This is a genomic window from Streptomyces sp. NPDC012935 (genome assembly GCF_042900345.1).
Taxonomy (GTDB): Bacteria; Actinomycetota; Actinomycetes; order Streptomycetales; family Streptomycetaceae; genus Streptomyces.
This window is the reverse complement of record NZ_JBIBBC010000005.1, coordinates 171,063-285,177: the sequence shown is the minus strand read 5'-3', so window position 1 is coordinate 285,177 and position 114,115 is coordinate 171,063. Positions and strand designations below refer to the sequence as shown.

Below are 114,115 nucleotides of genomic sequence, written 5' to 3'. Positions count from 1 at the left end.
GACCTGCACACCACGGCCGCCTCGCAGGTGTTCGCCGTGGAGCCCGCCGCGGTGGACGCGGAGATGCGCCGCAAGATCAAGGCGATGTCGTACGGCCTGGCCTACGGGCTGTCGGCCTTCGGCCTCTCCCAGCAGCTGAACATCGACGCCGGTGAGGCCCGCGCGCTGATGGACGCCTACTTCGAGCGCTTCGGCGGCGTCCGGGACTACCTGCGCCGCGCCGTCGACGAGGCGCGGGCGACGGGCTACACGGCGACGCTCTTCGGCCGCCGCCGCTACCTCCCCGATCTCAACAGCGACAACCGCCAGCGCCGCGAGGCGGCCGAGCGCATGGCCCTCAACGCGCCCATCCAGGGCACGGCGGCGGACATCGTCAAGATCGCCATGCTCAACGTCGACCGGGCCCTGCGCGAGGAGAACCTCACCTCCCGCATGCTCCTCCAGGTCCACGACGAAATCGTCCTGGAAATCGCCCCGGGCGAGCGCCGGACCGCCGAGGAACTGGTCCGCCGGGAAATGTCCAACGCCGTCCACCTCAACGTCCCCCTGGGCGTCTCGGTGGGCGCGGGCCCGGACTGGGAGTCGGCGGCCCACTAGTCGCCGCCGCAGGCCCTCCCGTCAATGCCGGGCAGATTGGCATCCTGCCCGGCACCCGGTGGCGCTTTGGAGGGACGGACCCACAACGCGCCCCAAAGGGGCGCGGGGAACTGCGCGACCAGCCACGAACGACCCGCAGCCCCGGGCGGGCCGCAACCAGGCAGACGTGCAGGCCCCCCACAAGCGACCCGCAGCCCCGAGAACCACCGCAACCCGGCAATCACCAGGGGGCCCGGCCCAACCCCCGGAGGGACCCGTCACTCGCGTGGCCCCCGCAAAAGCGCTCCCCCCACCCGGCTCCCGTAAGGATGCGGGCATGGGTATACGCACGCTCAACCGCCGGACGGCCCCGGCACCGGCGAACGCGAACACCGAAGACGTCCCCACAGCGCGGCCCTCGGTCCCACCCTTCGCCTCCGGCGCAAGCACCGCCCGCATCCCCGCCGACCTGCTGGCAGCTCTGCGGCACAGGGCGACAACCCTCCGCGGCTACCTGGCCCTCGCCCGCACCGCACTCCCACGCCGCCGCCCCGGCAGTCGGGGCCGTACCGTCACCGTGTTCGTCGCGACGGCCGAGACCGTCACCGAGCCCCCGGACGGCTCGGCTCCCGACCGGCCCCATCCGCATCCGCATCCGCATCCGAACTGCCAGGGCCCCGGACCGGACGCCACACCCTGACGCCGACGGCGTACAGCACCAGTCCCAGAACGAGCCCCGCGCCCGCTCCGAAGCACAACGTGGGAATCAGCTCCCAGTACTTCGCGGTGGACCCCCAGTAGGCCCACCAGCGCGACGCCCGCTGCACGGCCGCAACTGCGGCACACCCGCCGATCACCACAGCGGCCCACCACCGGTCCCGCACCGAAAGCACCGGAACGCCGACCGGTGCGACGGCAGCGGTCCGCCGTAGCGCCACGATCACGAACGCGGCGATGACGACCGCGGCGACCGCCGAACCGCCGTACTGCAGATACCAGTACAGCGGCGATCCCGCGATCTCCTCGCCCAGGACGGGGAAGAGCCGCATGCCCCAGCGGTCGAGATGGGTGAACGCGTCCCACACGACATGCGTCAGCGAGCCGAGGACGGCCGAGACGTACCAGCGCAGCGCCGACGACGGCCGTACGCGCGCGCGTGGCGCCCCGCAGCGCACCAGCGTGGCCGGCCGCGCCTGTCGCCGAGGCGGCAGAAGAGCCACCAGTGGCTCACGCACCAGGAGCCACAGGCCCACCAGCGCCCAGGCGACCACCACATCGACGGTGAACACGCCCGCGAACGAGTGCGTGACATCGCCGAACTTCATCGCCTCCGGCAGGGCACTCGCCACGTAATAGGTCATGTCGGGAGAGAACGACCCCGCCACCACCGCGGCGGGTACAAGTGCGAGGCGACCGGTTCCGTCGGTGCGTATGCCGGGCAGTACGGCCGCCGCGTGGCTGAGCGTGAACGGCAACGGGGCTCCTCGTGCGGGGTGTTGGCGGGGCTGGTCGGCCGGGGGCGTCGGCGAAGCCAGTATGAGGGACATCCGACGGACAGACCGCACGTGGCCAACCGGTAAAAATCGGGCACCAACGGGTGCCCCCGCAAAGGAAGTTGTCGTAGTGTCGCCTGGGTCACCGCGCCGTGGGCATGCGGTCGAACAGATGAACAGCGACTAAAAGCGTGCCGCGAGGGCAACTGTCGCGGCGAGTCGATCGTCACAACAGGGGCGGGCTCGGCACGGCGAGCCCGGCCGGCAGACCGGCAGGCAGAGTCGGGCGCCCGGGCGTCCACGGGAGGGGTCCATTTCATGGCGGCGCAATTCGGCAGGCTCCGCAAGGGGGCGGTGAACACCACGGTGGCCGCGGTCGTGGTCGCGGCACTGGCCGCGTCCCAGGCTCCGGGAGTGACGACCGACGACGCCGGCAGACGGGTCACCACCGGCACCCAGCCCTCCCCGGACACACCCGCCGAGGACAGCGCGACCGGCAACTCGCCGTACTACACGGACCTGCCGCCGCTCAACAGCCCCAACCCCTCGCCGTCCGCCGACAGCTCCGTCGACCCGGGCGTCACCGAGGCGGGCATCCCCGCGACCGTCCTCGACGCGTACAAGAGGGCCCAGGCCGCGCTCCAGCAGGCCAAGCCCGGCTGCAACCTCCCCTGGGAGCTCCTCGCCGCGATCGGCAAGGTCGAGTCGGGCCAGGCCCGCGGCGGCCGCGTCAACGCCGAGGGCACCACGATCTCCCCGATCCTCGGCCCGCAGCTCAACGGCAACGGCTTCGCGAACATCAGCGACACGGACAACGGCGCCTACGACGGGGACAGCTCGTACGACCGTGCCGTCGGCCCCATGCAGTTCATCCCCTCCACCTGGGAGTGGGCCGGCCGTGACGGCAACGGCGACGGCAAGAAGGACCCCAACAACATCTACGACGCCGCGCTCGCCGCCGGCCACTACCTGTGCCGGTTCGGCTGGGACCTGTCCACCCAGGGCGACCTCGACCGCGCGATCCTCAGCTACAACAACTCGCAGGACTACCTCAACCTCGTCATGAGGTGGCTGGAGTACTACCGCAAGGGCACGCACGAGATCCCGGACGGCACCGGCACCCTCCCGTCGGACCGCAGCGACGACACGGCGGGCGCGAGCCCCACGCCGACTCGGCCCACGACGCCCGGCACGCCGACGACGAAACCGACGACGCCGAGCAGCCCCGAGCCGGGCGGCGACCACGGCTCGACCAGCCCCAAGCCGCCCCCGGGCACCACCCCGCCGAGCACGACGCCTCCCACGCCCACCGACACGGTGGACCACCTGGAGGACGCGGGGACCGCGAAGCTCACCGCGATGGCCGGCGACACCTTCACCGAGAAGATCGGCACCCGCGCCGAGACGAAGGCCGGCAAGGCCGTCGCCAAGGTCCGGGTCCGCTTCACGATCATCGGCGCCACCGACGCCGCCTTCAGCACCGGCGAGAAGTACGCGACCGTCCTCACCAACAGCGCCGGCGAGGCGACCGCGCCCGCGCTCAGGGCGGGCGAGGACACCGGCGACTTCGTGGTCCGCGCCACCGTCGTCGGCCGCATGGTCGCCGGCCTCGACTACGCGGCCACCGTCACCGAGCGCGCCGCCGACGCCCTGACCCGCACCAGCGAGACCGCGCTGATCTGCACGCCCGGCGGCGAGTTCGCCGAGCAGGTCGAGGTCAAGGCGACCTACAAGGAATCCGTGGCGGACAAGGTCGCGGCCACCGCCACGCTCATCAAGTCGGCGGACGACCCGGCCGAGAACGACAAGGGCCCCTACTTCAAGGACGCCGACGGCAAGGCCGTACGCACCCTGACCGGCCTGACGACGGACGCGAAGGGTCTGCTCAAACTGCCGAAGCTGTACGCCGACGACACCACCGGCACGTTCCTGCTCCGCATCAACACGGCGGGCGGCGCCACGCTGACCGTCGAGCTGAAGGTGGCGGCCGCCGAGACGTCACCCAGCCCGACGCCGTCGGAGTCGGCGTCCGGATCGGCATCGCCGAGCCCGAGCGCGTAAGCACCGCAGAGCCCACCGAAGGGCGCCCCTCCGCCACGGCGGACGGGGGCGCCCTTTGTTCATGCCCTTTGTTCACGCGCTTGTGCACGCGCTTGTTCATGCGCGCAACGTGTTCTCATCTCGCCCGCCCGTTGCTACGGTGCCGAACCTGACGCTGTATCAGATTCGGGAGGCCGGTATGCGTGCCCTGATCGCCGCCGCGACCGGTCTCGTCGCCGCGCTCGCCCTGGCCCTCGCGATGACCGCGATGGGGTCACCGGCGGGTGAGACATCCCCCAAGCCGCTGCTGACGACGGTGCCCACACACCCGTAACCGCCCGTCCGGGAGGGAGGCCGAGATGCGCCGCAAGGCCGGCCTGGTCCTGCTCGCCCTCGCCGTGTTCTTCGCGGCGCTGTCCCCGCTGCTGCGCTGGTACGCCTTCCCGCGCCTGGCCAAGATCCCGGCCGATCAGTACCAGGACATGGTCCTCGAGGCGAAGGACGCGACCCTCCTCGACTACGGCACGATGACGGCCCGCAAGGTCTCCAAGGTCACCATCGTGCAGACGCTCAAGGGCAACGTCGAAGCCTCGGAGAAGATCGAGAAGACGGCCGGCAAGGACGTGGTGGTCTGGGACGGCCTGTCCTACGTCGTCGGCCCCGACGGCAAGATGGTCTCCAAGATCCCCGAGCGCTACATCTTCGACGCCCACACCCAGGAACCCGTCCACGCCACCGGGGAGATGGTCGACGGCGACCCGGTCAAGCGGCAGGGCATCGAGTTCAAGTGGCCCTTCCTGACGGAGAAACGGGACTACGAGTACTTCGACGCGCAGGCCCGTATCACCGCGCCCATCCACTACAAGGGCACCCAGAACTTCCGCGGCGTCGAGGTCTACTACTTCGAGCAGACCATCCCGTGGACCAAGGTCAGGTTCCCCAAGACCATGCCGGTCGAGGGCATCACCCCGGAGTCGGTCGCCAAGACCGGCACGACCCGCTGGTACACCACCGTCCGCAAGTTCTGGGTCGAACCGCTCACCGGAGCGCCCGTCTACGGCGAGGAGATCCACAAGGAGGAGCTGCGCGGCGGCACCCTGCTCGGGGACCGGGACAAGGTGACGGCGTTCGCCGGGCACGTGAAGATGCGCGAGGACTACATCGCCTCCACGGTGGACCTGGTCAAGTCCAACCGCACGCTGGTCCTGCTGCTGACGTCGTATCTCCCCTGGGGCTTCCTGACCCTGGGCCTGCTGCTCCTGGCGCTGTCCCTCTACCTGGAGGCACGCGGCCGCCGCCCCGGCGACCCGGAACCGACGAAGGACACCGAACCGGAGCCGGTCAGCGCCTGAGCCTGGCGTTCGTGTGCCGGGTCGGCTCCGCGGAGGCGGGGTCCTCGGGCCACGGATGCTTCGGATACCGGCCGCGCAACTCCGCCCGTACGCCCTTGTAGCCGTCCCGCCAGAAGGAGGCGAGGTCGGCGGTGACGGCGGCGGGCCGGCCGGCGGGGGAGAGCAGGTGGACCAGGAGCGGCACACCGGCGACGGACGGCGACTCGTGCAGTCCGAACATCTCCTGCAACTTCACGGCGAGGACGGGCTGTTCCGGGTTGCCGTAGTCGATCCGGATTCTGGACCCACTGGGTACGGCCATCCGCTCGGGCGCCAGCTCGTCGAGCCGCCCGGCCTCACCGGAGGCCCACGGCAACAGCCTGGTGAGCGCCTGCCCGGCGTCGATACGCGCCAGATCGGCCCGCCGCCGCGCCCGGCTCAGCTCGGGCTCCAGCCACTCGTCCACGCGCGCGTGCAGCGCGTCGTCGCAGACGTCGGGCCAGGGCGCACCGAGGTGGAGATGGAGGAAAGCGAGCCGCTGCCGCAGTACGCCGGCGTCGGGCGACCACCGCAACAGGCCGAGCCCCTCCTGCCGCAGCCCCTGCAGGAGCGCATCGCGTACGAGTACGGGGTCGGCGTCCCGCAAGGGCCGCACCGCGAGCTCGATCGCCCCGAGCCGCTCGACCCGGCGGGCGACGACGTCCCCGTCGCCCCAGTGGACCTCCTGGCTCTCGGAGTACAGCGAGGCCGCCGCGGAACGGGCCATGTCCTCGTCCGCCACGGCGGCGAGCTGCACGCGCGCGTGCCCCTTGCCGACGGGACGGTCCGCGACGGCCACGGCGATCCACGGGGCACCTCGCAGCGGGCTGCCGGCACCGAGTTCGGCGCGGGTGCCGGAGGCCATGAGGTAGGAACCGCCGTCGGCCTTGGCCACCCGCTCGGGGAAGGCGAGAGCGGCGACGAGACCCGCGGTGCGGTCGTCCACGCTCTGCGCGGCCGAGGTCTCGCTGTTCGCCCGCAGACGCCCCACCTCCGCCCGCCAGCGCCCCGCATAGGCGTCACCGCCACGCCGAGCCGCCCGCAGAGCGGCAGCCAGGTCGTCCCCGTACTCCCTCGGAGCCTCCTCGCTCAGCAGCGCGACCGCCTCGGCACCCGCGCCGGACGTGTCCAGGAGCGCCCGGCCCAGTCGGGGATGCAGCCCCAGCCGGGACAGCGCAGCGCCGCGCGCGGTGGCCCGCCCGTCGGAGTCCACCGCACCGATGGCCGTCAGCACGCTCCTCGCCGCCGCCATCGCCCCACTCGGCGGCGGATCCAGCAACGCCAGCCCGGTCGCCTCCGGATCGCCCCAGCACGCCGCCTGCAACGCGAACGCCGTCAGGTCGGCCACCTTGATCTCCGGCGACGGGAACCGCGGCAGCCGCACGTCCTCCGCCTCCGCCCAGCACCGGTACACCGCACCCGGTGCCTCACGCCCGGCCCGCCCCGCCCGCTGCCGGCCTGCCGCCTGCGAGGCCCGGACCGTCGTGAGCGCGCTCAGCCCACGCGCGTGATCGACCCGCGGCTCCCGCGCCAGCCCGGAGTCGACGACCACACGCACGCCGGGCACCGTCAGCGACGACTCCGCGACGGACGTCGCCAGCACCACCCGGCGCCGCTCCGAGCCGGTCAGCACCGCGTCCTGCACGGCCGCCGGGGCCCGACCGTGCACCTGCAGGACCTCGACGTCCCCGAGATCCCCCAGCTGCCCGGCCACCCGCGCGATCTCGCCGACACCCGGCAGGAAACACAGCACGTCCCCCGCCCGCTCGGCCAGCGCCCGCCGGACCGTCGACGCCACGTGCGTCAGCAGCGCCGGGTCGACCCGCATGCCGTGCGGGGGCCGTACGGGACGCGTCGGCGGTGCCCACACCACCTCCACGGGGTGCGCGACGCCCTCCGCCGCCACCACCGGCGCGTCGCCCAGCAGCCGAGCCCACCCCTGCGCGTCCGTCGTCGCGGACGCGGCCACCAGCCGCAGCTCAGGCCGCAGCGCCTGACGGACGTCCCACAGGAACGCCGCCACCGTGTCCGCGTCCAGATGCCGCTCGTGGCACTCGTCGAGCACCACCACGTCGACGCCCGCCAGCTCCTGGTCGCGCTGCAAACGCTGCAACAGCACACCGGTCGTGACGACCTCCACGCGTGCGTGGCGCCCGACGACCCGTTCGCCCCGCACGGTGTAACCGATGCCCTCGCCGACCTTCTCGCCGAGCAGCCACGCCATCCGCCGTGCGGCGGCCCGGGCCGCGATCCGGCGTGGCTCGGCCACGACGACGCGCCGCGCCGGTCCCTGGCCGAGCAGCCCGGCCAGCACCAGCGGCACCAGGGTGGTCTTGCCGGTGCCGGGCGGCGCGACGAGCACCGCGGTGCCGTGCGTGTCCAGGGCGTCGTTCAGACCGGGCAGGGCGCTGCGTACGGGCAGCGCGTCCAGTGCGTCGTAACGGATCACGCTCTCAGTCTCTCCCTCAGCCTCCGGCCGGGGGTGCCCCCATCTCGCTTCGCTCGCACACGAAGATCGCCGTCCCCGGGATCAGGTTCCCGCGCAGCGGCGACCAGCCACCCCACTCCGAGGTGTTCCAGGCCGGCCACTCCGGCTCCACCAGGTCCACCAGCCGCAGGCCCGCCGCCACGACGTCCCGGACCCGGTCGCCGATCGTGCGGTGATGCTCGACGTAGACCGCGCGGCCCTCGTCGTCCTGCTCGACGTAAGGAGTGCGGTCGAAGTAGGAGGCCGAGACGGTCAGGCCCTCCGGGCCCGGCTCGTCGGGGAAGGCCCAGCGGATGGGATGGGTGACGGAGAAGACGAGACGCCCTCCCGGCCGCAGCACCCGGCGCACCTCCTTCAGCACCAGCACCGGGTCGGCGACGAACGGCAGCGCGCCGTACGCCGAGCACACCAGGTCGAAGGAGGCGTCGGCGAAGGGGAGCGCACCCGCGTCGGCGCACACCAGGGGGAACGCGCCGCCGATGCGCAGCGCGTGCTGGAGCTGGCGGTGGGAGATGTCCAGGGCGACCGGGCGGGCCCCCTGCGCGGTCAGCCAGCGCGAGCACTGGGCGGCGCCGGCGCCGATCTCCAGGACGTCCTTGCCCTTGAGGTCCTCCGGCGGGCCGAGCAGCTCGGCCTCCACCTCGTCCAGGCCCTCGGGGCCCCAGACGAATCGGTCGTCGCCGAGAAACGTGCCGTGCTCGGTCTGGTACTCGTCCGCGTTCCGGTCCCACCAGCCACGGTTGGCGCGCGAGCTCTCCGCGACGCCGGACTCACGGCGCGTGGCCTCCGGTTCGTACTCTTGGATGATCGGCTCCCTCGTCGTACTCTTCCGTCACCTGAACGGCGCGGGCCCTCACGGTCGTGTCACGCAAGGGGTGCCCCAAGGCCTGCGTGGCCTCAGGAGACAGGTTTTGTGCCGGGTATGCGGCGATCCGCCCCGGGTGGGCGGCTTCGCGCATTGACCCTGTCCGGCTGCCCCCGTATGCTACAAGTTGCGCTGCGGGCCTGCGCTCCTCAGACGTAGCAGGCTGCGCTCGCATCTGTTGTATGTCCCCTCGGTTTTCGAGGCGCCATCACCTTTCCCTGGTGAGGCGCTTCCTTGGCTGTCCGGCTTCTTCAGAGCGATACGGGCTCCCGGCGTAGCAGTACCTACGACTTCAATGTCCGTACCGGAGCCCTTTCCCACATGACGAGCAGCACCGAGACCACCGCCACCACCCCGCAGGTTGCGGTCAACGACATCGGTAACGAGGAAGCCTTCCTCGCCGCGATCGACGAGACGATCAAGTACTTCAACGACGGCGACATCGTCGACGGCGTCATCGTGAAGGTCGACCGGGACGAGGTCCTGCTCGACATCGGTTACAAGACCGAAGGCGTTATCCCGAGCCGCGAGCTCTCGATCAAGCACGACGTCGACCCCAACGAGGTCGTCGCCGTCGGTGACGAGATCGAAGCCCTTGTTCTCCAGAAGGAGGACAAGGAAGGCCGCCTGATCCTCTCGAAGAAGCGCGCCCAGTACGAGCGTGCCTGGGGCACCATCGAGAAGATCAAGGAAGAGGACGGGATCGTCACCGGTACCGTCATCGAGGTCGTCAAGGGTGGTCTCATCCTCGACATCGGCCTCCGTGGCTTCCTCCCGGCCTCCCTGGTCGAGATGCGCCGCGTTCGCGACCTCCAGCCCTACGTGGGCAAGGAGCTCGAGGCCAAGATCATCGAGCTGGACAAGAACCGCAACAACGTGGTCCTGTCCCGCCGTGCCTGGCTGGAGCAGACCCAGTCCGAGGTCCGCCAGACGTTCCTCACGACCCTCCAGAAGGGTCAGGTCCGTTCCGGCGTCGTCTCCTCGATCGTCAACTTCGGTGCCTTCGTGGACCTGGGTGGCGTCGACGGTCTGGTCCACGTCTCCGAGCTCTCCTGGAAGCACATCGACCACCCCTCCGAGGTTGTCGAGGTCGGCCAGGAAGTCACCGTCGAGGTTCTCGACGTCGACATGGACCGCGAGCGTGTCTCCCTGTCGCTGAAGGCGACGCAGGAGGACCCGTGGCAGCAGTTCGCCCGGACCCACCAGATCGGTCAGGTCGTCCCGGGTAAGGTCACCAAGCTGGTTCCGTTCGGTGCGTTCGTCCGCGTGGACGAGGGCATCGAGGGTCTGGTCCACATCTCCGAGCTGGCCGAGCGCCACGTGGAGATCCCGGAGCAGGTCGTCCAGGTCAACGACGAGATCTTCGTCAAGGTCATCGACATCGACCTCGAGCGCCGCCGCATCAGCCTCTCGCTGAAGCAGGCCAACGAGTCCTTCGGTGCCGACCCGGCCTCGGTCGAGTTCGACCCGACCCTGTACGGCATGGCCGCGTCCTACGACGACCAGGGCAACTACATCTACCCCGAGGGCTTCGACCCCGAGACCAACGACTGGCTCGAGGGCTACGAGACCCAGCGCGAGGCTTGGGAGGGCCAGTACGCCGAGGCGCAGCAGCGCTTCGAGCAGCACCAGGCCCAGGTCATCAAGTCCCGCGAGGCGGACGCTGCGGCTGCCGCCGAGGGTGGCGACGCTGCGGGTGCGGCTCCGGCCGCGTCCGGTGGTGGCGGTTCGTACTCCTCCGAGGGCCCGGACAACTCCGGCGCGCTTGCCTCGGACGAGGCGCTTGCCGCGCTGCGCGAGAAGCTGGCGGGCGGCCAGAGCTGAACGCCGGCCGCTGAGGCCTAGCAGTTGACTGAGGGGCCGTACCTTTCGAGGTGCGGCCCCTCAGGCGTTTCCGGTTGTTCTTCGGGTGCCGACCGGTGGGGGCTTGTCGCGCCCACGCGGCGGAGCCGCACATCGATACAGCCCCGCGCCCCTTAAGGGCGTTGCCCAGACCGGCAAGATCAATGAGTTGCTCCCTCGGGAATGCCCACGCCCGCAAGGGCGTTGTGGCGTATGGACACGAGGAGGAGCGGTCACAGTGCTTGATCCGCAGGGTTTGTACGCATGGGAGCCGAAGGGCCTCGCCGTTGTCGACATGGCGCTTGCCCAGGAGTCGGCCGGCCTTGTCATGCTCTACCACTTCGACGGATACATCGACGCGGGTGAGACCGGCGACCAGATCGTCGACGGGCTCCTGGACTCGCTGCCCCACCAGGTCGTCGCCCGCTTCGACCACGACCGGCTGGTGGACTACCGCGCCCGACGCCCGCTGCTGACGTTCAAGCGCGACCGCTGGGCCGAGTACGAGGACCCCGCCATCGAGGTGCGGCTCGTCCAGGACGCGACCGGTGCGCCCTTCCTGCTGCTGTCCGGACCCGAGCCGGACGTGGAATGGGAGCGCTTCGCCGCTGCCGTCAAGGAGATCGTGGAGCGGCTCGGGGTGCGTCTGTCGGTGAACTTCCACGGCATCCCGATGGGCGTCCCGCACACCCGCCCGGTCGGCGTCACCCCGCACGGCAACCGCGTCGACCTCGTCCCCGGCCACCGCAGCCCCTTCGAGGAGGCGCAGGTGCCCGGCAGCGCCGAGGCCCTGGTCGAGTACCGGCTGATGGAGGCCGGGCACGACGTCCTGGGCGTCGCCGCGCACGTCCCGCACTACATCGCCCGCTCCCCGTACCCGGACGCGGCGCTCACCGTCCTGGAGGCGGTCACCGCGGCCACCGGGCTGGTCCTGCCCGGCATCGCGCACTCCCTGCGCACGGACGCCCACCGCACACAGAACGAGATCGACCGGCAGATCCGTGAGGGCGACGAGGAGCTCACCAACCTCGTGGAGGGCCTGGAGCACCAGTACGACGCGGTCGCGGGCGCCGAGAGCCGGGGCAACATGCTCGCCGAACCGGTGGACATCCCGTCGGCGGACGAGATCGGGCAGGAGTTCGAGCGATTCCTGGCGGAGCGTGAAGGCGACAACTGAGGTCCGCCGCCGACGGCGGTCCAGGGGCGAAGTACGGCCTGCCCGGTGCTTTGTCAGTGGCAGGCCCTAAGCTTCGGGTCATGCTGAAGGTGGGCCTGACCGGGGGCATCGGAGCCGGTAAGAGCGAGGTGTCGCGGCTGCTCGTGGAGCACGGGGCCGTGCTGATCGACGCGGACCGGATCGCGCGCGAGGTCGTCGCGCCCGGCACCCCCGGCCTCGCCGCCGTCGTCGAGGCGTTCGGCGAGGACGTGCTCACCGAGGACGGCAGCCTGGACCGGCCCAAGCTGGGCTCGATCGTCTTCGGCGACCCCGACCGGCTCGCCGTACTGAACTCGATCGTGCACCCCCTCGTCGGCGCCCGCTCCCGCGAGCTCGAAGAGGCCGCCGCCGAGGACACCGTCGTCGTCCACGACGTCCCGCTTCTCACGGAGAACGGACTGGCGCCGCTGTACGACGTCGTGGTCGTCGTCGACGCCGGCCCCGAGACCCAGCTCGACCGGCTCGTGCGGCTGCGCGGCATGACCGAGGAGGACGCACGCGCGCGCATGGCCGCGCAGGCGACGCGTGACAAGCGCCTGGAGATCGCGGACATCGTCATCGACAACGACGTACCACTGGAAGAACTTCAGCGGCGTGTGAAGGACGTGTGGGACGAGCTCGTGCGCAGAGCCCACGGGGCCCAGGGAAGCACTCAGCCCCGCTCGCCGCAGGAATAGCCGCGGCGCGATCACGCGTTGAACCCTTCCAGTGAGGGAAGGACTTTGCCGTGCCCGAGACCAGCGGATCGACCGGACGTACTCCGGAGACGCATGTCATCGACTTCCGCGCCGCCGAGCAACTGCTCGCCGCGCGGGATCCGCGGGGCGCGGTGAAGCTGCTCGACGGAGTCATCGCCGCGCACCCGGAGAACACCGCAGCCCGGCTGCTGCGCGCGCGTGCCTTCTTCGCCGCCGCGCAACTGCGGCCCGCCGAGCTGGAGTTCACCATCGTCCTGGAGCGCGAGCCGGACAACGCGTTCGCGCACTTCGCGCTCGCCCGGACCTACGAGCGCCGGGGCCGGCCCGACGAGGCCAAGCGCCACTTCCGGCTGGCGGCCGCGCTCGACCCGAACCCGCAGTACCTCAAGGCGGCACGGTTCGAAGCGTGAGCGGCGCCTAGCGGTGGGGATTCTCGGGCGGGCGGTACGGCGGTATGTCGCGGCCCGGCTGGTAGTGCGGGCCCTGGCGGATGTGTCTGAGGACCATGGCCATGTCGATCGTGATCACCAGCCACAGCGCCCCGCAGGCCGCCGCCCAGCCGGGGCGTCCCGCGAGCGCGAACGCTGCGGTACCGAAGATCGCCCACACCACGCCCCACACGCACAGCCAGAAACGTGCCCGCAGGGCACTGCGCGCTGTCCTGGGCTCACTGCCCGTACGCATCGGGATCACCGCTCCTTCCTGAAACGTACTCCTCGTACTCCTCGAAGGGGGCCTCGTGCTGCCGGACACCGATGAACTGGCCGAAAGCCTGCTCGACCTCGGAGTACCCCACGAGGACATCAACGATCTCGTGCGGATGGGCCCACGGGTGACGGACGACCCGGAGCTGCGGCACTTTTTGGAGCGGTCCGTCGACGAGCTCGTCCGGGGGATCGGAGAGGTCGGCGGCCCGGTCGACCTGCCCGACCTGGACTGGGCCTCGGGCCCCCTGCGGCGCTGCTTTCCGGTGTACGTGTTCGTCGCGGCGCTGCCGGCCACGCGCGCCTACCACCGTGAGCGCGGCATCCCCGTCGATGTCTCCCGACGCACCCTCGCGGACCTCGGGCGGAACATGGCCGTGCACCGCAGGCGGCATGGCCGCACGGGTGTGCAGGCACCGTGGTGGCTCGTCCATCACTTCCGTGGCGAGCTGTACCAGCTGGGGCGGCTGCAGTTCGAGCGGGCGCGGCTCGGGCAGCGTGCGGGGACGAGGCTCGCGGCGGCCGGGCTCGACGTGGGCCCCGACTCGGGCTGTCTCAACGTGCACATCCCCGACTTCTCAGGGCCGCTGTCACCGGCCGCGGTCGACCGGTCCCTGGAACTGGCCCGGGAGTTCTTCGCCGCACACTTTCCGCGGGAGCGCTACGAGGTGGTGACGTGCCACTCCTGGCTGCTGGACCCGCAGCTCAGGAAGTACCTCCCCGGGGACTCCAACATCGTGCGCTTCCAGGAGCGTTTCCGCATCGCCCAGGAGGACCGGGAGCAGGCCGACAGCGAGCCGGTCCAGTTCGTCTTCGGCGACCCCGAACTGCCGGTCGAGAACCTGCCGCGGCGCACGGCCGTGGAGCGGGCCGTCGGGGACCACCTGCGGGCGGGCGGTCATTGGTACGTGGGGCACGGGTGGCTGCCGTTCGACGGGCGCGGGTGACAGTTCTTCGTAGCGGGTGAGTCGTCTCGTAGCGGCTGAGAGTTCTCCGTAGGCGATGACGAATTGCCCTCCTGCGGCGATGAGTTCCGCAGTCGGCCCCGGTCTACCTCTCCGACAGCACCACGGAACGCTTCACCCAGGAGACCCCCATGTCCGAGACCACCGCCTCCGTCACCGCCGCCGCCTCCGCCACGGCCCGCACGTCCGGCACCGTCATCGCCGAGTCCGCGACCCCGCGCGGCCGCCGCGCCCGAATCGCCCTGCGCGGCCTGCAGATTCTGCTGGCCCTCTTCTACGGGATCGCGAGCGCGCTGCCGAAGCTGATCGCGCACCCGTCGGCCGCCGAGGGCTTCGACGAGCTCGGCTGGGGCAGCGCGGGGATGTACACCATCGGTGCGCTCGAACTGGCCGGGGCCATAGCGCTGTTGATCCCGGTGCTGCAGTCGGTGGCGGCGATGGCGCTGAGCGCGCTGATGGTCGGCGCGTTCGTCGTCACCATCACCGCCTTCGGCGGCGAGAACGCCGCGACACCGCTCATCCTGATCGTGCCCCTCGCCCTGATCGCCTGGGCGCGGCGGAGCTCGAACGCGGATCTGCTGCGGCTGGTACGACGACGCGCGTGACAGGAGCGTCTGTGCGCCTGTCCGCTGTGCGGAACGATTCGGTGGCGTCCGGCCCGGGCCTCTCGGTCCGCCGGACGCCGCCGTCGTATGTCACCGTCCGCGCGGTCGTTCCGCGCCGCCGCCCATGAGTCCGCGGAGTCGTTCCAGCTCGCGGCGGTCCCGCTTGGTCGGGCGGCCCGTGCCGCGGTCGCGGATGCCCGCCGGGGCGACTGCCTCGCGCGGCGGGGGAGGGGGCGAGTTGTCGACGTAGCACTGGATTGCCACCGGTGCGCCGACCCGCTTGCGGATCAGCCGCTTGACGATGACGATGCGCTCCCGGTTCTCCTGGCGCAGACGCACCTCGTCGCCGATGCGCAGGGAGTGGGAGGGCTTCACGTTCTGGCCGTTCACGCGCACATGCCCGCCCTTGCAGGCGGTGGCGCCCATGGAGCGGGTCTTGACCAGGCGTACGGCCCAGATCCAGCTGTCGATCCGTACGGACCCGCCGCTCTGCGGACCGGCGGCCTCGGCCGCGGCCACGGCGGCGGCGATCTGCGGGTCGACGGCCGGCTGCGCGTCGGCCGTTTCCGGCTGCCCCTCGGCCGTGCCGCCGGCCTTCTCCTCGTCATCCTCGGAAGCCATGCCTCGACCTTAGTCCCGTCCCGCCCTCGCAGTCCCCGCACGCAGTCCCCGCACGCAGCCTTCGTACGGGGCCGCGACGGCCTTACGGTGGAGCTGTGGACGCCCTGGCCGATCTCGACCGCACCCTCGCGGGCTGCCGGGCCTGCCCGCGGCTGGTCGACTGGCGTGAGGAAGTGGCCCGCACGAAGCGCGCCGCCTTCGCCGACCAGACGTACTGGGGCCGCCCGGTGCCCGGCTTCGGCCCGCCGGACGCCCGGCTGCTGATCATCGGGCTCGCCCCGGCCGCGCACGGGGGCAACCGCACCGGGCGGATGTTCACCGGGGACCGCTCCGGAGACGTGCTGTACCAAGCGCTGTACGACGTCGGCCTCGCCTCGCAGCCCACGTCGGTCGCCGTCGATGACGGCCTTGAACTGTACGGCGTGCGCGTCACGGCCCCGGTGCACTGCGCACCGCCCGCCAACAAACCCACGCCGGGTGAGCGCGATACCTGCCGGTCCTGGCTGGTGCGGGAGCTGAGGCTGCTGCGCCCGACCGTGCGGGCCGTCGTCGTACTGGGCGCCTTCGGCTGGCAGGCGACCCTGCCCGCGCTGGTGGAGGCGGGGTGGAGCGTGCCCAGGCCGCGGCCGGCGTTCGCGCACGGTGCGCGGGTCCCGCTGGACGGCGCCGCGAGCCCGGACGGGCTCGACCTCTTCGGGTGCTTCCACGTCAGCCAGCGCAACACCTTCACCGGCAGGCTCACGCCCGAGATGCTGCGGGACGTCCTGCGTACGGCGGCGGAGGCGGCCGGCCTGAAATGAGGGCGGGGCGGGACGTGCCGTCGATACGGTGCCCGGATGACCCTCTACCCGGAGATCGAACCGTACGGCCACGGCATGCTCGACGTCGGCGACGGCAACCACGTCTACTGGGAGACCTGCGGGAACCCGCACGGCAAGCCGGCGCTCGTGCTGCACGGCGGGCCGGGCTCCGGGTGCACCCCGTACTTCCGGCGGCTGTTCGATCCGGCCGTCTACCGGATCGCGCTGCTCGACCAGCGCGGGTGCGGGCGTTCGACGCCGCACGCGAGCGCGTACGAGACCGACATGAGCGTGAACACGACGGCTCATCTCGTCGCCGACCTGGAGCTGCTGCGCCGGCACCTGGGGATCGACCGGTGGTTGGTGTGGGGTGTGTCGTGGGGGTCGGTGCTGGGACTGCGCTATGCGCAGACGTATCCGGGGGTCGTGTCCGAGCTGGTGCTGACCGGGGTCGCCACCGGGTCGAACCCCGAAGTGGCCCTGCTGACCAGGGGGTTGGGGCGGATCTTCCCGGCGGAGTTCGAGCGGTTCGTGGGTGAGCTGCCGCCCGGGGAGCGTGACGGCAACCTTGCCGCCGCGTACAACAGGCTGATCGAGTCGCCCGAGGCGGGCGTGCGGGCGCGGGCGGCGCGGGCCTGGACGGACTGGGAGACGGCGTGCGTCCCCGCCCCGCCCCGGTCGGTCCCGCGATACGAGGACGAGCGGTTCCGCATGGGCTTCGCCCGTACCGTCACGCACTACTTCGGCAACGACCACTTCCTGGGCGAGGGCAACGACGAGGGCGTCGTCCTGCGGGACGCCCCGCGGCTGAAGGGCATCCCCGGCACTCTCGTCCAGGGCAGCCTGGACTTCGGCAATCTGCTCGGGACCGTGTGGCGGCTCCACCAGGCCTGGCCCGGCAGCGAGTTGGTCGTCATCGACGACGTGGGGCACGACGCGGGGGCGCCGACCGCGGCGGCGGCGCTGGTGGCGGCGACGGACAAGTACGCGGGCAGGTGACGGCCGAGAACGGCGGCCGCCAGGAGAGTTGCCCGGCTGGGAGAGTTGCCCGGCTGGGGGAGTTGCCCGGCTAGGAGAGTCGCCCGGCTAGGAGAGTTCCTCCGCCGCCGCCTCGCCGAAGAGCTGCCGTACCGTCGAGCGGTGGTTGGTGCGCACGTGGGTGAGTGCGTGGGCGCGGGCCCGGTTCGGGTCGCCGGAGGCGATCGCCTCGTACAACTCACGGTGCTCCACGAGGAGTTGGGGCCACTCTTCGTTGCGCCGGGTCATCCAGCGCAGGCGGCCCGCGACCGGTTCCAGCGCCTCGATCAGCAGGGTGTTGCCGGCCATGGCGACGATGCGGTCGTGCAGCCGGCTGTTGACGTCCGTGATCGCTTCCGCGTCACCCGCCTCGGTCGCGGTGGCCGCCTGGTCGAGGAGCCCCTCCACCTCGGCGAGGTCCTCGGGCGTCGCCCGTGACGCGGCGAGTCCGGCCGCGTACACCTCCAGGGCTTCGCGCAGTTCGAAGAGCTCCTTGACGTCGGCCGGGGTCAGTCGGCGTACGACCGTACGGCGGGCCGACTCGAACTGGACGAAGCCCTCAGCGACCAGGGCCCGGATCGCCTCGCGGACCGGGACGCGCGAGACGCCCAGGCGCTCGGCCAGCTCCCGCTCGACGAGCCGGTCACCGGGCCGGAGGCGGCCGGCGATGATGTCCTGCCGCAGGGTCGCCAGGACGCGTTCCCGTACCGCGCCCAGGGGTTCGGTCTTCGTCGTGGAGCTCATGGGGCCATCTTCGCCGACTCCGGGTGTGATTTACGGAGCGTTAACAGGAGCGACATCGGTCAGAACGGTTGACGGGAGGACTATGTCGGCAGTTTGGTATACCAAACGAGCCTCGGCGTCCTCAATAAGGCGCCCCCTCCACAAGCAGTCCTCCGTCCCCCGGCTCCTGGAGGCCCCGTGTCCCTCGCCGACCGTGCCGAAGCCACCGGCACAGCAGCGTTCGTCCCCGATCCCCGGCTCACCAACGAAGACCTCGCGCCCGCCGGCAAGCGCAACTGGAAGGTCTTCGACCTCTTCGCCCTGTGGATGTCCGACGTCCACAACCTCGGCAACTACACGTTCGCGGCCGGTCTGCTGGTGCTCGGCATGAACGTGTGGCAGGTCTTCACCTCCCTGCTCGTCGGCTTCGTGCTCATCTACGTCGGCATGAACTGGATGGGGAAGATCGGCCAGCGTCACGGCGTCCCGTTCCCCGTCGTCAGCCGCATCAGCTTCGGCGTCTGGGGCGCCAACATCCCGGCGCTGATCAGGGCCGTGATCGCCATCATGTGGTACGGCATCCAGACCTACCTGGCCTCGGTCGCGGTGAACGTGATGCTGCTGGCCGCCTGGCCCGGCCTGGAGTCCTGGACGCACAGCTCCTTCCTGGGCCTGCACGCGCTCGGCTGGGTGTCGTTCCTCTCCCTGTGGCTGATCCAGGCGCTGATCATCAGCCGGGGCATGGAGTCGGTGCGCAAGTTCCAGGACTTCTGCGGCCCGGCGATCTGGATCGTGATGATCGCGCTGGCTGTGTGGATCCTCGCCAAGGCAGGCTGGACGATCTCGCTCACGACCACCCCCCACCCGGTGTCCGTCGGCGAGCAGTGGCGGCAGTGGTTCGGCGCGATCGGCCTGATCCTCGCCACGTACGGCACGCTGATGCTCAACTTCTGCGACTTCTCGCGCTTCGCGCCGGACTACCGGACGGTCAGGAAGGGCAACTTCTGGGGCCTGCCCATCAACTCCACCGCCTTCGTGGTCGTCTCGGTGATCGTCACGGCCGGATCGCTGGAGGTGTTCGGCGAGGCCATCACGGACCCCGCGGAGCTGGTGGCGAAGGTCGGCAACACGTGGGTCCTGGTGCTCGCCGCCCTGACGTTCGCCATCGCCACGATGGGCGTCAACATCGTCGCCAACTTCGTCTCACCGGCGTACGACCTGGCCAACGTCTGGCCGCAGAAGATCACCTTCAAGGTCGGCGGCATGATCAGCACGGTGGCGGCGCTCGTGGTGACGCCGTGGAATCTGTTCTCGAACCCGACGGTCGTCAACTACTTCCTCGGCGGCCTGGGCGCCTTCCTGGGCCCGCTGTTCGGCGTGATCATGGTCGACTACTACCTGGTCAAGCGGGGCCGGGTGGACGTGAACGAACTGTTCTCGGCCGAGCCGGGTTCGCGCTACCACTACCGCAAGGGCGTCAACCCCAAGGCGCTGTGGGCGTTCCTGCCGGCGGCCGGTGTCGCGGCGGTGCTGGCGCTGGTGAGGACGTTCAGCGATGTGGCGCCGTACTCGTGGTTCATCGGGACGTCGATGGCGGCGGGGTTGTATCTGGTGCTGTGCCGCGAGGAGCGGGCCGCCGGGGCCGATCAGCCCGCTGCCGGGTCCGTGGCGCGGGAGGTCTGAAGGACGTGCGGATCGTCGTCACCAACTGCAACACCACGCAGGAGATGACCGAGGAGATCGTACGAGGTGCCCGGGCCGCCGCAGGCCCGGGCACCACCGTGCTCGGGCTTACCCCCGGGTGGGGGCCCGAGTCGGCCGAGGGCTGGCTCGACAGCTACCTCTCGGCGGCGGCGGTGATGGACGCGCTGCGGACGTACGACGGTCCCGCCTACGACGCGGTCGTCATGGCCGGCTTCGGGGAGCACGGGCGCGAGGGCGTCCGGGAACTGGTGGACGTACCGGTCGTCGACATCACGGAGGCGGCCGCGCACCTGGCCTGTCTGCTCGGGCACCGGTACGGGGTGGTGACCACGCTGGAGCGCTCGTGCGGGCAGATCGAGGACAGCCTGGAGACCGCAGGCGTGGGCCGCAACTGCGTCGCCGTGATCGGCACGGGGCTCAAGGTGCTGGAACTGGATGACGCCGATCGCACCGAGTCCGCCTTCCTGGCGGCCGCCGAACGGGCGCGGGACGCGGGTGCGGAGGTGTTGGTGCTGGGCTGTGCCGGGATGACCGGGCTGCAGCGCGTCATGGGGGAGAAGCTGGGGGTTCCGGTTGTCGACGGGGTGGGGGCGGCCGTGAAGCTCGCCGAGTCACTGGTGGGGTTGGGGCTGAGGACGAGCCGGGTCGCAGGGTATGCGCGGCCACTGCCGAAGAGGCGGGTGTGGGGGCGGATGCAGGAGTGATCACCGGGAGCCGGGGCCGCCGGGACGCCAGACGTAGCGCACGTCCGGCTCCTGCTCCTCGTTCCCGCTGCCGTCCGTGTACTCGACGGCGACGAAGCCGTGGCGCTCGTAGAAGCGGTGGGCGGGCTTGTTGACCTGGAAGGTCCACAGGCTCAGCCCGGTCGGGCGGCGCCGCTTGGCGAGGTCGACGAGACGGTCGCCGACCCCTCGGCCACGCCAGTCGGGGTCCAGGTAGAGCTGGGAGAGCTGGTCGGTGTCGAGGACCATCAGGCCGACGATCCGGCCGGCGGCCTCGGCGACCCAGGTCTCCCTGAGCAGCACCACCACCTCCCGGAAGTACGTCCGCACGTCGTCGTCGGAGCGCGGCCGGACCACCGTCGGCAGCGCGGCGGCGAACGACCGCAGCCAGACGTCGGCCGCGGCACCGGCATCGGTGGGCTTGGCACGTCGGAGCGCCACGGGCGTCATGAGCGGGGCGCCCCCTCCGGGACGGCGGCCGTGGCCGTGATCTCCACCAACTGACCCGTGTATCCGAGGCAGGCCACCCCGAGCAGCGTCGACGAGTGCGGACCGATGCTCAGCCCTGACGCCTCGACGACCTCCCAGACGGCGGACAGCACCGCCGGCTCACCGCTCACGACGTACACGTCGGTCGACAGGACGTGTGCCAAGTCGCTCCCGATCGCCTCCAGTTGCGTTTCGAGGTTGGCGATCACCTGCTCGGCCTGCCGCACCGGGTCTCCTTCGCCGACGAGGTTCCCGTCCCTGTCGAGGGGCACGGATCCGGCGAGGAAGGCGAGCCTTGTGCCGGCTTCGACGACGGAGGCGTGGGAGTAGGTGGGGGGTGGGAACAGGGCGGGGGACGTGCGGCGTCGGATCATGGGGGCTCCTGGGCGGTGCAGCGCAGTCGGCGGCCAATCTGCCGATCATGCGCGCCCCGCGCCACGCCTCGCATCCGATTTTCCCCGCGCCGCTCGCACCGCCCGCCGGCGCGCCACGCGGTGGCGGAGGTAGACCTCCTTCGAGCTGCAGGTGCGGGTCTCGACGAGTTCGAGATCCACCCGGCGCCGCGCACCAGAATTCCTCCTCGGTGACGGATGGACAGTACGACCGCCGACCGCCGACCGCCGACCGCCGACCGCCGAGCGCCGACCGCCGACCGCCGAGCGCCGGACGCAGCGGAAGCGTCACCGCAGTTGCGTTCATAAAGAACGTGGCGTTTCCACGCATCGTCACCTTCCCGAAACGTCGGCGTCCCACGGCCTCCAAGAGCCCGCCCTACCGTGGACACCACAGCCCGAGCCCGGCCACCGTCGCCCGAAGGCACACCCCCGCCCTCGCCCCGACAGGAGCCCTGTGTCCCGCCCCGTACGTCCGGCCCTCGCCCTGCCGCCCTGGCTCGCCCACACCCTGCGCGCCCAGCGCGGCCCGGTCCCCTGGAGTGCGGTGGTCCGGGGAGCCCTGGCCGCCGGGCCGCTCCTCCTCGTCGCCGTGCTCGCCGGCCGCGCCTCTCTCGGTGTCGTCGCCGCCATCGCCGCCATGCTCGCCGGTATCAACGACCGAGCCGGCAGCCGTCGTGTCTCCGTCCATCGGCTCGGAGTGCCCGCTCTGGCGGGGGCGGCCGGGCTCCTCGTCGGGACGATGGCCGGGGATCGTCTCGGGGCCGCTGCGCTCACCCTCCTCCTCACCGGGCTCGGGCTCATCGCGGGAGGGATCAGCGCCGTCGGACCCGTCGCGTCCGCGTCCGGGACGCAGCTACTCGTCGCCTCCGCCATCGGGGCGGGGATGCCGCTGCCGGAGAGCGGGTGGCTGCGGGCGCTCGCCTATCTGGGCGGTGCCGCCTGGCTGCTCGGGCTGCGGCTGGCCCTCCCCACACCCGGCTCCCTCGTCGGTGACTTCCGGTTCGACGGCGAGCGTGCCGCCGTAGCCGACGTGTACGACGCCGTCGCGGACCTCCTCGACGCCGCCGGCACCCGGCACGCCACCGCCCGCCGGGTCGCGCTCACCGCCGCCCTCGACCATGCGCAGGATGCCCTCACCGGCCCCCGGCTGCGGCGATACGCCTCCTCGTCCGGCGAGCGGCGGCTGCACGCGCAGTACGCGGCCGCCCTGCCCCTCGCCGAGGCCGCGACGGCGCTCGCCTGGGCCGGGGGAGCGGTGCCCGCGCGGGCATCCGAAGGCCCCCGCCGCCTCGCCGCTGCCGTACGTGGCAACACCCACACCGGCCCGCTCCCCGCCCCGTCCCGCTCCGCGCCCGCCCTGCGCGCCCTGGACGATGCCCTGCTGCACGCCGCCGAGGCGTTCGACCGGGGCCGGGGCGACCGCGACCTGCACACCCGGCGTCGTACGGCCGCGGATCTCGCCCGATCCGTGTTCGGGGCCGGCGGACGGGAGTACGGCCTGCGCGTCGCCCTCTGCTTCGGCGCCAGCGCCGCCATCGCCCAGGCGCTGCACCACACCCGGTGGTACGGGCAGCACGAGCACTGGTACTGGCTCCCCGCCACCGCCGTCTTCCTCGTCAAGCCCGACCTGGGGCCGCTCGCGTCCCGCGTGCTGTGCCGGGCCGCCGGCACCGTGCTGGGAGCCCTGCTCTTCGCCGGGTTCGCGGCCGTACTGCCCCGGCCGGAGGGGCTCATCGCGCTCGTGGCGCTCAGTGGCGCCCTGATTCCCGTCGCCACCCGGCACTTCGCCGCCCAGACCGCCGTCGTCACGGTTCTCGTGCTCGCCCTGGTCATGGTGGGCGGCGAGCCGCAGGCCTCCGTGAGCAGGATCGGCGAGACGCTGCTGGCCTGCGCGATCGTGCTGGTCGTGGGGCATCTGCCGATGCCGGGGCAGCGGGGCGGGGGCGTACGGTCCCGCCTCGCGACGGCGGACCGGGCGGCACATGCCTATCTCGCGCATGTGCTGCGTGAGTCCGAGGCCACCAGTGCGAGTCGCGAGGCCGACGTCCCCCACATGCCGTACGAGCCCACCCCGCCCCCCATCGCCCCCCGCGCCGACCCCCGCACCGATCCCCGCGCCGTCCGCTGGACCCTCCGCCGCGAGGCCTACCGTGCTCTCGCCGAGGCCCGTACCGCGATCGCCCTCGCCGCCGCCGAGCTTCCCGCGCTCGCCCGGCACACGGAGGGCGCGGACGAGGTCGTCGCCACCCTCGAACAGCTCGTCGACACGACCACCGCGTGTGCCGTGCACCTCGACGACTCGGGCCGGCTCACGCCCTGGCACACCGCTCAGCTCACCCAGTTGCTGGAGGAACTCGCTGCGGAGCGCGACCGGGCCGGGCTGCACGGGCCACGGGGCCGCGCCACCCCGGACGTCCGCCTCGCCGGGTGACGACCGTCAGCCTTGGGCCCGCACGCACACCAACCTGCTCCCCGCCCCGGTCACCCCCACCCGTACCGCCGCCGCGAACCCCTGCGCCGCCACGGCCGCCGACACCTTCCCGGCGATCTGCTCGGCCCGGCGCGCGTCCGGCGGCTCCCAGCACAGGCACAGGGCGCCGCCCGGCACCAGCCAGCGCCTGAGCGCAGCCAACTCCCTGTCAGGGGAGCGCGCCCAGAAGAGGTTCACGTTGACGGCGAGGACCTTGTCGAAGGACGCCTCGGGGAAGGCGGAATCCGCCAGGGCGGCCGTGTGGAAGACCGCCCTGCCCGCGGCCACGTGCTCCTCATCACGGCGCCGCGCCGCCTCCACCGCCGTGGCCGAGCGGTCGATCGCCGTCACCGTGCCCGAGGTGAGCCGCTCGCAGATCAGGGCGACCGCGACTCCCCGCCCGCAGCCGATCTCCAGCACCCGGTCGCCGGGCGTGAGGCCGAGGTTCTCCACCGCCCAGGTCAGGCGCTCCGGGACCGGCCCCCGTGGCACGGCGCTGTCAGCCGCCGAAACGTATCCACACCGGCGCGTGGTCCGACCCCGGGGTCCCGACCCGCTCCGTCGGGTCGTCGCCGACCGACGGCAGTTCGAGGGCCCGGTCCTGCTGGTCGGGCAGGCCGGTGCCCGCCTCCGAGACGCGGTGGACCAACCGGTGGCTGGTCAGGACGTGGTCGATCAGCTCCCCACGTCCGAAGTTGACGCGGGAGAAGCGCCGCTTCACGGGTATCAGCGGGGCCACGTTCCACAGCCGGAACGCATCGCCCAGATCGGGGTCCCTGAACGCGCGTTCCCTGTCGAGCTCGGAGCCCGGAGGGCCGAGCAGGATCTGCGTCGTCGCGGCGTTCACCACGTCGTTCATGTCGCCGAGGAGGGCCACGTCCCGCTCGCGCCCGTCGTCCTCGAGCAGGAAGTCCGCGAGGCCGCGCAGGGTCGCCGCCTCGGCGGCCCGGCGGTAGAGGGCGTACGCGCCGAAGCGGGCCCGTTCGGCCTCGTCGTGCGGGTGGAAGCGCGACTTGCTGCCGTTGCCCGGGTACGTCAGCAGTTTCGACTTCAGGTGCGCCACGGCCACCCGCAGGGGCCCGTCCGCCGTGTCGACCTCCACCGCCAGGAATCCGCGGCTCGCCTCCCGGTCGTGGTCGCCGGGCTGCGCGCCGTCGTCGCTCTGCACGGGGCGCAGCTTCTGTGCGAACACACGCGTGTCCCGAAGCACTCGCATCGGCGTCCGGCTGATGAAGCCCACACGTATGCCGCGGCCGTCCCGGTGCCGGGAGAGCGCCGTGTGCCACTCCCCGCCCACCGCCCGGACCAGGTCGTCGAGTGCCTCTTCCTGCTTGACCTCCTGGACGCCCAGCAGCATCGGGTCGAGCGCGGTGATCACCGAGGCCAGGGACGCCACTTTCGCCTCGTACTCGGCGTCGGTGTCGGGCGCGCCGTCACCGCTGCCCGGCAGCATCAGATTCTCGAGATTCCAGGTACCGAGGAGCATGTGGGGCCCCTTTCCGGAAGCCGTGCGACGGGCGGTGGTGAGGCAAGAGTGCACGTGCTCACCCCGCCGGGACAGAGCGCCGACGGGATACGCGGTTCACCCCGTCCGGGGGCACGACCGCGTCGTACGGTGACTGCATGACGCCTTCTCCCGCCGGTCTCATCATCACCCGGTGCACGGTGCTCACGCACGACGATCAAGAGCGGATCGGATTCGCCGACGACGCCGCGATCGTCGTACGGGACGGGGTCGTCGAGGCGGTGATCAGCAGCGCGGAGGCAGCAGAGCTGGCCGCGACCGAGCGTATCGACGCCCATGGCCAGGTCGCCCTCCCCGGCCTCGTCAACTGCCACACCCACGCCCCCATGGTCGCCCTGCGCGGGGTCGCCGAGGACCTGCCCACCGAGGAGTGGTTCAACGACGTCGTGTGGCCGATCGAGTCCAACCTCACGGAGAGGGACGTGCAGTTGGGGGCGCGGCTCGCCTGCGCCGAGATGATCCGCGGCGGGGTCACCTGTTTCGCCGACCACTACTTCTCGATGGACGCCGTCGCCGCCGTGGTCGAGGAGTGCGGGATGCGTGCCCACCTCGGCGAGGCCTACTTCTCGTCCCAGGGCCCTCAAGGGCGCGAGAAGTCCCTGGAGTTCGCGCTACGGCATCGCGGGGGCGCGGGCGGCCGTATCACCACCACCCTCGCCCCGCACGCGCCCTACACCGTCGACGACGCCGACCTGGCCGCCACCGCCGAACTCGCCCGTGAGCACGATCTGCCCGTCCACCTCCACGCCTCCGAGAACCGCGACCAGGCCGAGGCGAGTCTCGCCCGCCACGGGGTCACGCCCATCGAGGTGCTCCGGCGCACCGGCATCCTCGACGTCGACGTCCTCATCGCGCACGGCACGGGCATCCTCGAGCGCGACCTGCCGATCCTGCGGAACGCCGCCGGTCGGGTAGCCGTCGCCAGCGCCCCGCGCGGCTACCTCAAGTTCGCCTGGCCCACCACGACACCCGTACGCGCGCTGCGGGACCTCGGCATCCCGGTCGGCCTCGCCACGGACGGCGCCGCCTCCAACAACTCCCTCGACGTATGGGAGTCGATGGCCCTCACCGCCCTCGTCCAGAAGTCGGCCACCGGTGATCCCCGCTGGCTGACCGCCCGTCAAGCCCTGCACCACGCCACGCTCCAGAGCGCCCGCGCCGTCGGACTCGGTGAGGTCGTCGGCAGCATCGCACCGGGCCGGCGTGCCGACATCGTCCTCCTCGATCTCACCGGCCCGCACACCCAGCCCGTCCACGACCTCGCCGCCACGCTCGTGCACAGCGCCCGCTCCTCCGACGTCCGCACGACGATCGTGGACGGGCGCGTGCTGATGCGCGACCGGGAGCTGCTGACCATCGATGTGCCCGCCGTCGTAGGCGAGTTGGGGGAGCGGATGCCCGCGCTCCTGGACCGCAGTCACGGCAAGCGCATCCAGGAGTACGACACCTGAGCCGAGTGCACCCGAGTGCATAGGCTGAGGTCCATGGATCTCGCCGACGGCCTCCTCGATCACCCGTACGACGTGTACCGGCGCCTGCGCGACACCGCCCCTGTGCACCGCATCGCCGGCCCCGACGGCAGTCCCGCCTGGCTCGTCACCCGCTACGACGACGTCCGCGAGGCGCTCGCAGACCCACGGCTGTCCCTGGACAAACGGCATGCGGCGCCCGGCACTTACCGCGGGCTCGCCCTCCCTCCCGCCCTCGACGCCAACCTGCTCAACATGGACCCGCCCGACCACTCCCGTATCCGCCGCCTGGTCGGCCGTGCCTTCACCCCGCGTCGCGTCGAACAGCTCCGCGCGCCCATACGGCGGACCGCCGACCGTCTCCTCGACGCCCTCGGCCGCCACGGCACCACCGACCTGATCGCCTCCTACGCCGCCCCCCTCCCCATCACGGTCATCTGCGACCTCCTCGGCGTCCCGGACGAGCACCGACGGGACTTCCGGGAGTGGACCGACGCCCTGGTCGCCCCCGACCCGGCGCGGCCGCAGGCCGCGAAGGAGGCCGTCGGGGCGATGCTCGGGTTCTTCACCCGGCTCCTCGCCGACAAGCGCGGGAAACCGGCCGACGACCTGCTCTCCGACCTCGTCGCGGTCCGCGACACGGACGGCGACCGGCTGGGCGAGGACGAGCTGATGTCCCTCGCCTTCCTCATCCTGTTCGCCGGCTACGAGAACACCGTGCAGCTCATCGGCAACGCCGTGCTCGCCCTGCTCGACCATCCCGAACAGCTCGCTGCCCTGCGCGAGGATCCGTCCCGAATTCCCTCCGCCGTCGAGGAGTTCGCCCGCTACGACGGCCCCGCCCTGCTCGCCATCCGGCGCTTCCCGACCGCGGACATCACCATCGGCGGTGTCCGCGTCCCCGCCGGGGACACCGTCCTGCTCTCCCTCTCCGCCGCCAACCGCGACCCCGCCCGCTTCCCCGACCCCGCCCGCCTCGACCTCGGCCGCGACGCCTGCGGTCACCTCGCGCTCGGACACGGGATCCACTACTGCCTCGGCGCCCCGCTCGCCCGCGCCGAGACCGAGATCGCCCTGGCCGCCCTCCTGGAACGGTTCCCCGAACTCGCCCTCGCCGACGGCGACCTCCGGTGGCGCCGCTCGCTGCGCGCCCGTGGCCTGCTCGCGCTGCCGGTGACGTACTCCGAGAAAATCTCGTGAATTCTCCGGGCGGGCGATGAGTTACGCCCCTCGCGCCGGTCACCACCCAGAACGGACCGTTGCACAGGAGGGGCGTCCCATGTCGCTTCCGGAGATCGTCTCGCGCGAGCAGTGGCGCGCGGCGCGCGAGGAACTGCTGGTCAGGGAGAAGGCGGCGACACGCGCGCGGGACGCGCTCAACGCCGAGCGGCGCAGACTGCCCATGGTCGAGGTCGAGGAGGAGTACGTCTTCGAGGGCGGCGACGGCAAGGCCACCCTGCTCGACCTCTTCGAAGGACGGCACCAACTCGTCGTCTACCACTTCATGTTCGCCCCGGACTGGGACGCCGGATGCCGCAGCTGCTCCGGGTTCCTGGACCAGGTCGGGCACCTGGCGCACCTCAAGGCACGCGGGACGACCCTTGCCGCCGTGTCCCGGGCCCCGTACACGAAGATCCTGCCGTTCAAGGCGCGTATGGGCTGGACGGTGCCCTGGTACTCGTCCTACGGCAGCGACTTCAACCACGACTTCGAGGTGACCCTGGAGCACGAGGGTGAGCTGGTGGAACGGCCCGGAGTCAGCTGTTTCCTGCGGGAGCGGGACCGCGTCTTCCACACCTACTCGACGTACGAGCGCGGTCTCGACGGGCTGGGCTCGACCACCGGCTTCCTGGACCTCACCGCGCTGGGTCGGCAGGAGGCGTGGGAGGAGCCCAAGGGGCGTGCGTCGGCTCTCGGGGCGCCTGCGGGCAGTGAACGCATCCGATATCACGATGAGTACGAGGATTGACACAAGCCGTAGTGACTGATCATCGAGAGTGGTCAGAAGCTCACACATCGCGGTGAACGAGTGTCAACTACGTCTCAGTCCCGTCACTGGGCGAGGCGATTCACCTCCGGCAGGCGTTAACTCCTACAAGTACGACGCTTTCGGGAGGTGCAGGATGGTGAACGGGCGAACAGTGCTCGAACGCTTTCCCGCGGGAGGGCCGCGAGGTTCGTGGCCGGCGGAGGAGTTCGCACACGCGCGGCGGATGGAAGGTCTGGCCGCCGAGGTCGTGATGGACCTCGCCACTGACGCGTTCCTGGTGATCGTCCGGGGTGACATGGTGGTCGACGTCGCGGCGTGACGAGGGCGTGACATGTGCGCGCGCGAGATGAGGGCCGGCCCGGCTTTGCGCCGGGCCCTCGTCGGGGTCATCCCGCCTTCGGCGCGGGCACCCGCCTCGTGAACTGCTCCGCCTGGAGCGAGTACAGCTCCGCGTAGACACCGCCCGTGGCGAGCAGCTCGTCCGGGGTGCCGGACTCCACGAGCTTGCCCTGGTCGAGGACATGCACCAGATCGGCGTGGCGTACGGACGCCAGCCGGTGGGTGATGAGGACGACCGTCTGGCCGGTGGAGGCCAGGGCCCGGATCTTCTCGAAGACCTCCAGTTCCGCCCGCGCGTCGAGGGCCGCGGTCGGCTCGTCCACGATCAGGATGCGGCCCCTCCGGTAGGCGGCCCGGGCGATCCCGAGCCGCTGCCACTGGCCGCCGGACAGCTCGTGCCCGCCGTTGAACTGACGGGCCAGCAGGGTGTCCAGGCCCCGCGGCAGATCCGCCACCACGTCCCCTGCCCCGGCCTCGTCGACCGAGGCGGCCAGACGTTCCTCGGTGAGGGGCGCGGAGGAGCGGCCGACGGCGACATTGACCCGGGCGGTGAACGGCCAGCGCTTGAAGTCCTGGGCCACCATCGCGATGCGCTCGGCGAGTTGGTGCCGGTCGGCGCCGGCCGCGTCGACGTCGTCCCACAGGATGCGGCCGCAGTCCGGGGTGTAGAGCCCGGCCAGCAGCTTGACCAGGGTGGTCTTGCCGGAGCCGTTCTCGCCGACCAGCGCGATGATCCGGCCGAGAGGGAGGGTGAGGGTGACGTCGTCGAGGGCGGGGCGGGCGGATTCCCCCGGGTAGCTGAAGCTGACGTTCTCGAAGCGGACCTCCTGCGGGTCCTCGGGCAGCGGTACGCCACCGACCGGGATCGCCCGTTCGGCCGCCTCGACGTACAGCCGTTGCAGATCGCCCACGAAGAGCGCCTCCTCGTGGAGCGCGTTCACCTCCAGGACGAGGCTGTCGAGGCTCGACGAGCCCGTGCGGATCGCGATGACGGCCGTACCCGCCACGGAGAGCGCCATGGCACCGGCGAGCAGCAGACCGCCCAGGGTGGCGTACGTCGCGACGGTCGCGAGCCCCGTCCACGCCGCCGCGATGAGACCGGTACGCGCGGCAAGCCTGGCCAGCCGCGCCTGCTCGGCCTCCGCCGTCTCCGACATCGCCCGGTAGTGGCGCAGGAGGAACGGCCCGACGCCGTGGACGCGGATCTCGGGTGCGGCGGCGGGCTCGGTCAGCAGCCCGCTGATCAGGTGGCCGGCCCGGGAGTGCTGCACCCAGGTGTGGAAGGACTCGTAGCGGCGCCGGGCATTGGTCAGGGCGCTCCAGGCGCTGGGCAGCGTCATTGTGGCGAGGAGGGGCAGCAGGGCGGGATGCAGCACGGTGAGCACGCCCGCCGCCGCGATCAGCGAGATGGCCGCGTTCACGACCCGCGTGCTGTACGAGATCATCCGCCGGGCGGCTCCGGCGCCGTACTGCGCGGTGTCGAGCAGCTTGTGGAAGGCGTGGTCCTCGATCGCGGCCAGTTCCACGGCCGCCGCCCGCTCCAGATACAGCTCCGTCGCCACCCGCTCCACCTTGGGCTCCAGGCGCCCGGTGGCGTACGTCGACGCGGCCCGCAGCAGCGTCGAGACCACCATGACGGCGGCCATGGTGACCAGCGCGGGAACGGCACCCCGTAACCGCTCCTCCAGGGTCCCGCCCCCGATCAGCCGCCCCAGCACACTGTTCACGGCAAGCAGCGCGACCGCCTGCGCCAGCCCGCGCCCCACCTCGGCCACCAGCACGGTCCGCGCGGCCCGCCGGTCGGCCTGCCAGGCGAGCCGGAAGCTCGACGACAGCAGGGACGGAAGCCGGGTCACCATGGCCCGGAAGTTCAGCTCCAGAAAGGCGTCCCGATGCCGGTTCCACCCCATGTCGTACCGCAGCGGCCCCCCGAAGAGCAGCTGCTCCGAGTCGGACACCTCGGACCCACCGGCAGCGCGTTTCTTCCCCACCGTCCACCCTCCCCCGACCGCCCTCGCGACGGAGGGCCACTATGGCCGGGCAGGCGAGTTCGGGGGAGGGCGTGTGTGGGGTTGAGGGGTGCGCGCGGGCGTGCGCGGTGAGGGCGGGTCCGGGGCGCGAGACGGCCGGTCACTCTTCGGCGCCGGCCCGGCCATCCAGCCCGTCCGGCGTTTGAGGACGAGGCCCGCAGGGCCGAAGCGGGGGTCCAGGGGGCGGCAGCCCCTTGGTACGGGACTGCGACAGGCGCCGCCCCGTCACGCACAGCCCCCCAAAAACCCCGCCCAACCGGCGGAGCCTCACGCAGAGATCTGCCGCTGCCACGTAGGCGTCGTCCCCGTAACCCTGCACAACGCCAGATACAGCGGAATCGGCGGCGTATACGGCACGGTCCCGTCGGGCCGATGGATCAGGCGAGGCGTGTCCAGGACAACCGCGCCCGTCATGTACCGCACGGACGCCGGCCACTCCAGCGCGTAGTCGGAGTCGGACGGCACGATCCACCACCAGTGCGCCTCATCGGCGTACACACACCCGACCCGAGGCAGCCGAGGCATGACCAGAGGCCCGTAACGGGCGGGAACCGCCACCGCGTCGAAGCCCAGCGGCGCCGTCATCCCGGCTGGGACCGGCAGTCGTCGAGGCGCCCCGGCCGTCGGCATGTCGCGGCGGAGGCGGACCAGCGTGTCGAGGTTCAGCACCTGACCGCCGCCGGACGCGCCCCTCACAGCCATCCGGACCCCGTTCCCCTGCCGTGCTGAGCCTGTGCCTCGTCATCGTCGCCGGAGCCCCCGTGCGGACCCGGCTTGGGCCGGGACCCCCACCCGAGATCGTTGTACGGCCCGATGTCACCGCGGGAGGCGTCCTGGAACCCGTTCCCCCGCGGCAGATCGGCCCAGACGACCAGCCCGGACCCGTCCTCGCCTGCCCCCCAGGCATGGCAGAGGGCGTCTATGAGGAGCAGTCCCCTCCCGTGCTCCTCCTCGGGTCGCGCCGCCAGCGGATGCGGCTCACCCGGCGCGCATCCCTCGTCGCGCACGGCTATGCGCACCAGGTCGGCACCGTCGCGCAGCTCGCACACTATGTGCTCGCTGGCGGTGTGCACGATCGCGTTGGTGACCAGTTCGGACACGACGAGAGCCGCCGTGTCGCAGGTGTCCTCGCACACCGCCCAGCCGTTCAACCGCGCCCTCGTCAGGCGTCTGGCCTGCGCGGGAGAACCCGGATGCGCGGCCAGTTCGAAACGGAACCGGCGCTCTGCGTCGGTGTCCCGCTGGGGTCCCACTGTCGGGGCGGCACCGAGGTCGTGGGGGACCACGGTGGCGTCTGTTCCTAAGGGCGGGGACGGAATCACGCTTGCCACTATCTCCCCGGCGTGAACACTTGGCAAGTGTCACTCTGAAAGTTGCAGAGTGCTGTGTGACTCTCTGGAAGGCCGTGGCACACTGCTCGCAACAGCATGTCGAACGGCGCCAGTTGAGATCACCGAAGATCCACCGGGATCTTCGAATGAGTCTTCGAATGGCGCCGTCGGCCTGTCAGGATTCAATCGACCTGTCGGGATTCATACGTGGAGGTGGAGCGTGAGCGAACCGCGGTCCGCACCTACGGTCGGCCAGGTCGTTCTCGGCCGCCGCCTGCTCGACCTGCGCGAACGCGCCGGGCTCAAGCGCGAGGAGGCGGCCCGGGTGCTCCGGGTCGCTCCCGCGACTGTCCGCCGCATGGAGATGGCCGAGGTAGGGCTGAAGATCCCGTACCTTCAACTGCTCCTGAAGGCCTACGGCATCTCCGAGGACGAGGCAGACGCCTTCGTGCAACTGGCGGAGGAGGCCAACAGGCCGGGCTGGTGGCAGCGTTTCCACGACATCCTGCCCGGCTGGTTCTCGATGTACGTCAGCCTGGAGGGCGCCGCCGCGCTCATCCGGTCGTACGAACCTCACTTCGTCCCCGGCCTGTTGCAGACCGAGGACTATGCGCGCGGCGTGCTGAGGTCGGGCGCCATCGGCCAGACCAGTCCCGACGACATCGAGCGCCATGTCGCACTGCGCGTGCAACGCCAGCAGCTGCTCACCCGGGAGGACGCGCCGCGGCTGTGGGTCGTGATGGACGAGACCGTGCTGCGCCGTCAGGTCGGCGGCCCGGAGGTGATGCGTGCCCAGATCGACCGGTTGCTCCAGGCCGCGAGGCTGCCCAATGTGACGCTGCAGGTGGCTCCGTTCGCGAACGGACCGCACCCCGGCACGTACGGGCCCTTCGTGCTGTTCCGATTTGCCATGTCAGAACTGCCGGACATGGTCTACAGCGAGTACCTGACCGGCGCCGTCTATCTGGACGCGCGCACCGAGGTGGCGACCCACCTCGAGGTCATGGACCGCATGGCGGCGCAGGCCGCTACGGCACATCGCACGAAGGAGATCCTCCGGGATCTCCGCAAGGAGCTGTGAATGGATCGCATCAAGCCGCGCATACGCGTCTACAACGGCATGCCCGCGCGGGACTTGGGCAGTGAAGGCTGGCACAAGCCGTGGAGTGGCGGCAACGGAGGCAACTGCCTGGAGGCGATGAAGCTCGCCGACGGCCGTATCGCCGTCCGGCAGTCGACCGACCCGGACGGGCCGGCGCTGATCTACACCACGGACGAGATGACGGCGTTCATCGAGGGTGCCAAGGCGGGGGAGGCGGACTTCCTGCTGTCGTGAGTGGCCTTGTTTCTCAGTCAATTCCCTTATTTTGACACTGAGTTTGGTACTGAGTTGGTGCTGAGTTGATGACCACAGACTGCTGCAGACCCTTATGGAGTTCGTCATGACCGGGCGGAACCGTTTCGTCGAGATCGACACCAGCAAGCCGCATCCCGCGCGGATGTACGACTGGTACCTCGGCGGCAAGGACAACTACCCGGTCGACGAGGCCATGGGGCAGCAGATGCTCGCCCTCGACCCGCGCGTCCCGGTGATGGCGCGGGTCAACCGCGCGTTCATGCACCGCACCACCCGCTGGCTCGCCAAGAACGGCGTACACCAGTTCCTGGATGTCGGCACCGGCATCCCGACCGAGCCGAACCTGCACCAGATCGCCCAGGGGATCGCCCCCGACGCGCGCGTCGTCTACTGCGACAACGACCCGATCGTGCTGGCCCACGCGGCGGCCCTGCTGCGCGGCACGGACGAGGGCGCCACCGAGTACCTGCAGGCCGATGTGCGTGACCCGGACGGCATCGTCGAAGGCGCCCGGAAAATACTGGACTTCAGCCGTCCGGTGGCCCTTTCCCTCGTCGCGCTGCTGCACTTCGTCTCCGATGAGGACGGCGCGCACGAACTGGTCGGCCGGCTGCTGTCCGAACTCCCCTCCGGCAGCCACCTGGTGGTGACCCACGCGACCGCCGACTTCACCCCTGAGGAGTCGAAGGCGGCGACCGAGAAGCTCAAGGCGGCCGGCGTCACGCTGGCCCTGCGCTCCCGCGAGGAGTTCGCCCGCTTCTTCGACGGCCTCGAACTCGTCGAGCCCGGTGTCGCCGTGCCGCACCAGTGGCACCCCGAGCTGGGGGAGCCCGTCCCCGGGCAGGACGACGGGGTCATTCCGGGGTACGGGGCGGTGGGCCGTAAGCCGTAGCCCGGCCTGGATGCTTACAGGTACGACGTCATGCGGCGCGGGGCGTCCACCAGGCGGCTGATGATCACGACCGCCAGCGGCGGCTGCTCCGCCGAGGCCGGGATGAGGTTCGGCCCGTAGTAGATCCGCTCGATCGACGGCGGTCCGACCGCGAGGACCGGGTTCGGACGGCTCCTTCGCAGGCGGGACCACGGCAGGCCGGGGCGCCCCGGTCGGCCGCCGTCACTGCCCCGGCGGCAGCACCCCGCACAGCGCCTCCAGCGCCGCTCCGTACGCGTGTTCCGAAGGCGTCGCGTATCCGACGACGATGCCGTCGCGGACCGGCATGTCCGGCTCCGCCGCGTCCGGGTGCCGGAACTCGGCGAGACCGTCCAGGGCGATGCCCTGCCAGGTGGCCGCCTTGACCGCGGACCGCTCGGTGCCGGGCGGCAGTCGCAGTACGGCGTGGAGTCCGGCGGCGACACCGGTGACCTCGATGTGCGGCGCCTGCGTGGCGAGGGCTGCGACGAGCCGGTCGCGGCGGCTCCGGTACCGCTGCCGCATACGCCGTACATGACGGTCGTACGCCCCGGAGACGATGAAGTCGGCGAGGCTCAGCTGATCGAGGACGCTCGCCCACGCCTCGCGCTCGCCCTTGGCCGCGAGGACATCGTCGACGTACCGCTCCGGCAGCACCATCCACCCGAGCCGCACCGCCGGCGACAGGCTCTTACTGACCGAGCCGACCAGGATCACCCGCTCGGGATCGAGGCCTTGGACGGCGCCGACGGGCTTGCGGTCGTAGCGGAACTCGCCGTCGTAATCGTCCTCGAGCACCACACCGCCACGCGCGCGTGCCCAGTCGATCACGGCGGACCTGCGCTCGGGGTGCAGCGGGCCCCCGGTCGGGAACTGATGGGCAGGCGTGAGCAGCACGGCCCGCTCGCGTGCCAGCCTCTCGACGCGGGCGCCGTCCTCGTCGAGGGGGAGCGGTACGGTCCGCACGCCCATGGCGGCGAGCAGTTCCCGGTGGAAGCCCAGTCCGTACGCCTCCACGGCCAGTGGACCGCGCAGCACGCCGCCGTCCCCGTCCTGGGAGAACAGCAAGCGCAGGGCGTGCGCGAAGCCGGAGCAGATCACGATCCGGCCCGGCTCGGTGCGCACGCCACGCGCGCGTGCCAGGTACTCGGTGAGGGCCTCGCGCAGTTCGATCCGTCCGGCGGGATCACCGGGCCCGAAGACCTCGTTCGGCGCCTGCTGGAGGGCCCGCCGATAGGAGGCCAGCCACGCCGCACGCGGGAACGCCGACGCGTCCGGTGTGCCCTGCCGCAGGTCGTGCCGAGGCCCACGCGCGCGATGCGGCACTCTACGGGGCACCCGCTCGGCGCGCCGCAGGGGCTCGGCACGCTCGGCCACCCGTGTCCCCGAGCCCTGCCGGGCGGTGAGCCAGCCCTCGGCCACCAGCTCCGCGTACGCGTCGGCCACGGTGTTGCGGGCGATGCCGAGATCCGCGGCGAGCGAGCGGTACGGCGGCAGCCGGGTGCCGGGTGCGAGCCGCCCGTCGCGCACCGCCTCGCGCAGCGCACGGGACAGCGCGGCCCGCCGGCCGCCGGGCCCGCGCGCCTCGGACGACCCGGAGGACTCAGAGAGGTCCAGGTGCAGGTCGGCGCCGATCCGCTCCGCAGAATTGACCCACGATCTCGCCATGGAAATGCACCCTACAGTGGGTCTTTCGAGCTCGTAACTTGGAGCACATGACGACGAACACGACTGCCACGCAGGGCACTTCCGGCATCGACTCCACCACCGGCACCGGTACCGGCATCGACTCCGCCATCGGCACCGGCACCGGCATCGACTCCGCCATCGCCACAGCCGAGGCCGCGCGGACCCGTCTGGACCTCGCGAAGTCCGCCCCGAAGGTCTTCCGCGCCATCGTCGGCTTCGACGCCGCCGCCCGGGAAGGCCTGGACCCGGCGCTGATCGAGCTGATCCAGATCCGCGCCTCGCACCTCAACCACTGCGCCTACTGCCTCCACATGCACACCAACGACGCCCGCAAGGCCGGCGAGAACGAGGACCGGCTTCACCTGGTCGCCGTCTGGCGCGAGGCCCGCCACTTCTACACCGAGAAGGAACAGGCGGCCCTGGCCCTGACGGAGGCGGTGACCCTGGTGGCCGACGGCGGGGTCCCCGACGAGGTCTACGCCCAGGCCGCGGCGCACTTCGACGATCAGGAGCTGGCCCATGTGCTGGCCCTGATCCTCACGATCAACACGTGGAACAGGGTGGCGCTGGCGACGGGGAAGGTGGCGGGGACGGACGAGCGGCGCTAGGGGACAGGGGCGGGGACGGACGAGCGGCGCTAGGGGACAGGGCACATGGGAGAGGGGGGCGGAGGGCGGGCGGACGCGGTGAGAGGGCTACTGCTCGCACCGCCGACCGTGAGCCGCTCGCCACGACCGCCGCGCCGTCAAACCGTCATGGGCCGGTCGTACGGCGAGATCGGCGCCGGCAGTCGCGAACTCCCCGTCAGGTAACGGTCGACGGCCGCCGCGACCGCCCGCCCCTCGGCGATCGCCCACACGATGAGCGACTGCCCCCGTGCCGCATCCCCTGCGGCGAACACGCCGGAGACGTTCGTGGCGAACCCGGCATCGCGCGTGATCGTGCCGCGCGGCTCCAGCTCCAGGCCCAGCTGCTCGATCAGCCCGTCGCCCCGGTCGGGCCCGTTGAAGCCGAGGGCGAGCAGCACCAGGTCGGCAGGCAGCGTCCGCCCGGTCTCCGGCAGCGGGCGGCGCTGCACGTCCACCTCGGTCAGGTGCAGCGACCGTACGTGCCCCTCGGCGTCGCCCGAGAAGCGGAGCGTGGACGCCGCGAACAGCCGGGCGTCCGCGTCCGCCGCGGGTGCCGTCTCCAGATCGCGCGCCTCCTCGTGCGCGGCCGAGAGCCGGTAGATCTTCGGGTACGTCGGCCAGGGCTCGGCGTCCTCGTCCCGCTCGGCACCGGGCTGGGCGTAGATGTCCAGCTGGGTGACGGACGCGGCACCGTCCCGCACCGCGGTGCCCAGACAGTCGGCGCCCGTGTCCCCACCGCCGACGATGACGACATGCTTGCCGGCCGCGGACATGGGGGACGCCTCCAGGTCCCCCTCGCAGACCCGGTTGGCCAGCGGCAGATACTCCATCGCCTGCTGGATGCCACTCAACTCACGCCCTGGTACCGGCAGTTCACGCCACGCCGTGGCCCCGGTGGCGATGACGACCGCGTCGTAGCGGGAGCGCAGTTCTGCCGCCCCGATGTCCCGCCCGACCGCCATCGAGGTACGGAACTTTGTCCCCTCGGCCTGCATCTGCTCGATCCGCCGCTCCAGATGGTGCTTCTCCATCTTGAAACTGGGGATGCCGTACCGCATCAACCCGCCGATCCGGTCGTCCTTCTCGTACACCGCGACGGTGTGCCCCGCCCGCGTCAGCTGCTGCGCCGCGGCGAGCCCCGTCGGCCCCGACCCGATCACCGCGACCGTCCGCCCGGACAGCCGGTCCGGCGGGCACGGCGGTGCGAAACCGTCCTCCCACGCCCGATCGGCGATGGCGCACTCGACGTTCTTGATGGTCACGGCCGGCTGATTGATCGCCAGCACACACCCCGCCTCACACGGCGCCGGACACAACCGCCCCGTGAACTCGGGAAAGTTGTTCGTCGCGTGCAGCCGCTCGGCGGCCGCCCGCCAGTCCTCCCGTGACACCAGGTCGTTCCAGTCGGGGATCAGATTGCCCAGCGGACAGGCGTCGTGGCAGAAGGGGATGCCGCAGTCCATGCACCGGTCCGCCTGCTTGCTGATGATGGGCAGCAGCGCCCCGGGGACGTAGACCTCGTCCCAGTCCTGGACCCGCTCCTCGACGGGCCGGCGCGGCCAGTCCTGGCGGGGGGTGGTCATGAAACCCTTGGGATCGGCCATGGCCGTCTTCCTCGCGTGCGCGTGCGACGTCCTGGAGCCGTGCGCCATCGGGCGGCACTCTCCCCGCAACGATACGTCCCACCGGTCACCTGCGCAGAGTGGCTGACAGCGCTTTCTCCCCGGTTCCTCCGCGGGTCGCCCCGCGGATTCCCGGGCTCGCGCAGGCGGTCAGCTGATGGCCAGAACGAACGACACCGTCGCGGCGGCCGAGGCGACCGTCCTGACGTGGTTCCACGCCGTCCACTCGCGCACATACGTCGGCCAGTAGGCGGCCGCCTCCGCGGTGCCGGCCTCGAGCTTGACCAGCGCTTCGTTGCGGGGGACGTTCGCCACCATCGTCACGCCGAACGAGCCGAACAGATACAGCCCGCTGCCCAGCAACAGCTCCACCGTGCCCTCGTCCGGCCACAGCACGAACGTCACCACCGCGATCACCGCGCACAGCACCGCCGACCCGATGAACACCAGCATGAACGCGGGCATCAGCGCGGTCACGTTGATCGCCTTCATCGCGGCGACGCCCTGCGCGGGCGGCAACGCGGCGAGCCCGCGCATCACGAAGGTCGAGAAGGCGCAGAACACCCCGGCCACGAGGCCGGTCCCGACCACACCGATCACAACGAGTACGAAGTACGGCCCATCGATCATGTCAACGTCAACTCCCGCATCCCGCCGAGATCCTTCCCGGCCCCATCCGTCACCTCAAGTGAAATCCTGTACGAGAACCGTGACCATGGCCGAACGGCGCGAGCCCATACGTGAGCGTCCATGGACCGGACCCGGACCAGCCACGGGCGCCGCTCGGACCAGCCGGGTGACGCTGCTCGGAGCAGCCATGGGCGTCGCTCGGACCAGTCGTGGGCGTCGCTCGGACCAGTCGTGGGCGTTGCTCGGACCAGTCGTGGGTGTTGCTCGGACCAGCCGGGTGGCGCTGCTCGGACCAGCCACGGGCGTTGCTCGGGCCAAGCCACGGGCGCCTCTCGGACCAGCCAGGTGACGTTGCTCGGACCCCATGGGCGCTGTTCGGCCGTGGCAGGGCGATGTCAGCCGACCTCCGACACCTCCGCCCGCCAGGCCCGCAACGCCGTCTCCACCGCCGCCGCGATCCGCCGCCGCGCCTCGTGCCGCGGCACGCCGCTCATCAGCAGCTGGTCGTACGGCGTGTCCAGATGACGTACGGACGCCGCGACCGCCCATGTCACAGCACCCTCGGACAAGGCCCGACCCGCCGCACTGCGCCCCACCCGTCCGCTGCCCCGCGCCGACGCGTGTGCGGCGATGTCCCGCGCCCGGTCCGCCGGGCACCCCGGGAACAGCCGCCGTATCTCCGCCGCGAACGCCTCCGCGAACCGCGCGTCCTCCCGCGTCCGCCGCTGGGCGTCCCGCGCCCGGCGCCGCCGCCGGGCCTCCGTGTCCGCCAGGCACCGCTGCTCCGCCCGGGCGAGCCCCGCCTCCTCCACCAGGACACCCTGCCGCTCGTAGCGGCTCTTGCGCCGGTTGAACCGTACGACCACCGCCGACAGCGCACTCTCCTCCCGCGACCGGCGCGTCAACGCCGTGTCGCCACGCGGAAGGAACACCAGATGCCCGAGGTCGGCACAGTCGAGACACCGCGGCGCACCGTCCTCCAGCACGAGCATCTGCAACGGTCCCGCATGGCACTGCCCACAGCGCCGCCGCTTCAGGGGCTGGATGACAAGAAGGCCGGTACGGGGAGCGGGAGTTGCGAGAGGTGCCATACGGGGTTCATTCCCCGCGGAGCCGGTCCGGGGAACTATCCGGGGAACGGCTCGGCAGACGCTCGGATGGTCCCTGATCAGGCCCGCCGCCAGCCGCGAGGCCGTTGTGCCAAGTGCGTCTCCCGACCCCGCGCCGGAACCCGCAGCCGCGTCCCCTGCCGCCGAGGCGCGACGCCCGCGACCGCCACCTCCTGTCGCATCATGGGCCCTGTGCGACTCGAAGCGATCACCTGGGAACGGCTCGGCGACCTGCTGGCCGAGCGGCTGCTCGACCTGAAGCCGGCCGACGGCAGCTCCTGGCCGCGCATCGCCTTCGACGGGGCCCCGGCAGCCCGCCCCGGAGACCTCGCCGAGCGGGTCGGGGAGGCACTGCGCATACGCGGCCGCCCCTCGCTCACCGTCGGCACGCAGGGGTTTCTGCGCCCGGCCTCGGTCCGCCTGGAGTACGGCCACCAGGACGTGGAGGCCTATTACGACGGCTGGTTCGACACCGGCGCCCTGTGGCGCGAGGTCTTCGGCCCCCTCGAACCCGGCGGCGACGGCCGCGTCCTGCCCGACCTGTGGGACCCTGCCACCGACCGGGCCACTCGCAGCCCCTACGTCCAACTCCCGCCCGGCGGATTCCTGTTGCTGCACGGTCCCCTCCTGCTGCGCCACTGGTTCCCCTTCGACCTGACCGCCCACGTCCTCCTCTCACCCGGCGCGCTGCGCCGCCGCACCCCCGAGGCCGAGCACTGGACCCTCCCCGCCTTCGAGCGCTACGACCACGAGACCGACCCGGCCGGCACAGCCGATGTCCTGGTCCGCGCCGACGACCCACGGCATCCGGCGTGGAGCGGGTGAGGGGAGCGGGGGAGTGGGTGGGCCCCTCTTTCCCCGAAACCCTTTTGTATGCACGTGCATTTAGTTACTCTGAAGCCATGACGTCCTCCACGAGTGATCCGATCTCCTTCGACGACTCCGTCCGCTCCCTGCTCGACGGCAAGAACTTCGCCGGCGTGGCGACGCTCGGCCCCGACGGCGCCCCGCAGAACTCGGTGGTCTGGATCAAGCGCGAGGGCGACACCGTGCTCTTCTCCTCCGTCGAGGCACGCCAGAAGGTGCGCAACCTCCGCCGCGACCCCCGCATCAGCGTCTCGGTCTACGACCTCGCCAACCCCTACTCCTCCGTCGAGATCCGCGGCACCGCCGAGATCGTCCCGGACGAGGCCAAGCGGTTGCCGTTCGAGCTCTCCCACAAGTACCTCGGCATCGACCCGCCCGCCGAGAAAGACGACGAGGTGCGGGTGATCATCCGGGTCGTCCCGCGGAAGATCGTGCGCTTCTCGGCCTGATCGGCGCCCACGGCCACCGCCCCGGCTGGTGACCGCAGCCGGTGCTGCAGCGGGTGGCTGTTGCGGGTGGCTGTTGCCGGTGGCCCGTAGCCGCTCTGTTCCGGGTGCGTCGGCCAGGTGTCACGGCGAGAATGAAGGGCGCCGGGACTAGCGGTGCGTCCCGCGCCGCGCCGGCCGTCCGGCATCGGGAGGTACTTCATGACCACTGCCGGAGACATCATGCACCGTGGCGCCCAGTGGATCCCGGCTCACGAGACCCTGGACCGCGCTGCCCAGCTGATGCGCGAGCTGGGCGTCGGTGCGCTTCCCATCAGTGACGAGAACGAAAGGCTCTGCGGCATCCTCACCGACCGTGACATCGTCATCGGCTGCGTGGCCATGGGCCGCGACCCGAGCAGGGTCACCGCGGGCGACATGGCCCAGGGCACCCCGCGCTGGATCGAGTCGGACGCCGACATCAGCGACGTGCTCCGGGAGATGCAGGACCACCAGATCCGTCGGCTCCCTGTCATCGAGAACAAGCGCCTGGTCGGCATGATCAGCGAGGCCGATCTGGTCCTGAACCTGCGGCAGGACGACGTCGCCCACTGGGCCGAGAGCGTCTACGCCCGGACCGGCACGCCGACGACGCACTGACCCGGCGAACGCCAACCGCACTCCGTCTGCCGTCCTCGTCCGGCCCACGCCGGCGGGCGGGGACGCACCGGAGGCAGCCGGCCGGCCGTGTCAGAGCCAGCCGTTGCGCCGGAATCCGCGGTACAGCACCAGACAGGCGACGGATATCACGCCCAGGACCAGCGGGTAGCCGAACGTCCAGCGCAGCTCGGGCATGTGGTCGAAGTTCATCCCGTACACCCCGCACACCATTGTGGGCACGGCGATGATCGCGGCCCACGCCGTGATCTTCCGCATGTCCTCGTTCTGCGAGACCGTGACCTGTGCGAGGTGGGCCTGCAGGATCGAGTTCAGCAGTTCGTCGAAGGCGGCTATCTGTTCCTTGGCCCGCAGCAGGTGGTCGGAGACGTCTCGGAAGTAGGCCTGTATCTCCGGTTCGACCACCCGGATGGAAAGCGAGGCCAGTTCCTCCAGCGGGCGGTTCAGTGGCACCACGGCCCGCTTCAGCTCGAGCAGTTCCCGCTTGAGCTGGTAGATCCGGCCGGGGTCGGCCCGCGCGCCGTTCGCCGCGAACACCTCCGTCTCGACCTCGTCGATGTCCTCCTGCACCGAGTCGATGACGCTCAGGTAGTCGTCGACGACGTGGTCCGCGATCGCGTGCAGCACCGCCGCCGGTCCCTTGGAGAGCTGCTCGGGGCTCGACTCCAACTCCTCGCGCAACGGGCCGAGTGAGCCATGCCGCCCGTGCCGGACCGTGATCACGAAGTCCTGGCCGACGAACACCATGATCTCGCCGGTGTTGACGACCTCGCTCGTCGCCGTGAGCTCCTCGTGCTCGACGTAACAGACCGTCTTGAACACCGCGAACAGCGTCTCGTCGTAGCGCTCCAGCTTCGGACGCTGGTGTGCCTCGATCGCGTCCTCGACCGCCAACGGGTGCAGGGCGAACAACTCGGCGATGCCCGCGAACTCCTGGTCCGTCGGCTCATGGAGACCGAGCCAGACGAATCCGCCACCGCGCTTGCGCACCTTCTGCACGACGTCGACGAGATCGCCGCTTTCCGGGACTCGCACACCGTCCCGGTACGTCACGCAGTTCACCACCGAGGAGCCCAGCGGGGACCGGGCGGGGTGGCTGAGGTCGACGCGGGGGCGGCGTCGAGCCAGCCGTGCCACCTTGCGGAGGCCGCCGACCCTGCCGAGGCCTGTGACCTTCCGCAGATTCCCTGCCATGGACATCTGGATCTCCTTGCGTGGATCTCCTCTTGACGCACGGCTCACCTCCGGGGCGTTCCAGCCCCTTCGGGTTGCTCGTGCTGCGCTGCATCTTTGCGCCCTGGCTCGCCAGTTTGCCAGGTGGGCGTGAGAGGCGGGTAAGCCTGTGGGAACAGGTGGTTCCGCTTGGTTCCCGGCTGTGGATGAAGAGCCGTTGCCCGCAGGGGCGGTCAAGCCGCGGCCGTCCGACAGGGCGGCCGGACGGCGGCGGCATCAAATTCGGGGCCGTCCCGCCGAGCGTCGCCCACTCCGGACAGACCGGGCAAATGGGATGATCGCGTCATGACGCGAACCGACGGGTATCTCCTCGACAACCGGCAGGCGGAGGCGGCCGAGCGCTTCGACGCATTCGCCACACTCTTCGACCCCACGACGTTCCGGCATTTCGAACGGTTCGGCATCGGGCCCGGCTGGCGCTGCTGGGAGGTGGGTGCCGGCGGCACTTCGGTGGTGTCCTGGCTGGCCAAGAAGGTCGGCCCGACCGGACGGGTCGTCGCGACCGACATCGACACCTCACTGCTCACCCGGGCAGCCCGCCCTCCTGTCGAGGTCCGCATCCACGACGTGGGCGCGGACGAGCCGCCGGGGGAGGGGTTCGACCTGGTGCACGCCCGGCTCGTGCTCGTGCATGTGCCGGACCGCGAACGGGCGTTGCGGTCGATGATCGAGGCCCTGCGCCCCGGCGGCCGGCTCCTGATCGAGGACGCCGACCCCGCTCTGCAGCCCCTGCTCTGTCCCGAGGAGTACGGCCCCGAAGAGCAGCTCGCGAACCGTCTCCGGCACGGCTTCCGCAAGCTGCTCGCCGACCGCGGCGCCGACCTGTCCTACGGCCGCAGGCTCCCGCGGCTACTCCGTGAGGCGGGCCTGCGCAGGGTGGAGGCCGACGCGTACTTCCCGATCACCTCGCCGGCCTGCGCCGCCCTGGAGTCCGCCACCGTCCGCCAGATCCGCGACCAGCTCGTCGCCGAGGGCATCGCCACCGACCAGGACATCGACCGCCACCTCGCGAACGTTGCCGCCGGTGGCATGGACCTGGCCACCGCCCCGATGATCTCGGCGTGGGGACGCAGGGCGTCGGAGGAGAGCGGAGCTGCCATCGCCTCAGGCGACGAGGAGCCTGCGTCGCTTCAGGTACCGGAGGCTGACGTCGCTTCAGTCACCGGGGAGTCGGCGTCGCTTCGGCCACCGGAGAGCTGACTCAGCTTCAGCCAGCGCAGAGCTGACGTCGCTTCAGCCGCCAGGGAGCCGGCATCGCTTCAGTCGACCTCGGCTGCCGTCACTCCGGCACGGGCGGCCTTCCGCCCACCCGCTCCACCGCCAGCGCACCTGCCCGGCACCCCTCCCGCGCCGCGTCCTCGGGTCCGGCGCCCGCGAGCAGCGCCGCGAGAAAGGCACCGGTGAAGGCGTCGCCGGCTCCTGTGGTGTCCCTCGGTGCCGTCGGTATGGCCGGGACGTGGGCGCTGACACTGCCCGACCTCGCCACCATGGCGCCGTCCCCGCCCTGCTTGGCAACCACCAGCGGGACATGGCGACTCAACTTGGCCGCCGCGTCCACCGCATCGGACAGCCCTGTGAGCAGGCACGCCTCATCACGGCTCGGCAGCAAAATCTCCAAGCCCTCCACCAGGGCCAGGAAACGGTCGACGCCCAGCTCCACCAGGAAGCCCGCCGACGCCGGGTCCATGCTCACCGGCACTTCACGCGCGCGTGCGGACGCCAATGCCGCCGCCACCAGCGCGCGGCTCGGCTCGGAGAACAGCAGGTAGCCCGAGAGGTGCAGCCATGCAACACCGTCGAGCAGGGCATCCGACCAGTCGCCGGGATCGAGCCGCAGGGACGCACCGCTGTCGGTGAGGAACGTCCGCTCGGCAGCGGCGCCCGTGTCGACCAGGCAGATCACCGTCCCGGTCGGCGCCTGCGGATCCACCACGAGACAGGGCTGTACTCCGCTCGCGGTCAGCGCCCGCTCGTGCCACGCGGCCGCGTCCGCTCCCACCCGCCCCAGCAGCCGCACTTCGGCAGCGCCCCAGTACGCCGCCCAGCAGGCCACATTGGCCCCGGCGCCGCCCGGCACCGTCCGGACGGCCGCCATGGTGTCCGTTCCCGAGGCGAGCGGACCCCGGTGCCGGGCGATGACGTCCGTGACCACGTCACCGACGACCAGCAGTGCGCCGTCGCGCCCGTCGACCGGGGCGGGCCTCCTCCCTGGTTCGCTCACGCGCCGGCCCAGGCCGCCGCGATGCGCCCCGCCAGCCGTACGTTGCCGCGCACAGCTGCGAGATTGGCGCTCAGTGAGGCACCGTCCGTGTGCCGTACCAAGTAGTCCAGCAGGAACGGCGTGACCGCCTGACCCGTAATGCCCTGCTCCTCGCACGCATGCAGTGCGTCGGCGAGCACACGCGCGTGCAGCTCGGGATCCAGCTGCTCCTCCTCCGGCACCGGGTTGGCGACGATCAGCGCCGACTCCGGTCCGTCGAGCGCGTCCTGAGCACGCATCACCTCGGCCACCGCCTGCGGCGACCCGAGCGTCCAGTCCACCGGATGCCCCGAGTCGGACAGGTAGAAGCCCGGGAAGCGCTCCGTGCGGTAGCCGGCGACGGCGACGCCGAGCGTCTCCAGCCGCTGCAGGGTCGCCGGGACGTCCAGGATCGACTTCACGCCCGCGCAGACCACCGTGATCCGCGCCCGCGCCAGTAGGCCCAGGTCGGCCGACTCGTCCTGCGTCACCGTCCACTCCCGGTGCACACCGCCGAGCCCCCCGGTCGCGAACACGCGTACGCCCGCCAGCGCCGCCAGCAGCGCCGTCGCCGACACCGTGGTCGCACCGCTCGACCCGGAGGCCACCGCGAGCGGCAGATCCCGGTGCCCCAGCTTGCGGATCCCGTCCTCGTTCGCGATCCGCTCGAGCTGCTCCTTGTCCAGGCCGACGTGGGGCCGCCCGTCCAGCACGGCGATCGTCGCGGGTACGGCGCCCTCCCGCCGTACGACGTCCTCCAGCTCCAGCGCCACCTGCAGATTGCGGGGGCGTGGCAGCCCGTGCGCGATGATCGTGGACTCCAGGGCCACCACAGGTCGACGCGCGTCGACCGCGTCCCGTACCTCTTCCGACACCACCAGCACCACGCGCCTGCCTCCTGTCCGTCGGTCTTCCCTCATCTCTGGCGGGCGGCGCACCGGGTCAAACCCTTGCGGCATGTGTGAGACACCACCAGCCTGGAATGCATGACCGACAACACGACACGCCTCGACCACGTGGTTCTCTGGGTGAGCGACCCGGCCGCGTCGGCCGCGTTCTACGAGAAGACGCTCGGCATGCTGCCCGTCAGGCTCACGGACTTCATCGCGGGCGAGGCGCCCTTCCCCTCGGTGCGCGTCAACGACGAGACCATCCTCGACCTCATGCCGATGACCATGGCGGAGCGCATGAAAATGCTCCCCGACGCCGCCCGCAGCGCGGGACACCCGGTCAATCACGTCTGCCTGTCACTACCGGAGGCCGACTTCCACGGGCTGCGCAGCCACCTGGAGGAGCAGGACGTCCCCGTCTCGGAGTACTCGTACGACTCCTTCGGCGCCCGCGGCAAGGCCAAGCGCAGCTTCTACTTCCGCGACCCCGACGGGAACATCTTCGAGGCCCGGCACTACGACTAGGACGCCGAGCAGGGGGCCCCGCGCGCGTGGCCCCTGCTCGGGACGTCGGAGTCGGGAACGTCGCAGCCGGGGACGTCAGGCCGCCCGTACGCCGTCCAGCGCCCCATGCGGATTCAGCACGTACTTGCGGCGATCACCCCGTGCCGGCACTCCTGGAGCTCGAGCGTGGGGTAGTCGATGGTCCTGACCTCCACCGTGCCCGGCTTGAGATACGCCACTGCCCTGTTTCCGCTCATGCGTGATCGCCGTCCCTTCGGCCCGGGTCTTCCGGATGCCAGTCGGATGCCAGCGGCTGTGCGTAGGGCCGAGTCTGCTGCTGCAGATGGGCTCCGGCCAGTCCTTGCGGCTACCGGAAGCGCTCGGTCTGCTGGCGCCCGCGCGAGCTGGGAGGACAAGGCTCGCGTCCGGGGCGGACGGGCAGTGGGAGCCCCCGACGAGCAGAGCTCTTGGACCGGGTGGTCTGGGCGGGCAGGGCTTGCGGGCCGGGTGGTCTGGGCGGGCAGGGCTTGCGGGCCGGGCGGTCTGGGCGGGCAGAGCTCGCGGACTGGGGGACTGGCCTGGGTGGCGCCGGCGGGCCGGCCACGCATGCCCCGCGGGCCGGGCCGGTCGGCGTGTGCCTCGGCGGGCCGGGGCTGCACGCAGCGTGACGTCAGTCGCCCACCGGAGCCTTTTCCGTTCGCCTGGCCCGGGTGAACAGAGCCAGTCCCGCCAACGGCAGCAGCAGGCATGCGGCGGCGAAGTTCAGCCAGGCGTAGCTCGCCTGCGCGACCACCAGCCCGGCGGCGGCACCGCCGATGCCGGCGGAGGCGTTCATCGCGAGGTCCGACAGCCCTTGCGCGGCGGCACGGGCGGGCTGCGGCACGGAGTCCGTCAGCAGCGCGGAACCGGAGACGAGCGCCGCCGACCAGCCGAGCCCCAGCACGAAGAGCCCGAAGGCCGTCTGCCCATGACTGCCGCCCGCCGTACCGGCGACGAACACGGCGCACGCCAGCAGCCCCACGGCCAGCCCGATCCCGGACAGCCGCCCCAGCCGGTCCGACAGCCGCCCCATGAGCGGCGCGAACGCGTACATGCCGGCGATGTGCCCGCTGATCACCAGCCCGATCAGATCGATACCTGCGCCGTGGTGCGCGAGATCGACCGGGGTCATCGACATCACCGAGACCATCGCCGTGTGCGCGACGGCGACCGTCACCACCGCGAGCCGCGCCCGCGGCGAGGCGGCCACGGCTGCCACCCCGGCGCGCAGCGAACGGGCCGCGGGGGACTGCTCCTCCGCCGGCGCGAGCGCACGTGCCGTCAGCAACGGGTCCGGTCTGAGCAGTACGGCCACCACGACCGCGGATATCAGGAAGATCCCCGCCGCCCACAGGAACGGCCCAGCCGCGGCGGGTATCCCGAGTCCCGTGACGCTGCGACCGGCGGGCGCGGCGATGTTCGGGCCGAGGACCGCGCCGATGGTGGTCGCCCACACGACGAGCGAGATGGCCCGGGCCCGATGTTCCGGCTCGGCCAGATCCGCGGCGGCGAACCGCGCCTGCAGATTCGCCGACGAGGCCGCGCCGAACGCCGCCATCCCGCACAACAGCAGCGGAAAGCTCCCGATGCTTGCCGCGAGCACCGTGACACCCGCGCCCACGGCGCCGATGAGATAGGCCAGGACCAGCCCGGGCCGTCGCCCTCGCGCGGTCATCAGCGCGGCGAGCGGCATCGACAACACCGCAGTACCGGCGACGGTCGCGGTGGGCGCGAGCCCGGACAGCGACTCGGTGCCGCTGACCTCCTTGGCCAGGACCGCTGCGAGCGCGATGCCCGTGGCGACGCCCAGGCCGCCCAGGATCTGCGTGGTGATCAGCACACCGGAGATGCGGCGCCGCAGTGCAGGCAACCGGTCGGGCGGGATGGGAGCGACGACCTGGCGCTCCACGGCGGTCACGAAGCGCACCCGGCTGTACGGCCCGTCCGGCGGGTGGGCAGGGGACAACACAGTGAATGGGCCGCGTACGCGTGGGTGAAAGGTGTCGTCACAGGCGCAGTCTCCCCCTCGTCTGCCGCTTGCCCAACCCCGAGAGAGACCCGGCCTTCACGATGTGAAGAATGTGAAGCCCGCGGACGCTCATCAGGAGATCACCGAGAAATCAGAAGAGCGGCTCCGGCAGGACCCCCTCCAGCGCGAGCAGCTTCCGCTTGGTCTCCAGCCCGCCCCCGAACCCGCCGATGCCGCCGTCGCTCTCCACGACCCGGTGGCAGGGCACGACCACCGGCAGGGGATTGGCGCCCATCGCCATCCCCACCGCCTGGGCAGCGCCCGGCTGCCCGACCCGCCCGGCCAAGTCGCCGTAGCCGACGACGGAGCCGTACGGGACACCGGAGGCCAGCTCGTGCAGCACCTGACGGTTGAAACCGGAGATCAGCGACCAGTCCAGCGGCAGCTCGAAGTCGCGGCGCGTACCCGCGAAGTACTCCTCCACCTGCCGTATCGCCTCGGCCAGCAGCGGGGAGTCGGGCGCCTCGACCGGCTCGGTGTCCAGTCGGGACGCCAGTCGGTCGAGCGTCTTCTCGCGCACCTTCTGCGTGGCGTGGAACACGACGCTGACCAGACCGTCGCGGGTCGCGGCCAGCATCAGAGGACCGATGTCGGTACCGACGACGGCCCACACGACCTGCTGCTCGTACTGCCCATGGCTGTCCATGCGCCAACCGTACGACCCGCCACTGACAACGCCCTCACTCCTCGGGCAGGGCGTCCCGCACCACGTCAGGGCTGTTGGTGATGATCCCGTCGACGCCGTACCCGGCGACCAGCCGGGCGGTGTCCGCGTCGTTCACGGTCCAGGTGAACACCTCCAGCGGCCTGCCGTGCGGCCCTTCGAACGCCTGGACGGAATCGACGTAGCCCGTGGAGATGGAGGTGTACGAGGGGTTGATCTGATCGGCGAAGGTCGCGTACCAGGACAGGTCCGCGACGGGCGGCGTTCCCAGGAAGCCGGTCTTCACAGCCGGCTTCAGCTCGTGGACGGTCCGCACGCTGTCGGCGCTGAAACTCTGCACGATCAGCCGGCTCAGGTGGGGCGCGTCGAGCCAGCCCTCGTTGTCCAGGGCCTTGAGGGTCTGCTGCTCGATGCCCGGGTACAGGTCGGGGTTCTTGATCTCCAGGAGCAGCTTCTGGTGGTGCAGTTCCACCCGGTCCATGAACTGCTCCAGCGTCGGTACGCGCGCGCCCGCGTATGCGGGGCCGAACCAGCTGCCCGCGTCCAGCCGCGCGATCTCGGCGGCGGTGAAGTCCTTCACCTTCCAGGGCGCCCGGTCGGGGAAGACCTGCTCCACGTCGGTCGTGCGCTTCAGGCTGTCGTCGTGGACGATGACCAGCTCCCCGTCCTTGGTGCGCTGCACGTCGTTCTCGACCCAGCTGATGCCCAGTTCGGCGGCCTTGTCGACGCCGGCCAGCGTGTTCTCGGGCGCATAGGTGGAGGCCCCTCGATGTGCGATGACCGTGGGCCGCTCGGCGCCGGCCCGGGCATGGGGCGCGGGAAGCAGAAGCGCGGCGGTTCCCAGGACTGCGGTCGTCGTGGCGGCTACAACGCGCGCGTGCATGCGTACTCCTCGCGTCGAACGATCACGGACAGCACAACTGTGGCAGCAGAGGGTCAACGCTGGAGGAGTACAGAATGGCCACAGATTGAATGGAGTGGTCCGGCCCCGCTTCACTCATGCCGCACAACTGGGGCAAGCCCGTGTTTCTTTGCCGGAAAATCGTTCGACCATTCCGGTGGGAGTTACTCTCTGCCTCAACCCTGAACCGCTCGGGCGGTCCTGGGAGGGGGCGCGTTTTTCACAGCATTCCGGGACGTACGAGGGCGGGAAGGGCAGCTGCGTATGCAGGGCACGGTCGACGGATTCAGCTACGGACTCGTCACCCCGCTGGTGGCCTACCTCATGGCCTGCCTCGGCGGCGCGCTCGGCCTGCGCTGCACCACCAGATCGATGCTCGTCTCGCAGTCCTGGCGCCCGGGCTGGCTCGCCCTGGCTTCGGCGGCAATCGGCTCCGGCATATGGACCATGCACTTCGTCGCGATGATGGGGTTCACGGTCAAGGAGACACCGATCCACTACGACAAGCCGATGACGTTCGCGAGCCTCGCCGTCGCCATCGTCATGGTCGGCGTAGGGATCTTCATCGTCGGCTACAAAGGCGCCCGCGGAACGGCGCTGTTCACCGGCGGCACCATCACCGGCCTGGGCATCGCCTCGATGCACTACCTGGGCATGGCCGGCATGAGGCTCCACGGCAAGCTGGAATACAACACGCTCACCGTCGGCATCTCCGTCGCCATAGCGATGGTGGCGGCCACCGCCGCGCTGTGGGCCGCCGGGCAGGTCCGAGGGCTCATGTGGAGCGTCGGGGCCAGCCTCGTCATGGGCCTCGCCGTCAGCGGCATGCACTACACCGGCATGGCGGCCCTCAGCGTCCATCTGCACAGCACGGACGCGCCCGCGACCGGCGACTCACCCGCCGGCCTGCTCGCGCCGATGCTGGTCGGCCCGCTCGCCTTCCTGCTCGTCGCCGGCGCCGTCGTCCTGTTCGACCCGCACGCGGTCATGGGGAAACCCGCAGTGGTCCCCGCCGAGCACAAGCCGGGCGTCCCGGCCCACACGACGGTCCCGCACCAGGCCCGCCGCCCGCAGCTGCGCACCCGCCGCAACCAGGAACACCGGGGCTCCCGGACGCCGCAGAACCACTGATCGGACCGCGTTGTCAGTGGGGGGTCGTACGGTTGACTCCATGCGGCCCGTTTCCAGCATCGAACGCACGGTGGCGCCCTTCGAGGTCGTCAGCCCCTACCAGCCCAGCGGCGACCAGCCGCAGGCCATCACCGATCTCGCCCGGCGCGTCGAAGCCGGCGAGAAGGACGTCGTCCTGCTCGGCGCGACCGGCACCGGCAAGTCCGCCACCACCGCGTGGATGATCGAGAAGCTCCAGCGCCCCACCTTGGTGATGGCGCCGAACAAGACCCTGGCCGCCCAGCTGGCGAACGAGTTCCGCGAGCTGCTGCCGAACAACGCCGTCGAGTACTTCGTCTCGTACTACGACTACTACCAGCCCGAGGCCTACGTCCCGCAGTCGGACACCTACATCGAGAAGGACTCCTCGATCAACGAGGAGGTCGAGCGCCTGCGGCACTCCGCGACCAACTCGCTGCTCACCCGCCGCGACGTCGTCGTGGTCGCCTCGGTCTCCTGCATCTACGGCCTAGGTACGCCGCAGGAGTACGTGGACCGCATGGTCCCCCTCAAGGTCGGCGACGAGGTCGACCGGGACCAGCTGCTGCGCCGTTTCGTGGACATCCAGTACACACGCAACGACCTGGCCTTCAGCCGCGGAACCTTCCGCGTGCGCGGCGACACCATCGAGATCTTCCCGGTCTACGAGGAGCTCGCCGTCCGCATCGAGATGTTCGGCGACGAGATCGAGGCGCTGTCCACGCTCCACCCGCTCACCGGCGAGATCATCAGCGATGACGAGCAGCTGTACGTCTTCCCGGCCACCCACTACGTCGCGGGCCCCGAGCGCCTGGAGCGGGCCGTCAACGACATCGAGAAGGAGCTCGGCGAGCGCCTCTCCGAGCTGGAGAACCAGGGCAAGCTCCTGGAGGCCCAGCGCCTGCGGATGCGCACGACTTACGACCTCGAGATGCTCCGTCAGATCGGCTCCTGCTCGGGTATCGAGAACTACTCGATGCACTTCGACGGCCGCTCGCCCGGCTCCCCGCCGAACACACTGCTGGACTACTTCCCGGACGACTTCCTGCTCGTCATCGACGAGTCGCACGTCACCGTGCCGCAGATCGGAGCCATGTACGAGGGCGACGCCTCCCGCAAGCGCACCCTCGTCGACCACGGCTTCCGCCTGCCGTCCGCCCTCGACAACCGCCCGCTGAAGTGGGAGGAATTCCAGGAGCGCATCGGGCAGACGGTCTACCTGTCGGCGACCCCGGGCAACTACGAACTCTCCCGCGGGGACGGTCACGTCGAGCAGATCATCCGCCCGACCGGCCTGGTCGACCCGGAGGTCGTCGTCAAGCCCACCGAGGGGCAGATCGACGACCTGGTGCACGAGATCCGGGTGCGTGTCGAGAAGGACGAGCGCGTCCTGGTCACCACCCTCACCAAGAAGATGGCCGAGGACCTCACCGACTACTTCCTGGAGCTGGGCATCCAGGTGCGATATCTGCACAGCGACGTCGACACCCTGCGCCGCGTCGAGCTGCTGCGCGAGCTGCGCGCAGGCGAGTTCGACGTCCTGGTCGGCATCAACCTCCTCCGCGAGGGTCTCGACCTGCCCGAGGTGTCACTCGTGGCGATCCTCGACGCCGACAAGGAGGGCTTCCTGCGCTCCGGTACCTCCCTCATCCAGACCATCGGCCGCGCGGCGCGCAATGTCTCCGGCCAGGTTCACATGTACGCAGACAAGATCACCCCGGCGATGGAGAAGGCCATCGACGAGACCAACCGCCGCCGGGAGAAGCAGGTCGCGTACAACACGGCGAAGGGCATCGACCCCCAGCCGCTGCGCAAGAAGATCAACGACATCGTCGCGCAGATCGCCCGCGAGGACGTCGACACCGAGCAGTTGCTGGGCACGGGGTACCGCGCCAAGAAGGACGGCCGGGGCACCAAGGCCCCCGTGCCGTCCCTCGGTGACAAGGCCAAGGGCACGAAGGCGGGCAAGGCCGCCAAGGGCAAGGCGAAGGAGACGGTGCCGACCGACCGCCCGGCAGCCGATCTCGCCGAGCAGATCGAGGAGTTGACGGAACGTATGCGCGCCGCCGCCGCGGATCTGCAGTTCGAGATCGCGGCCCGGCTGCGCGACGAGGTGTCCGAGATGAAGAAGGAGTTGCGCCAGATGAAGGAGGCGGGTTTGGCCTGAGAGGCACCGCCCGAAAGGTCGTCGGCCGAACGCCGGTACTCGCTGTGTTGCAAGACCGACACAAAGTGGGGACCGGGGTACGTCACTGTCAGTGCCCCTGCGTAGGGTTCTCGTCATCCGCGGACTCCGCGGCCAACAGGGGACAGCTCGAGAGGGGAATCAGCACGTGACCGTCAACATGACCAAGGGTCAGGCCATCAGTCTGCAGAAGGACGACGGCGGCAGCCTGACCGCGGTGCGCATGGGTCTCGGCTGGCAGGCGGCTCCCCGGCGCGGCCTGTTCGGCTCGCGCACGCGGGAGGTCGACCTCGACGCCTCCGCCGTCCTGTTCGCGGACAAGCAGCCGGTCGACGTCGTCTTCTTCCGCCACCTGGTGAGCGACGACGGCTCGGTTCGGCACACCGGTGACAACCTCGTCGGCGGTGTCGGCCAGGGCGGCGACGACGAGGCGATCCTCGTCGACCTGGCGCGCATCCCGGTCCACATCGACCAGATCGTCTTCACCGTGAACTCCTTCACGGGCCAGACCTTCCAGGAGGTGCAGAACGCGTTCTGCCGCCTGGTCGACGAGACCAACGGCCAGGAGCTCGCCCGCTACACGCTGGCCGGCGGCGGCCAGTACACGGCGCAGATCATGGCGAAGGTGCACCGCTCGGGTCCGGGCTGGTCGATGACGGCCCTCGGTACCCCGGCCAACGGCCGTACCTTCCAGGACCTGATGCCGGCGATCCTGCCGCACCTGTAAGCCCGCCCGGCGAGGGGCCACGACACGACAAGCGACACGGGGGGACGAAGGCATGACGGCCGAGCTGGTGCGGGGGCAGAACCACCCGCTCTCCCAGGCCCGTCTGGAGATCCGGATCTCGGCCGGCACGCCGATCGTGGCTGCGGCCACGCTCGGCGACGAGCAGGGCAGGATCCACGGCGTCGAGTGGGTGGCCCATCCCGGCGCCCCCACCCTGCCCGGCCTCGAGGTCTCCCGGCAGGCGGCCGCCGACCATCGCCTCGCGGTGGACCTGGATGCCATGCCGGAGGCCGTCCACCGCGTCAGTGTGCTGCTCGCCCTGCCGACGGGGGCCGGCGGCCCGACCCGGTTCGGTGCCGTCGCGACCCCCTTCGTCGCGGTCACCGGCCTCGATGGCGCTGAGGTCGCCAGCTACACCATCACCGGCCTGGAGGCCGAGTCGGCCGTCGTCGCGCTGGAGGTCTACCGGCGCCAGGACGCCTGGAAGGTACGTGCCATCGGCCAGGGGTACGCCGGCGGCCTCGCCGACCTCTTCACCGACCAGGGACTGCCCCAGGCCCAGCAACTTGCCGGCAGCATCAACGAAGCGGTGGCCCAGGGCATGGCCCGCTCGGTGCCGGCACCCCCGCCCCGCACGGACGGCGACCGCTCCCGGCAGGCGGCCGCTCCGGCCCTCGGCCCGGACCAGGGCGGCCCCGCACCGCAGGCCACATCCGGCCCCGTGTCGCAGCCGACGTCGCCCTTTGGCACGCAGCCGCCCGGCGCGCCCGACCAGCCGACACCGCCGCCGACATCCCCGTACGGCACCCAGGCGCCCGGCATACCGGGCCAGCCCGCCCCGCAGCCGTCGTACCAGGGCGGAACCGGCGCCACCGACCCGGCTCAGCCGTCCGCTCCCGCCCCGGGCGGCATCAACTACAGCCACCCCGGCCGGCAGAACGCGGCTCCGCCGCCGCCCCCGCCGACCGCACCCCCGGCCCAGCCCGGGCAGCCCGCGCAGCCCGTCGCCGGTGACGCCACCGGCTGGTCCATGGACGAGCGGCTCTACAACCAGGTGTGGGGCATGTTCGAGGACCTGGCCCGCACGACAGCCGCGTACCGCAGTGCGGTCGACTTCGCCGACTCGCGTATGGAGAAGGAACTCGACCAGGTCCTGTCGGACCCGCGCAGCCGGATCGGCGGTCAGGGCGACGCCGCGCGCGAGGCGGCCCAGGCCAAGCACACACAGCTCGTCAACCAGGCCAGGGCGACGCTCGACCGGGACATCGCCCAGCTCACCGCCGAGTCCGAGGTCGTCGAACCCGCGCTGCCGCAGGCCTACGCGCGCTGGGACAACCCCGTCTGGCACGGCTACCGCGTACCGATGGAGATCCCCATGGCCCTGCGCCTGGGCGACCTCCACCTGCCCGAGAGCGACCGGCTGCGCATCCCGATGCTGGTCCGGTTGCCGCTGGAGCGGGGCCTGTGGATCGACAGCGGAGGCAGCCACTCGCTCGACGGCTCCTTCACGGACTCCCATGACCTGCGGCGCCTCGCGATGGAGACGGCAGTGGCGCACGCCGCACGGCTGCTCGCCGTCTATCCGGCGGGCGAGTTCACCGTGCATGTCATCGACCCCGCCGGTTCGGGTGCCCAGGCACTCGCACCGCTGGTGCAGACCGGCGTGCTCGCTGCCCCTCCCGCCGTGGGCGCGGCCGGTGTCGTGGAGGTCCTCGCGCGGCTCACCCAGCGGGTCGACCTGGTCCAGATGGCGGTGCGCGGCGGTGCCCCCGACTCACTGCCGCCCGATTTCGACACCTCCGAGCAGCTGCTGATCGTCAACGACTTCCCGCACGGGTTCGACGACCGCGCCGTGAACCAGCTGCGCTACCTGGCGGACGAGGGTCCGGCCGTCGGCGTCCACCTGATGATGGTCGCGGACCGCGAGGAGGCGGCCGCCTACGGCCCGTTGCTCGACCCGCTGTGGCGCTCGCTGATGCGACTGACCCCGACGCCGGACGATCACCTCGCCGATCCGTGGGTGGGGCACGCCTGGACCTACGAGCCCCCGCTCGTGCCGCCCGGCAGCCAGGTGCTCCAGCACGTGCTCGCGCAGGTCGCCGCAGCCCGGGCCAAGTACCGGTAAAGGGCATCTGACCAGCGAACTTGGCACTTCTTTTGCCAATCGCTTTACCTTTCCTTGGTAATTGGGGTACTGTTCATTGCACGGAGGGGAGTACTCCCTGTCACTGCGACGTACCCGTCAATACGGATCCGGCCAGATCCCGGGGCGTCGGCCCATAGTGGGTGGAAGAGACCTCCGGCGCGCGACGACGCTGACATTTGCCGTTACGACTGCCGGAGGCGCAGCAGTGGAAGTTTCCACGACCCTATGGGTCCTGACCATCGTGGGCCTTGCCGCCCTGATCGCTGTCGATTTCTTCATCGGCCGCAAGCCGCACGACGTCTCGATCAAGGAAGCCGGAATCTGGACCGTTGTCTGGATCGCGCTGGCCGGCCTCTTCGGGCTCGGCCTGCTGATCTTCGGCGGCGGACAGGCCGGTGGCGAGTTCTTCGCGGGCTTCATCACCGAGAAGTCGCTGAGTGTCGACAACCTCTTCGTCTTCGTCCTGATCATGGCGAAGTTCGCGGTGCCGTCCCAGTATCAGCAGCGAGTGCTGCTGGTCGGTGTCCTCATAGCCCTGGTGCTGCGGGCGATCTTCATCGCCGCGGGTGCGGCGATCCTCGCCAGCTTCGCGTGGGTGTTCTACCTCTTCGGTGCCTTCCTGATCTGGACCGCCTGGAAGCTCATCCAGGAGGCCCGGGCCGGCGAGGAGGACGAGGAGTTCGAGGAGAACAAGCTGCTGAAGGCGGCCGAGCGCAGGTTCGGTGTCGCTGACCGCTACCACGGCACCAAGCTGTGGATCCAGGAGAACGGCAAGCGGGTCATGACCCCGATGCTGGTCGTGATGCTGGCGATCGGTACCACCGATGTGCTCTTCGCCCTCGACTCCATCCCGGCGATCTTCGGCCTGACCCAGGACCCCTACATCGTGTTCACGGCCAACGCCTTCGCGCTGATGGGTCTGCGGCAGCTGTACTTCCTGATCGGTGGCCTGCTGAAGAAGCTGGTCCACCTCAGCTACGGCCTGTCGATCATCCTCGGCTTCATCGGCGTCAAGCTGGTGCTGCACGCCCTGCACGAGTCCGGGGTGCACGTCCCCGAGATCAGCATTCCGGTCTCGCTCGGCGTCATCTGCTCCGTGCTGATCGTCACCACGATCACCAGCCTGAGGGCCTCCAAGAAGAAGGCGGCGGCCGAGGCGGCGCAGGAGCGGAGCGAAGGCGCTCCGAAGGACAGCATCGACGTCTGACCACGTCGGACGTAGGAAGAACCAACACCGGGAGTGGTGCCCAGCGAATTGCCGAGCACCGCTCCCGGTGCTTCGTTGGGTGCTGGGGTGTTCCCGTCCCGGGGACACCACGGCCGGGGTGGAGGCACCTGTGGACGCACCCATGAAGTTCGTGCAGATCATCGACTTCGAGACCGAGCGCATCGACGAGATGCGGGAACTGGCCCACGAGACGGAACAACGCATGGCAGGCCGCAGCGGCGGCCCCACGCGACGCATCGTCCTCAAGGACCGGGGCCACGCCAACCGCTACCTCGTAGTGATCGAGTTCGCTTCCTACGAGGACGCCATGCGCAACAGCGACGACCCCGAGACGACCAAGTTCGCGGAGCAGATGGCCGCGCTGTGCACCAGGCCGCCGTCCTTCACGGACTGCGACGTACAGGAGACGACCGATTTCGCGTAGCGACATACGACAGACAGGGGCCCCGCAATCCGAGGGCGCGGGGCCACCTGACAACCACTCGGACCGGAATGCGAACACCCAAGCCCTCTGCGACGATCGCTCCATGATCGCTCGGCTCAGGCCGCTCACCACCGGGTGGACGTTCCTCGTGCCGGTGCTCGCGATCGTCCTGCTGGTCTTCACCTGGGGACGAGACCTGCCCGGCGCGGTCGTCGCGCTGGTGACTCTCGTTCTCGCGGGCGCCGTGCTGGCCGCCGTGCACCATGCCGAGGTGGTCGCCCACCGGGTCGGCGAACCCTTCGGCTCGCTCGTCCTTGCCGTGGCCGTCACGATCATCGAGGTCGCCCTGATCGTGACCCTGATGGCCGACGGCGGCGACAAGAGCTCCACCCTCGCCCGGGACACGGTCTTCGCAGCCGTGATGATCACCTGCAACGGCATCGTGGGCCTGTCCCTGCTGGTCGCCTCACTGCGGCACCGTACGGCCGTCTTCAACCCCGAGGGCACCGGCGCCGCCCTCGCGACCGTTGCCACCCTGGCCACGCTCAGCCTGGTGCTGCCGACGTTCACCACGAGCAAGCCGGGCCCGGAGTTCTCCAGCGTGCAGCTGACGTTCGCCGCGCTCTCCTCGCTGGTTCTGTACGGCCTGTTCGTGACGACCCAGACCGTGCGGCACCGCGACTACTTCCTCCCCATCACCCGGCAGGGCGACGTGATCACCTCTGACGACCACGCCGACGCGCCCTCCCGCCGCACCGCCCTGATCAGTCTGGGGCTGCTGGGTCTTGCCCTGGTCGGTGTGGTCGGTCTGGCAAAGGGGGTGTCGCCCACCATCGAGTCCGGAGTGGCGGCGGCCGACCTTCCGCACGCCGTCGTCGGCGTGATCATCGCCCTGCTGGTGCTGCTTCCCGAGACGATCGCCGCGCTGCGCTCCGCCCGCCGCGACCGTGTGCAGACCAGTCTGAACCTCGCACTCGGCTCGGCGATGGCCAGCATCGGCCTGACCATCCCCGCGGTCGCTCTGGCCTCTCTCTGGCTCTCCGGCCCGCTCGTCCTCGGCCTCGGCCCCACCCATATGGTGCTGCTCGCCCTGACGGTGGTGGTGAGTTCGCTGACGGTGGTGCCGGGGCGGGCGACACCGCTGCAAGGCGGCGTCCACCTGGTGCTGTTCGCGGCCTACCTGGAGCTTGCGGTCAATCCGTAGCCAGCCAGTTCCGCAATACCCGGTGTTCCGTAGCCGCCCAGTTCCGCAGTACCCGGTGGTCCGTACTCGCGGCGTTCCGGAGCCCGTCACCCCGTGGCGGGCTCCGCCGCCACCGCGGCCACCGGACGCGTCTCGGGCAGCAGCGCGAAGCACCCCAGGCTGAGCAGCGCGACCCCCGTCAGATAGGCCCCCACACCCCAGGGCACCCGACCGCCCTGCTCGACGAGCGCCGTCGCCACGATCGGCGTGAGCGCGCCCCCGAGGACACCGCCGAGGTTGTAGCCCACCGCGGCGCCCGTGCAGCGCACCCGGGGCTCGTACAACTCCGGCAGATACGCGGCGATCACCGCGAACATCGTGATGAACGCGAGCATCGCCCCGAGGAAGCCGAGGAACATCAGCAGCGGCTCGCCCGTGGCGAGAAGCGCGACCAACGGGAACATCCACAGGGCGGAGGCAGCGCACCCGATCAGGCACAGGGGCCGCCGGCCGTACCGGTCGCCGAGAATAGCCACGACCGGTGTGAGCGAGCCCTTCACCACCACCGCGCCCATGATGCAGACCAGCATGATGCCGCGGCCCACGCCGAGTCGCTCGGTGGCGTAGGCGAGGGACCAGGTCGTCACGGTGTAGAAGATCGCGTATCCGATCGACAGTGCCCCGGCCGTCAGCAGAACGAGCCGCCAGTGACCGCGGACGACCTCGGCGAGCGGCACGCGCGCGGGCTCGTCGATTTCGAGGAACCGAGGGCTCTCGGTGAGCGACGACCGCAGCCACAGCCCCACCAGGGCGAGCACACCCGCGGCCCAGAACGGCACCCGCCAGCCCCACGCGGCGAACTGCGCGTCGGTCAGCGTCGCCGACAGCCCCAGCACCACCCCGTTGGCGAGCAGGAAGCCCAGCGCGGGCCCGACCTGCGGGAAGCTCGACCACAGGCCGCGCCGCCCGGCCGGCGCGTGCTCCACGGTCAACAGCACGGCCCCGCCCCACTCGCCGCCGAGCCCGAGCCCTTGCAGAAAGCGCAGGAGGAGCAGCAGCAGGGGAGCGGTCACACCGATGGTGTCGTACGTCGGCACGCAGCCGACCGCGACCGTGGAGGCACCGGTCAGCAGCAGCGAGGCGACGAGGACCGGCCGGCGTCCGTGCCGGTCCCCGATGTGCCCGAACAGCACCGACCCCAGTGGCCGCGCCACGAAGCCCACGCCGAACGTCGCGAAGGCGGCCAGGGTTCCCGCCAACGGCGAGAACGTCGGGAAGAACAGCGGCCCGAGGACCAGCGCCGCCGCGGTCCCGTAGACGAAGAAGTCGTAGAACTCGATGGCCGTTCCGGCGAGCGACGCGGCGGCCAGCCGCAGCATGGAGGGCGCCTTTACGGTGCGTACGTCGTGCATGCTGCGTCAACTACCCACGGTGACCACGAGTTACGGGGGCGCGCGGGGGCGGTCAGCCGCGTTCAGTACGTGACGGTGATGCGCCGGGCGGGGCCATCGACACGCACGGTGCCGCCGTAAGGGATGACGAGTTGCGGGTCGGTGTGTCCGAGGTCCACGTCGAAGACGATGAGCGTGGTGGGGGCATACGTGCGCATGGCGCGCAGCACGGCCTCGCGCTGCTCAGCTGCGTAACGAGCGGCCTCCTCCGGGCCGTTGGGGTGTTCGAAGGACCACGTCTTCGCGCGGCCCATCAGCAGCGCGGAGAAGCGCTGGAGCAGTCCCCGCTCGCCCATGTTGCGCAGGGTCCAGAAGACCTCGTTGGCGCTCGGCATCTCCTCCGACGTCTCCAGCAACAGCACTCCGCCCTCGTACTCCGACAGGTCACGCGCGATCTCGCGGTCGGCCATCAGCAGCCAGCCGACGATCTCCAGGCAGCCGCCCCAGGTGCGGCCTTCCACCACCTGGCCGGCGTTCACCCAGGTCCACCCGCTTCCCGGCCGCGTTTGCGGCTGCGCATCGAAGGTCGCCGGGTCGGCCCAGTCGCGGTTGATGTCGTTCCAGCGCTCGGCGGGCCCGAGTTCGTACGCGCCCGACGTGAACAGGGCGGCCCGCAGGGAGTCGGCGGTCTGCGAGTGCATGGCGCCGGGGCGGCCCAGCTCGCACATCACGCTCACGCCGTGATAGCCGACGATTCCGGTGTTGCGCAGGAACATGAGCAGGTTCGTGTTGTCGCTCATTCCGAAGAACGGCTTGGGGTTCGCCCGGATCAACTCCCGGTCCAGCAAAGGCAGCACGGTGATCTGGTCGTCGCCGCCGATGGACGCGATGACCGCCTTGATGTCCGGGTCGGCGAAGGCGGCGTGGATGTCGTCGGCCCGCTCCTGAGGCGTGGAGCCCATCTTGCGGGTCGCCGGGTACTCGACCGGTTCGAGCCCGTACTCCTTGCGCAGCCGCTCCAGACCCAGCTCGTAGGGGAGCGGGAAGAGCCCGGGCAGGCCCGCGCCTGGGGAGATGATGGCGACGCGGTCGCCGGGGGAGGGCTTGGGAGGGTACGAGATCGCGGTCATACCGGGAGGGTAGGACGCACGGCGTGCACCGTGCACCGTGATAAACCGGGGTCTGAGCAGCGGTCTTCGATGGACCGCGCAACCCCGACGGACCGGAGGAACCGTGCCCCGCACCCTGGCCAACGCCCCGATCATGATCCTCAACGGCCCCAACCTGAACCTGCTCGGCCAGCGCCAGCCGGAGATCTACGGCTCCGAGACCCTGGCCGATGTCGAGGCTCTGTGCGTCAAGGCGGCTGCCGCGCACGGCGGCACGATCGACTTCCGGCAGTCCAACCACGAGGGGGAGTTGGTCGACTGGATCCACGAGGCACGGCTGAGCCACTGCGGGATCGTGATCAACCCCGGTGCCTACTCGCACACCTCCGTGGCGATCCTGGATGCGCTCAACACCTGTGACGGCCTTCCGGTGTTGGAGGTGCACATCTCCAACATCCACAAGCGCGAGTCGTTCCGGCACCACTCCTACGTCTCGCTGCGTGCCGAGGGGGTCATCGCGGGGTGCGGTGTGCAGGGGTATGTCTTCGGGGTGGAACGGGTCGCAGCGCTCGCGGGGCAGGGGCAGGCCGACACGTGACGTCGGCGAGCGGCGCGGAGGTGTAAGGACCGCCCGCCATGGAGGGGCGGTCCTTACACACGCCTGCCACATGCCCGGGGGGCCTTACAGGCGTCCCGCCTCCACGATCCTGCGCAGGAAGCGCCGGGTGCGCTCCTGCTGCGGATCGCCGAAGATCTGCTCGGCCGTGCCACGCTCCAGCACCACGCCTCCGTCCAGGAAACAAACCTGATCGGCGACCTCCCGTGCGAACCCCATCTCATGTGTGGCCAGCACCATCGTCATGCCGTCCTCCTTCAAGTCGCGGACGACGGTGAGGACTTCGCCCACGAGCTCGGGGTCGAGGGCGGCGGTGATCTCGTCGAGCAGCAGCAGCCGAGGACGTACGGCCAAGGCGCGCACGATCGCGACCCGCTGCTGCTGACCGCCGCTGAGCCGGTCCGGGTACTCGCCGGCCTTGTCGGCCAGCCCGAGCCGCTCCAGCAGCTCACGCGCGCGTGCCTCGGCCTCCGCCCGGGACACGCCGTGCACGCGCCGGGGGGCGAGGGTGATGTTCTCCAGGACCGTCATGTGCGGGAAGAGGTTGTACGCCTGGAACACCACGCCGATACGACGCCGTACGGCGTCCTGGTCTACGCGTGGATCGGTGATCTCCTCGCCGTCCAGCCAGATCGCGCCGTCGTCGATGTCCTCCAGGAGGTTCGCGCAGCGCAGCAGTGTGGACTTGCCGGAGCCGGAGGCGCCGATCAGCGCGGTGACCGTGTGCGGGGTGACCTCCAGGTCGACGTCCCGCAGTACGACCGAGCTGCCGAAGGACTTGCGCACGGACTCCATGCGCAGCACAGGTGTGTCGCTCACAGGGCTCCTCCTTGGGCGCGCCGACGGTCCATCCGGGCCGTCACCCAGTCCGTGAAGCGCGTCATCGGGATGGTCAGTGCCACGAAGATCAGGCCTGCGACGATGTACGGCGTGTAGTTGAGGCTGCGGCCCACGATGATGTCCGCGGCCCGCACGGCGTCCACCGCACCGCCGATCGAGACCAGCCCGGTGTCCTTTTGCAGCGACACCAGGTCGTTGAGTAGGGGCGGCACCTGACGGCGTACGGCCTGGGGCAGGACGACGTGCCGCAGCGCCTGCCGGTTGGTGAGGCCGAGTGAGCGTGCCGCGGCGCGCTGCGAGGGGTGCACGGACTCGATGCCCGCGCGGAACACCTCGGCCACGTAGGCCGAATACGTCAACGTCAGCGCCGCACCGCCCAGCAGCACGGGATCGACGGTCACGCCTTGCAGCCGCAGCGCGGGGACGCCGAGGACGACGATCATGAGGTTAATGATGAGCGGAAGACCCCGGAAGAAGTCCGTGTACGCGGCTGCCAGCGCCCGCAGCGGGAAGAACACCGGGCCGCGCAGTGTACGGGCGATGGCGATGAGCATCCCGAGGACGAGCACGGCCGCGCCGCAGATCAGCAGCAGCCGGACGTTCAGCCAGAGCCCTTCCAGGATCTTCGGGAACGCCTCGCGCGCGTACTGCCAGTCGAAGAACGTCTCCTTGGTACGCGGCCAACCCGGCGCGTTGACCACGACCAGGTAGAGAACGACGCCTGTGACCAGCGTGGAGAGCGCCGCGATGGCCGTGGCGCGGCGGGCGCGGGCCCTCTTGTAACGCTCGCGGTCGAGGCGTCGCCGGGAGGGGACGTAGCCGTCGTCGCCCGCACCGGGCATGCCATCGTTGTCGTCCGCACCTTCCTGGCCGGACTCCTCCTTCGTGACCGTCACTTGAGGACCGGAGCGTCGACGGCGTCCGACAGCCACTGCTGCTCGAGCTTGCCCAGAGTGCCGTCCTCGCGCAGTGCGTCGACGGCGTCCGTCACGCACTCGGTGAGCGCGCTGCCCTTGTCGAGCACGAGCCCGAACTGCTCGGGCGAACCACCCTGGTTCTCGAACTGGCCGACGATCGTCGCATCCGTCACCTCGGCGGCGGTGATGTAGAAGGCGGTCGGCAGGTCGACCACGACGGCGTCCACCTGACCGTTCTTCAGCGCGGACTTGGCCTGGTCGTTCTTGGCGTACGCGGCGGCCTGCCGGGTCGGCTGCACCACGTCGTCGATGTAGCCGAGGCTGGTCGTGCCCACCTGAGCGCCGAGCTTGAGGCCCTTCAGGTCCGCGATGCTCTTCGCCTTGGAGGCCCTGGTTCCCTTCAGCGCGATGACGGCCTGACGGACGTCGTAGTAGCCGGAGGAGAAGTCCACGGCCTTTTTGCGCTCGTCGCTGATCGACACCTGGTTGATGTCGAAGTCGAAGGTCTTCTCGCCGGGTGCGAAGGCCTTGTTGAACGGCACGCTCTGCCAGACAACGGCGCTCTTGTCGTAGCCGAGTCGCTCGGCCACGGCGTACGCGACCGCCGACTCGAAGCCCTCACCGTTGGCCGGCTTGTCGTCCTTGAACCAGGGCTCGTATGCCGGCTCGTCGGTGGCGATCGTGAGCTTGCCGGAGGTCTCGGTGGCCAACTCGCCCTTGGCGCAGGTGTTCCCGGCCGATCCCGACGGTGTTCTGGTGGCCTTCTCCTCCGGCTGTGGAGCACAGCCGAGTGCGGTGGCGATCAGGGCTGTCGTTGCGACGACGACGGCGTGGCGCAGCGCGCGGGGGGCAAGGTGCATGGCGCGAGATTGGCAGTGCCCCGTCGTGTTTGTCGAGGTCACGACGGTTAGTTTCCGCATAGTGGGAACGGGTGTTGCGTACGTGTGAACAGAGCCCGCTTGAGCCCGCTTCCATGTCAGCAGCCGCCGGGGCCGCCGGTCGAGGGCGGGGTTGAAGACCGGCGGCCCGTACCGCTCAGGAGCCGTCATCCTGCGCGGGGCTGCTTCCAGTTGACTGCGCAACAACGCACACCGGGAGCGCGCGCAGGGCACCAGCGCGTGTGAAGGGTTCACACGGGGCGCGTGCGCGGGGAGCGCACGGCGCGCGTGCCTGCCGGGGCGTTCCTCATCATGCCCCGCTCGGCGTCCACCGGCCCGCGGTCACCAGCCCCGCGCGCGCCACTCCGGCAGATGAGGCCGTTCCGCGCCCAGCGAGGTGTCGTTGCCGTGCCCCGGGTAGACCCATGTCTCGTCCGGCAGGGCGTCGAAGATCTTCGTCTCGACGTCCTGGATCAGACTGGCGAACGCCTTCGGGTCCTTACGGGTGTTGCCCACACCGCCCGGGAACAGACAGTCCCCGGTGAACACATGGGGATGTCCATGCGGGTCGTCGTAGACGAGGGCGATGGAGCCCGGCGTGTGCCCGACCAGGTGGCGCGCGGTGAGCTCCACGCGCCCCACCCGGATGATGTCGTCGTCGTCGACCAGGACGTCGGTCGGCACCGGGATACCGTCGGCGTCGTCCCGGCCGGCGTACGTGCGCGCGCCGGTGGCGTCGACGACCGCGGCGAGCGCCTGCCAGTGGTCACCGTGCTGGTGGGTGGTGACGACGGACGCGATGCCGTCGTCACCGATCATGCCCAGCAGTGTGTCCGCCTCGTTGGCGGCGTCGATCAGCAGTTGCTCGTCGGTGGCCCGGCAGCGCAGCAGATAGGCGTTGTTGTCCATGGGGCCGACCGCGATCTTGGTGATCATCAGGTCCTTGAGCTCGTGCACGTCGGCAGGGCCACCGACCGTCACCTGTCCGCTGTACGTCATGTCAGCAGCCTATAGCGGCAGGGCGGTCCCCGGGCCGTCCGGACCACCGCAGCCGGCAGAGCGTCGCGGGCAGAGCGACCCAGGGACCGTACGGCTGTTACAGCGGCGGGAGCGACGGCAGCGTGCCGCCTTCAGCCGTCAGCGTGGAGCCGTCGCGGCGTCCTGCGAGCCAGCCGAGCAGGTCGGGTCCAGGGCCTCGGACGGTGACCTCGGGAGTGCCCGCCTCGCGGCCCGTGCTCCACGCGCGCGTGCCGTCCGTGAGACGCGTCGGCGGCACATCGGGGTGCCCGGTGAACCGTTCCGCGAGGAATTCGATCTCCCGCTCCACGAACTGTGCCGGCAGATCCTCCAGCTCGTACCCGATCCCGAGATCAACATGGTGCAGCTCCACCTCGACCCAGCGCCGGAACGGCACCCGGGCCGCCGCGTCGGTGACCCCGTTGCGCAGCTCCACCGTCCGTGACCAGTCCGCGGGTGCCGCTCCCGTCTCCTGGAAGCGGGCCCCGCTGTCGCGCACGTCGGCGAGCTGCACCTCGAGGGGTCGAGGGGCGTCCCGCTCGATGTCGGCGTCCCGGGCAGTGGCGGAGACGTACATGGGGCGCCCTTCGAGGACGTTCACGAGGGCGTCCGCGTTGCGGGCGAGATGGGCGAGGACGTGGCCGCGGCTCCAGCCGGGAAGCAGTGACGGCTCGGCCACCGCGGCGTTGTCCAGCTTGGCCGCTGCGGTGAGCAGCCTTTCGGTCGCTTCACGTACAGACACCAGGTCACGAGCGTGATCAATCATGGTGCTGACATTAGCCTCGCCACACCTTTGGGTGAAGGTGGTGAACGAGGGCCGTTAATCGAATGCGCGTGCTATAGGGTCGGTCGTGACGTCGGGCATGCTGGATGGCTCGGGATTGTTGTCCCATTCGGGGATCCGACCGGCGTTGTCAGTGGCTCCCCCTAGTCTGAGAATCACGGGGGCCTAGTCCGAGAAAGCACGGGGGCCTCGCCCCCCTGTCACTTCTCTCAAGAAAGGTGCGGACCGGCGTGGCCGACCGTCTCATCGTCCGTGGCGCGCGCGAGCACAATCTGAAGAATGTCTCGCTCGACCTGCCGCGCGACTCGCTCATCGTCTTCACGGGCCTGTCGGGGTCGGGTAAGTCCTCGCTGGCCTTCGACACGATCTTCGCCGAAGGGCAGCGGCGTTACGTGGAGTCGCTGTCGTCCTACGCCCGGCAGTTCCTCGGCCAGATGGACAAGCCGGACGTCGACTTCATCGAGGGTCTGTCCCCGGCGGTCTCCATCGACCAGAAGTCGACCTCGCGCAACCCGCGCTCGACGGTCGGCACCATCACCGAGGTCTACGACTATCTGCGGCTGCTCTTCGCGCGCATCGGCAAGCCGCACTGCCCCGAGTGTGGCCGCCCGATCTCGCGCCAGTCGCCGCAGGCAATCGTCGACAGGGTCCTGGAGCTGCCGGAGGGGAGCCGCTTCCAGGTCCTGTCTCCGCTGGTGCGCGAGCGCAAGGGCGAATTCGTCGACCTCTTCGCCGACCTCCAGACCAAGGGCTACTCCCGCGCGCGTGTGGACGGCGAGACGATCCAGCTGTCCAACCCACCCACGCTCAAGAAGCAGGAGAAGCACACCATCGAGGTGGTCGTCGACCGCCTCACGGTGAAGGACTCCGCCAAGCGCCGGCTCACCGACTCCGTGGAGACCGCCCTCGGCCTGTCCGGCGGCATGGTCGTGCTCGACTTCGTCGACCTCCCCGAGGACGACCCCGAGCGCGAGCGGATGTTCTCGGAGCACCTGTACTGCCCGTACGACGACCTCTCCTTCGAGGAGCTGGAGCCGCGCTCCTTCTCCTTCAACTCGCCCTTCGGCGCCTGCCCCGAATGCACCGGCATCGGCACGCGCATGGAGGTCGACCCCGAGCTGATCGTCCCGGACGAGGACAAGACCCTCGACGAGGGCGCCATCCACCCCTGGTCGCACGGCCACACCAAGGACTACTTCGGCCGACTGATCGGCGCCCTCGCGGACGCCTTGGGATTCCGGACGGACATCCCGTTCGCGGGCCTGCCGCAGCGCGCCAGGAAGGCCCTGCTGTACGGGCACAAGACGCAGATCGAGGTCCGCTACCGCAACCGTTACGGGCGCGAGCGCGTGTACACGACGCCGTTCGAAGGGGCCGTCCCCTTCGTCAAGCGCCGGCACAGCGAGGCGGAGAGCGACGCCAGCCGTGAGCGCTTCGAGGGCTACATGCGCGAGGTGCCCTGCCCCACCTGTGAGGGCACGCGCCTGAAGCCGATCGTCCTCGCGGTCACGATCATGGAGAAGTCGATCGCCGAGGTCTCCGCGATGTCCATCAGCGACTGCGCGGAATTCCTGGGCGAGCTGAAGCTCAACGCCCGCGACAAGAAGATCGCCGAGCGCGTGCTGAAGGAGGTCAACGAGCGGCTGCGGTTCCTGGTCGACGTCGGCCTGGACTACCTCTCGCTCAACCGCGCGGCCGGCACGCTCTCCGGTGGCGAGGCCCAGCGCATCCGCCTGGCCACCCAGATCGGTTCCGGACTCGTCGGCGTGCTGTACGTCCTCGACGAGCCGTCGATCGGTCTGCACCAGCGCGACAACCACCGGCTGATCGAGACTCTGGTCCGGCTGCGCGACATGGGCAACACGCTCATCGTCGTCGAGCACGACGAGGACACCATCAAGGTCGCCGACTGGATCGTCGACATCGGCCCCGGCGCCGGTGAACACGGCGGCAAGGTCGTGCACAGCGGCTCCCTGAAGGAGCTGCTCGCCAACGCCGAGTCGCAGACCGGTCAGTACCTGGCCGGCAAGAAGTCGATCCCGCTGCCCGACATCCGACGTCCGCACGACCCGTCCCGGCAGCTCACGGTGCACGGCGCCCGCGAGAACAACCTCCAGGACATCGACGTCTCGTTCCCCCTGGGCGTGTTCACCGCGGTCACCGGTGTGTCCGGCTCCGGCAAGTCCACGCTGGTCAACGACATCCTGTACACGCACCTCGCGCGCGAGCTGAACGGCGCCCGCAGCGTGCCCGGGCGGCACACCCGGGTGGACGGCGACGACCTCGTCGACAAGGTCGTGCACGTCGACCAGTCGCCCATCGGCCGCACCCCGCGGTCGAACCCGGCGACGTACACCGGCGTGTTCGACCACATCCGCAAGCTGTTCGCCGAGACGACCGAGGCGAAGGTCCGCGGTTACATGCCGGGCCGCTTCTCCTTCAACGTCAAGGGCGGCCGCTGCGAGAACTGCGCGGGCGACGGCACCATCAAGATCGAGATGAACTTCCTCCCGGACGTGTACGTCCCGTGCGAGGTCTGCCACGGCGCCCGGTACAACCGGGAGACCCTGGAGGTCCACTACAAGGGCAAGTCCATCGCCGAGGTCCTGAACATGCCGATCGAGGAAGCCATGGACTTCTTCGAAGCCGTCCCGTCGATCAACCGTCACCTCAAGACGCTGAACGACGTCGGTCTCGGCTATGTCCGGCTCGGTCAGTCCGCGACCACCCTGTCCGGCGGTGAGGCCCAGCGGGTGAAGCTCGCCAGCGAGCTGCAGAAGCGCTCCACCGGCCGCACGGTCTACGTCCTCGACGAGCCGACCACAGGTCTGCACTTCGAGGACATCAGCAAGCTGCTGAGGGTGCTGTCGGGCCTGGTCGACAAGGGCAACACGGTCATCGTCATCGAGCACAACCTCGACGTGATCAAGACCGCCGACTGGGTCGTGGACATGGGTCCCGAGGGCGGCGCCGGCGGCGGCCTGGTCATCGCCGAGGGCACGCCCGAGGAGATCGCTGCGGTCCCGGCCAGCCACACCGGCAAGTTCCTGCGCGAGATCCTCGACGCCGATCGCATCAGCGACGCGGCCTCGGTGAAGGCCCCGCGCAGGACTGCGGCCAAGAAGACGGTCGCGGCAGGGGCGACCGCGAAGAAGACGGCGACCGCCCGGACCACGAAGGCGGTCAACAACAAGGCCACCGGCAAGGCGGCAGGGGCCACGAAGAAGGCCGCTTCCACGGCTGCCGCGAAGAAGGCGACGCCCGCGAAGAAGACGACGCGGGCCCGCAAGGCCTGAGGCTCACGAGCGACGAGCCGGACACATCGTCAAAAGTGCGGCGCCCCGCGGGAACTCCCCGCGGGGCGCCGCACGTTGGATCATCAGCGGCCCGATCCATGCGGCTGCGACGAACCTTGACTGCTCAACAGCGGATTCGAATGGAACAGAGAGCCGCGTAGCGGAAGGCCTCTCAGAAGTCCCCCACTTCGGAGGCATACGGCGGCTCGGCGCCCGCCCGGGAACAGGTGATCGCGGCAGCCCGCGCCGCGAACCGCAACAGCCGTGTCCAGCCGTCGGCCCCCAGTCCCGCGAGCGCCTCGGCGGACAGGGCGTCCTGGGCGGCAAGCCCGTGCAGCAGGGCCGCGTTCACGGTGTCGCCCGCACCGATCGTGTCCACGACGTCGACCTCCTCACCCGCCACGGAGTGCTCGGCGCCGTCCGGCGTGAAGGCGGTCAGCCCCTCACCGCCCCGGGTGATCACGACGGCTGCAGGTCCCGCGGCCAGCCACTCGCGCGGCGTGCCGCCCAGCCACAGCGCGTCCTCCTCGGAGAGCTTCAGCAAGGACACCGACGGCAGCCAGCTCTTGAACCGGGCCCGGTAGCCGTCCGGGTCGGGGATCAGTCCGGCCCGGATGTTCGGGTCGAGCGCGGTGAACACCCCGTGCGAAGCCGCGCTCCGCATCAGCTCCTCATAGGCGCTCGCCCCCGGTTCCAGGACGAGCGAACAGGTACCGAAAGACACCGCGCGGGCCCCGGCGGGCAGCTTCGCAGGCGCCGTGAAGAGCCGGTCGGCGGTGCCGTCGACATAGAAGGAGTAGGTGGCCGACCCCTTGGCGTCGACGGTGGCGACCGCGAGCGTGGTCGGTTCCATACCGCGCTGCACGGCCGACACGTCCACTCCGGCCGCCCGCAGCCCGTCGAGCAGGGCCTCACCGAAGGCGTCGTAGGACGTCCGGGAACAGAAGGCGGTGGGGGAGCCCAGGCGGCCCAGGGCCACAGCGGTGTTGTAGGGGCCGCCGCCCAGCGCCGGCTTCAGGCCTGCGAGGGCGCCCGTGTCCTGCGGTACCAGGTCGATCAGGGCTTCACCGGCGACGACGATCACGAGACGGTTCCTTTCACGGACGTCGGGGGCTGTTCGGGACTGTCAGGTGTCGAGGGCTTCGCTGCGGCCTCGGACGTCGCGGATTTCTCGCGCCTCACCGACCGCCCGGACCGCCCGGACCGCCCCGGCTCTTCGGCACACCCGCACGAGGTGCGGTGCACCAAGGTGCAGGGGAGACGCACGGTCCGGGCGGGCCTGTCGGGGGACGCGAGACGGTCCAGGAGCACGCGGACCGCCTGAGCGCCGATGTCCCTGCTGGGCTGGGCTATGGCGGTGAGCCTGGGCGAGAACAGGTCGGCCCAGGCGAAGTCGTCGAAGCAGCACAACGCGATGTCGTCGGGCACGGAAAGGTCGTGGCCACGCAGGGCGCGCAGGGCGCCGATGGTCATCGCGTTGTTGGCGGTGACGAGCGCGGTGGGCGGTGTGGCGAGCGACAGCAGCGCTGCGGTGGCCCGTTCGGCGCCGGCGGACTCGGAGTCGCCGTGCGCGACGAGGTGCTCGTCGTACGCGAGCCCGGCTGCCGTCAGGCCGTCGCGGTACCCGGTGAGCCGCTCGCTGGTGGTGCTGAGCCCTGGCAGACCGGCGATCAGGCCGATCCGACGGTGGCCGAGCTCGGCGAGATGGGTGACCAGCCGCGCCATGGGTTCGGCGCTGTCGGCGCAGACCTGGTCGAACCCCGTCGAGCCGTCCGCCGGGGCGTCGACCACGCGGTCGAGAAGGACAGTCGGCACCTTGTGGCGCCCGAGATAGGCGAGGAGCTCGCGAGGGTCGGCGGAAGGAGCGACGATCATGCCGTCCACCCGGCGCTCGTGCAGGAGCTGGACGACCTTGCGTTCGTGCACGGGATCGTCGTGCGGGTCGGCGATGAGCAGGCTGTAGCCGTGTTCCAGGGCGCCCGCCTCGACGCCCTGGAGTATTTCGGTGAAGTAGGGGTTGCTGATCGCCGACACCGCGAGTCCGATGGACCGGGTGCGGGAGGTCACGAGGGAACGGGCGAGCGTGTTGGGCGTGTAGCCGAGCTCGTCCATGGCGTCCAGCACCGCCTGGCGGGTGTGGGGCAGCACCGGCCGGGTGTCGTTCAGCACGTGCGAGACGGTCGCCACGGACACGCCGGCGCTCCGCGCGACGTCGGCCATGGTTGCCATCACGATCCCCTCCCTGTGCCGCGCCCCTCCCTGGGCCACCGCGACCCGCTCGCCGCGGGGTTCTGGCCGGGAACGTATCCCATTCGGCGCCGTACGTAAACGCTTGCGCAATCGTTTACGTCCCCTCTCGGCCAGGAGCCTGGGCCGGGGGAGCCCGGCAGAGAACCGGCCTGGAGCCTCAGCTCACTCCCAGTCCCACCCGATGCCCACGATCCCCGACCGCACCCGCGGCTCGACCAGGTGCACGGAACGGTGCAGCGCGCTGAGGGCCAGCCCCTGGCGACCGCTGCGGGGCGCTGCCGCCGAGTGCTGGGAGAACCGGTGACAGCGGATGGGGAGGGCGTTCCCGGCGAACCGGACCTGGAGGGCGTACTGGCCGCCCGCGAGCGGGAAGCCCCGGGCATACTCGCGGCACACGTCCGCCGTGCCGTCCTCGACGCCGTAACGGAAGAGGTACGTATCGCCCGCACGCAGACGCGCACCGAAGAGCAGCTCCGCCACCAGAACGCCGGTGTCGTGGTGCCAACGGACCCGGCCTGTACGGCAGTTCTCCACGGCGCGCACCGTCATGCGCTCCGGCACGCAGCCCGGGTCGCCGTGGTGGACGGCGAGGAAGCGGTCCACACCATCCCTGTGGGCGCGCACGATGTGGTGCGACTCGCGCCCCGCCAGCTCGCGGCGCGCCCCGATGCGTACCAGCTCGTGATGGGCGAGGGTGTGCAGGCCGCCGTCGGTCGAACAGTCCAGTTCGGCCAGCAGCTGTTCCAGGACGCCCGATGCCTCCACGAGGGAGCGGTAGGAGCGGGCCGCGGGCTGCTGGAGGGTGGAGTGGTCGTCGGCCTCGGCGAGCAGCCGGATCAGGGACTCCTCCGGCAGCTGGAGTATCTCCTCCAAGGCCCGCACCGCCCGCAGCGACTCGGGCCGCTGCGGCCGACGGGCACCCTGCTGCCAGTAGCTCAGGCTGGTGACGCCGACCTTCACCCCACGCCGGGACAGATGGTGCTGCACCCGCTGCAGCGGCAGTCCCCGGGCGGCTATCGCGGCGCGCAAGGCTACGTGGAACGGACCGCCTCGCAGGGCCGTGTCCAGTTCCGCGGTGGCGACGGTGGCAACGGTGGCGACGGTGGGGGCGTCCGCGTGCTGAGTGGCGTGCGGCATGCAGGGGCCTTTCTGTAATGTTCACAACGGCTGGTCAGACCGGTCGCGCGGCTCGTCGGGGCCACCCCGTCGGCGTTTGGGGGGTCTTCACATCCGTACGCCGTCGTTCAGGGCCCCGAGTTCCACCGCATTGAAGCGTGTTGACCAAGTCCCGACAACACCTGTCGCCCAACAGCTGCGCACCCTGGCCGAGTCCCGACGCAGCCGCCCACCCCGTGCTCTCAAGTCGCTGTGCCGATCCTGGTGTTGCGCATGCAGGCGGAGGTCCGGCCCGGTGACCAGGCCGGAGTCATGTCGGCGCGTGGGCTCACCAGGCCCAGCTCCGCCTTCGACCCAGCCTCCCGAGAGAGCGCCGCGGCCAGGGGCCGCCTGTCCGCTCGTGCTGACGGTGTCCACCCGCACGCACGGCACCGGTGTGGTCGGCGTCACGGACGCCGGCGAGACGAACCACGCGGACGCCGGCGAGACGGACCGCGCAAGCCAGTGAGACGGACCGCGCGCAAGCCAGTAAGACGGACCGCGCAGCCGAGGTGATCCACTGCCCAGTCCGCCGGGGCCGGCCGCTGCTGTCGGGGCCGGCGCCGACCACCCCTGTGTCCTGGCCGTTCTCGCCGTTCCTGGAGTCCCGCCGACCGGCCGGGCCGGTTATCCACAGCCTCGCCGGAGTGTCAGCGGGCGCCAGTAGGGTGTGAGACATGGCCGACCCCTCCAGCTACCGCCCCAAGCCGGGACAGATCCCGGACTCTCCCGGGGTGTACAGGTTCCGTGACGAGCACCGCCGGGTGATCTACGTCGGAAAGGCGAAGAGCCTGCGCCAGCGCCTGGCGAACTACTTCCAGGACCTCGCGGGCCTGCATCCGCGCACCCGCTCGATGGTCACCACGGCAGCGTCCGTGGAGTGGACCGTGGTGTCCACGGAGGTCGAGGCTCTACAGCTGGAGTACTCCTGGATCAAGGAGTACGACCCCCGGTTCAACGTCAAGTACCGGGACGACAAGAGCTACCCGTACCTCGCGGTGACGATGAACGAGGAGTTCCCGCGCGTGCAGGTGATGCGCGGTCACAAGAAGAAGGGCGTCAGGTATTTCGGGCCGTACGCGCACGCGTGGGCGATCCGCGACACCGTCGACCTCCTCCTGCGCGTCTTTCCCGTGCGCACCTGCTCGGCGGGCGTCTTCAAGAATGCCCGCCGCACCGGCCGCCCCTGCCTGCTCGGCTACATCGGCAAGTGTTCCGCCCCCTGCGTGGACCGCGTCTCCGCCGAGGAGCACCGCGAACTGGCCGAGGAGTTCTGCGACTTCATGACCGGCCGTACGAGCACCTACCTTCGCCGGCTGGAAAAGCAGATGACGGAGGCGGCCGACGAGATGGCGTACGAGCGGGCCGCCCGCCTGCGCGACGACATCGAGGCGCTCAAGAAGGCCATGGAGAAGAACGCGGTCGTGCTCGCCGACGCGACCGACGCCGACCTCGTCGCGGTCGCCGAGGACGAGCTCGAGGCGGCCGTGCAGATCTTCCACGTCCGTGGCGGCCGGGTACGCGGCCAGCGCGGCTGGGTGACCGACAAGGTCGAGGAGATCACCACGGGCGCCCTCGTCGAGCACGCGCTCCAACAGCTCTACGGCGAGGAGACCGGGGACGCCGTGCCCAAGGAGGTCCTCGTCCCGGCCCTGCCCGATCCGGTGGAGCCGGTGCAGGAGTGGCTGACCGGCCGGCGCGGCTCGGGCGTCTCCCTGCGCATCCCCCAGCGAGGCGACAAACGCGCTCTCATGCAGACCGTGGAGCGCAACGCCCAGCAGGCGCTCGTCCTGCACAAGACCAAGCGTGCCTCCGACCTGACCACGCGCTCGCGTGCCCTGGAGGAGATCGCCGACGCCCTCGACCTCGACAGCGCCCCGCTCAGGATCGAGTGCTACGACATCTCCCACCTCCAGGGTGACGACGTCGTGGCCTCCATGGTCGTCTTCGAGGACGGGCTGCAGCGCAAGAGCGAGTACCGCCGCTTCCAGATCAAGGGCTTCGAGGGCCAGGACGACGTCCGCTCCATGCATGAGGTGATCACCCGCCGCTTCCGGCGCTACCTCGCCGAGAAGGAGAAGACGGGCGAGTGGGCCGACGGTGACAGCAGCCTCGGCGACACGTCGACCGGCCCCCTCACCGACACCTCCTCCGCGCCCATCGCCGACGGCCTCGATGCCGATGTCACCGACGGCCAGGGCAACGGCCTCAAGGACGACGACGGCCGACCCAAGCGCTTCGCCTACCCGCCGCAGCTCGTCGTCGTCGACGGCGGACAGCCGCAGGTCGCGGCCGCCCAGCGGGCCCTGGACGAGCTCGGCATCGACGACATCGCCGTCTGCGGCCTCGCCAAGCGCCTGGAGGAGGTCTGGCTGCCCGGCGAGGACGACCCGGTCGTCCTGCCCCGCACCAGCGAGGGCCTCTATCTGCTGCAGCGCGTCCGGGACGAGGCGCACCGCTTCGCGATCACCTACCAGCGCACCAAGCGTGCCAAGCGTTTCCGGTCGAGCCCGCTGGACGACGTCCCCGGTCTCGGTGAGACCCGCAAGCAGGCTCTGATCAAGTACTTCGGTTCGGTGAAGAGGCTCCGATCCGCGACAATCGATCAGATCTGCGAGGTTCCGGGCATAGGTCGCAAGACGGCCGAGGCGATCGCGATTGCCTTCGCCCAGGCGGCTCCGGCCGCACCCGCCGTGAACACGGCTACTGGAGAGATCATGGAAGACGAGGAATCCGATACGACGGCGGAGACCTCGGGGGAGCCCGTGTCCGCGGGCGCCCCGGACGAACGACGGGGGCAGGAGAGATGAGCGAGCACGAGACACAACCCACAGGCGAGCGAGATCAACAAGCTCAGGGCACGCACAGGAAGGACGGCGAGGGTCTCACCCAGCAAGATGCACCCCAGGAAGACGGAGCACAGGTGAGTACGGGCGCCGACGCAGCCCAGGTCCCCGAGACGGCCATCCCCGAGCTGGTGATCATCTCCGGAATGTCCGGGGCCGGCCGCTCGACGGCGGCCAAGTGTCTGGAGGACCTCGGCTGGTTCGTCGTCGACAACCTCCCGCCCGCGCTGATCCCCACCATGGTGGAGCTCGGTGCCCGCTCCCAGGGCAACGTGGCGCGGATCGCGGTGGTCGTCGACGTCCGTGGCCGCCGCTTCTTCGACAACCTCCGTGAGTCGCTGTCCGACCTCGACACGCGGGGTGTGACACGCCGGATCGTCTTCCTGGAGTCCTCCGACGACGCCCTGGTGCGCCGCTTCGAGTCGGTGCGCCGTCCGCATCCCCTCCAGGGTGACGGCCGTATCGTCGACGGCATCGCCGCCGAGCGTGAACTCCTGCGCGAGCTGCGCGGCGACGCCGACCTGGTCATCGACACCTCCAGCCTCAACGTGCACGAGCTGCGGGCCAAGATGGATGCCCAGTTCGCCGGCGACGAGGAGCCCGAGCTGCGGGCCACGGTCATGTCCTTCGGGTTCAAGTACGGCCTCCCGGTCGACGCCGACCTGGTCGTGGACATGCGCTTCCTGCCCAACCCGCACTGGGTCCCGGAGCTGCGCCCCTTCACCGGCCTCAACGAGGAGGTGTCGGCGTACGTCTTCAACCAGCCCGGCGCGAAGGAATTCATCGACCGCTACTCCGAGCTGCTCCAGCTCATCGCGGCCGGATACCGCCGTGAGGGCAAGCGGTACGTGACCATCGCGGTCGGCTGCACCGGCGGCAAGCACCGCTCGGTCGCCACCTCCGAAAAGCTCGCCGCCCGCCTCGCCTCCCAGGGCGTGGAGACGGTGGTCGTACACCGGGACATGGGACGGGAATGACGGGACGTACACCGCGGCTGAGCAGGCTGCGCCGGGCGGTGCCCGAGACACGCGCCGCCCGCCCCGCCGAGGCCCGTGGCGCCAGGCCACGCCGCCGGGGCGCCCAGCCCAAGGTCGTCGCCCTCGGCGGCGGGATGGGCCTGTCCGCCTCCCTCGCCGCACTGCGCCGGATCACCGGCGATCTCACCGCCGTCGTCACGGTGGCGGACGACGGCGGCTCCAGCGGGCGCCTGCGTGACGAGCTGGGCGTACTGCCGCCCGGTGACCTGCGCAAGGCGCTGGCCGCGCTGTGCGGCGACGACGACTGGGGCCAGACCTGGTCCCGCGTCATCCAGCACCGCTTCCACTCCAAGGGCGACCTGCACGACCACGCGGTCGGCAACCTGCTGATCGTCGCTCTGTGGGAGCAGCTCGGTGACCACGTCCAGGCCCTCGACCTGGTCGGCAAGCTGCTCGGGGCGCACGGGCGCGTGCTGCCCATGTCCGCCGTGCCGCTGGAGCTGCAGGCCCTGGTCAAGGGGCACGACCCGGACCGACCCGAGGAGGTCGACACCGTCCGGGGGCAGGCGAACGTCGCCCTCACCTGCGGCGAGGTGCAGTCGGTGCACGTGGTGCCGCACGACCCGCCCGCCGTTCCGGAGGCCGTCGCCGCCGTCCGGGACGCGGACTGGGTGGTGCTCGGTCCCGGATCCTGGTTCTCCTCGGTCATCCCGCACCTGCTCGTGCCGGAACTCCTGGACGCCCTCACCGAAACGAAGGCGCGCCGGGTGCTCTCCCTGAACCTCGCGCCGCAGCCGGGAGAAACCGAAGGCTTCTCACCGCAGCGTCATTTGGAGGTTTTGGGACGACACGCCCCTAAACTCGCCCTGGACGTGGTGCTGGCCGACGAGGCTGCCGTGCCCGACCGCGATGTGCTCACCGAGGCGGCCAAGCGGCTCGGCGCCGCGGTCGAGCTGGCCCCGGTGGCCCGGACGGACGGGACGCCCCGGCACGACCCGGAGCTGCTCGCCGCCGCGTACGACCGTATTTTTCGGATGCATGGAAGGATCGGCCCATGGCGATGACGGCAGCGGTGAAGGATGAGATCTCCCGGCTCCCCGTCACCCGGACCTGCTGCAGGAAGGCGGAGGTCTCCGCCATTCTGCGGTTCGCCGGCGGCCTCCACCTGGTCAGCGGGCGCATCGTGATCGAGGCGGAGCTGGACACCGCGATGGCGGCGCGCCGGCTCAAGCGGGACATCCTGGAGATCTTCGGCCACAGCTCCGAGCTGATCGTGATGGCACCGGGCGGGCTGCGCCGCGGTTCGCGCTACGTCGTTCGTGTGGTCGCGGGCGGTGACCAGCTGGCCCGCCAGACCGGCCTGGTGGACGGGCGGGGCCGCCCGATCCGCGGCCTGCCCCCTCAGGTGGTCTCCGGGGCCACCTGTGACGCGGAGGCCGCCTGGCGCGGTGCGTTCCTGGCGCACGGCTCGCTCACCGAGCCCGGCCGCTCCTCCTCCCTCGAAGTGACCTGCCCGGGCCCCGAGGCCGCGCTCGCCCTGGTCGGCGCGGCCCGTCGGCTGTCGATCGCCGCAAAGGCCCGCGAGGTGCGCGGCGTGGACCGCGTGGTCGTCCGGGACGGCGACGCGATCGGCGCCCTGCTCACCCGCCTCGGTGCGCACGAGTCCGTGCTGGCCTGGGAGGAGCGCCGGATGCGTCGCGAGGTCCGCGCCACGGCGAACCGCCTCGCCAACTTCGACGACGCCAACCTCCGCCGATCCGCGCGCGCGGCCGTCGCCGCGGGCGCCCGGGTCCAGCGCGCCCTGGAGATCCTCGCCGACGAGGTCCCCGAGCACCTCGCCGCCGCCGGCCGCCTGCGCATGGAGCACAAGCAGGCGTCCCTGGAGGAGCTGGGCGCCCTCGCCGACCCGCCGCTGACCAAGGACGCCGTCGCCGGCCGTATCCGCCGCCTGCTGGCCATGGCCGACAAGCGAGCCCAGGACCTGGGCATCCCGGGCACGGAAGCGAACCTCTCCGAGGAGCTGGCGGACAACCTCGTGGGATGAGGTGAGGGGTCGTCAACCGGCCGGTGCCGATGTCCACTTGGGAGGTCGGCACCGGTATTTGTCAGTCTTTGCGGCACTCTTGACGGGACCGTGATGTGGCATGAGCCTGGCAGTCATTCGTCACTGTGGCGAAACACTGCTAGGGGGGTTCATGAGACCCAGAGCGAGATCGATCCTCGCTGCCGGTGCGCTCCTGATAGGCGGAGCGAGTATCGCACCGATCGCCCAGGCACAACCGGGAAGTTCACAAGACAGCGACCCGAGCGAAGTCAAGGTCTTCCGAGCCGAAGTCACCAAGCAGCAGGTACCGCTGCTGCTGGCGGCCGGCCAGGACGGCCACGAACTCAGTGAGCAGGCGCCCGAGAAGGGCAAGGCCACCGTCGAGGTCTACCTCACCGACGACCAGGCCGAGAAGCTGGAGAAGCAGGGCGTCGAGCTCACCGAGCACGACCTCTCCGCCAGCGCTGAGGCACGTACCGACAAGGCCGCGGAGGGCGTGTACCGCCCGTACAGCGGTAGCGGGGGGCTCAAGGAGGAGATCGTCCGGGCGGGGCAGGAGAACCCCGGCCTCACCAAGGTCGTCTCCATCGGCAAGACCGTGGGCGGCCAGGACATCCTGGCGCTCAAGCTCACCAAGAACGCCAAGAAGACGAAGGACGGCTCCAAGCCCTCCGTCCTGTACGTGTCCAACCAGCACGCGCGCGAGTGGATCACGCCGGAGATGACCCGGCGCCTGATGCACCACTACCTGGACAACTACCAGACGGACAAGCGCGTCAAGAAGATCGTCGACTCCACCGAGCTGTGGTTCGTCCTCTCGGCCAACCCCGACGGTTACGACCACACGTTCAAGGACTCCAGCACCCGCCTGTGGCGCAAGAATTTGCGCGACATCAACGGCGACGGTGCCATCAGCACCGGCGACGGCGTCGACCTCAACCGGAACTTCCCCTACAAGTGGGGCTACGACGACGAGGGTTCGTCCCCGAACCCCACCAGCGAGACCTACCGCGGCGCCTCCCCGGGCTCCGAGCCGGAGACGAAGGCACTGGACGCCTTGGAGCGCCGTATCGGCTTCGACTACGGCATCAACTACCACTCAGCGGCCGAACTCATCCTGTACGGCGTCGGCTGGCAGGTGGCCACCGACACCCCCGACGACGTCCTCTACAAGTCCCTCGCCGGCACGCCGGACAACCCGGCGATCCCGGGCTACCACCCGCAGGTCTCCTCGGAGCTCTACACGACGAACGGCGAGGCGGACGGTCACGCCTCGAACGTCAACGGCATCGCGATGTTCACGCCCGAGATGTCGACCTGCCAGACCGCGTCGAACATCGACCCGAACGACCAGTGGAACGCCAGGGACTGCCAGTCGGTCTTCAACTTCCCGGACGACGAGAAGCTGATCCAGCAGGAGTTCGCCAAGAACGTCCCGTTCGCGCTCTCCGTCGCCGAGTCCGCCGCGCACCCCGACCAGCCGGCCTCCTCGCTCGGCCTGAAGGCCGCCGACTTCACCCCGGCACCCTTCACCACGTCGTACTCCCGCGGCGCCGACCAGGAGGTCTCCGTCGTCGTACGCAAGTCCGTGCGCGACAAGGAGCTCAAGTACCGCGTCAACGGCGGCCGTACGCACGACATGGCACTCAGGCCCTGGAGGGGCGGCGAGACGTACGGCGGTGAGGACAACCTCTACTTCGACGAGTACCGCGCCAAGGTCGCCGACGGCGACCGGGGCGACAAGGTCGAGGTGTGGTTCACCGGCGAGACCAGGAGCGGAAAGAAGGTCTCCAGCGAGCACTTCACGTACACCGTGGCCGAACGGCCGCGCGCGGACGTCCTCGTGGTCGCAGAAGAAGGCGCCGCCGCGACGCACGCGCAGAAGTACGTCGACGCGCTCAAGGCCAACGGCCACAGGGCGATCGTCTGGGATGTCGCCACTCAGGGCGCGCCCGACGCGCTCGGCGTGCTCGGCCACTTCGACACGGTCGTCCACTACACCGGCGCGAACGTCCCCGGTAACGCCACCCAGCTCCAGCTGCGTGCCTACCTCAACGAGGGCGGCAAGCTGATGGAGGCGGGCGAGCAGGCCGGCGGCAACGTCGACCTCGGTGGCGGCACCCTGTCGAACGACTTCAGCCAGTACTACCTGGGCGCGTACTCCCGTACGTCGCTCCCCGGCGCCACCGGCTTCACCGGTTCCGGCGAACTCGGAGGCGTCACCGGAGCACTCGGCGACGCCACCGGCAACCCGCTGGACAAGGCAGGGAGTTACAGCGTCACCTCGGACCAGCTGGCCGTCGACAAGTACCCGCAGTTCGCCAGTGCGGGCGCGGGCCAGTTCGCAGGAACGGTCAACCCGTACGGCCCCTACGCCGGTTCGTGGATGGCGGCCGCCGTGCACACCGACGACGCCTACAAGCGGCTCACCAGGACCGTCGACCTCACCGGTGTGACCGCGGCGCAGCAGCCGACCCTGCGCACCCAGTTGCTGTGGGACGTCGAGCCCGGCTACGACAATGTCCTGATCGAGGCCCACAGCACCGGGGCCGAGGACTGGACGACCCTCCCCGAGAAGAACGGCGCGAGCAGCAACGCAGTGCCGGCGGAGTGCGAGGCCGGCTTCTACATGGCCGAACACCCCTGGCTCAAGCACTACCTGACGCAGTCGGCCGCAGGCTGCACCGCGTCCGGCACCAGCGGGCAGTGGAACGCCCTCACCGGCGCCTCCGCGGGCTGGAAGCAGGTGGAGTTCGACCTGAGCGCGTATGCCGGCAAGTCCGTCGAGATCTCGATCAGCTATGTCTCCGACCCGGGCTTCGGCGGACGCGGCGTCCTTGCCGACCAAGCCGCGCTCGTCGTCGGCGGCACGGCCACCGAGACCGAGGGCTTCGAGACGTCGCTCGGCGCCTGGAGCACGACCGGACCGCCCGCGGGCAGCCCCGCCGTCCTCAAGGACTGGGCGCGCACCGGCGCGCTGTTCCAGACGTACGGAGCGATCACCACGGACGACACGGTGCTGCTGGGCTTCGGCCTGGAACACGTCACCGCGGCGGCCGACCGAACGGCGCTCATCGGAAAGGCCCTCGACTCACTTGACGAGTGACACGCCGAGGTCAACCGTGCGCAACGCACAGTGACCGAATCGAGTGATCCCGGCTTCCGGGCGGGGCGGTCCGTACCCCTACTGGCGGGTACGGACCGCCGTGCCGTGTATGAGGCATCTGAATGTCACCACGGAGGTCTCAGGGAGGTAGGGTCGTAGGCGGTCGGGGACATCCCAAACAGAGCTCGCCGGCACCGCATGGCCGGCGTACCAACGAGGAGATCGGTTCGTGACGATCCGCGTAGGCATCAACGGCTTCGGTCGTATCGGTCGCAACTACTTCCGCGCGCTGCTGGAGCAGGGCGCTGACATCGAGATCGTGGCTGTCAACGACCTGGGTGACACCGCGACCACGGCGCACCTGCTGAAGTACGACACCATCCTGGGTCGGCTCAAGCACGAGGTCACCCACACCGCCGACACGATCACCGTCGACGGCCACACCATCAAGGTGCTGTCCGAGCGCAACCCGGCCGACATCCCCTGGGGCGAGCTGGGCGTCGACATCGTCATCGAGTCGACCGGCATCTTCACCAAGAAGGACGACGCCGCCAAGCACCTCGCCGGTGGCGCCAAGAAGGTCCTCATCTCGGCTCCGGCCAAGGACGAGGACATCACCATCGTGATGGGCGTCAACGAGAACAAGTACGACCCGGCGAACCACCACGTCATCTCCAACGCCTCCTGCACCACCAACTGCGTGGCGCCGATGGCCAAGGTCCTCGACGAGAACTTCGGCATCGTCAAGGGTCTGATGACGACCGTGCACGCGTACACGAACGACCAGCGCATCCTGGACTTCCCGCACAAGGACCTGCGCCGCGCCCGTGCCGCCGCGGAGAACATCATCCCGACCACGACCGGTGCCGCCAAGGCCACCGCCCTGGTCCTGCCGCAGCTCAAGGGCAAGCTCGACGGCATCGCGATGCGTGTCCCCGTCCCGACCGGCTCGGCCACCGACCTGGTCGTGGAGCTGTCGCGCGAGGTCACCAAGGACGAGGTCAACGCGGCGTTCAAGAAGGCGGCCGAGGGCGAGCTGCAGGGCTACCTGTCCTACACCGAGGACGAGATCGTCTCCTCGGACATCGTCAGCGACCCGTCGTCCTGCACCTTCGACTCCTCCCTGACCATGGTCCAGGAGGGCACCTCGGTGAAGATCCTGGGCTGGTACGACAACGAGTGGGGCTACTCCAACCGCCTCGTCGACCTCACGGTCTTCGTCGGCAACCAGCTCTGATATATCCAGAGCAGGCGCATTGATGTGAGTCAGGGCTCGGTCGGCGCAGGGACGCGCCGTCCGAGCCCTGACTCACGTGCAGATCAGACCTGTTGGATCACGAGTGCTTCCGGGCACTTACGAGCGATCACGAGCCCTTCTCAGGAGTCCCCTTCATGAAGACGATCGACGAACTTCTCTCCGAAGGCGTCGCCGGTAAGCGGGTCTTCGTCCGCGCCGACCTGAACGTGCCGCTGGACGGCACCACGATCACCGACGACGGCCGTATCCGCGCCGTCCTGCCCACCGTCAAGGCGCTGGCCGAGGCGGGCGCCCGGGTGGTCGTCGCTTCGCACCTGGGCCGCCCCAAGGGTGCCCCGGACCCGGCCTTCTCCCTGGCCCCCGCCGCCGCGCGCCTCGGTGAACTGCTCGGCGCGGACGTCGCGTTCGCGACCGACACGGTCGGCGAGTCCGCCCAGGCCGTGGTCGCCGGCCTCGCCGACGGCTCGGTCGCGGTCGTCGAGAACCTCCGCTTCAACGCCGGTGAGACCAGCAAGGACGACGCCGAGCGCGCCGCCTTCGCCGAGCAGCTGGCCGCCCTCGTCGACGTCTACGTCGGTGACGGCTTCGGCGCGGTGCACCGCAAGCACGCTTCGGTGTACGACCTCCCGGCCAAGCTGCCGCACTACGCCGGCTACCTCATCGCGAACGAGGTCGCCGTCCTGAAGAAGCTCACCGATGACGTCAAGCGGCCGTACGTCGTCGCCCTCGGCGGCGCCAAGGTGTCCGACAAGCTCGCCGTCATCGACCAGCTGCTCGCCAAGGCCGACCGGCTGCTCATCGGCGGCGGCATGGCGTACACCTTCCTCAAGGCCAAGGGCTACGAGGTCGGCATCTCCCTCCTCCAGGCGGACCAGATCCCGGTCGTCACCGAGTACATGGAGCGCGCCGAGAAGAACGGCGTCGAAATCGTCCTGCCGGTCGACGTCCTGGTCTCCACCGAGTTCCCGGACCTGAAGACCAAGGCTCCGGCCAACCCCACGACCGTCGCCGCGGACGCCATCCCGGCCGACCAGGAGGGCCTGGACATCGGTCCGGAGACCCGCAAGCTGTACGCCTCGAAGCTCGCCGACGCCGCCACCGTCTTCTGGAACGGCCCCATGGGCGTCTTCGAGCACCCCGACTACGCCGAGGGCACCAAGGCGGTCGCCCAGGCCCTCGTCGACTCCAAGGGCTTCACCGTGGTCGGCGGTGGCGACTCCGCCGCGGCCGTCCGCACCCTGGGCTTCGACGAGACGGCATTCGGCCACATCTCGACCGGTGGCGGCGCCTCCCTCGAATACCTCGAGGGCAAGACGCTCCCCGGCCTCGCCGCACTGGAGGACTGACCCTTTATGAGCACGCGCACGCCGCTGATGGCGGGCAACTGGAAGATGAACCTCAACCACCTCGAGGCCATCGCGCACGTCCAGAAGCTCGCCTTCGCCCTGGCCGACAAGGACTACGAGGCCGTCGAGGTCGCCGTCCTGCCGCCCTTCACCGACCTGCGCTCCGTGCAGACCCTGGTCGACGGCGACAAGCTGAAGATCAAGTACGGCGCCCAGGACATCTCGGCGCACGACTCCGGTGCCTACACCGGCGAGATCTCCGGCTCGATGCTGGCCAAGCTGAAGTGCACGTACGTGGCGATCGGCCACTCCGAGCGCCGCCAGTACCACGCCGAGACCGACGAGATCGTCAACGCCAAGGTCAAGGCCGCCTACAGGCACGGCCTGACCCCGATCCTGTGCGTCGGCGAGGAGCTGCACGTCCGCGAGGCGGGCAACCACGTCGGTCACACCCTCGCCCAGGTCGAGGGCGGTCTGAAGGACCTCCCGGCCGAGCAGGCCGAGACCGTCGTGATCGCCTACGAGCCCGTCTGGGCCATCGGCACCGGCAAGGTCTGCGGCACCGAGGACGCCCAGGAGGTCTGCGCCGCCATCCGCGGCAAGATCGCCGAGCTGTACTCGCAGGAGCTGGCCGACCAGGTCCGCATCCAGTACGGCGGCTCCGTGAAGGCGGGCAACGTCGCGGAGATCATGGCCCAGGCCGACATCGACGGCGCCCTGGTCGGCGGTGCGTCGCTGGACGCCGACGAGTTCGTCAAGATCGTGCGGTTCCGCGACCAGTGAGTTCCTGGTAAGCGGGATCCGTCGTACCCTTGCGGGGGCACAGCTCAGTGGCTGTGCCCCTGTCGTCCATCCAGATCCGAGGAAGTTGGTCCAGCCGTGGTTATGGGGTTCTCGATCGCCCTGATCGTCTTCAGCGGGCTGCTGATGCTGCTGGTGCTGATGCACAAGGGCAAGGGCGGCGGCCTCTCCGACATGTTCGGTGGCGGCATGCAGTCGTCCGTCGGTGGCTCCTCGGTCGCCGAGCGCAACCTCGACCGGATCACCGTTGTGGTCGGTTTGCTGTGGTTCGCGTGCATTGTCGTACTCGGTGTTCTGATGAAGGTGAACAACTGACCGGCACGCACAATCCACACGTAAGGCCCCATGTTCGGTACGCGCAGCTGAGCGCGGCCTATCATGGGGCTTGCGTCTAGGTGTGAGGGCTCTGTAACTCCAATCACTGGACGCGCGTTGGGCCTTACGTAGACTGAGGCGCTCGCAGCGAAGCGAAACGCCGACTCGCTTCGCGGCACCATCACGCAGGGAGTTACGACCGTGGCAAGTGGCAACGCGATCCGAGGAAGCCGGGTCGGGGCGGGGCCGATGGGCGAGGCCGAGCGGGGCGAGTCCGCGCCCCGGCTGCGCATCTCCTTCTGGTGCTCCAACGGGCATGAGACCCAGCCCAGCTTCGCCAGCGACGCGCAGGTTCCCGACACCTGGGACTGCCCGCGCTGCGGCTTTCCCGCCGGACAGGACCGGGACAACCCGCCGGACCCGCCGCGCACCGAGCCCTACAAGACGCACCTGGCGTATGTACGGGAACGGCGCAGTGACGCGGACGGCGAGGCGATCCTCGCCGAGGCGCTCGCCAAACTGCGGGGCGAGATCTAGGAATTGAGGCCGGCCGGACACCCTCGGGTGCCCGGCCGGAACTGTACGACGCACCGGCGCCGGACCGCTCGCGGACCGATTGTCAGTGGCGCCCTCTACGGTTTGTGCATCGATCTTCTGCATCGATACACCGGGAGGGGGAGTCGTGGCGACGGCTGAGACGGTGGGCGTGGGTGCGCCCGCGTGGCGTGGTGGCTTCGGGCGGCTGTGGAGCGCCGCCGTGCTCTCCAGCTTCGGCGACTCCCTGCGTACGGCGGCCCTGCCGCTCCTCGCCGTGACCCTCACCGACCGGCCGCTGCTGATCGCCGCGGTCACCGCATGTGGCTATCTGCCGTGGATCGTCTTCGGGCTGCTCGGCGGCGCCGTCGCCGACCGGGTGGACCAGCGGCGCGCGATGTGGACGGTGGATGCGTTACGAGGCCTCCTGGTCGGCGCTTTCGCGGTGGCCGTGGCGTTCGGTCACGCTTCGATCGGGCTGCTCATCGCACTGGCCTTCACTCTGACCGCGCTCCAGACACTGTTCGACAACGCCGCCACGGCCCTGCTTCCCGCCCTGGTGGACCGTGACGCGCTCGGCAGTGCGAACGCCCGCCTCATGACCGGGCAGCGCATCGTGGGCGGACTGGTGGGCGGGCCGGTCGTGCCGGTGTTGCTGGCGGCGGGAGCTGCCATGCCCTTCGCGGCCGACGCCGGCACGTACCTGGTGGCGGCAGCGCTGGTGGCCTCACTGCGGATCGAGGCGCCCGAGCGGGGGCCGGGACCGGCGGGCAGCACCCTGCGCCGAGAGATCGCGGAGGGACTGCGCACCCTGTGGCGCGACCGGGCCCTGCGTCGGCTGTGCGCCGCCACCGCCCTGTGCAACATCGGCATGGGCGCCCAGCTCGCCACCCTGGTCCTCCTCGTGACCGGGTGGCTGGACGCCGGCCCTGTGGGATACGCGGCGGCGGGCGCCGCCTTCACGGTCGGCGGCCTGGCCGGGGGAGTGCTGAACGGCCGGATCGTGAAGCGCCTCGGCGGGATCCGGGCCGTGCTGCTCGCCGGCGCGGTGCAGATCGCGGCCCTCGTCACCATGGGCACCGTGCGCAGCCTGGCCGTGCTGGTCGCCGCCCTGTCCGTCTTCGGGCTCATGGGCATGGTGTGGAACGTCAACACGACGACCCTCATGCAACAGCGCAGCCCCGTGGCGCTGCTGGGCCGGGTGGCCTCGGCGTTCCGGACCCTGGCCTTCGCCGGGGTGCCGCTCGGCGCCCTGCTGGGCGGTGCCGTCGCCACCGCCTGGGGCCTCAACACGCCGCCGCTGCTCACGGCCGCCTTCTTCGTACTGGCCGTCGCCTCGCTGATACCTGTGCGCAAGCCGGACGTACCTGTTGTTGCGCCGGACGACGACGCCACGACGGCTCACGCCGCGCACTGATCAATTAGGTTGGAACAGCTGAGACAGGCACGAAAGAAGGCTGAAGTCGGACATGAACGCAGACGGCCGTACCAGGCTCAACCGGACGCCCGAGTGGACCGCCCTGGCCAAGCACCGAGAGGAGCTCGGCGAAGTGCGGCTGCGGGAGCTGTTCGCCGCCGACCAGGGCCGTGGTGCGGGGTACACGCTGCAGGTCGGTGACCTGCACGTCGACTACTCCAAGCACCTGGTCACCGACGAGACGCTGCGGCTGCTGCGCGAGCTGGCCGCCGCGACTGACGTGTTCGGGCTGCGGGACGCCATGTTCCGCGGCGAAAAGATCAACACCACCGAGAACCGCGCCGTGCTGCACACCGCGCTGCGCGCACCCCGTGACGCGGTCATCGAGGTCGACGGGGAGAACGTCGTCCCCGGGGTGCACGCCGTCCTCGACAAGATGGCCGACTTCGCCCAGCGGGTCCGCTCCGGTGCCTGGACCGGGCACACCGGCAGGCGCATCAAGAACGTCGTCAACGTCGGTATCGGCGGCTCCGACCTCGGCCCCGCGATGGCGTACGAGGTGCTGCGCAGCTTCACCGACCGCGACCTGACCGTCCGCTTCGTGTCGAACGTCGACGGCGCCGACCTGCACGAGGCCACCCGCGACCTGGACGCGGCCGAGACGCTGTTCGTCATCGCCTCCAAGACGTTCACGACGATCGAGACGATCAGCAACGCGACCTCGGCGCGCGACTGGCTGCTGGGCGAGCTGAAGGCGGGCCCGGAAGCCGTCGCCAAGCACTTCGTCGCCCTGTCGACGAATGCCGAGAAGGTGGCGGACTTCGGCATCGACACGGCCAACATGTTCGAGTTCTGGGACTGGGTCGGCGGGCGCTACTCCTACGACTCGGCGATCGGCCTGTCCCTGATGATCGCCATCGGGCCGGACCGCTTCCGGGAGATGCTCGACGGTTTCCGGATCGTCGACGAGCACTTCCGCACGGCGCCCGCCGAGTCCAACGTGCCGCTGCTGCTGGGCCTGCTGGGCATCTGGTACGGCAACTTCCACGACGCCCAGTCGCACGCGGTCCTGCCGTACAGCCACTACCTGTCGAAGTTCACGGCGTATCTGCAGCAGCTGGACATGGAGTCCAACGGCAAGTACGTCGGCCGGGACGGGAGGGAGGTCGACTGGCAGACCGGGCCGGTCGTGTGGGGCACGCCGGGCACCAACGGGCAGCACGCGTACTACCAGTTGATCCACCAGGGAACCAAGCTGATCCCGGCGGACTTCATCGGTTTCGCCGAGCCCGTCGCCGAGATGAGCGACGGACTCAAGGCACAGCACGACCTGTTGATGGCGAACTTCTTCGCGCAGACGCAGGCGCTGGCGTTCGGCAAGACGCCGGAGGAGGTGCGTGCCGAGGGGGTGCCGGAGGAGCTGGTGACCCACAAGACGTTCAAGGGCAATCACCCGACGACGACGATCCTCGCGCGCGAGCTGACTCCGTCGGTGCTCGGGCAACTGGTCGCGCTGTACGAGCACAAGGTGTTCGTGCAGGGCGCGGTGTGGAACATCGACTCCTTCGACCAGTGGGGCGTCGAGCTCGGGAAGGTCCTCGCCAAGCGCGTCGAGCCCGCGCTGACCGAGGGTGCCGAGGTGCCGGGGCTGGACGCCTCGACGCAGGCGCTTGTCGCCAAGTACCGGGAGCTGCGCGGCCGGCAGTGACCGCGGATGCGGCGGTGACGTGGATCCGGCAGTGACGCAGATTTGGCGGTGACCGAGGATGCGGTAGGCGGGCGGCGCGTGGTCGTCCGCTTCGCGTCAACTCCTTCGTTGATCGCGGGCATCGCCCTGCTGGAGACGGGCCGGCCCAGGAACCGGTACGGCATCCGGCTGGGGCCGGCCGTAGGTTCCTGGGTGGCGCGCACTACCACCCGCAGCAGCCGTACGCCCCCGGACCCTATGGCCTCGGACCGTGCGGCAGCTGACCTCGCGGAACCCGTGCCGGGCTCATCTTCGGTCAGGCGACCGCGCTCAGTGTGTCGGCGAGTCGGCGGCGGGCCGAGCGGGAGGCCGGGACGGCGGCGAGTGCGGCCGCTCCGGCGACTGCCGCCGTGCCGAACAGCACCAGGAGGGCGGCGGACGGACCCTGGGCGATCCCCGCGCCGATGCCGCTCGATCTGCCCTGGGCGTCGATCAGCCAGTGCGCGAGGGGCGTGCCCAGGGCCGTGCCGACGACGACCGCGGCCAGGGCGGTGCAGGCCGTGGAGGTGACGGTGATCGCGGTGATCTGCCGCGGGGACAGTCCGATGGCCTTGAGGGCCAGCAGGTCGCGCTCGCCCTCGCGGACGGCGCCGCCGATCGCGGTGAGGAGTTCGATGAGCCCGATGAGGGCCAGCACGGCGATCAGGCCCACGACGACTCCGCGCAGGGCCGAGAGGCCGTCGGCAGGATTCGGCACGGCGTGCACGTCGAGGCGTCCGTGCGCGGTGGCGGCCAGCCGGTCGGCCACGTCGCCGGGGTCCGCGCCCGGGCGGAGCCGCAGCTCGTAGAGGGTGGGGCCGAGACCGGGGTCGTTCTCGCGCAGGGTGTCCAGGGAGGTGGAGATGACCCGGCCGGCGTTCTCCGGCTCGACGCTGCGGCCCACGATGTGCAGGATCTGCGGCTGGTCGCCGACGGTCATCCGCACCCAGTCACCGACCCGCACGTCCAGCAGATCCAGCAGCCCCTGCCCGGCCACCGCCTCGTCGCGGCCCTGAGCGGGGCGGCCCTCGGCGAGGGTGTACGGGTAGGGGTCCTCGCGGGTGCCGAGGCCGCGCAGGGCGATCGTGGCCGTCTGGCCCGGGACGAGGGCGGCCACCTCGACGCCGGGGTAGGCGGCGGTGACCTGCGGGTCGCGTTCGAGCAGCGTGCGGGTCTCCAGGTCGGCCAGTCCGGAGTCGGCATGGACGGTCAGGGCGGTCGGCAGGCCGATCTGCTCGGGGCTGCTGTCGAAGCGCTCGATCGTGGTCCACGCGCTCATCGCCACGACGATCAGCAGGAGCGGCAGCGCGAGCCGGGCGACCGTCGCCAGGGATCTCAGGCGACGCGTGAACGCCCGGTGCCAGCCCAGCACCAGCGCGGGCGGCAGCCGCAGCCCGAGCGCCTGCCGGGCCACCCCCGACAGCCGCCCGCCGAGCGGTGCCGCGGGCCGTGGCACCGGCACCGGGGGGACGCGCCCCGCCCGCCAGGCCGCGAGACCGGTGGTCGCGCCGATGAGCAGCACCGCCGCGACAGGAACCGTGAACAGCGCCACGGTGTGCCCGGGCAGTCCCTGCCACACCCCGACCGCGTCCCCGAGCCGCCCCGGGATGTGGCTGCCCAGGGCCTGGATGAGGGCCGCGGCGGCGACGGCACCCAGCAGCGCGTAGGCGAGGTGCTGCAGCAGGAAGACGCGGACCACCTGGCCCGGGGTGAACCCGATCGCCTTCAGCACGGAGATGTCCCGCAGATGACCCCGGATGCGGGTGCCGATGGCCCCGTGGACCGCGAGTCCGGCGGCGATCAGCGCGCCCAGTCCGAACAGGCCCAGCACCTGCCCGAGCAGCCGGTTGTCGCCCTGCGCCTCGGCGCGGCCCTGCTTCCAGGTGGAGACCTCGCTGACCGCGCCGGCGCCCAGCACGGTCACGGCGCGCTGGACGGCGTAGTCCGTGTCGTCGGGGTCCGTCAGACGCAGCCCGATCACCTGGCCGCCCGGGCCGGGCACGGCGGACGGCGGCGCCCAGACGAGGCCCGGCTGCTCGCCCGGCCGGTAGCGCGGCTCGGCGCTGTCGGCGATGCCGAGGACCGTCAGGGTCCGGGCAGTGCCGGTACCGGGCAGGGTGAGGGTGTCGCCGGGGGCGGCGAGGAGGGCGCGGGCGAGGCGGGTCTCCAGGACGACGCCGTCGGGGTTCGAAGGGTCCAGCCAGTGGCCGGAAGTGAGAAGCGGGCGGCCGACAGTGGGGCGCTCGGGGGTGCCCCGCAGTTCGACGGTGGCGCGGGTGCCCTGGGAGGACAGGGTGGTGGAGGCGGTCGGGTAGGGGCCGGCGACGGACTCGACGCCGTCGAGCTCGGCCAGTTTCCCGGTGTCCGCCGAGGGCCCGGTGTGCAGCCAGACGTGCGCACCGTGCGCCTGGGTGAAGACGCGCTGCCAGGGGTTGGTGGCGTAGCCGAACAGGGCCGTGGCCAGCAGCAGCGACACGACGATCCCGGCCGTGGCCAGCACGAGGAACAGTGCTTCGCCGCGATGCGTACGCAGATCGGAGTGCGCCCAGCGCAGGGTGGCTCGCATGGGCGTCAGCCTCGCCGCTCGGGACGGGAAGGCCCGCGCAGGGCGCGGGGATCGTCGTAGAGCCGCATCTCAGTCCCTGAGCTCCAGCACACCCGACGTCCCGGCGCGGCGCGGCGGCGGACCGCCGTCCAGTTCGGCGTCGTCGGCTATGCGGCCGTCGAAGAAGCTGATCACGCGGTCCGCGGCGCTGGCCAGTCGGGCGTCATGCGTGACCAGCACGATCGCCTGACCGCGCTGGTGGAAGCGGGACAGCAGCCGCATCACCTCGCGGGTGCCCTTGCTGTCCAGGCTGCCGGCCGGTTCGTCGGCCAGCAGGAGCGGCGGGCGGTTGACCAGGGCACGGGCCAGCGCGACCCGCTGCTGCTCGCCGCCGGACAGCTCGCCCGGCAGGCTCCGCTCCTTGCCCGCGAGGCCCAGCTCGCCGAGCAGCTCCGCCCGCTCGGTGCGCGCCCGCTTCGGCGCGACGCCGGCCAGCAGCGCGGGCAGCTCCACGTTGTCGGCGACGGACAGGTCGGAGACCAGGTTGAAGAACTGGAAGACGATCCCGATCCGCTTCCTGCGCTCCACCGCCCAGCGGGCCTCGCTCCACCGGTCCGCGCACTCGCCGTCCAGCCAGATGCTCCCGCTGTCCGGGCGCTGCAGCCCGCCCAGCAGATGCAGCAAAGTCGACTTACCGGCACCGGACGGACCGGTGACGGCCACGAACTCGCCCTGCCGGACGGAAAGATCAACGCCCCGGACGGCATGCGCCGGAGCGCCCTCGCCGCCCTGATGCGTCTTGACCAGGCCCTCGGCTCGCAGCACCGGGCGGCTCGCAGCGCTCGGCGCAGCACTCTCGGGCTGCGGCGCAGGGTCACCGGCGCGCGCCCCGCGACCGTCGGCGCCCAGCGCAGGAGCGGAATCGTCGCTCACTCCAGCTCCTCCAGCTCTTCCTGGCACCGTTCCAGCCAGTCGAGGTCGGCCTGCAGATGCAGCATCGCGCCCTCGATCAGCAGATGGGCGATGCGGTTGTCCCGGTCTTCGGCGGCGGCCAGTTTCGACAGTTGACGCATGGTGTTCAAGTACTGGCGCCGCTGTTGGTTGATGAGGGCGATCTGGTCGGCGAGCCCCGTCTGCGGGGCGACGGCCAGCTTCATGAAGAAGTCGTCCCGCACCCTTGGCTCGTCCTCGGGTTCCTCGAACCAGGCGCGCAGCGCCTCACGCCCGGCGTCGGTGAGGTGGTAGACCTTCTTGTTGGGCCGGCTCGACTGCTCGACGTCCTCGCCCTCTATCAGCCCCGATTTCTCGAGACGGCCGAGGGTCACATAGATCTGGCCGACGTTCGGCTGAGGGTACGCGGAGCCCAGCAGTTGCTCAAGGTCCTGCTTCAGCTCGTAGCCGTGGGCCGGGCCGCGCGCCAGCAGGGCCAGGAGGGGCAGCCGCACTCGTGCTCTCCTCCTCGCATCATGGGTAATGTGCCGCGAGGCCTAGTATCGCGCATACCTAACAGGTATACATGGCCTCTGACTCCGGGCGAAGGTGCCGGGGGCCGGTGTGCAAGGAGGAACCTATGCGGTGGATCCACGCCGCCGGTAGGGGCCTTCTCGTCCTCGTTGTGATCCTGACCGGCTACGTTGCCTCCGGCGCCCGCGCCGACGAGGGTCCCGCGGGCGGCAGGGGACCCCTGACCCTGGCCACCGCCGGCGACCTCACCGGCTATCTCGGTTCCGTCCTGGAGGGCTGGAACCGCACGCACCCCGACGAGAAGGTCACCCTCGTCGAGCTGCCCGACTCCGCCGACGAGACCCACGCGCAGATGACCACCGACCTGCGCGGCGGCGACCGCAGCCGCTTCGACGTCCTCAACATCGACGTCAGCTGGACCTCGGAGTTCGCGGCACAGGGCTGGATCCGCCCCCTGGCGCGCGACCGCTTCCCGCTGGGGAGCTTCCTGCCGCCGGTCGTGGACACGGCGACCTACGACGGACAGCTGTACGCGGTCCCGTACGTCACCAACGCCGGCCTGCTCCTGTACCGCAAGGACATCCTCGCCAAGGAGGGCGTCGACCCACCGCGCACCTGGGCCGAACTCGAACGGGCCGCGAAGACCATCGCGCCCAGGTACGGGCTGGACGGCTACGCGGGGCAGTTCCTGCCCTACGAAGGGCTCACGGTCAACGCCGCCGAGGCTGTCTACTCGGCGGGCGGCTCGATCCTCGGCGACGAGGGCGAGCGCGTCACCGTGAACTCGACGGCGGCCCGCGACGGCATCGACTTCCTAGCCCGGGGCGTCCGCGAGGGCTGGATTCCCGAGCGGGCGCTCACCTTCAAGGAGGAGGAGTCCAAGCAGGCTTTCCAGGACGGACGCCTGCTCTTCCTGCGTAACTGGCCGTACGCGTATGTCGGCGCCTCGGCCAAGGGCTCGCCGGTCTCCGGGCGGATCGGTGCCGTACCGCTGCCGGGTCCGGACGGGCCGGGAACGAGTGTGCTGGGCGGCTCCAACCTCGCTGTCTCCTCCCATGCACGGCACCCCGACTCGGCCGCCCGTCTGATCGCGTACCTGACCAGTGAGCGCGTCCAGCGCCAGGTCCTCACGCGTGGCGCCCTGCCGCCGGTACGGGCCGACCTGTACGAGGATCCCGGGCTGGTGCGGGAGTTCCCGTACCTGCCGACCCTGCGCGAGAGCGTGCTGACGGCCGCGCCGCGCCCCAAGAGCCCGCGCTACGACCAGGTGAGCCTGGTGGTGCAGGCGGTGGTGCACGACGCGATGACCGGGCGCGAGACGCCCGAGGCCGCGGTGCGGCGGCTGGCGCGAGAGCTCGACGCCATCGCGCGCTGAGTAGTTACCTGTTAGGTAACGGCAGCATCTCATCACTCCGCATCTTGTCGTGGTATGCCCTATTTTGCCAGGTCAACTGCTCGGTAGCTTGCGTCCAGTTCATTGACACCCTCCTGAAACGGATACTTAACATGCATGCATGCTGAGTAAGTACCACTGGTGGCGTGACGCGGTGATCTACCAGGTCTACGTCCGCAGCTTCCTCGACAGCACCGGCGACGGTGTCGGCGATCTCGCCGGGGTCCGGGCCGGGCTGCCGTATCTGAAGAAGCTCGGGGTCGACGGGATCTGGCTGAGCCCCTTCTATCCCTCGCCGCAGCACGACCACGGGTACGACGTGGCCGACTACTGCGACGTCGATCCGCTCTTCGGTGACCTCGCCGAGTTCGACCAGCTGGTCGCCGCGGCCCGGCGGCTGGGGATCAAGGTGCTGCTCGACATCGTCCCCAACCACTGCTCCAGCGAGCACCGGTGGTTCGAGGAGGCCCTGTCCGCCGAGCCCGGCAGCGCGGCCCGCGCCCGCTTCCACTTCGCCGACGGCCGTGGCCCCGACGGAGCCGAGCCGCCCAACAACTGGCACGCGATGTTCGGCGGCCCGGCGTGGAGCCGGGTGACCGAGGCGGACGGGCGGCCCGGCCAGTGGTACCTGCACATGTTCACGCCCGAGCAGCCCGACTGGAACTGGCGCAACCCGGAGGTCGGCGCCGAGTTCGACCGGGTTCTGCGTTTCTGGCTGGACCGGGGTGTCGACGGCTTCCGTATCGACGTCGCCGCCGGCCTCTACAAGCACCCCGAGCTGCCCGACTCCGACGACCCGGAGGCCGACGCCCGCACCCGCGACTCGGTCAACCCGCTCGCCTGGAACCAGCCCGAGGTGCACGACGTGTGGCGCCAGTGGCGTTCCATATGCGAGGACTACACCGCACGCGACGGCCGTGAGCGGCTGCTCGTCGGCGAAGTGTCCGTCCCGACCGCGCGTGAGCACGCCCAGTACGTCCGCTCCGACGAGCTCCACCAGGCCTTCTTCTTCGACCTGCTCAGCGCCCCCTGGGAGGCCGACGCCTTCCGCAAGGTCATCTCCGAGGCCATGCAGGACATAGCCGGCACGGGCTCGACGGTCACCTGGGTCCTCAACAACCACGACCAGGTCCGCACCGTCACCCGCTACGGCGAACCCGCCACCGAGGGCAGCGGCCTCGGCGCCGCCCGCGCCCGTGCCGCCGCGCTGCTGATGCTGGCGCTGCCCGGTGCCGCGTACATCTACCAGGGCGAGGAGCTGGGCCTGCCCGAGGTCGTGGACCTGCCCGACGACGTGCTCACCGACCCCATCTTCCACCGCACCGGCAGCAGGGCCCGCATCCGTGACGGCTGCCGGGTGCCGCTGCCCTGGTCGGGACAGGCGTCCCCGTTCGGCTTCACCTCCGGCGCGGAGAGCGCCAAGCCCTGGCTGCCGCAGCCCGAGTACTTCGCCGAGTACGCCACCGACCGCGCCCTCGCCGACACCCGCTCCTTCTGGCACCTGTACCGCGACGGCCTCCAACTGCGCGAGGCACTGCCCCAGTTGGGCGAGGGCACGCTGAGCTGGCTGGACTGCGCGCCCGGCGTCCTGGCCTTCGTCCGCGGCGACGGCCTCGTCTGCGCCGTCAACTTCGGTACCGCGCCCACACCGGCGCCGGTCTCCGGCACCCCGCTGCTGTCGAGCGGCCCCTGCCCGGCCGGGGTGCTGCCCGGCTCCACCGCGGCCTGGTGGATGAGCGACGGGACCGAGTTCCGCGCCTCCTGATTTTTCCGTCAACTCCCCATCCCCGAAGGGACATCAACGATGATGCGACGACGTACGACCCTGCTCACCGGATGCACCGCTCTCGTCCTCGCGCTCGGCGCGACCGCCTGTGGCGGCGGACCGGTCGCCGCGGGCGGCGGTGACAAGGCGCTCAGCGGCCAGACGATCACCGTGGCCGGTGTCTGGACCGGCACCGAGCAGAAGAACTTTCAGAAGGTGCTGGACGCGTTCACCGAGAAGACCGGCGCCAAGACCGAGTTCGTGTCCACCGGGGACAACGTCTCCACCGTCGTCGGCAGCAAGATCGAGGGCGGCAACGCCCCCGACGTGGTGATGGTCCCGCAGGTCGGCGTGCTCCAGCAGTTCGCGAAGAAGGGCTGGCTGGAGCCGCTGTCCAAGACCACGCAGAAGTCCGTGGACGCCAACTTCGCCCCCGTGTGGAAGAACTACGGCAGCGTCGAGGACACCCTCTACGGCCTCTACTTCAAGGCCGCCCACAAGTCGACGGTCTGGTACAGCCCGGACGCCCTCGCGCAGGCCGGCGTCGAGCCGCCGAAGAGCTACGACGACATGCTGAAGGCCGGGCAGACCGTCTCCGACTCCGGCCTCGCGGCCTTCTCGGTCGCCGGCGAGGACGGCTGGACCCTCACCGACTGGTTCGAGAACGTCTACCTCTCCCAGGCCGGACCCGAGAAGTACGACGCTCTCGCCGCGCACGAGCTGAAGTGGACCGACACGTCGGTGGTCGACGCGCTCACCACCCTCGGCAAGCTGTTCAAGGACAAGCAGCTGATCGCGGGCGGCCAGAAGGAGGCCCTGAACACCGACTTCCCGGGCTCGGTGGAGAAGGTGTTCGGGCCGAAGCCCGAGGCGGGCATGGTCTACGAGGGCGACTTCGTCGCGGGTGTCGCCAAGGACCAGTTCGGCAAGTCGATCGGGGAGGACGCGAACTTCTTCCCGTTCCCGGCGGTCGGTGCCGGCAAGGCGCCGGTGGTCAGCGGCGGTGACGCGGCCGTCGTCCTGAAGGACGGCAAGAACCAGAAGGCCGGCATGGCGCTGCTGGAGTACCTCGCCACTCCGGAGGCGGCGGCGGTGTGGGCGGAGGCGGGCGGCTTCCTGTCCCCGAACAAGAACGTCGACCTCGCCTCGTACGGCGACGACGTCACCCGCGCGACCGCCAAGTCCCTCGTCTCCGCGGGCGATTCGGTCCGCTTCGACATGTCCGACCAGGCCCCGGCGGCCTTCGGCGGCACCAAGGGCGCGGGCGAGTGGAAGCTCCTGCAGGACTTCCTGCGCGACCCGTCGGACCCGAAGGGCACCGCGGCGAAGCTGGAGGCCGCGGCCGCAAAGGCGTACGAGGGCCAGGGCTGATCATCCATGACCGCCACACGTATGAAAGCTGACCGGACATGACCGCCACCCTCGTGAAAGAGGCAAGCCCGTCGCCCGCCCCGGGCGACGGCAGGGCGCGCGCCCGACGCTCACGGCGGCGCGGGCGGATCATCGCCCTCCTCTTCGTCTTCCCCGCGCTGCTCCTGCTGGGCGCACTCGTCGTCTACCCCGTGCTCTTCTCGATCGGGCGCAGCTTCTTCGATGCCTCCGGCACCGAGTTCGTGGGCGGCGAGAACTACACCGAGATGTTCCGCGACCCGGCGACACTCAACGCGATCCGCAACACGACCATCTGGGTCGTCGTGGCCCCGGCCCTGCTGACGGGCCTCGGCCTGATCCTGGCCGTGCTGGTCGAGAAGGTCCGCTGGGCGACCGCCTTCAAGCTGCTGCTGTTCATGCCGATGGCCGTGTCCTTCCTCGCCGCCGGCATCATCTTCCGGCTCGCCTACGACGAGGACCCGGACAAGGGCGTGCTGAACGCCGCCGTCGTCTCCGTGCACGACGCCTTCCAGGGCACGTCGACGTACCCGACGGCCCGGGCACGCGACGGGCAGGGGCTGACGAAGGGCGCGGACGGCTCGTTCGGCACGACCGCGACGGCGTCCCCCGGCGAGGCCCTGACGCTCGGACTCGTCGGTGTGCTCCCGGCGGACCTTCCCGAGGACGCCAGGCCGGCCGACGCGGCCGCGGGGCAGAAGGCGAGCCCTGGTGAGCTCAGCGGCGTCGTGTACCTCGACTTCACGCCCGGTGGGGGAGGGGAGCAGGGCAAGGTCGACCAGCGGGAGAGCGGGCTGCCGGAGATGACGGTCGAGGCGGTGCGTGGCGGGGAGGCGGTCGCCTCGACGACCACGGCGGCCGACGGCTCGTTCCGTTTCGAGGGGCTGGACGACGGGTCGTACACGGTGAAGCTGCCGGCCTCGAACTTCGCTGCCCCCTACGAGGGCGTCTCCTGGCTCGGGCCCACGCTCGTCACGCCGGCGATCATCGGGGCGTACCTGTGGATCTGGACCGGGTTCGCGATGGTCCTGATCGGCGCGGGTCTGGCGACCCTGCCGCGGGACGCGCTGGAGGCCGCGCGGATGGACGGCGCGAACGAGTGGCAGATCTTCCGGCGGATCACGGTGCCGCTGCTGGCGCCGGTGCTGACGGTCGTGTTCGTCACCCTCGTCATCAACGTGATGAAGGTCTTCGACCTCGTCTACATCATCGCGCCCGGGCCGGTGCAGGAGGACGCGACCGTACTCGCGACGCAGATGTGGCTGGTGTCGTTCGGCGGCGGCAACAACCAGGGCCTGGGCAGCGCGCTCGGTGTGCTGCTCCTGCTGCTCGTCATCCCCGCCATGGTCTTCAACGTCCGCCGTTTCCGAGGGAGTCAGCGATGAACGCGGTCAGGCGCTCACTGGGCAACGGTCTGGTCCAGGCGTTTCTCGTGGTGATCGGGCTGGTGTGGCTGACGCCGCTGGCGGGGCTGTTCATGTCGTCGATGCGGTCCGCCGAGGACACGGCGAAGGGCGGCTGGTGGACCGTGTTCACCAGCCCCGGCCAGCTGTCCTTCGACAACTACTCGGCCCTGCTGGGTAACGCCGGGATCACCCAGGCCTTCTGGAACACCGTGCTGATCTCGGTGCCGACGACTTTGCTGGTGGTCGTCCTCGCGGCACTGGCGGGGTACGCCTTCGCGTGGCTGGACTTCCCCGGCCGCGAGGCGATCTTCCTGGTCGTCGTGGCGCTGCTCGTGGTGCCCGTGCAGATCGGGCTTCTTCCGGTCGCCAAACTCTTCGGCCAGCTGGGGCTGTTCGGCACGATTCCCGGTGTCGTCCTCTTCCACGTGGCCTACGGACTGCCGTTCGCGGTGTTCCTGCTGCGGAACTACTTCGCCGAGCTGCCCAAGGAGATGCTGGAGGCGGCACGGATGGACGGGGGCAGTGAGTGGCGGATCTTCACGCGGCTGGTGCTCCCGGTGGGGCGCCCGGCGATCGCCTCGCTGGCCATCTTCCAGTTCCTGTGGGTGTGGAACGACATGCTGGTGGCGCTACTCTTCGCGGACAGTGCGTCGCAGCCGCTCACGGTTGAACTGCAGTCCCAGATCCGGCAGTTCGGCAGCAACATCGACGTGCTGGCGCCGGGGGCGTTCGTGTCGCTGGTGGTGCCGGTCGTGGTGTTCTTCGCGTTCCAGCGGCACTTCGTGCAGGGCGTGATGGCCGGGTCGGTGAAGTAGCCCGGGCAAGCCGTGCATGTGCTTCGGGCCCTCGCTTCACCGGGAAGCGAGGGCCCGAAGCGCGTTCACGCGGAGGCCGGTGGATACAGCGACCGCGGCAACTGCGAGGCCGCCGCCGCGTCCAGCAGCCACAGGGTCCTGGCGCGGCCGTACGCCCCGGCCGCCGGTGCCTGGATCTCACCCGCGCCCGACAGCGCGATCGCCGCCGCCTGCGCCTTGTCCTCGCCCGCCGCGAGCAGCCACACCTCACGCGCCGCCCGGATCGCGGGCAGCGTGAGGGTGACGCGGGTCGGTGGGGGCTTGGGGGCGCCGTGCACGCCGACGACCGTGCGGTCCGTCTCCCGTACCGCGGGGAGTTCCGGGAACAGGGAGGCCACGTGCGTGTCCGGGCCCACGCCCAGCATCAGGACGTCGAACGTGGGGACCGCCCCGTGGTTCTCCGGGCCGGCCGCCCTGGCCAGTTCCTCCGCGTACGCGGAGGCCGCAGCCTCCACGTCCGTTCCGAACGGGCCGTCCGAGGCGGGCATGGCGTGCACCCGCTTCGGATCCAGCGGCACCGCGTCCAGCAGGGCTTCACGTGCCTGCGTGACGTTGCGCTCCGGATCGCCCTCGGGGAGGAAGCGCTCGTCGCCCCACCAGAGGTCCAGCCGGCCCCAGTCGACGGCGTCCCGGGCGGGGGCGGCGGCGAGCGCGGCCAGCAGGCCGTTGCCGTTGCGCCCGCCCGTGAGGACCACGGACGCCGAGCCCCGGGAGGCCTGCGCGTCCACGATCTTCGTGATCAGCCGGGCCGCCGCGGCCTGCGCCATCAGCTCCTTGTCGTGGTGCACGACCAGCTGCGGAGTACTCACTTGGCCGCCGCCTTCTTCACCGGTTCCGGTGCCGTCGCTTCCTTCGCGGGTGCTTTCGCAGCGGTTTCGACGGGAGCCGGGAGAGCGGCTCGTCCGGCCTGTTCTCCTTTGGCCGGCGATCCCTCCCCGGCCTGCGACTCCTTGCCCTGCGACTCTCCGGCCTGCGACTCCTTGCCCTGCGAGTCTCCGGCCTGCGATTCCTCGGCCTGTGACTCTCCGGCCTGCGACTGCTCGGCCGGCGGCTCCTCGGCCCTGGCCACAGCGGCCTCGGCCAGGGCGACAGCCTGCGCGGCCTTGGCGATCGCGGCCTCGACGCCCCGGACCGCCTGAGCCGGCCCGGCGTTCAGCCGCTCCACCCCGAACCGCAGAGCCGAGGCGTACGTGTCGTCAGGGTCGAGCCGCCGCAGCTCCTCCGCGATCAGCTCGGCCGTCTCCCGCCGCTTCAGCGCCACCGCACGGTCCGGCTGGCCCTGGATGGAGAGGGTCGCCAGGGAGCCGTCCGCCCGGTCGAGCGCTATCGGGCCGCAGTCGGTGTCCATACGGACCGCCGTCAGGCCCGGGCCCGACGACAGCGACCGCTTGACGGGGACGTCCAGCCGGTCCGCGAGCCACATCGCCAGCAGCTCACAGCTCGGGTTGAACTCCTCGCCCTCCACCTCGACGGCCTGCACCTCGCAGACCACCTGGTCCAGAGCCGCCGCCAGCATCGAGCGCCAGGGCGTGATCCGGGTCCAGGACAGGTCGGTGTCGCCGGGTGTGTAGGCGTCGGCGCGGGCCGAAAGTTCCCGAACCGGCTGCTCCGACGCGTACGTGTCGGTCACCCGGCGCTGGGCCAGCGCGCCCAGCGGATCCTTCGCCGGGTCGAGCGGCGCGTTGACCGGCCACCAGACCACCACCGGGGCGTCCGGCAGGAGCAGCGGCAGGACGACCGACTGGGCGTGATCGGACACCTCGCCGTACAGACGCAGGACGACCGTTTCACCGGTGCCCGCGTCCGCGCCCACCCGCACCTCGGCGTCCAGCCGGGACTGCGTACGGTCGCGGGGCGAGCGCGAGACGCGCTTGATGACCACGAGCGTGCGCGAGGGGTGCTCGCGCGAGGCGTCGTTGGCGGCCTTCAGGGCGTCGTAGGCGTTCTCCTCGTCCGTCACGATGACCAGCGTGAGCACCATGCCGACGGCCGGCGTGCCGATGGCCCGGCGGCCCTGCACCAGCGCCTTGTTGATCTTGCTGGCCGTGGTGTCCGTGAGGTCTATCTTCATGGCCGGCGCCAGCTCCGTCCGTCTCGCTCGAGCATTTCGTCCGCTTCGACGGGGCCCCAGGTACCCGCGGGGTACTGGGCCGGCTTGCCGTTCGTGTCCCAGTACTCCTCGATCGGGTCGAGGATCTTCCAGGACAGCTCGACCTCCTCGGTGCGCGGGAAGAGGTTCGAGTCACCCAGGAGGACGTCCAGGATCAGGCGCTCGTACGCCTCCGGGCTCGACTCCGTGAAGGACTCGCCGTAAGCGAAGTCCATCGACACGTCCCGGATCTCCATCGACGTGCCCGGCACCTTCGAGCCGAAGCGGACCGTGACGCCCTCGTCCGGCTGGACGCGGATCACGATCGCGTTCTGGCCGAGCTCCTCGGTGGCCGTCGTGTCGAAGGGGGAGTGCGGCGCGCGCTGGAAGACGACGGCGATCTCGGTGACGCGACGGCCCAGGCGCTTGCCGGTGCGCAGGTAGAAGGGGACGCCCGCCCAGCGGCGGTTGTCGATCCCGACCTTGATCGCGGCATACGTGTCGGTCTTCGACTTGGCGTCGATGCCCTCCTCCTGGAGGTACCCGACCGCCTTCTCGCCGCCCTGCCAGCCGGCCGCGTACTGCCCGAACACCGTGTCCCGGCCCAGGTCCTTCGGCAGCCGTACGGCACCCAGCACCTTGGTCTTCTCCGCCGCCAGCGCGTCCGCGTCGAAGGAGGCGGGCTCCTCCATCGCGGTCAGGGCCAGGAGCTGGAGCAGGTGGTTCTGGATGACGTCACGGGCGGCGCCGATGCCGTCGTAGTAGCCGGCGCGACCGCCGATGCCGATGTCCTCGGCCATGGTGATCTGCACGTGGTCCACGAAGGACCGGTTCCAGATCGGCTCGAACATCGTGTTGGCGAAGCGCAGCGCCAGGATGTTCTGGACGGTCTCCTTGCCCAGGTAGTGGTCGATGCGGAAGACCTGGTCCGGGGCGAAGACCTCGTGGACGACCTTGTTGAGCTCCTCGGCCGACTTCAGGTCGTGTCCGAAGGGCTTCTCGATGACCGCGCGGCGCCAGGAGCTGCTCGTCTGGTCGGCGAGGCCGTGCTTCTTCAGCTGCTGGATGACCACCGGGAAGGAGCGCGGCGGCACCGAGAGGTAGAAGGCGAAGTTGCCGCCCGTGCCCTGGGCCTTGTCCAGCTCCTCGATGGTGCCGCGCAGCCGCTCGAAGGCGGCGTCGTCGTCGAAGGTGCCCTGCACGAAGCGCATGCCCTGGATGAGCTGCTGCCAGACTTCCTCACGGAAGGGAGTGCGGGCGTGTTCCTTGACGGCGTCGTGGACCTCCTGCGCGAAGTCCTCGTTGGCCCACTCGCGGCGGGCGAAGCCCACCAGCGAGAAACCCGGCGGCAGCAGACCCCGGTTGGCGAGGTCGTAAACGGCCGGCATCAGCTTCTTACGTGACAAATCGCCCGTAACGCCGAAGATCACCAGGCCCGACGGCCCCGCGATACGCGGGAGCCGTCGGTCGGCGGCGTCACGAAGCGGGTTCGCTTCAGTGACGGTGAAGGGTGGCAAGGGATCAGCCCTCCGAGGGGGCGAGGCGCTCGAGCTCTGCCTCGGTCGACTTGAGCAGGTCGTTCCAGGACGCCTCGAACTTCTCGACGCCCTCGTCCTCCAGCAGCTGGACGACGTCGTCGTACGAGATGCCGAGCCGCTCGACCGCGTCCAGGTCGGCGCGGGCCTGCTGGTACGTGCCTGCGATGGTGTTGCCGGTGATCGAGCCGCTCTCCTCGGTCGCCTGCAGGGTGGCCTCCGGCATGGTGTTGACCGTGTTCGGCGCGACCAGGTCGTCGACGTACAGGGTGGCCTTGTAGGCCTTGTCCTTCACGCCGGTGGAGGCCCACAGCGGACGCTGCTTGTTGGCGCCCGCGTTCTCCAGCGCGCTCCAGCGGTCGGAGGAGAAGACCTCCTCGTACGCCTCGTAGGCGAGGCGCGCGTTGGCCACGCCCGCCTTGCCGCGCGCGGCCTTGGCCTCGTCGGTGCCGAGCGCGTCGATCCGCTTGTCGATCTCGGTGTCCACGCGGGACACGAAGAACGACGCCACCGACCGGATCTTGGACAGGTCCAGGCCCTTGGCCTTGGCCTTCTCCAGACCGGCGAGGTAGGCGTCCATGACCTCGCGGTAGCGCTCCAGCGAGAAGATCAGCGTGACGTTGACGCTGATGCCGCGGCCGATGACCTCGGTGATCGCCGGGAGGCCCGCCTTGGTGGCCGGGATCTTGATGAGCGTGTTGGGCCGGTCGACCAGCCAGGCCAGCTGCTTGGCCTCGGCGACGGTCGCGCGGGTGTTGTGGGCCAGGCGCGGGTCGACCTCGATGGAGACCCGGCCGTCCTGGCCGTCGGTGGCGTCGAAGACCGGGCGCAGGATGTCGGCGGCGTCGCGGACGTCCGCCGTCGTGATCATGCGTACGGCCTCTTCGACGGTGACCTTGCGGGCGGCGAGGTCGGCGAGCTGCTGCTCGTAACCGTCACCGCTGCTGATCGCCTTCTGGAAGATCGTCGGGTTGGTGGTGACACCCACGACGTGCTGCTGGTCGATCAGCTCGGCCAGGTTGCCGGACGTGATGCGCTGGCGCGACAGGTCGTCCAGCCAGATCGCGACGCCTTCCTCGGAGAGGCGCTTGAGTGCGTCTGTCATGGAAAATCAAACTCCTACGTCTCGTATATGAGCGTCAGCGCTGGGCTGCGGCGAGGGATTCCCGCGCGACGGCCGCCACGTTCTCGGCAGTGAAGCCGAACTCCCGGAAAAGGACCTTGCCGTCGGCCGAAGCACCGAAGTGCTCCAGGGAAACGATGCGACCCGCGTCCCCGACGTACTTGTGCCAGGTGAGACCGATGCCGGCCTCCACCGCGACCCGCGCCCTGACGGCCGGCGGAAGAACGCTGTCCCGGTACCCCTGGTCCTGCTCCTCGAACCACTCCACGGACGGCATGGACACGACTCGCGTCGGCACCCCGTCCGCCTGCAGCTGCTCGCGCGCCTCGACGGCGACGTGCACCTCGGAGCCGGTCGCGATGAGGACGACCTGCGGCTCGCCGCCGTCGGCCTCGAACAGCACGTAACCGCCGCGCGCGGCGTCGTCGTTGGCCTCGTACGTCGGCACGCCCTGACGGGTCAGCGCCAGCCCGTGCGGGGCGCCCTTGCCGAACTCCTTGGTGTAGCGCCTCAGGATCTCGCGCCAGGCGATCGCGGTCTCGTTGGCGTCGGCGGGCCGCACGACATTGAGACCGGGGATGGCGCGCAGGGACGCGAGGTGCTCGATCGGCTGGTGGGTGGGGCCGTCCTCACCGAGACCGATGGAGTCGTGCGTCCACACGTACGTCACCGGCAGGTGCATCAGCGCCGACAGACGTACGGCGTTGCGCATGTAGTCGGAGAACACGAGGAACGTGCCGCCGTAGATACGGGTGTTGCCGTGCAGCGCGATGCCGTTCATCTCCGCGGCCATGGAGTGCTCGCGGATGCCGAAGTGGATCGTGCGGCCGTACGGGTTCGCCTCCGGGAGCGGGTTGTCCGCCGGGAGGAACGACGACGTCTTGTCGATCGTCGTGTTGTTGGAGCCGGCCAGGTCGGCCGAGCCGCCCCACAGCTCCGGGATGACGGCACCGAGAGCCTGCAGGACCTTGCCTGACGCGGCACGCGTCGCGACGCCCTTGCCGGGCTCGAAGACCGGGAGCTTCTCCTCCCAGCCGGTGGGCAGCTCGCCCGCGGCGATGCGGTCGAACTCGGCGGCGCGCTCGGGGTTGTTGTCCCGCCACTGCTGGAAGGACTTCTCCCACACGGCACGGGCCGCCTGGCCGCGCTCCAGGGCACCCCGGGTGTGGGCGATGACCTCGTCGGAGACCTCGAAGGACTGCTCCGGGTCGAAGCCGAGGACGCGCTTGGTGGCCGCGACCTCGTCGTCGCCGAGCGCCGAGCCGTGCGCGGCCTCGGTGTTCTGCGCGTTCGGGGCCGGCCAGGCGATGATCGAGCGCATCGCGATGAAGGACGGCTTGTCCGTCACCTTCTTCGCTTCCTCGATCGCGTCGTAGATGGCGTGCGGGTCGAGGTCGCCGTCCGGCTGCGGGGCGACGCGCTGGACGTGCCAGCCGTAGGCCTCGTACCGCTTGACGGTGTCCTCGGAGACGGCCGTCTCGGTGTCGCCCTCGATCGAGATGTGGTTGTCGTCCCACAGCAGGATCAGGTTGCCGAGCTTCTGGTGGCCGGCCATCGAGGAGGCCTCGGCGGAGATGCCCTCCTGGAGGCAGCCGTCACCGGCGATGGCGTAGACGAAGTGGTCGAACGGGGAGGTGCCCTCGGGGGCCTCCGGGTCGAACAGACCGCGCTCGTAGCGGGCGGCCATCGCCATGCCGACGGCGTTGGCGACACCCTGGCCCAGCGGGCCGGTCGTCGTCTCCACGCCCGTGGTGTGGCCGTACTCCGGGTGACCGGGGGTCTTCGAACCCCAGGTACGGAACGCCTTCAGGTCGTCCAGCTCCAGGCCGAAGCCGGCCAGGTACAGCTGGGTGTAGAGGGTCAGGGACGAATGGCCCGCGGACAGCACGAAGCGGTCACGCCCGACCCAGTCGGCGTCCGCCGGGTCGTGCCGCATCACCTTCTGGAAGAGGGTGTAGGCGGCAGGTGCCAGGCTCATCGCCGTACCCGGATGGCCGTTTCCGACCTTCTGTACGGCATCGGCGGCCAGGACGCGGGCGGTGTCGACGGCCCGCTGGTCCAGCTCGGTCCACTCGAGGTCTGTGGTGGTCGGCTTGGTGCTCACCCTGGGTCAGGGCTCCTCTCCACATGTCGGATGCCGGTGTTTCGGGCATGCGCCCACCGGCTGCCGGCGTTCTCGGCGTCGGCCGGCCGTTGTCGAGCCTACCCCTGGAAGTACGTGCGTTTTTTCGAGTCATTCCAGACTGCCGGGAGTCGCCCGGATGCGCCTGTCGACTGGCTCGTTCCGTGTTCGGCAAGTGAATACGCAGGCGCTCATCCGGGTGCTCAATCGAGCTTCCGTGCGCCCGTCGGACCACCCCCTCCAACACGACCCCACCCCCGCGAATGTCCGGGTCTGGGCAACGTCTACAGTGGCGTGGTACGCGCGAGCCTTTACCGGGACTTCACACGGGGAGGCTTGCTGGGATGTCTCTGTCAGGGGTGTGCGTGACGGCCGTTGAATCCCGTCCAGCGGATGGGGGCACCTCCCATGCCCTTAAGGCTATGGGGGATATCGGGACGAGCCAGAGCCCGAGCCGGCGGCCGATCGGGGCCCGGGTCAAGGCGTTCGTGGCGCTTACCAAGCCGCGGATCATCGAGCTGCTGCTCATCACCACCGTTCCGGTGATGTTCCTGGCGGAGCAGGGTGTACCCGACCTCGGTCTGGTGCTGCTCACCTGCATCGGCGGCTACCTTTCCGCGGGTGGCGCCAACGCGCTGAACATGTACATCGACCGTGACATCGACGCGCTCATGGACCGCACCTCGCAGCGCCCGCTGGTCACCGGGATGGTCAGCCCGCGCGAGTGCCTGGCCTTCGGCATCACGCTGGCGGTCGTCTCCACGCTCCTGTTCGGCCTGACCGTCAACTGGCTGTCGGCCTGGCTCTCCCTCGGCGCACTCCTCTTCTACGTCGTCGTCTACACGATGATCCTCAAGCGCCGTACCTCACAGAACATCGTGTGGGGCGGCATCGCGGGCTGCATGCCGGTGCTGATCGGCTGGACGGCCGTCACGGACTCCCTCACCTGGGCGCCGCTCATCCTCTTCCTGGTGATCTTCTTCTGGACGCCGCCGCACTACTGGCCGCTGTCCATGAAGGTGAAGGAGGACTACGCGCGCGTGGGCGTGCCCATGCTGCCCGTCATCGCCTCGAACAAGGTCGTCGCCAAGCAGATCGTCATCTACAGCTGGGTGATGGTCGCGGTGTCCCTCCTGTTGACGCCGCTCGGCTACACCGGCTGGTTCTACACGGCGGTCGCGCTGGTCGCGGGCGGCTGGTGGCTGTGGGAGGCGCACGCGCTGCAGAACCGCGCGAAGGCGGAGGTGACGGGCGGCAAGCTGAAGGAAATGCGCCTGTTCCACTGGTCGATCACCTACGTCTCGCTGCTGTTCGTGGCGGTGGCGGTCGACCCGTTCCTGCGCTGACGCACGTCACAGTGCCCTGCCCTCGCCAGCTGATCTACTCGTGAGTAGCATCCTGGGCATGGCAGACACGCAGCAGGTTGACCAGAAGGCCGAGCGCAGGGTGGCCAAGCTGGCCAGGCAGATCAGCGCCTTCGCGAAGTCCCACGGCGGCACCGAGGCCCAGGTCGCGTACATCGGTGAGCGGGGCGCCCGCATCGTGCTCGTCGGCGAGGACGGCGGCTGGGGAGACCTGGTGGCACCGTCGTACGAGATCGCCGAGAAGGCGGTGGAGAAGGCCGGGGTCACGCGTCACGAGGCCTTCGACGGCGAGTTCGCGGCGAAGGTGAAGACGGGCGAGTACGAGTGGAAGCGGATGGCCGGCATCCAAGTCGGCGGCTGAACCACGCCCCCCTTTTTTCTTACGCAACACCAAGTCACCGGTTCACCCGTTAGGACCTGTAGAGCAAGCGCAGCGTCCACCCACGGGGAGTCCGGATGATCGAAACGCCATCCCTCGTGGACCAGTACTGCCACGGCGTACTGCGAACGGAGCTGGGCCTCGGCACCTTCGAGGCCCAGTTGGCGCGCACCGAGGGTCCACCGGCGCCCGGCACCACGCTCTTCGACACCCAGACCGGTTTCGCCGTACGCCGCTGGTGCCCACCCCTCCTCGGTCTGGAGCCGCACTGCTTACCGGCCCGCTATCTCGCCCGGCGGCGTGAACTCGGCGTACTGGAGGCGGGCCGGCGGCTGCTGCGGGGCAGCGGCATCACGACCTACCTGATCGACACCGGCCTGCCCGGCGACCTCACCGGCCCCCCGGAGATGGCGTCCGCCGGATCTGCCGAGGCGCATGAGATCGTGCGCCTCGAACTCCTCGCCGAACAGGTCGCCGACACCTCCGGAACGGTCGAGTCCTTTCTCGCCAACCTCGCCGAGTCGGTGCACGGCGCGGCGGCGAACGCGGTGGCCTTCACGTCCGTGGCCGGTGTACGGCACGGCCTCGCGCTCGCGCCCGAGCCACCGGGGCCGGGGGAGGTGCGCGGCGCCGCCGGGCGCTGGCTGGCGGGGCGCCGGGTCGGCGGCGAGCTGAGCGACCCCGTGCTGCTGCGGCACCTGCTGTGGATCGCGGTGGCCTCGGGGCTGCCGCTGCAACTGCACGCGGGGCTGGGCGAGCCGGGGCTGCGCATCGACCGCACGGACCCGGTGCTGCTGACGGACTTCGTCCGCGCGACGGCCGGCCTCGGCACCGACCTGATCCTCCTGCACGGCTACCCGTACCACCGCCACGCCGCCCACCTGGCCGGCGTCTTCCCGCACGTCTACGCCGACTCGGGCGCCGCGCTCATCCGCACCGGCGCCCGCGCGGCCACGATCCTCGCCGAGATCCTGGAACTGGCCCCCTTCGGCAAGATCCTCTTCTCCAGCGGCGCCCAGGGTCTGCCCGAACTGCACGTCGTCGGAGCCCGCCTGTTCCGCGAGGCCCTCGCCAGGGTGCTCGGCGGCTGGGTCGCCGAGGGGGCGTGGTCCCTGGGGGACGCGCAACGAGTGGCGGGGATGGTGGCGGCGGGAAACGCCAGGCGGGTGTACGGGCTGGAGTGAGCCGTACAGACTGGGCGGATGCCGACCGATGCCTTACTCGACCGCTTCCTCGCCGAGCTGACGACGACTCTCGCTCCCGCCGCTCCCCTCGCCGTCTGGGCGCACGGCTCACTCGCCGGCGGCGACTACCAGGAGGGCCGCAGCGATCTGGACCTGATCGCCGTCGTGGACGGCCCGCTCACGCCCCGCACCATCTGGCAGGTGGCGAAGGTCCACGCCCGCCTGCGGTCCGAGCCGCTCGCCCGGCTGCTGCACTGCACGTACCTGACACCGGGCACGGCGGACGACGCCGACCGACGTCACCTCACCTGGGCGCACGAGCAGTTGTTCAAACGGACGGTGACCCCGGTGACCCGCCGCGAACTGCAAACCTTCGGCCGGGTGCTGCACGGCAGGGCGCCCGCCGGCCTGCTGCCGCCGGTGGCGGACCGGGAGCTCGGCGAGTTCGTCGTGCGAGACCAGAGGGACTTCTGGCGGGCGGCGGTCGACAACGCCTCGCTGTGGACGAGGGACGTGTGGGTCGACCTGGGGGTGATCACCTACGCCCGCGCGAGCGTCACCCTGCGCGACGGCCGGCTGATCTCCAAGCGCGAGGCCCTGGACCTGCTGCCCGGGCTCGGGGCGCCCGTCGAACTCGTCGAGGACATCCGCAGGCGCCGCTACGACGGCTCTGTGCCCGCGACGCCGACCGGGGAGTGGGCGACGCACAGGGCCGGCCTGACCCGGAGCTACCTGGGCCCTGCGATCGACGAGTTGGTGACGGCGTACAGCTGACTCAGGCGCGCGTGCCGACCGGCTGCTCGGCCGCCGGGGACGGGAGCCCGATCTCGTCGTACGGCCGTTCCCGCAGGGCCAGCGCCACCCGCAGGACCGCGATCCAGGTCACGGCCGAGCCGAGCATGTGCAGGCCCACCAGGATCTCCGGGAGGTCCGTGAAGTACTGGACATAGCCGATGACGCCCTGGGCGAGGAGGACCAGGAAGAGGTCGCGGGTGCGGTTCAGGGGGCCCTTCGGAGCGTCGACCGCCTTGAGGACGAACCACAGGGCGAACGTCAGCGTGACCACGATCCAGGCCAGCACGGCGTGCAGCTTGGTGACGTTCTCCCAGTCGAGCGGCATCCGCTCGACCTCGCTGGAGTCGCCCGCGTGCGGACCGGCGCCCGTGACCACCGTGCCGACCAGGATCAGCAGCACCGAGGCCCCGACCAGGACCCACACCAGCTGCTGCACCGCCTTGCCGACCAGCGGACGCGGCGCCGCGTCGCCCTCCCGGGTGCGCTGCCACATCACCGTCGCGACCGCGATCAGGGCGGACGTCGCCACGAAGTGGGCCGCGACCGTGTACGGGTTGAGGCCGACCAGCACGACGATGCCGCCGAGCACCGCGTTGCTCATCACGATCCAGAACTGCGCCCACCCCAGCCGGGTCAGGCCACGGCGGTGCGGCATCTCGGAGCGCGCGGCGATGATCGCCCAGCCGACGGCGGCGCACAGCACGTACGTCAGCATGCGGTTGCCGAACTCGATGGCGCCGTGCAGGCCCATCTCGCTGGTGGCGGTGAGCGAGTCGTCGGTGCACTTGGGCCAGGTCGGGCAGCCGAGCCCGGAACCGGTGAGGCGTACCGCACCGCCCGTGACCACGATGAGCACCGACATCACGAGCGCGGCGAGGGCCGCCCGTCGGACCGTCCTCGGGGTCGGGGTCCAGCGTGCGGCGATGAAGGCGAGGGGGTTGCGCACGGCCGCTACGGCGTCGGCGCGGGTCAGCTTTGGCACGCGCCCTATCGTAGGCGGCCGCTTGTGCACGGTTTCACGAGGGTCCCGCTCGCCCGGGTGGACCGGCGCGGACCGGGCTACTCCCAGCGGAAGAACTTCCCCGCCGCCGCCAGCCCGACGACCGCCCACACGGCCAGAATCCCCAGGTCACCCCACGGCATCCCGGCCCCGTGCTGCAGCACGTCCCGCAGCCCGTCCGACAGTGCCGAGATCGGCAGCAGCCCCAGCACGTCCTGCGCGCCCGCCGGGAACTTGTCCAGCGGCACGATCACCCCGCCGCCGACGAGCAGCAGCAGGAAGACCAGGTTGGCGGCGGCCAGGGTGGCCTCGGCCTTCAGCGTGCCGGCCATCAGCAGTCCGAGCCCCGAGAAGGCGGCCGTCCCCAGGAGCAGCAGGAGGACGACGGCTGCCGGGTTCCCCTGTGGCGACCAGCCCAGCGCGAAGGCGATCACCGTCAGCAGGGCGATCTGCAGGACCTCGGTGACCAGCACCGATGCCGTCTTCGCGGTCATCAGCGCCCAGCGCGGCAGCGGTGTGGCGGCCAGCCGCTTCAGCACGCCGTACCGCCGCTCGAAGCCCGTGGCGATGGCCTGGCCCGTGAACGCCGTCGACATCACGGCGAGCGCGAGGATGCCGGGGGCGAGGAAGTCGACGGCCTCGCCTGCGCCCGTGTCGACGATGTCCACCGAGCTGAACAGGACCAGCAGCAGCGTGGGGATCACGACGGTCAGCAGCAGCTGCTCGCCGTTGCGCAGCAGCATCTTCGTCTCGAGCGCCGCCTGGGCCGCGATCATGCGGGGGAGCGGGGCGGCGCCCGGCTTCGGGGTGTACGTACCCGTACCGACCGTGGTCACGAACGCAGCTCCTTGCCGGTCAGTTCCAGGCTGTGTCTTCCCGGGGGACGACCCCCGGACCCCCGGCCGGTCCCTGTGCTGAGGGGGATCATGAGCGCAACTCCTTGCCCGTGAGCTCCAGGCTGTGTCTTCCCGGGGGACGACCCCCGGACCCCCGGCCGGTCCCTGTGCTGAGCGGGGTCATGAGCGCAACTCCTTGCCCGTGAGCTCCAGGCTGTGTCTTCCCGGGGGACGACCCCCGGACCCCCGGCCGGTCCCTGTGCTGAGGGGGATCATGAGCGCAACTCCTTGCCCGTGAGCTCCAG

At 70.6% G+C, this 114,115-nt stretch carries 101 protein-coding genes and 1 pseudogene (1 of these 102 running past the window's edge); 58 read left to right on the top strand and 44 right to left on the bottom strand.

Annotation, left to right across the window (positions count from 1 at the left end; translation table 11 throughout):
- Positions 1-597 carry the final stretch of a DNA polymerase I gene (gene polA, locus ACFY5C_RS15500; RefSeq protein ID WP_389444576.1) on the top strand. 2,130 nt of this gene lie to the left of the window's left edge, so the window shows 597 of its 2,727 coding nt (coding positions 2,131-2,727); its start codon lies off the left edge, out of view; it ends in the stop codon at positions 595-597.
- 581 nt (positions 598-1,178) lie between these two features.
- On the opposite strand, the gene ACFY5C_RS15495 is transcribed toward polA, so the two are convergent.
- Positions 1,179-2,051: a DUF4184 family protein gene (locus tag ACFY5C_RS15495; RefSeq protein WP_389444575.1), complete on the bottom strand. Its 873-nt coding sequence runs from the start codon at positions 2,049-2,051 to the stop codon at positions 1,179-1,181.
- A gap of 336 nt (positions 2,052-2,387) precedes the next feature.
- Here ACFY5C_RS15495 and ACFY5C_RS15490 point away from each other — a divergent pair, with 336 nt between their 5' ends.
- The 3 genes from ACFY5C_RS15490 (at position 2,388) to ACFY5C_RS15480 (ending at position 5,461) form a co-directional block, all read left to right on the top strand.
- Positions 2,388-4,130 (top strand): lytic transglycosylase domain-containing protein, encoded by a 1,743-nt coding sequence (locus ACFY5C_RS15490; RefSeq protein WP_389444574.1) that lies wholly within the window; start codon positions 2,388-2,390, stop codon positions 4,128-4,130.
- A 178-nt stretch (positions 4,131-4,308) separates the two neighbouring features.
- Positions 4,309-4,443 carry an SPW_0924 family protein gene (locus tag ACFY5C_RS15485; RefSeq protein WP_389444573.1) on the top strand — a complete coding sequence of 45 codons (135 nt, stop codon included), beginning with the start codon at positions 4,309-4,311 and terminating at the stop codon, positions 4,441-4,443.
- Positions 4,444-4,468: 25 nt separating this feature from the next.
- On the top strand, positions 4,469-5,461 hold the full coding sequence (locus ACFY5C_RS15480; protein WP_389444572.1) for a DUF3068 domain-containing protein: 993 nt from the start codon (positions 4,469-4,471) through the stop codon (positions 5,459-5,461).
- On the opposite strand, the gene hrpB is transcribed toward ACFY5C_RS15480, so the two are convergent.
- Together hrpB and ACFY5C_RS15470 are read right to left on the bottom strand one after the other, a co-directional pair.
- Entirely contained in the window at positions 5,451-7,928 is a 2,478-nt protein-coding gene (gene hrpB / locus ACFY5C_RS15475; RefSeq protein ID WP_389444571.1) for an ATP-dependent helicase HrpB, read from the bottom strand. The genes ACFY5C_RS15480 and hrpB overlap by 11 nt on opposite strands.
- Positions 7,929-7,944: 16 nt before the next feature.
- Positions 7,945-8,775, bottom strand: a complete 831-nt coding sequence (locus ACFY5C_RS15470) for a class I SAM-dependent methyltransferase (protein WP_389444827.1) — start codon at positions 8,773-8,775, stop codon at positions 7,945-7,947.
- Positions 8,776-9,153: 378 nt separating this feature from the next.
- Between ACFY5C_RS15470 and rpsA the strand changes: the two genes are divergently transcribed.
- The 4 genes from rpsA (at position 9,154) to ACFY5C_RS15450 (ending at position 12,998) form a co-directional block, all read left to right on the top strand.
- Entirely contained in the window at positions 9,154-10,656 is a 1,503-nt protein-coding gene (rpsA, locus tag ACFY5C_RS15465; protein ID WP_328882335.1) for a 30S ribosomal protein S1, read from the top strand.
- A 256-nt stretch (positions 10,657-10,912) separates the two neighbouring features.
- Complete coding sequence (locus tag ACFY5C_RS15460; RefSeq protein WP_389444570.1) at positions 10,913-11,851, top strand: PAC2 family protein; 939 nt, start codon at positions 10,913-10,915, stop codon at positions 11,849-11,851.
- Positions 11,852-11,931: 80 nt separating this feature from the next.
- Complete coding sequence (gene coaE, locus ACFY5C_RS15455) at positions 11,932-12,567, top strand: dephospho-CoA kinase (protein WP_389444569.1); 636 nt, start codon at positions 11,932-11,934, stop codon at positions 12,565-12,567.
- A gap of 50 nt (positions 12,568-12,617) precedes the next feature.
- Positions 12,618-12,998 carry a tetratricopeptide repeat protein gene (locus ACFY5C_RS15450; RefSeq protein WP_389444568.1) on the top strand — a complete coding sequence of 127 codons (381 nt, stop codon included), beginning with the start codon at positions 12,618-12,620 and terminating at the stop codon, positions 12,996-12,998.
- Positions 12,999-13,005: 7 nt separating this feature from the next.
- Here the strand turns inward: ACFY5C_RS15450 and ACFY5C_RS15445 are convergent, their stop codons facing one another.
- On the bottom strand, positions 13,006-13,272 hold the full coding sequence (locus ACFY5C_RS15445) for a DUF6343 family protein (RefSeq protein WP_389444567.1): 267 nt from the start codon (positions 13,270-13,272) through the stop codon (positions 13,006-13,008).
- 55 nt (positions 13,273-13,327) lie between these two features.
- Here ACFY5C_RS15445 and ACFY5C_RS15440 point away from each other — a divergent pair, with 55 nt between their 5' ends.
- Positions 13,328-14,239: an acyltransferase domain-containing protein gene (locus ACFY5C_RS15440; RefSeq protein WP_389444565.1), complete on the top strand. Its 912-nt coding sequence runs from the start codon at positions 13,328-13,330 to the stop codon at positions 14,237-14,239.
- Between the two features lie 149 nt (positions 14,240-14,388).
- Entirely contained in the window at positions 14,389-14,862 is a 474-nt protein-coding gene (locus tag ACFY5C_RS15435) for a DoxX family protein (RefSeq protein WP_389444563.1), read from the top strand.
- Positions 14,863-14,952: 90 nt separating this feature from the next.
- Here ACFY5C_RS15435 and ACFY5C_RS15430 read toward each other — a convergent pair whose 3' ends face one another.
- Positions 14,953-15,483, bottom strand: coding sequence for an RNA-binding S4 domain-containing protein (locus ACFY5C_RS15430; protein ID WP_389444562.1), 531 nt, complete (start codon positions 15,481-15,483; stop codon positions 14,953-14,955).
- A 95-nt stretch (positions 15,484-15,578) separates the two neighbouring features.
- On the opposite strand from ACFY5C_RS15430, the gene ACFY5C_RS15425 reads away from it, so the two are divergent.
- Complete coding sequence (locus ACFY5C_RS15425; protein WP_389444560.1) at positions 15,579-16,283, top strand: uracil-DNA glycosylase; 705 nt, start codon at positions 15,579-15,581, stop codon at positions 16,281-16,283.
- Positions 16,284-16,319: 36 nt separating this feature from the next.
- Entirely contained in the window at positions 16,320-17,282 is a 963-nt protein-coding gene (gene pip / locus ACFY5C_RS15420) for a prolyl aminopeptidase (protein ID WP_389444559.1), read from the top strand.
- A gap of 87 nt (positions 17,283-17,369) precedes the next feature.
- On the opposite strand, the gene ACFY5C_RS15415 is transcribed toward pip, so the two are convergent.
- Entirely contained in the window at positions 17,370-18,044 is a 675-nt protein-coding gene (locus ACFY5C_RS15415) for a GntR family transcriptional regulator (RefSeq protein ID WP_389444557.1), read from the bottom strand.
- Positions 18,045-18,221: 177 nt separating this feature from the next.
- Here ACFY5C_RS15415 and ACFY5C_RS15410 point away from each other — a divergent pair, with 177 nt between their 5' ends.
- Positions 18,222-19,706, top strand: a complete 1,485-nt coding sequence (locus ACFY5C_RS15410; protein ID WP_389444555.1) for an NCS1 family nucleobase:cation symporter-1 — start codon at positions 18,222-18,224, stop codon at positions 19,704-19,706.
- Between the two features lie 5 nt (positions 19,707-19,711).
- Positions 19,712-20,431, top strand: coding sequence for an aspartate/glutamate racemase family protein (locus tag ACFY5C_RS15405; RefSeq protein ID WP_389444553.1), 720 nt, complete (start codon positions 19,712-19,714; stop codon positions 20,429-20,431).
- On the opposite strand, the gene ACFY5C_RS15400 is transcribed toward ACFY5C_RS15405, so the two are convergent.
- A complete protein-coding gene (locus ACFY5C_RS15400) occupies positions 20,432-20,899 on the bottom strand; it encodes a GNAT family N-acetyltransferase (protein ID WP_389444551.1) in 468 nt (155 codons plus the stop codon).
- Positions 20,896-21,312 carry a RidA family protein gene (locus tag ACFY5C_RS15395; RefSeq protein WP_389444550.1) on the bottom strand — a complete coding sequence of 139 codons (417 nt, stop codon included), beginning with the start codon at positions 21,310-21,312 and terminating at the stop codon, positions 20,896-20,898. Before ACFY5C_RS15395 ends, ACFY5C_RS15400 begins: the two co-directional genes overlap by 4 nt.
- A 475-nt stretch (positions 21,313-21,787) precedes the next feature.
- Here ACFY5C_RS15395 and ACFY5C_RS15390 point away from each other — a divergent pair, with 475 nt between their 5' ends.
- On the top strand, positions 21,788-23,764 hold the full coding sequence (locus ACFY5C_RS15390; RefSeq protein WP_389444548.1) for an FUSC family protein: 1,977 nt from the start codon (positions 21,788-21,790) through the stop codon (positions 23,762-23,764).
- Between the two features lie 6 nt (positions 23,765-23,770).
- Here the strand turns inward: ACFY5C_RS15390 and ACFY5C_RS15385 are convergent, their stop codons facing one another.
- Both ACFY5C_RS15385 and ACFY5C_RS15380 read right to left on the bottom strand, forming a co-directional pair.
- Positions 23,771-24,295 carry a class I SAM-dependent methyltransferase gene (locus tag ACFY5C_RS15385; protein ID WP_389444546.1) on the bottom strand — a complete coding sequence of 175 codons (525 nt, stop codon included), beginning with the start codon at positions 24,293-24,295 and terminating at the stop codon, positions 23,771-23,773.
- A 7-nt stretch (positions 24,296-24,302) separates the two neighbouring features.
- Entirely contained in the window at positions 24,303-25,289 is a 987-nt protein-coding gene (locus ACFY5C_RS15380) for an endonuclease/exonuclease/phosphatase family protein (RefSeq protein WP_389444545.1), read from the bottom strand.
- Positions 25,290-25,426: 137 nt separating this feature from the next.
- Between ACFY5C_RS15380 and ACFY5C_RS15375 the strand changes: the two genes are divergently transcribed.
- The 4 genes from ACFY5C_RS15375 (at position 25,427) to ACFY5C_RS15360 (ending at position 29,106) form a co-directional block, all read left to right on the top strand.
- Positions 25,427-26,779 carry an amidohydrolase gene (locus tag ACFY5C_RS15375; RefSeq protein ID WP_389444543.1) on the top strand — a complete coding sequence of 451 codons (1,353 nt, stop codon included), beginning with the start codon at positions 25,427-25,429 and terminating at the stop codon, positions 26,777-26,779.
- A gap of 33 nt (positions 26,780-26,812) precedes the next feature.
- Positions 26,813-27,997 carry a cytochrome P450 gene (locus tag ACFY5C_RS15370; protein WP_389444542.1) on the top strand — a complete coding sequence of 395 codons (1,185 nt, stop codon included), beginning with the start codon at positions 26,813-26,815 and terminating at the stop codon, positions 27,995-27,997.
- A gap of 79 nt (positions 27,998-28,076) precedes the next feature.
- Complete coding sequence (locus ACFY5C_RS15365) at positions 28,077-28,766, top strand: DUF899 domain-containing protein (RefSeq protein ID WP_389444540.1); 690 nt, start codon at positions 28,077-28,079, stop codon at positions 28,764-28,766.
- Between the two features lie 154 nt (positions 28,767-28,920).
- A complete protein-coding gene (locus tag ACFY5C_RS15360) occupies positions 28,921-29,106 on the top strand; it encodes a hypothetical protein (protein WP_389444539.1) in 186 nt (61 codons plus the stop codon).
- A 67-nt stretch (positions 29,107-29,173) separates the two neighbouring features.
- Here ACFY5C_RS15360 and ACFY5C_RS15355 read toward each other — a convergent pair whose 3' ends face one another.
- The 3 genes from ACFY5C_RS15355 to ACFY5C_RS15345 form a co-directional block, all read right to left on the bottom strand.
- Positions 29,174-31,036, bottom strand: coding sequence for an ABC transporter ATP-binding protein (locus tag ACFY5C_RS15355; protein WP_389444825.1), 1,863 nt, complete (start codon positions 31,034-31,036; stop codon positions 29,174-29,176).
- Positions 31,037-31,423: 387 nt separating this feature from the next.
- Positions 31,424-31,858 carry a hypothetical protein gene (locus ACFY5C_RS15350; protein WP_389444537.1) on the bottom strand — a complete coding sequence of 145 codons (435 nt, stop codon included), beginning with the start codon at positions 31,856-31,858 and terminating at the stop codon, positions 31,424-31,426.
- Positions 31,849-32,487: an ATP-binding protein gene (locus ACFY5C_RS15345; RefSeq protein ID WP_389444536.1), complete on the bottom strand. Its 639-nt coding sequence runs from the start codon at positions 32,485-32,487 to the stop codon at positions 31,849-31,851. The genes ACFY5C_RS15350 and ACFY5C_RS15345 overlap by 10 nt, the downstream gene beginning before the upstream one ends.
- Positions 32,488-32,707: 220 nt before the next feature.
- Between ACFY5C_RS15345 and ACFY5C_RS15340 the strand changes: the two genes are divergently transcribed.
- From ACFY5C_RS15340 to ACFY5C_RS15330, 3 genes are all read left to right on the top strand, one after another.
- Positions 32,708-33,568 carry a helix-turn-helix transcriptional regulator gene (locus ACFY5C_RS15340; RefSeq protein WP_389444534.1) on the top strand — a complete coding sequence of 287 codons (861 nt, stop codon included), beginning with the start codon at positions 32,708-32,710 and terminating at the stop codon, positions 33,566-33,568.
- Positions 33,569-33,823 (top strand): DUF397 domain-containing protein, encoded by a 255-nt coding sequence (locus ACFY5C_RS15335; RefSeq protein ID WP_019757219.1) that lies wholly within the window; start codon positions 33,569-33,571, stop codon positions 33,821-33,823.
- A 94-nt stretch (positions 33,824-33,917) separates the two neighbouring features.
- Entirely contained in the window at positions 33,918-34,736 is an 819-nt protein-coding gene (locus tag ACFY5C_RS15330; RefSeq protein WP_389444532.1) for an SAM-dependent methyltransferase, read from the top strand.
- A 222-nt stretch (positions 34,737-34,958) separates the two neighbouring features.
- Here the strand turns inward: ACFY5C_RS15330 and ACFY5C_RS15325 are convergent, their stop codons facing one another.
- On the bottom strand, positions 34,959-36,422 hold the full coding sequence (locus ACFY5C_RS15325) for a PLP-dependent aminotransferase family protein (protein ID WP_389444530.1): 1,464 nt from the start codon (positions 36,420-36,422) through the stop codon (positions 34,959-34,961).
- 47 nt (positions 36,423-36,469) lie between these two features.
- Between ACFY5C_RS15325 and ACFY5C_RS15320 the strand changes: the two genes are divergently transcribed.
- Positions 36,470-37,051 carry a carboxymuconolactone decarboxylase family protein gene (locus ACFY5C_RS15320; RefSeq protein WP_389444529.1) on the top strand — a complete coding sequence of 194 codons (582 nt, stop codon included), beginning with the start codon at positions 36,470-36,472 and terminating at the stop codon, positions 37,049-37,051.
- 137 nt (positions 37,052-37,188) lie between these two features.
- Here the strand turns inward: ACFY5C_RS15320 and ACFY5C_RS15315 are convergent, their stop codons facing one another.
- The 3 genes from ACFY5C_RS15315 to ACFY5C_RS15305 all read right to left on the bottom strand — a co-directional run bounded on the left by ACFY5C_RS15315 (position 37,189) and on the right by ACFY5C_RS15305 (position 40,415).
- Positions 37,189-38,676, bottom strand: a complete 1,488-nt coding sequence (locus ACFY5C_RS15315) for a glutamate synthase subunit beta (protein WP_389444527.1) — start codon at positions 38,674-38,676, stop codon at positions 37,189-37,191.
- Positions 38,677-38,844: 168 nt separating this feature from the next.
- A complete protein-coding gene (locus ACFY5C_RS15310; protein ID WP_389444525.1) occupies positions 38,845-39,324 on the bottom strand; it encodes a DUF1772 domain-containing protein in 480 nt (159 codons plus the stop codon).
- A gap of 395 nt (positions 39,325-39,719) precedes the next feature.
- A complete protein-coding gene (locus tag ACFY5C_RS15305) occupies positions 39,720-40,415 on the bottom strand; it encodes a DUF2293 domain-containing protein (protein WP_389444523.1) in 696 nt (231 codons plus the stop codon).
- A gap of 201 nt (positions 40,416-40,616) precedes the next feature.
- Between ACFY5C_RS15305 and ACFY5C_RS15300 the strand changes: the two genes are divergently transcribed.
- The 3 genes from ACFY5C_RS15300 to ACFY5C_RS15290 all read left to right on the top strand — a co-directional run bounded on the left by ACFY5C_RS15300 (position 40,617) and on the right by ACFY5C_RS15290 (position 42,385).
- Positions 40,617-41,258: a uridine kinase gene (locus ACFY5C_RS15300; RefSeq protein WP_389444521.1), complete on the top strand. Its 642-nt coding sequence runs from the start codon at positions 40,617-40,619 to the stop codon at positions 41,256-41,258.
- Positions 41,259-41,335: 77 nt separating this feature from the next.
- Positions 41,336-41,749 (top strand): PPOX class F420-dependent oxidoreductase, encoded by a 414-nt coding sequence (locus ACFY5C_RS15295; RefSeq protein ID WP_389444519.1) that lies wholly within the window; start codon positions 41,336-41,338, stop codon positions 41,747-41,749.
- A 198-nt stretch (positions 41,750-41,947) separates the two neighbouring features.
- Positions 41,948-42,385 carry a CBS domain-containing protein gene (locus ACFY5C_RS15290; RefSeq protein ID WP_389444518.1) on the top strand — a complete coding sequence of 146 codons (438 nt, stop codon included), beginning with the start codon at positions 41,948-41,950 and terminating at the stop codon, positions 42,383-42,385.
- Between the two features lie 90 nt (positions 42,386-42,475).
- Here the strand turns inward: ACFY5C_RS15290 and corA are convergent, their stop codons facing one another.
- Positions 42,476-43,603, bottom strand: coding sequence for a magnesium/cobalt transporter CorA (gene corA, locus ACFY5C_RS15285; protein ID WP_389444517.1), 1,128 nt, complete (start codon positions 43,601-43,603; stop codon positions 42,476-42,478).
- A gap of 318 nt (positions 43,604-43,921) precedes the next feature.
- Between corA and ACFY5C_RS15280 the strand changes: the two are divergent.
- Positions 43,922-44,710 (top strand): annotated as a pseudogene (locus ACFY5C_RS15280) (methyltransferase); the annotation flags it as partial.
- A gap of 205 nt (positions 44,711-44,915) precedes the next feature.
- Here ACFY5C_RS15280 and ACFY5C_RS15275 read toward each other — a convergent pair.
- Together ACFY5C_RS15275 and ACFY5C_RS15270 are read right to left on the bottom strand one after the other, a co-directional pair.
- Entirely contained in the window at positions 44,916-45,857 is a 942-nt protein-coding gene (locus ACFY5C_RS15275; RefSeq protein WP_389444515.1) for a carbohydrate kinase family protein, read from the bottom strand.
- Positions 45,854-46,762 carry a pseudouridine-5'-phosphate glycosidase gene (locus ACFY5C_RS15270; RefSeq protein ID WP_389444513.1) on the bottom strand — a complete coding sequence of 303 codons (909 nt, stop codon included), beginning with the start codon at positions 46,760-46,762 and terminating at the stop codon, positions 45,854-45,856. The genes ACFY5C_RS15275 and ACFY5C_RS15270 overlap by 4 nt, the downstream gene beginning before the upstream one ends.
- Before the next feature lie 99 nt (positions 46,763-46,861).
- Here ACFY5C_RS15270 and ACFY5C_RS15265 point away from each other — a divergent pair, with 99 nt between their 5' ends.
- The gene (locus ACFY5C_RS15265; protein ID WP_369270335.1) at positions 46,862-47,290 is read left to right on the top strand and encodes a VOC family protein; all 429 of its coding nucleotides are present in this window, start codon (positions 46,862-46,864) and stop codon (positions 47,288-47,290) included.
- A gap of 113 nt (positions 47,291-47,403) precedes the next feature.
- On the opposite strand, the gene ACFY5C_RS15260 is transcribed toward ACFY5C_RS15265, so the two are convergent.
- The 4 genes from ACFY5C_RS15260 to ACFY5C_RS15245 form a co-directional block, all read right to left on the bottom strand.
- Positions 47,404-47,526 (bottom strand): hypothetical protein, encoded by a 123-nt coding sequence (locus tag ACFY5C_RS15260; protein WP_389444511.1) that lies wholly within the window; start codon positions 47,524-47,526, stop codon positions 47,404-47,406.
- Positions 47,527-47,939: 413 nt separating this feature from the next.
- Positions 47,940-49,226: an MFS transporter gene (locus ACFY5C_RS15255; protein WP_389444510.1), complete on the bottom strand. Its 1,287-nt coding sequence runs from the start codon at positions 49,224-49,226 to the stop codon at positions 47,940-47,942.
- A gap of 202 nt (positions 49,227-49,428) precedes the next feature.
- On the bottom strand, positions 49,429-49,983 hold the full coding sequence (locus tag ACFY5C_RS15250) for a methylated-DNA--[protein]-cysteine S-methyltransferase (RefSeq protein ID WP_389444509.1): 555 nt from the start codon (positions 49,981-49,983) through the stop codon (positions 49,429-49,431).
- A 34-nt stretch (positions 49,984-50,017) separates the two neighbouring features.
- Positions 50,018-50,884, bottom strand: coding sequence for a glycerophosphodiester phosphodiesterase (locus tag ACFY5C_RS15245; RefSeq protein WP_389444507.1), 867 nt, complete (start codon positions 50,882-50,884; stop codon positions 50,018-50,020).
- Between the two features lie 282 nt (positions 50,885-51,166).
- Here ACFY5C_RS15245 and ACFY5C_RS15240 point away from each other — a divergent pair, with 282 nt between their 5' ends.
- From ACFY5C_RS15240 to ACFY5C_RS15210, 7 genes are all read left to right on the top strand, one after another.
- Complete coding sequence (locus ACFY5C_RS15240) at positions 51,167-52,033, top strand: MHYT domain-containing protein (RefSeq protein WP_389444505.1); 867 nt, start codon at positions 51,167-51,169, stop codon at positions 52,031-52,033.
- Positions 52,034-52,073: 40 nt separating this feature from the next.
- Positions 52,074-54,218, top strand: coding sequence for an excinuclease ABC subunit UvrB (gene uvrB, locus ACFY5C_RS15235; RefSeq protein ID WP_389444503.1), 2,145 nt, complete (start codon positions 52,074-52,076; stop codon positions 54,216-54,218).
- Between the two features lie 166 nt (positions 54,219-54,384).
- Entirely contained in the window at positions 54,385-54,963 is a 579-nt protein-coding gene (locus ACFY5C_RS15230) for a TerD family protein (protein ID WP_389444502.1), read from the top strand.
- 52 nt (positions 54,964-55,015) lie between these two features.
- Entirely contained in the window at positions 55,016-57,088 is a 2,073-nt protein-coding gene (locus ACFY5C_RS15225) for a TerD family protein (protein ID WP_389444501.1), read from the top strand.
- 226 nt (positions 57,089-57,314) lie between these two features.
- Complete coding sequence (locus ACFY5C_RS15220) at positions 57,315-58,316, top strand: TerC/Alx family metal homeostasis membrane protein (protein WP_369270327.1); 1,002 nt, start codon at positions 57,315-57,317, stop codon at positions 58,314-58,316.
- A gap of 142 nt (positions 58,317-58,458) precedes the next feature.
- Positions 58,459-58,761, top strand: coding sequence for a hypothetical protein (locus ACFY5C_RS15215; protein ID WP_389444824.1), 303 nt, complete (start codon positions 58,459-58,461; stop codon positions 58,759-58,761).
- A gap of 103 nt (positions 58,762-58,864) precedes the next feature.
- Positions 58,865-59,965, top strand: a complete 1,101-nt coding sequence (locus ACFY5C_RS15210) for a calcium:proton antiporter (protein ID WP_389444499.1) — start codon at positions 58,865-58,867, stop codon at positions 59,963-59,965.
- Positions 59,966-60,051: 86 nt separating this feature from the next.
- Here the strand turns inward: ACFY5C_RS15210 and ACFY5C_RS15205 are convergent, their stop codons facing one another.
- Complete coding sequence (locus ACFY5C_RS15205; protein ID WP_389444498.1) at positions 60,052-61,356, bottom strand: MFS transporter; 1,305 nt, start codon at positions 61,354-61,356, stop codon at positions 60,052-60,054.
- A 62-nt stretch (positions 61,357-61,418) separates the two neighbouring features.
- Positions 61,419-62,465, bottom strand: a complete 1,047-nt coding sequence (locus ACFY5C_RS15200; protein ID WP_389444497.1) for a S66 peptidase family protein — start codon at positions 62,463-62,465, stop codon at positions 61,419-61,421.
- A 103-nt stretch (positions 62,466-62,568) separates the two neighbouring features.
- On the opposite strand from ACFY5C_RS15200, the gene aroQ reads away from it, so the two are divergent.
- Positions 62,569-63,042, top strand: a complete 474-nt coding sequence (gene aroQ, locus ACFY5C_RS15195; protein WP_389444496.1) for a type II 3-dehydroquinate dehydratase — start codon at positions 62,569-62,571, stop codon at positions 63,040-63,042.
- Between the two features lie 84 nt (positions 63,043-63,126).
- On the opposite strand, the gene ACFY5C_RS15190 is transcribed toward aroQ, so the two are convergent.
- The 5 genes from ACFY5C_RS15190 to ACFY5C_RS15170 all read right to left on the bottom strand — a co-directional run bounded on the left by ACFY5C_RS15190 (position 63,127) and on the right by ACFY5C_RS15170 (position 67,478).
- The gene (locus tag ACFY5C_RS15190) at positions 63,127-63,855 is read right to left on the bottom strand and encodes an amino acid ABC transporter ATP-binding protein (protein WP_389444822.1); all 729 of its coding nucleotides are present in this window, start codon (positions 63,853-63,855) and stop codon (positions 63,127-63,129) included.
- A 20-nt stretch (positions 63,856-63,875) separates the two neighbouring features.
- Positions 63,876-64,796, bottom strand: a complete 921-nt coding sequence (locus ACFY5C_RS15185) for an amino acid ABC transporter permease (RefSeq protein ID WP_389444494.1) — start codon at positions 64,794-64,796, stop codon at positions 63,876-63,878.
- A complete protein-coding gene (locus ACFY5C_RS15180) occupies positions 64,793-65,677 on the bottom strand; it encodes an ABC transporter substrate-binding protein (protein WP_389444493.1) in 885 nt (294 codons plus the stop codon). Before ACFY5C_RS15180 ends, ACFY5C_RS15185 begins: the two co-directional genes overlap by 4 nt.
- Positions 65,678-66,037: 360 nt before the next feature.
- A complete protein-coding gene (locus tag ACFY5C_RS15175) occupies positions 66,038-66,694 on the bottom strand; it encodes an MBL fold metallo-hydrolase (protein WP_389444491.1) in 657 nt (218 codons plus the stop codon).
- 97 nt (positions 66,695-66,791) lie between these two features.
- A complete protein-coding gene (locus ACFY5C_RS15170) occupies positions 66,792-67,478 on the bottom strand; it encodes a maleylpyruvate isomerase family mycothiol-dependent enzyme (protein WP_389444490.1) in 687 nt (228 codons plus the stop codon).
- A gap of 248 nt (positions 67,479-67,726) precedes the next feature.
- Between ACFY5C_RS15170 and uvrA the strand changes: the two genes are divergently transcribed.
- Complete coding sequence (gene uvrA, locus ACFY5C_RS15165) at positions 67,727-70,792, top strand: excinuclease ABC subunit UvrA (protein WP_389444488.1); 3,066 nt, start codon at positions 67,727-67,729, stop codon at positions 70,790-70,792.
- 172 nt (positions 70,793-70,964) lie between these two features.
- On the opposite strand, the gene ACFY5C_RS15160 is transcribed toward uvrA, so the two are convergent.
- The 3 genes from ACFY5C_RS15160 to ACFY5C_RS15150 form a co-directional block, all read right to left on the bottom strand.
- Complete coding sequence (locus ACFY5C_RS15160; protein WP_389444487.1) at positions 70,965-71,876, bottom strand: carbohydrate kinase; 912 nt, start codon at positions 71,874-71,876, stop codon at positions 70,965-70,967.
- On the bottom strand, positions 71,873-73,021 hold the full coding sequence (locus ACFY5C_RS15155; RefSeq protein ID WP_389444485.1) for a LacI family DNA-binding transcriptional regulator: 1,149 nt from the start codon (positions 73,019-73,021) through the stop codon (positions 71,873-71,875). Before ACFY5C_RS15155 ends, ACFY5C_RS15160 begins: the two co-directional genes overlap by 4 nt.
- Before the next feature lie 183 nt (positions 73,022-73,204).
- Positions 73,205-74,179: a hypothetical protein gene (locus tag ACFY5C_RS15150; protein WP_389444483.1), complete on the bottom strand. Its 975-nt coding sequence runs from the start codon at positions 74,177-74,179 to the stop codon at positions 73,205-73,207.
- 695 nt (positions 74,180-74,874) lie between these two features.
- Here ACFY5C_RS15150 and uvrC point away from each other — a divergent pair.
- The 12 genes from uvrC (at position 74,875) to pgi (ending at position 90,549) form a co-directional block, all read left to right on the top strand.
- A complete protein-coding gene (gene uvrC / locus ACFY5C_RS15145) occupies positions 74,875-77,007 on the top strand; it encodes an excinuclease ABC subunit UvrC (protein WP_389444481.1) in 2,133 nt (710 codons plus the stop codon).
- Positions 77,004-78,020, top strand: coding sequence for an RNase adapter RapZ (rapZ, locus tag ACFY5C_RS15140; protein ID WP_389444479.1), 1,017 nt, complete (start codon positions 77,004-77,006; stop codon positions 78,018-78,020). Before uvrC ends, rapZ begins: the two co-directional genes overlap by 4 nt.
- Entirely contained in the window at positions 78,017-79,084 is a 1,068-nt protein-coding gene (yvcK, locus tag ACFY5C_RS15135; protein WP_389444477.1) for a uridine diphosphate-N-acetylglucosamine-binding protein YvcK, read from the top strand. The genes rapZ and yvcK overlap by 4 nt, the downstream gene beginning before the upstream one ends.
- Positions 79,075-80,064 (top strand): DNA-binding protein WhiA, encoded by a 990-nt coding sequence (gene whiA, locus ACFY5C_RS15130; RefSeq protein ID WP_345009985.1) that lies wholly within the window; start codon positions 79,075-79,077, stop codon positions 80,062-80,064. The genes yvcK and whiA overlap by 10 nt, the downstream gene beginning before the upstream one ends.
- A gap of 151 nt (positions 80,065-80,215) precedes the next feature.
- Complete coding sequence (locus ACFY5C_RS15125; protein ID WP_389444475.1) at positions 80,216-83,170, top strand: M14 family zinc carboxypeptidase; 2,955 nt, start codon at positions 80,216-80,218, stop codon at positions 83,168-83,170.
- A gap of 229 nt (positions 83,171-83,399) precedes the next feature.
- Positions 83,400-84,407 carry a type I glyceraldehyde-3-phosphate dehydrogenase gene (gene gap, locus ACFY5C_RS15120; protein WP_369270310.1) on the top strand — a complete coding sequence of 336 codons (1,008 nt, stop codon included), beginning with the start codon at positions 83,400-83,402 and terminating at the stop codon, positions 84,405-84,407.
- 155 nt (positions 84,408-84,562) lie between these two features.
- Positions 84,563-85,774 (top strand): phosphoglycerate kinase, encoded by a 1,212-nt coding sequence (locus ACFY5C_RS15115; protein ID WP_389444473.1) that lies wholly within the window; start codon positions 84,563-84,565, stop codon positions 85,772-85,774.
- Positions 85,775-85,780: 6 nt separating this feature from the next.
- Positions 85,781-86,557, top strand: a complete 777-nt coding sequence (gene tpiA / locus ACFY5C_RS15110) for a triose-phosphate isomerase (RefSeq protein ID WP_389444471.1) — start codon at positions 85,781-85,783, stop codon at positions 86,555-86,557.
- 102 nt (positions 86,558-86,659) lie between these two features.
- A complete protein-coding gene (gene secG, locus ACFY5C_RS15105) occupies positions 86,660-86,890 on the top strand; it encodes a preprotein translocase subunit SecG (RefSeq protein ID WP_328430621.1) in 231 nt (76 codons plus the stop codon).
- Positions 86,891-87,091: 201 nt separating this feature from the next.
- Positions 87,092-87,427 (top strand): RNA polymerase-binding protein RbpA, encoded by a 336-nt coding sequence (locus ACFY5C_RS15100; RefSeq protein WP_003957010.1) that lies wholly within the window; start codon positions 87,092-87,094, stop codon positions 87,425-87,427.
- 145 nt (positions 87,428-87,572) lie between these two features.
- Positions 87,573-88,841, top strand: coding sequence for an MFS transporter (locus ACFY5C_RS15095; protein WP_389444469.1), 1,269 nt, complete (start codon positions 87,573-87,575; stop codon positions 88,839-88,841).
- Between the two features lie 52 nt (positions 88,842-88,893).
- Positions 88,894-90,549 carry a glucose-6-phosphate isomerase gene (pgi, locus tag ACFY5C_RS15090; protein WP_389444467.1) on the top strand — a complete coding sequence of 552 codons (1,656 nt, stop codon included), beginning with the start codon at positions 88,894-88,896 and terminating at the stop codon, positions 90,547-90,549.
- Positions 90,550-90,844: 295 nt separating this feature from the next.
- On the opposite strand, the gene ACFY5C_RS15085 is transcribed toward pgi, so the two are convergent.
- The 3 genes from ACFY5C_RS15085 to ACFY5C_RS15075 all read right to left on the bottom strand — a co-directional run bounded on the left by ACFY5C_RS15085 (position 90,845) and on the right by ACFY5C_RS15075 (position 94,557).
- Entirely contained in the window at positions 90,845-93,133 is a 2,289-nt protein-coding gene (locus ACFY5C_RS15085) for an FtsX-like permease family protein (RefSeq protein ID WP_389444465.1), read from the bottom strand.
- Between the two features lie 69 nt (positions 93,134-93,202).
- On the bottom strand, positions 93,203-93,937 hold the full coding sequence (locus ACFY5C_RS15080; protein WP_362378715.1) for an ABC transporter ATP-binding protein: 735 nt from the start codon (positions 93,935-93,937) through the stop codon (positions 93,203-93,205).
- Positions 93,938-94,041: 104 nt separating this feature from the next.
- A complete protein-coding gene (locus ACFY5C_RS15075) occupies positions 94,042-94,557 on the bottom strand; it encodes a PadR family transcriptional regulator (protein WP_389444463.1) in 516 nt (171 codons plus the stop codon).
- A 125-nt stretch (positions 94,558-94,682) separates the two neighbouring features.
- Between ACFY5C_RS15075 and ACFY5C_RS15070 the strand changes: the two genes are divergently transcribed.
- From ACFY5C_RS15070 to ACFY5C_RS15050, 5 genes are all read left to right on the top strand, one after another.
- Positions 94,683-95,951, top strand: coding sequence for an ABC transporter substrate-binding protein (locus ACFY5C_RS15070; protein WP_389444461.1), 1,269 nt, complete (start codon positions 94,683-94,685; stop codon positions 95,949-95,951).
- A 139-nt stretch (positions 95,952-96,090) separates the two neighbouring features.
- A complete protein-coding gene (locus ACFY5C_RS15065) occupies positions 96,091-97,734 on the top strand; it encodes a glycoside hydrolase family 13 protein (protein WP_389444459.1) in 1,644 nt (547 codons plus the stop codon).
- A 39-nt stretch (positions 97,735-97,773) separates the two neighbouring features.
- The gene (locus ACFY5C_RS15060) at positions 97,774-99,105 is read left to right on the top strand and encodes an ABC transporter substrate-binding protein (protein WP_389444457.1); all 1,332 of its coding nucleotides are present in this window, start codon (positions 97,774-97,776) and stop codon (positions 99,103-99,105) included.
- Positions 99,106-99,143: 38 nt separating this feature from the next.
- Positions 99,144-100,508: an ABC transporter permease subunit gene (locus ACFY5C_RS15055; RefSeq protein ID WP_389444455.1), complete on the top strand. Its 1,365-nt coding sequence runs from the start codon at positions 99,144-99,146 to the stop codon at positions 100,506-100,508.
- The gene (locus tag ACFY5C_RS15050) at positions 100,505-101,344 is read left to right on the top strand and encodes a carbohydrate ABC transporter permease (protein WP_389444453.1); all 840 of its coding nucleotides are present in this window, start codon (positions 100,505-100,507) and stop codon (positions 101,342-101,344) included. The genes ACFY5C_RS15055 and ACFY5C_RS15050 overlap by 4 nt, the downstream gene beginning before the upstream one ends.
- Positions 101,345-101,409: 65 nt before the next feature.
- Here ACFY5C_RS15050 and pgl read toward each other — a convergent pair whose 3' ends face one another.
- Genes pgl through tkt form a run of 5 tightly spaced genes read right to left on the bottom strand, consistent with a single transcriptional unit; the run spans position 101,410 to position 108,234 of the window.
- Positions 101,410-102,192: a 6-phosphogluconolactonase gene (gene pgl, locus ACFY5C_RS15045; protein WP_389444451.1), complete on the bottom strand. Its 783-nt coding sequence runs from the start codon at positions 102,190-102,192 to the stop codon at positions 101,410-101,412.
- Complete coding sequence (gene opcA, locus ACFY5C_RS15040; RefSeq protein WP_389444449.1) at positions 102,189-103,454, bottom strand: glucose-6-phosphate dehydrogenase assembly protein OpcA; 1,266 nt, start codon at positions 103,452-103,454, stop codon at positions 102,189-102,191. Before opcA ends, pgl begins: the two co-directional genes overlap by 4 nt.
- Positions 103,451-104,989: a glucose-6-phosphate dehydrogenase gene (gene zwf, locus ACFY5C_RS15035; RefSeq protein ID WP_389444447.1), complete on the bottom strand. Its 1,539-nt coding sequence runs from the start codon at positions 104,987-104,989 to the stop codon at positions 103,451-103,453. The genes opcA and zwf overlap by 4 nt, the downstream gene beginning before the upstream one ends.
- Positions 104,990-104,993: 4 nt before the next feature.
- Positions 104,994-106,112 carry a transaldolase gene (gene tal / locus ACFY5C_RS15030; RefSeq protein ID WP_389444445.1) on the bottom strand — a complete coding sequence of 373 codons (1,119 nt, stop codon included), beginning with the start codon at positions 106,110-106,112 and terminating at the stop codon, positions 104,994-104,996.
- Positions 106,113-106,146: 34 nt separating this feature from the next.
- Positions 106,147-108,234 carry a transketolase gene (gene tkt / locus ACFY5C_RS15025; RefSeq protein ID WP_389444443.1) on the bottom strand — a complete coding sequence of 696 codons (2,088 nt, stop codon included), beginning with the start codon at positions 108,232-108,234 and terminating at the stop codon, positions 106,147-106,149.
- Between the two features lie 362 nt (positions 108,235-108,596).
- Between tkt and ACFY5C_RS15020 the strand changes: the two genes are divergently transcribed.
- The 4 genes from ACFY5C_RS15020 (at position 108,597) to ACFY5C_RS15005 (ending at position 111,953) form a co-directional block, all read left to right on the top strand.
- Positions 108,597-109,598 (top strand): heme o synthase, encoded by a 1,002-nt coding sequence (locus ACFY5C_RS15020; RefSeq protein WP_389444441.1) that lies wholly within the window; start codon positions 108,597-108,599, stop codon positions 109,596-109,598.
- Positions 109,599-109,656: 58 nt separating this feature from the next.
- Positions 109,657-109,977 (top strand): hypothetical protein, encoded by a 321-nt coding sequence (locus ACFY5C_RS15015; protein WP_389444439.1) that lies wholly within the window; start codon positions 109,657-109,659, stop codon positions 109,975-109,977.
- Positions 109,978-110,072: 95 nt separating this feature from the next.
- Positions 110,073-111,179 carry an amidohydrolase family protein gene (locus ACFY5C_RS15010; RefSeq protein ID WP_389444437.1) on the top strand — a complete coding sequence of 369 codons (1,107 nt, stop codon included), beginning with the start codon at positions 110,073-110,075 and terminating at the stop codon, positions 111,177-111,179.
- Positions 111,180-111,197: 18 nt separating this feature from the next.
- Entirely contained in the window at positions 111,198-111,953 is a 756-nt protein-coding gene (locus tag ACFY5C_RS15005; RefSeq protein ID WP_389444435.1) for a nucleotidyltransferase, read from the top strand.
- 1 nt (position 111,954) lies between these two features.
- Here ACFY5C_RS15005 and ACFY5C_RS15000 read toward each other — a convergent pair whose 3' ends face one another.
- Together ACFY5C_RS15000 and ACFY5C_RS14995 are read right to left on the bottom strand one after the other, a co-directional pair.
- On the bottom strand, positions 111,955-112,947 hold the full coding sequence (locus tag ACFY5C_RS15000; protein ID WP_389444820.1) for a heme A synthase: 993 nt from the start codon (positions 112,945-112,947) through the stop codon (positions 111,955-111,957).
- Positions 112,948-113,033: 86 nt separating this feature from the next.
- Complete coding sequence (locus tag ACFY5C_RS14995) at positions 113,034-113,750, bottom strand: ABC transporter permease (RefSeq protein WP_389444818.1); 717 nt, start codon at positions 113,748-113,750, stop codon at positions 113,034-113,036.
- Between the last annotated feature and the right edge of the window lie 365 nt (positions 113,751-114,115).

Bases quoted from the DNA above. Each gene is read 5' to 3' on its own strand.
- ACFY5C_RS15490 (WP_389444574.1), top strand. From the start codon at position 2,388: ATGGCGGCGCAATTCGGCAGGCTCCGCAAGGGGGCGGTGAACACCACG.
- ACFY5C_RS15485 (WP_389444573.1), top strand. From the start codon at position 4,309: ATGCGTGCCCTGATCGCCGCCGCGACCGGTCTCGTCGCCGCGCTCGCC.
- ACFY5C_RS15480 (WP_389444572.1), top strand. From the start codon at position 4,469: ATGCGCCGCAAGGCCGGCCTGGTCCTGCTCGCCCTCGCCGTGTTCTTC.
- rpsA (WP_328882335.1), top strand. From the start codon at position 9,154: ATGACGAGCAGCACCGAGACCACCGCCACCACCCCGCAGGTTGCGGTC.
- coaE (WP_389444569.1), top strand. From the start codon at position 11,932: ATGCTGAAGGTGGGCCTGACCGGGGGCATCGGAGCCGGTAAGAGCGAG.
- ACFY5C_RS15445 (WP_389444567.1), bottom strand. From the start codon at position 13,272: ATGCGTACGGGCAGTGAGCCCAGGACAGCGCGCAGTGCCCTGCGGGCA.
- ACFY5C_RS15435 (WP_389444563.1), top strand. From the start codon at position 14,389: ATGTCCGAGACCACCGCCTCCGTCACCGCCGCCGCCTCCGCCACGGCC.
- ACFY5C_RS15430 (WP_389444562.1), bottom strand. From the start codon at position 15,483: ATGGCTTCCGAGGATGACGAGGAGAAGGCCGGCGGCACGGCCGAGGGG.
- pip (WP_389444559.1), top strand. From the start codon at position 16,320: ATGACCCTCTACCCGGAGATCGAACCGTACGGCCACGGCATGCTCGAC.
- ACFY5C_RS15415 (WP_389444557.1), bottom strand. From the start codon at position 18,044: ATGAGCTCCACGACGAAGACCGAACCCCTGGGCGCGGTACGGGAACGC.
- ACFY5C_RS15400 (WP_389444551.1), bottom strand. From the start codon at position 20,899: ATGACGCCCGTGGCGCTCCGACGTGCCAAGCCCACCGATGCCGGTGCC.
- ACFY5C_RS15395 (WP_389444550.1), bottom strand. From the start codon at position 21,312: ATGATCCGACGCCGCACGTCCCCCGCCCTGTTCCCACCCCCCACCTAC.
- ACFY5C_RS15380 (WP_389444545.1), bottom strand. From the start codon at position 25,289: ATGCTCCTCGGTACCTGGAATCTCGAGAATCTGATGCTGCCGGGCAGC.
- ACFY5C_RS15375 (WP_389444543.1), top strand. From the start codon at position 25,427: ATGACGCCTTCTCCCGCCGGTCTCATCATCACCCGGTGCACGGTGCTC.
- ACFY5C_RS15370 (WP_389444542.1), top strand. From the start codon at position 26,813: ATGGATCTCGCCGACGGCCTCCTCGATCACCCGTACGACGTGTACCGG.
- ACFY5C_RS15365 (WP_389444540.1), top strand. From the start codon at position 28,077: ATGTCGCTTCCGGAGATCGTCTCGCGCGAGCAGTGGCGCGCGGCGCGC.
- ACFY5C_RS15360 (WP_389444539.1), top strand. From the start codon at position 28,921: ATGGTGAACGGGCGAACAGTGCTCGAACGCTTTCCCGCGGGAGGGCCG.
- ACFY5C_RS15355 (WP_389444825.1), bottom strand. From the start codon at position 31,036: ATGGGGTGGAACCGGCATCGGGACGCCTTTCTGGAGCTGAACTTCCGG.
- ACFY5C_RS15350 (WP_389444537.1), bottom strand. From the start codon at position 31,858: ATGGCTGTGAGGGGCGCGTCCGGCGGCGGTCAGGTGCTGAACCTCGAC.
- ACFY5C_RS15335 (WP_019757219.1), top strand. From the start codon at position 33,569: ATGGATCGCATCAAGCCGCGCATACGCGTCTACAACGGCATGCCCGCG.
- ACFY5C_RS15330 (WP_389444532.1), top strand. From the start codon at position 33,918: ATGGAGTTCGTCATGACCGGGCGGAACCGTTTCGTCGAGATCGACACC.
- ACFY5C_RS15325 (WP_389444530.1), bottom strand. From the start codon at position 36,422: ATGGCGAGATCGTGGGTCAATTCTGCGGAGCGGATCGGCGCCGACCTG.
- ACFY5C_RS15320 (WP_389444529.1), top strand. From the start codon at position 36,470: ATGACGACGAACACGACTGCCACGCAGGGCACTTCCGGCATCGACTCC.
- ACFY5C_RS15315 (WP_389444527.1), bottom strand. From the start codon at position 38,676: ATGGCCGATCCCAAGGGTTTCATGACCACCCCCCGCCAGGACTGGCCG.
- ACFY5C_RS15310 (WP_389444525.1), bottom strand. From the start codon at position 39,324: ATGATCGATGGGCCGTACTTCGTACTCGTTGTGATCGGTGTGGTCGGG.
- ACFY5C_RS15305 (WP_389444523.1), bottom strand. From the start codon at position 40,415: ATGGCACCTCTCGCAACTCCCGCTCCCCGTACCGGCCTTCTTGTCATC.
- ACFY5C_RS15300 (WP_389444521.1), top strand. From the start codon at position 40,617: ATGGGCCCTGTGCGACTCGAAGCGATCACCTGGGAACGGCTCGGCGAC.
- ACFY5C_RS15295 (WP_389444519.1), top strand. From the start codon at position 41,336: ATGACGTCCTCCACGAGTGATCCGATCTCCTTCGACGACTCCGTCCGC.
- ACFY5C_RS15290 (WP_389444518.1), top strand. From the start codon at position 41,948: ATGACCACTGCCGGAGACATCATGCACCGTGGCGCCCAGTGGATCCCG.
- corA (WP_389444517.1), bottom strand. From the start codon at position 43,603: ATGTCCATGGCAGGGAATCTGCGGAAGGTCACAGGCCTCGGCAGGGTC.
- ACFY5C_RS15265 (WP_369270335.1), top strand. From the start codon at position 46,862: ATGACCGACAACACGACACGCCTCGACCACGTGGTTCTCTGGGTGAGC.
- ACFY5C_RS15260 (WP_389444511.1), bottom strand. From the start codon at position 47,526: ATGAGCGGAAACAGGGCAGTGGCGTATCTCAAGCCGGGCACGGTGGAG.
- ACFY5C_RS15250 (WP_389444509.1), bottom strand. From the start codon at position 49,983: ATGGACAGCCATGGGCAGTACGAGCAGCAGGTCGTGTGGGCCGTCGTC.
- ACFY5C_RS15245 (WP_389444507.1), bottom strand. From the start codon at position 50,884: ATGCACGCGCGCGTTGTAGCCGCCACGACGACCGCAGTCCTGGGAACC.
- ACFY5C_RS15240 (WP_389444505.1), top strand. From the start codon at position 51,167: ATGCAGGGCACGGTCGACGGATTCAGCTACGGACTCGTCACCCCGCTG.
- uvrB (WP_389444503.1), top strand. From the start codon at position 52,074: ATGCGGCCCGTTTCCAGCATCGAACGCACGGTGGCGCCCTTCGAGGTC.
- ACFY5C_RS15225 (WP_389444501.1), top strand. From the start codon at position 55,016: ATGACGGCCGAGCTGGTGCGGGGGCAGAACCACCCGCTCTCCCAGGCC.
- ACFY5C_RS15215 (WP_389444824.1), top strand. From the start codon at position 58,459: ATGAAGTTCGTGCAGATCATCGACTTCGAGACCGAGCGCATCGACGAG.
- ACFY5C_RS15210 (WP_389444499.1), top strand. From the start codon at position 58,865: ATGATCGCTCGGCTCAGGCCGCTCACCACCGGGTGGACGTTCCTCGTG.
- ACFY5C_RS15205 (WP_389444498.1), bottom strand. From the start codon at position 61,356: ATGCACGACGTACGCACCGTAAAGGCGCCCTCCATGCTGCGGCTGGCC.
- ACFY5C_RS15200 (WP_389444497.1), bottom strand. From the start codon at position 62,465: ATGACCGCGATCTCGTACCCTCCCAAGCCCTCCCCCGGCGACCGCGTC.
- ACFY5C_RS15190 (WP_389444822.1), bottom strand. From the start codon at position 63,855: ATGGAGTCCGTGCGCAAGTCCTTCGGCAGCTCGGTCGTACTGCGGGAC.
- ACFY5C_RS15180 (WP_389444493.1), bottom strand. From the start codon at position 65,677: ATGCACCTTGCCCCCCGCGCGCTGCGCCACGCCGTCGTCGTCGCAACG.
- ACFY5C_RS15175 (WP_389444491.1), bottom strand. From the start codon at position 66,694: ATGACGTACAGCGGACAGGTGACGGTCGGTGGCCCTGCCGACGTGCAC.
- ACFY5C_RS15170 (WP_389444490.1), bottom strand. From the start codon at position 67,478: ATGATTGATCACGCTCGTGACCTGGTGTCTGTACGTGAAGCGACCGAA.
- ACFY5C_RS15155 (WP_389444485.1), bottom strand. From the start codon at position 73,021: ATGGCAACCATGGCCGACGTCGCGCGGAGCGCCGGCGTGTCCGTGGCG.
- ACFY5C_RS15150 (WP_389444483.1), bottom strand. From the start codon at position 74,179: ATGCCGCACGCCACTCAGCACGCGGACGCCCCCACCGTCGCCACCGTT.
- uvrC (WP_389444481.1), top strand. From the start codon at position 74,875: ATGGCCGACCCCTCCAGCTACCGCCCCAAGCCGGGACAGATCCCGGAC.
- rapZ (WP_389444479.1), top strand. From the start codon at position 77,004: ATGAGCGAGCACGAGACACAACCCACAGGCGAGCGAGATCAACAAGCT.
- yvcK (WP_389444477.1), top strand. From the start codon at position 78,017: ATGACGGGACGTACACCGCGGCTGAGCAGGCTGCGCCGGGCGGTGCCC.
- whiA (WP_345009985.1), top strand. From the start codon at position 79,075: ATGGCGATGACGGCAGCGGTGAAGGATGAGATCTCCCGGCTCCCCGTC.
- ACFY5C_RS15125 (WP_389444475.1), top strand. From the start codon at position 80,216: ATGAGACCCAGAGCGAGATCGATCCTCGCTGCCGGTGCGCTCCTGATA.
- ACFY5C_RS15115 (WP_389444473.1), top strand. From the start codon at position 84,563: ATGAAGACGATCGACGAACTTCTCTCCGAAGGCGTCGCCGGTAAGCGG.
- tpiA (WP_389444471.1), top strand. From the start codon at position 85,781: ATGAGCACGCGCACGCCGCTGATGGCGGGCAACTGGAAGATGAACCTC.
- secG (WP_328430621.1), top strand. From the start codon at position 86,660: ATGGGGTTCTCGATCGCCCTGATCGTCTTCAGCGGGCTGCTGATGCTG.
- pgi (WP_389444467.1), top strand. From the start codon at position 88,894: ATGAACGCAGACGGCCGTACCAGGCTCAACCGGACGCCCGAGTGGACC.
- ACFY5C_RS15085 (WP_389444465.1), bottom strand. From the start codon at position 93,133: ATGCGAGCCACCCTGCGCTGGGCGCACTCCGATCTGCGTACGCATCGC.
- ACFY5C_RS15070 (WP_389444461.1), top strand. From the start codon at position 94,683: ATGCGGTGGATCCACGCCGCCGGTAGGGGCCTTCTCGTCCTCGTTGTG.
- ACFY5C_RS15065 (WP_389444459.1), top strand. From the start codon at position 96,091: ATGCTGAGTAAGTACCACTGGTGGCGTGACGCGGTGATCTACCAGGTC.
- ACFY5C_RS15060 (WP_389444457.1), top strand. From the start codon at position 97,774: ATGATGCGACGACGTACGACCCTGCTCACCGGATGCACCGCTCTCGTC.
- ACFY5C_RS15055 (WP_389444455.1), top strand. From the start codon at position 99,144: ATGACCGCCACCCTCGTGAAAGAGGCAAGCCCGTCGCCCGCCCCGGGC.
- ACFY5C_RS15050 (WP_389444453.1), top strand. From the start codon at position 100,505: ATGAACGCGGTCAGGCGCTCACTGGGCAACGGTCTGGTCCAGGCGTTT.
- opcA (WP_389444449.1), bottom strand. From the start codon at position 103,454: ATGAAGATAGACCTCACGGACACCACGGCCAGCAAGATCAACAAGGCG.
- tal (WP_389444445.1), bottom strand. From the start codon at position 106,112: ATGACAGACGCACTCAAGCGCCTCTCCGAGGAAGGCGTCGCGATCTGG.
- ACFY5C_RS15020 (WP_389444441.1), top strand. From the start codon at position 108,597: ATGTCTCTGTCAGGGGTGTGCGTGACGGCCGTTGAATCCCGTCCAGCG.
- ACFY5C_RS15015 (WP_389444439.1), top strand. From the start codon at position 109,657: ATGGCAGACACGCAGCAGGTTGACCAGAAGGCCGAGCGCAGGGTGGCC.
- ACFY5C_RS15010 (WP_389444437.1), top strand. From the start codon at position 110,073: ATGATCGAAACGCCATCCCTCGTGGACCAGTACTGCCACGGCGTACTG.
- ACFY5C_RS15005 (WP_389444435.1), top strand. From the start codon at position 111,198: ATGCCGACCGATGCCTTACTCGACCGCTTCCTCGCCGAGCTGACGACG.
- ACFY5C_RS14995 (WP_389444818.1), bottom strand. From the start codon at position 113,750: ATGATCGCGGCCCAGGCGGCGCTCGAGACGAAGATGCTGCTGCGCAAC.